The following is a 115,343-nucleotide window of genomic DNA, read 5'->3' as shown; positions in this document are numbered from 1 at the left end:
CCATACATAAGCCACAAGCAGAGCTGTAAAAACTAGGATCAGAATCAATCCGTAAGTTATATAGCGCATAATCCACTCTCTAATCTAGTCGCCGAACAATTGCAGAAACTCTTCTCGCATACTGATCCTAACAATATCCATACCTGAAAAAGCTTTAGCCAATTTTTTATTCTTTTTACCGTAGTCATATTCTCTTAGTTGATCATCGTGCACCAGCAAGGCCGCCAGACCACCTGAACGAGAAACCCATTTCAACATATGATAATCACCCATAGAATTTCCGACAGCAAGCACAGGCGCTTTACCGAGCCTATGTTGCAAATTGCTGACCTTACCTTCGGCTAAGTTGATAGGTGTTCTGTAAATACCTGAGCGAACCAATTCGCCATCTGACATTACATAACTGACATTTTGGGCGATTACATTCTGCGGAGGGACTGAGAATAACTCTTGCGACACAGAACGGATCAGACCTTCATCCGAGCCAGTACAAAGATAGATTTCAAAATCGTGCTCACGTAGCATCGCCATTAATTCAAGCATTGGCCGATAGACTAACTGAGCCTGCTTTTTATCATATCTTGAATGGCGACTTTTTCTCAGCAAAAACTCGCGCGCGCTTTGCTGATATTCCTTTTCGCTAACTCCCTCAAAAACAGCAGACGACAGTGCCAAAAGATCTTTTTCGGATTTTGGCTTTGCCTTTGCTAGCTCTTTCGCCTTAAGTGACAAGACAAAATCTAGCTGAGCATAGTTTGGCTTTTCGACCCAAAGGGTTCCATCCACATCAAAAATAGCTATGCGATCTTCTTTGGCAACATAGTTCTTTGCCTCAGGGTCACTTGCATCCCTTATAAACTGTGATAATCGAGTTTTAGATAGACTCGATTTCCAATTCGGCAAGCTATCCTTGGACCCTGCTAAGACCAAAGGGGAAAACACCATAACGAGAGACAATAAAATGGACAACTTCATTAAAACTAACCTTTAGCAATAACCGTTTTCTTATATTTTTCATTGACCGTAAAGCTGTATGAGTGGATATTATCTACAGTCATCCAGCAAGCCGACATTTTATCGACTTGAAAATGCACATCTATCCAGCCCTTATCCTTGCCATTGACATAGCTAAGATGGGGATTTTTTTCGATAAAGGCATCAGATACCGAACTCCCCTGGAAGCTTGGCAGATAATCATCTAAGCCTGGGGAGGTTACCGAGCTGGTAATTAACTCTGTGATTTTTTGTTGAGGTCTACTCGGTATCGAAATTTGAGAACATATTCCCGTGTGGATATCGCCCGTTAGGATGACGGCATTTTCACTATGCTTACCCAAAATTTCTAAAAACCGATCCCGGGCTTCGGGGTATCCGTCCCAGGCATCTAGCAACATGGGTTGTCCGTATTTACTGGATTCAATTACCGCTTGATAGTGCTTGCGAGAGCGCGACCGCGCAAACTCAGAATCTCCATTGGGGTCTGCTACCTTGCGCAAATCAGGCATGTGAAATGGCGACACCATTACCTGCTGACCAATTGCTGTCCACCGACAGCTGTTCTTTGAAAGTTGCCCTTCAAGCCAGTTTGACTGGTCTTGCCCAAGCATTTCACGATCGCGCTCCAGCCCCTGCGCAAAGGCCTTACGACTGGGTTGCCGCTCTCTTCCTTTAAGACGGGTATCCAACATTGAAAGGCTAAGTAAATTACCAAAAGTAAAATGCCGGTTTATGCCATCATTGGCGTTTTCCCGTATAGGCATCCATTCATAATAAGCTTGGCGTGCCGCCGCTTGTTGTTTGCGCCAAGCATCCGGGCTTTTACTTTTAGGGCTGCCATCTTGCCAGGCGTTATTGGCAAACTCATGATCATCCCATACCGCGATCATAGGATGCGTCGCATGCATAGCCTGCAAATCCGTATCGCTTTTGTATTGTGCGTGGCGCAATCGGTAATCTTTTAAGGATTTAAGCTCATTGGCCGGTACGGGCTCACGGTATAGCGCTTCAGCATGCTGAGTGCCATAACCGCCGCGACCATACTCGTAGAGATAATCCCCCAGGTGCACGACAGCATCGTAGTCAGGCTTATTCGCGATTGCTCGATAAACATTGAAGTAACCCGCCGGGAAATTAGAGCAGGAAACCACCGCCAATCTAGCCTGCTTACAATTTTCGGCCGCTAGAGTTTTGCAACGCCCTATTGGCGAGAACTCTCTATTACAAGCAAAACGATAAAAATATTCCTTCGCTGGTAGCAATTTCTGAACATCAAGCTTGAGAGTAAAATCGTTTTCAGCCTGTGCCACAAGCTCACCTTGCTGCACAATATTGTGAAATTCGCGATCTTCCGCCAGCTGCCAGCTTACTGTCTGCAACGCCTGGCTCGGGTGAACTCTCGTCCAAATAATAAAGCGATCTTGTAAGGGGTCGCCACTTGCTACACCGTGCTCAAATACAGTTGCATTCTTTGTAGCATGCGCCAAAGGAAGCCCGGTTATTCCGCCCACTAAAGCAGCGGACTTTATTAACTCTCTGCGTTTCATTTCTTAAATCCTCTCTAATACAGCCCAGTGCAGTTTGCCAGCGCAAGACTACGCTTAGAATACATACAAGATACATACATACATGACTGCATGTCAATATTTGAGAAAGCCATCTCCTAAAGCAGAAGGCCTAACCTAAACCTTAGCGGCCCCCTGCTGCATTGTGTACATAAAGGTCAAAGGTTAGAATCTCCCGCTTGATTTGGGAAAAGAAGGCAAGCATGAGTCTAATTCGGCGTAGCAACGAGGAACGTAGCAATCAAACCCGTAGCAATATTTTAGAAGCGACGGTGCGCTGCATACAGCAACACGGCTACCAAGGTGCCACCATGTCTTTGATTGCCCAAGAATCAGGGGTAACTCGTGGCGCGCTGCAACACCATTTTGGCAACCGACGTATAGAGCTTATCGCTCAAGCCGCTGAGCATGTGTATGACCAGTATTACGCACAATACCTGCCTATCTTACAAGACGAAGACCCACGAAAACTGCTGAAGGATGTTTGGCAGCTCCAAAAGCAATTATTCCACCAAAAAGAAACCATTGTTCTTATCCAAATATGGCTCGCTTGTCGTAGCGACACTGAGCTATCAGAGAGAATCCTGCCACTGTTTAAGGAATTAGACAGCAAGCTCTCAGAGCAATGGCGCAACTGCCTAAAGCACTCTGACTTAAAGCATGCTCAGATTCAAAAAATCCGCTATATGCAGCGAACCCTCCTGCGCGGGGCTGCTATCGAATACCTAATGTTTCCCGAAAAGGAGGTTTTCAACGAGCTGTTTGATATCGCTGAAAAGGCCACTTTAGGCATTTTGGACGAACCCTAGATATCAGTTGAAAGCGAGCTAAATCTTGTCATCAAACTGAAACTCGGTTTGCCTATCATTCATACATACGCTAATGTATGTAAATATTCAGTAGGTATTTTGGCTTACTCAAGCTGTTAAAACACCTTGGCCGGTATACAGTCAGCAATGCTGTTGGCCGCCGGCCTGGCCGAGGTAAACGAGAAGCTTTAAGTAACTGAAATACATGAATGATTGTATGCATAACAATAACTTGAACGCTCAACAGCATAGCCTCGGAGACACTTGCATCATGGCCCGATCACGCTTAAACAAACCATTTTTATTCAGCGCCCTAGCCTTGGCCATATGTGCCAATAACAGTTTTGCTCAACAAAGCACGCTAGAGGAGATTACCGTTACCGCTCAAAAGCGAGAGCAGAATATTCAAGATATTCCGATCTCTATTGCGGCCTTTAGCGCTGAGAACCTGAAGGATAAGGGTATCGACGATTTTAGTAAGCTTGGCACCCTAACCCCAGGTTTAAACTTAGCCCCTTCTACTGGTTTTTATGACCCTATCGTCACAATTCGGGGAATCGGCCTACGCTTTGAAGAACCCAATGTAAGTGCCTCAGCAGCTGTGCATATTGATGAAGTCGCAATGGCAACCCCCAGTTACTTGAATGTACCTTTATTTGATATTGAACGAGTGGAGGTCTTAAAAGGCCCTCAGGGAACTTTATTTGGACAAAATACTACGGCTGGAGCCATTAACTTCATTACTCGTAAACCCAGCCATGAAACCGACGGCTACATAGATTTAAGTTACGGGCGTTTTAATGAAACGGATATCGAGGCTGCAATCGGCGGCAGCCTAAGCGATAACTTAGCGGCTCGAGTCGCCCTAAAGCAGACTCGCTCGGACGGCCATCAAAACAATTTAGGCACCAGCAGAACAGCGGGCTTTACAAGAATACCTGGAGTAATACCTGGAATTAAAGAGCGCCCAGCTGACAGCAACTTCGGCGGACAAGACAAGCTATCTATTCGCGCTAATTTTCTTTTGGAGGCAAGCGAAGAAGTAGAAGTATATTCCAGCATCCACTATTTTAATGATGAATCCGATATCCCATTGGTAAAACTTGATGGTGCAGACGCTCTTGGAATGACACCTGCCAGTGACGAACCTTACACAGTGGAAGGAGACGAACTGGGAATTAATGATCACGAGCAATGGGGCGGCCAACTGCGAGTTAGCTGGGATTTAGGATTTGCGGAATTCACATCGTTAAGTGGCTACGAAACCCTGAACCGACACATGATTGATTCCGAGGGTACCGCCAGCCGAATTCTCAATGAAGATTTATACAATGATTCTTGGCAGTTCAGTCAGGAGTTTCGATTAGTTGGTGAAACAGAAAGTACAAACTGGACAGCCGGCATTCATTACGCTGAAGATGAAGTAGATTTTTTTAAGCGTCAAGACGCCTCTGATTCGGTTTTAGGTTTTCTCGATACGAAATACTTACGAACAGTAGAAAGCTGGGCCCTATTCTCGCAAGTCGACTGGTTATTATCTGAGGAATTCACCTTAACCACCGGCCTACGTTATCTTGAAGAAGAACGCAGTATCGATCGCAGCTCACAATCATTCGACCCCTATGGCACAGCTTTAGTCGATCGAATATTTCCAGACTTGCCGATTATTCCAGGCAAAGACAGTATCAATGCCGAAGAGCTAACTTGGAGACTCGGGCTAGACTATCGCCCCAATGACGAAACTTTGCTGTATGCCAGCATTAGCGAAGGCTACAAATCAGGTGGTTTTGATGGTTCTGGTATTACCTCTAACGCTGCACTGGAGCCTTTCGATGGTGAGGAATTATTAGCCTATGAAGCCGGTATAAAGTGGACCGCCAGTAATATCCCGCTGCGAGTAAATGCGTCGGTATTCTTCTATGACTATGACAACCTGCAAGCACAAGCACTAGTCACTATTGTTGGGGAAGATGGCACAAGGGTACAGGATGCCATTCTAACAAATGCTGGCAAGGCGGAGATTGCAGGTGCTGAATTTGATATCAACTGGCAACCCATTGAAGGGCTGCGAATCGATTTAGGAGCCAGCTATTTAGACGGTGAAATTACTGAGTTTGCTTCTGAAGACCCAGCAGAAGCTGCAACAGTCATTGGTAATGAAACACCGAATACGCCTAAGCTGCAAACAAATGCACAAGTTTCTTATCGCTTCAGCATCAGCGACAGTAATATTGCCCGTGCATCTTTAGATTATAGTTATATAGATGATGTTTATGGTGATATCGCAAATAGCAGCAACATCATTATCAACTCCTATGAGCTACTCAATGGCCGTCTCGAAGTTTCCGACAATAATGAAAACTGGACTGTAGGCCTATGGGGTAAAAATTTGGCGGACGAACGTTACTACACCAGTATCGCACCGGCTTTCTTGGCGCAAGAAGGAGTGGTTAGAAGATCTTATGCCCTGCCTAGAACCTACGGCATAGATTTTAGATACAACTTTTTCTAAATAGGTTTAAACCCTAGTCGATTTTTAAGCCCAGCTCAGCTGGGCTCTTTTTATGCCCTTACAATGCGGAAAATGCCTCTTCTAATTCCCCAAGCTGGAATTGAAAGCCAATTTCCAATAGCTTTCTTGGGTAAACCCTCTGCCCCTCGAGCAACAACTCCGCACCCTCACCTAACATAAGCTTTGGAATTATCTCGGGCAAAGGAAAAATAGCAGGACGCCCTAAAGACTTAGCGTAAAGGCGGGTGAACTCAATATTCTGTACAGCATTTGGGGCCGTTAAATTAAAAGCGCCCTTGGCGTTTTTATTTTCCAGCAGGAACTCTATAGCTCGAACTTCATCTTCAATATGAATCCATGACATCCATTGCTTGCCACTTCCAACCCGGCCGCCAAGGCCCATAGAAAAAGGTAAGCGCATTTTTGCAAGCGCACCTCCCTTCCCAAGTACAATCCCGGTCCTAAGAAGACAGACTCGAACGCCATGCTCCTCTGCCTGCAGAGCTTCAACCTCCCAAGAATTGCACAAATCATGAGTGAAGCCTTGCTGAGGATTAGCATTCTCGTCGAGCGGCTCATCTTCAAAATGGCTACCATAGAAGCCAATCGCCGAAGCACTCAATAAAACTTCGGGTGTGCAATCTAAAGCTGCAATAAACTCTATTAAATTTTTTGTGGTGTTAATGCGACTATTGAGCAGCTCCGCTTTGCGCGACTCACTCCAACGCTGATCAGCGATACCTGCTCCGGCAAGATTAATCAATGCATCTATATTGGGCCTGTTCGCAAGCTGCCAATAATCATCGAGGCTAGTGAAGCACTCTACTTGCTTTCCATATAATCGTGCGCAGGCATTTTTAGACTGGGTCAACGCGAATAGTTGGTGCCCCTGGGAGAGCAATCGGGGAATTAGAGATTGGGCAATAAAGCCACTGGCACCAGTTAAAAGAATATTCATACGGCCCTCCCTGATAGGATCTAGTTGATTCAATCTACTTTAGTAACTAGAAGGGGGCAAGCCTGTCAAAGATTGGTATATGAAAAGTACTGCAAAGACCTCGCTTTATAAATAGAAACGCAACTCTAGGGCACCTCTGAAAACCCCGAGGCGCTCTAGACTAATCCCCAAGCTTAAACAGCGGCTGCGGCTATGGAATCCTTATCACCTTCCCAGCTAACACAATTCCTGCCCCGCTGTTTGGACTTATAAAGCTGCCCATCAGCCAGCTCTACTAATTCTTTCCATTCCATTCCACAACCGGGCTCATAGCTATACAGTCCTGCACTTGCAGTCAAAACGCCATAATCACTTTCGCAATGCGGCTCCGCTTTAGCTTCGAGCGCTTCTAATACTCGCTCGACCACTTTAGCCGCAACTAAGGGGTAGGTCTCTGGAAGCAGCACTAATAACTCTTCGCCGCCATAGCGATATAATCTATCGGAGCTACGCAAGCTGGATTGAATGGTATCGCTAACCAACCTTAACACCCGATCACCCTCTTGATGCCCGTAATGATCGTTGTACTTTTTAAAGTTATCAACATCAATAAGTACAACCGAGTAGTAGCGCTGATAGCGCAAGGCATTATTATGGGTGTATTGCAGATCCATCTCCATAGCGCGGCGATTGCCGATCCCCAACAGAGAGTCTTCCATAGAGAGGGTTCGAAGCTCATCAAGCATATTGAAATGGGCATCTAGAACATCGTTTTGTCCGATAATCCCCATCAAATAGCCATCTGGATCGACCACTGGTAAATTGCGAATATTGTAAGACTGTGAAATAACGAAAGCCTCTTTAAGTGGCGAGCCGTAATGCACTGTCACGGGAGACGGCGTCATAATATCTTGCGCTAATAAGTCACTAAAGTTTTTCCCTTCTAAGTGGCTCGCCGCTAACAATCCAACCAAATCTCTCTCGGTAATAATGCCTACTGGCTTGTCATCATCGATAACAATTAAGCACGGAGATTTGGCTTCCGTTAAAGTTTGCAAAATCTCGCTCAAAGAAGCATTTGGTTCCACTGTTACAAAACCCATAGTCATATGTTCTTGCACACAGGAGTCATTAAATTTCATAGTCTTTTATTTTAGAATTCTTAATACCAGCCCCCCAATACCATTTGTAGAGGGCACCACCCTGGACCAGCCCTAGTCCTAATAACTTCCTATATCTTTCTTTAGCTAAAAACAGTTCTACGCGAGTGTAACCGCACGGCCAAACGGCCAAGAACTAGCTAAGTTTTTGCACCCTGTCCTTTAGAGTATTGGCCAATAGGAGCTGATTTCCAGTCCCGTGGTCACTTTTTCATAAAGTGATATGAACAAGCTTTTTTAGACGAAGGCATAAACGGCCAAACTGGAGATAAAACTCAGAATCTCATACAGATTGAATGATCAACAAATATCTTTTAGCCAAAGCCTATACAAGTGATGCAGGATACTTGTCGCAGCAATCAACTAAATAATAGTCTAAAATTACAATCTTTCTATGCGAAACAAGACAATTTACCCATGCTTTAGAATCATTTTTATCTTAAAGTGGCATAGCTTGCCTTCATGGCGTGCATTTCCTCCAATAGAGAACCTTATATCATGCTGCATCTAGTCTTAGGCGGTGCCCGTTCGGGCAAAAGTCGCTATAGCGAATCCATTGCCAAGTCCCTCGAATCGGCAGGGCGAGAAGTCTTCTATGTCGCCACCGCCGATAGCTCTCAAAACGATAATGAGATGGCCCAGCGAATCGAGCGACATCAACAAATGCGCCCCAGTCACTGGCAACTTAAAGAGACAAAGACAGCTTTAGCCCAGACACTAGAGTCGCTAAACCGAGCCGATGCCATCGTTTTAGTGGACTGTTTGACGCTTTGGCTGAGCAACTGTTTGCTCCACCAAGACCAGGGGCTTTGGCAAAAGGAAAAACAACGGCTGCTAAGCTGCTTAAGCCACTTCGAAGGACAACTGCTAATGGTTAGCAATGAAGTCGGACAAGGCCTGGTCCCGATGGATAAATTGGCCCGAGTATTTGTTGACGAATCAGGCTGGTTACATCAAGATCTTGCCCAAATTTGCGATCAGGTAAGCTTCGTCACTGCCGGTATACCGCAGCAACTTAAACCCCAGCAAAAATAGATAAAGTCCTACTAGGCCTCTACAAGCCCAGAATCAACATAAGAAAACCCACTCATGCCTGAAACTCAATATTGGTTTGACCAAGACATCACTCTGCCTTCGAACGATAAGCGAGAGGAAGCCGTACAACATCAGCTACAGCTAACTAAGCCGGCAGGCTCATTAAGCAAGCTGGAGACACTAGCTATTGAGTTAGCCGCCCAGCAAAACAATAACAAGCCGACAATTCAGGCTCCGCAAATAACCGTATTTGCCGCTGACCATGGCATTGCGCAACAAGGGGTTTCGGCATTTCCACAGTCAGTCACGGCACAGATGGTCAGCAACTTTATCGCCGGTGGCGCAGCGATCAGCGTCTTGGCCAGGCAGTTTGATGCGCAAATGGAGGTGGTAAATCTTGGCACCTGCCATCCAATCCCTCAACACACCGCGAGAGGACAAAAACCTGCACAGCGATTACACAATGCCGTAATTGCAAAATCCACCGCCGATTTTTCAAGACAAGCCGCCATGAGCAACCAGCAGGCGCAACAAGCCCTGCAAGAAGGTGCAAATGCCCTTGATAGAGCCCCGCTTGAATGCAGCTTATTTATCGGTGGCGAAATGGGTATTGCAAACACCAGTAGCGCAGCGGCTCTAGCTGCAGTCCTGTTGAATAAAGACGTCAGCGAAGTGTGCGGTTACGGGACAGGCATTAGCGAAGAAGCCCGATCTCAAAAAGCTAAGCTGATCAATGCAGGCGTGCTACGCTTTACTGAAAAAGCTAAAACACAAAATCTAAACGAACGTCAACGCGCCTTACTCGCTCTAGAGGAGCTAGGTGGTTTTGAAATTGCTGCTTTATGTGGGGCTTATATTAGGGCCGCTCAAATGGGCAAAAGCATATTACTCGATGGCGTCATCAGCAGTGTTGCGGCACTACTGGCATGCAAGATTAATCCAGCCGTTATGCACTATTTATTGGCCAGCCACCTCTCCGCCGAAGTTGCCCATAAGCCCATTCTCGACAGCTTGAGTTTGACACCACTGTTAGAATGGAACATGCGGCTTGGAGAAGGTAGCGGTGCAGCGTTGTGTATTGGTTTATTGGAAAGCGCCTGCCAAATTCATAACAATATGGCCACCTTCGCTGAAGCAGGTGTGAGTCAATAATGAAAACCAGTATTCGTTTATTGCGTCATGGTATTTGCGAAGGTGGCAATATTTTCCGGGGACATTGGGATAGCCCCTTGTCCAGCGAAGGGCATCAACAAATGCTAGCCGTCTGTACAGCACTGCAAGATATTGACGTTATTATTAGCTCTCCCTTGCAAAGGTGTCGGCAAGTCGCAGAGGATTTAGTACAGCAGTATGGCGATTCAGATTTGCTGATCGAGGAAGGTTTTAAAGAAATCAACTTTGGCGATTGGGAGGGAGCGAATATCGATGAGCTCATGAAAAGCCAACAATCGCAATTAGAAGCGTTTTGGAGCGACCCGGTATCGAACAGCCCTCCCAATGGTGAAACGATGGCCGATTTCAATCAGCGAGTTTGCCAGGCCTGGCACAATATTTTGCAGCAATACCAATACAAACAAATATTATTGATCAGCCATGGTGGTGTTATTCGCTGCATACTCGCCGATGTTTTAGGTATGTCGCTAAGGCCGTTGTCTCGAATTAGCGTGCCTCACGCCTGCTTAAGTCAAATAGACATTTTTCATGAGGCAGGCAAGCCAGACTGGCCGCAGTTAATCAGCCACGGTTTAAATTAAGTTTGACCACTTTTATCATCTGTTTTTAATGGGGCCCTATATGGAACGAGTTTCGGGATTCGGGCGCAGTTTAGCCATCGCCTTTATGTTTTTAAGCCGCATCCCCATGCCGCACTTAAAGGAATACAAAATTGAAGACCAACGTCGATCCGGCCTCCTCTTCCCTTTGGTAGGCTTATTACTCGGCGTCCTTCTCGCTGTACTAAGCCTATTTTTATCAAGCCAATTTCCTGCGAGTGTCAGCGCCGCCATCCTACTTTGTGCTTGGGTTTTTATAACAGGCGGCTTACATATCGATGGCTTAGCGGATTCAGCCGATGCCTGGCTTGGCGGCTTGGCCGATAAGAGTCGCAGCCTGGCCATTATGAAAGACCCGCGTTGCGGTAGCGGCGCTGTATTTACCGTGATCTGCTTATTATTACTTAAATATGGCGCACTGTTCCATTTATTCGAGCAAAGTGGCACTGGATCAACCAACTTAGCCAGCAGCTTAATCATCATCCTTATGTTGGGCCGCTGTTCGGCGATAGCTGTTTTTAGGTTCTGCCCCTACGTGAGTGAATCAGGCTCAGCTTTAGGCTTTTTAGATTTGAAGAAAACCAATGTAATCAACTTAGCCCTCTTAATTTATCTAAGCCTGTTTGTACTGCTCTGGCCCGCAGGCTTAATCGAGTTAGGTATATTACTGCTTATCTGGCTAGGTCTTCGCCACTTAATGATGAGTAGGATTGGCGGCTGCACGGGCGATACAGCCGGGGCCAGTGTAGAAATTATTGAGGCGGCGGCACTGGTTTTACTTTGTAGCACTGGCTAAGAGTAAGTTACATACTTCAATCTAGAACCAGCCAAGTAAATTCAAAGCCCAATGTATAGCTCTACATTGACAATAAATCTCTGCCAGCTTCGCGTTGCTCCAAGGCCTCAAGAGTAGTTTGAGCTAAACGTTCAATTTCTTGCTCGCGAAACTCCAAATAATTAAACGCTTCGGCAGATTCCAAACCCGCCCATCGCAATAACTGTTCAAGGGCCGAGCTTTCATTAAACAACCCGTGCAAATAGGTTCCCAATATTTGCCCGTCAGCAGAGCGAAAGCCCTCTAGCTCTAGCCCCTGATCACTCTCTAATTCAAAAAAAGGGCTCCGCTCTAAATCAGCGCCAGAACTTTTACCCATATGGATTTCATAACCGCTGATCGCAATATCGCTATCAAAGAAATTTCCTTGACGATTACTCAGCTCTTTACGCTCATAAAGTTCGGTATCCATATCGATCAAGCCCAAAGCTGAGCATCTCCCTGCTTCACTCTCGACGCCCAGCGGATCATTAATACTATTACCTAGCATTTGATAACCGCCACATATCCCCAAAAGCTTTCCGCCATAGCGAAGATGTCGTTTAATGGCATCTTCCCAGCCTTGTTCCCGTAAATAAGCCAAATCAGAACGTACTGACTTCGAGCCAGGAATAATCAGCAGATCACACTCTTCCAAACTCGACTTTAAATCAACAAAGCTAAGCTCAACCTGCGGATGCAGAGCAAGAGGATCAAAATCTGTATGATTTGAAATTTTAGGCAGAACAAGTACAGAGACTTTTAAGTTATCCGTGGCTTTTCCTTGCTGCTTGACGCTTATCGCGTCTTCGGCCTCTAGATGAAAGTGGTGTAAATAAGGAATAACCGCTAAAACGGGTTTGCCAGTTTTTTCTTCCAGCCATTCTAAACCCGGCTCAAGCAAAGCAATATCGCCTCGAAAGCGATTGATCACAAATCCGACCACACGTTTTTGCTCAGTTTCACTTAACAACTCTAGCGTTCCTACTAAGTGTGCAAATACCCCTCCCTTGTCGATATCCGCTATTAGAATAACTGGGCAATCTACGGCCTCAGCAAAGCCCATATTGGCAATATCACCTTCACGCAAATTAATTTCCGCGGGGCTTCCTGCTCCTTCTACAAATAGCCATTGATAGCTATCTTGTAATCGCGCAAAAGATTCCAAAACCGCTTGCTTCGCGGTGCTTTTATAGTGGTGATAATCTAAGGCCTGCATATCGCCAATAGAATGACCTTGCACTATAACCTGGGCGCCAGTATCCGTACTGGGCTTTAGCAAAACCGGATTCATATCGGTGTGGGCTGGCACCCTAGCCGCTTCTGCCTGTACTGCTTGTGCGCGACCTATTTCGCCGCCATCTTCAGTGACTGCGCTATTCAATGCCATATTTTGTGGCTTAAATGGTGCGATAGACTTACCTTGATTGGAAAATATCCGGCATAGCGCTGCCACCATCGTGCTCTTACCTGCATCCGAGGTAGTCCCCTGCACCATTAGAGCAGAGCTGCTAAATTTCTTAAAATCTAGCTTCACTGAGTTACCACTCAATACCTTTTTGAGCTTTGATACCCGCCTGAAATGCATGCTTTACGGCTTTAATTTCACTATAGGTATCACAGGCATCTTGCAGATATTTCTTTGCACCACGCCCAGTGATAATCACACTTTGTTTTTCTGGCCTATTGGCAATGGTCTCTAGCACTTCATCTTTATCTAACCATTTATAATTCAAGGCGTAGGTCATCTCATCCAACAACACCAAATGTATATCCGGGTTATTAAATGCCGACTTGGCTTCCTGCCAAACCTTTTGGGCCGCAAGCTTATCTTTTTCATCATCCTGAGTTTCCCAAGTAAATCCAGTACCCATGACATGAAAGTCTACGTCGGGCATATTTTCCAGCATATTGCGCTCACCACACTCCCAGGTGCCTTTGATGAATTGCACCACAGCCACTTTATAACCGTGACCTAGAGCCCTAAGCACGGTACCAAAGCCTGAACTGCTCTTGCCTTTACCGTCACCACTTAGCACAATAAATACGCCCTTATCTTCCTGGGCCCTAGCAACACCGGCATCCACGATTTCCTTGCGCTGTTGCATACGCTTTTTATGGCGCTGATCTTTATCTTCAGTCATCTTTAATCACCCAATACGTTTGACTCGATACTATTTCTTCGCTTTTTGTTGCCTTACAAAAGACAGCTGTTCGCATAATATGCTTGCGCCCTCTAGCAAACGAGGGGAATGCCTTTGAATTAGATCTGGCGGAACAAAAAACAAGTGATTATTTTTCACGGCACTCAAGCTAGGCCACTGCTTCCATTCATCCAGCCACTCAGGCCTCTCTTCACCCATCCCACTTGCAACGATAACATCTGGGTTTTTACGCAGCACGGTTTCGACACTCAGCTTTGGCGCAATACTCTTAGCATTGTGAAATACATTTCGCCCACCACATAAATCGATAACATCGCTGACTATACTCTGGCCATTTAGACTTTGTAGCGGTTGATTCCAAACCTGATAGAAAACCGAAACTTTATCTTGCGATTTATATAGCCTTTTTAACTGCGCCAACTCTTCTCGAAACTTTGCAACCTTAACAGCACCTGCTTTACTGGCTGTCAATCGGCTTACATCTTCCATCAGTGTGGCAATATCTTCTAGTTTCTTGGGCTCAGAATAATAAACCTGAAAACCTAAGGCTTCGAGCTGCTTAAGGTGCTTCTCAGAGTTTCCACTTTTCCATGCCAATATCAGGTCGGGATTCAAACGCACCACTGCCTCAACACTGACCCCAGTGTAACCCCCAACTCTGGGTAAGACCTTGGCCGCTTCTGGATAATTACTATAGTCAACTGCGGCAACGAGCCGATCTCCCGCACCCACCTCATAAATAACTTCAACTAAGTGCGGCGCCAAAGCGACAATTCTTTTAGCGGGTTCGGCTAGAACGGGTAATTCACTGGCCCATATAGCCTTAGGCGCCAGCTGAAACAGTAACAGTGAAAGCAACAAGTACTTTCTTAAGCCACTGCAAGGCAATCGTTTAAAAATCATAAATACACCGCCGGGCAATCTTTTTTTGGATGTTGAACAACGTTCACATCGACTTTATAGACTTCACTGAGCATGGATTCAGTGCATACTTCCCAAGGCTTGCCATTGGCTCGAAGTCGGCCGTTATCCAGAAGTAAAATACGATCGGCGTATTGGCAGGCCAAATTCAAGTCGTGCAAAACCAGAATAAGTACCGCATTGCTTTCAGATCTTTGACGACAAGCCTCTAGCAACATTTTTTGGTGGCTCAGGTCTAATGAGCTATTGGGCTCATCCAAAAAGACATATAGGGGTAGGTAATTGGATGTCGGCCAAGCTTGAGCGAACACCCTGGCCAACTGAGCCCTCTGTTGCTCACCACCAGATAGCTGAGTATATATACGATCACGATAATCGTAGCAATCGAAGGCCTTCATGGCCTTATAACAAACATCTTGATCATAGGTGCTGCCGGTTGCGAATGGCATTCTACCCATCTCCACAACCTCAGAGACAGAAAACGGAAAATTCAAGCTAGCATGCTGAGACAACACCGCCAAGCTTTGCGCTCTCTGTGAGAGCTCTAGCTGATCAATTTCTTGCTCATGGATATAGACAACACCCTTCGAAGGCTTAAGCTCCCCTGACATTGTCTTTAATAGACTGGATTTGCCAGCACCGTTAGGACCAATGATTACGACCAGCTCACCTGCGCAGGCCGAAAAACTAATATCCTTTAGCACCTCATTACCAGAGCGAATCAAAGATACACTCTGTGCCTCAAGGCAGGCGAATTGCTTCAACGGCATTTCACTACTTTCGTGCAATGAGCTATTCATAGTATTTTTTGGCGCTTATTGCGTAATAAAACCAGAAAAAACGGAGCGCCTAGCAAAGCTGTTAAAACTCCAACTGGCAGCTCAGTTGGCAAAACGATGGTGCGAGCTAAGGTATCTGCCAGCAACAACAACAAAGCACCACCTAGGGCCGAATTTATGATTAAAAATCGATGATCTGGGCCTACCAATAAGCGCATGATGTGAGGCACAACCAAGCCAATAAAGCTGATAATACCCGCCAAGGCAACAGACAAACCCAAGCCAGCGGCAACCAGAAATACAACCAGCAGCTTCAAGCCATCAACATTCACCCCCAAGTGCCTTGCCTCAGATTCACCCAATAGTAATGCGTTTAGCTTTTTAGCATTTACCTGTAACAAGACAAGCACGATGCCCAACAGAGCAAACATCCCCCAGCGCTGCATGCTACTGCTACCAGATAGATTTCCCATTTGCCAAATACTGATTCTTCTTAACTGCTCGTTATCTGAGTAGAACTCACTGAAACTCGATATCGCACCAGCAAGTGCGCTCACCGCAATGCCCGCCAGCAACATCATGGCGACGGATGTTCCATAATCGCCCAAAGATAATCGATAGACCAAGAAGCTCGCCAACGCACCGCCGAGAAAGGCGCTTATCGCTATCAATAGAAAGCTTACTGGAATATCAAATACCGCCGCCGCAAACACAATACATAAGCTGGCCCCCATCGAAGCGCCTGCACTCACGCCAATCAAACTCGGATCCGCAAGAGGGTTTCGAAACAAACCCTGGCAAGCTGTGCCACAGCTTGCCAGCATAGCACCAACCAGCAAGGCCAGTAGCAAGCGCGGCAAACGGATGTCTCGAATGATGAGTTGCTCGGTATTATTCGCCTTGCCAAGCAAAGCTTGTAGCGCATCTGAAATGGAAGAAGGCTCCGTACCGATACAGAGCGCCAATAGGGAGAGGGGCAGTAGAAGGATCAACTGCAAATAGAGAGTTCGCTTTGCGGTTTCTCTATGCATACCTTCTATACCCCATGTTTCCTAATCTACGCAGGAACTTACAAGCTTAATTTAAAACCCGCATACACGGCCGCGCCAGAAGAGTTATAGCTGTTAACCTCTTGATAGTCTTCATCAAAGGCATTTTCAGCTCGCACAAACAAATCAATATGCTCGGTCGCCATCCAACGTAACGATACATCTAGAACTTGGTAATCATCAAGCTCGACAGAGCTATCACGTTGACCTGCCACATGACGGAAGTTACTGCTCAACACCACACTATCATTCCAAAAGCGGTAATCTAAACCGGCGTTAAACAACACTCTCGGGCGACGAGTACGCTGCTCTCGTACGCCAGCGCTGTTAGGCACGGTTTCGGTATCGTTATAGGTAGCATTGCTGTATACATACAGCTGCTCGCTAAGGTCTTTCTGGAAACTTAGCTCGACACCTTTAGATCGGCTTTCGCCGTTACCCTGTAGGTATCCACTAAAGGTCTGCAGATCGAAGTAGATTTCGTTTTCTACTGTTTGATCGAAATACACGACTTCTAGCTGACCACCACCTTCTAGGAACAGCTGAACACCTAGATCGTAGCTATCGGTTTTTTCTTCTTGCAGATTGACTTCTAGGATTGATGGTGGCGCAAATTCACGGCGATTGTAGGCCAGCTCAGACAAGCTAGGTGCACGGAAGCCTGTTCCCCAGCTGCTTTTCAGCTTTAACTCACCCAGAGCGGTTGGGATTAAGTAGGCAGCTCCTAAGCGATAACTATTGTGCGTACCAAAGTCATCATTATCGTCATGACGCACACCTGCATTGATAAACAATTTATTGTCATTTTGCCATTGCCAATCAACATATACCGAATCTTGATCTCGCTCTTTTCGGTTCAGAGTGTCTTCTTGAGTCTCACGCTCGACACCAAACACCAAGGTATTCTGCTCGCCTTTCCAGGCACCTAGGTATTGTAATTCTTCGATTTCACCATCAGCCTCAAAGGGAAAATCGGTGATATTTTCACGCTGAGTTTCGTTTTTACTATAGGCCAACTCATGATCCCACTGCGTACCTTTTTTGCTAAGCGCAAAACGAGCTGCACGTTGCTCATAGTTGGCAAAGTTAACATGATTGCTCGTGGAGCTAAAACCATCGTAGCCAGCGCTAGAATCCACATCACGCAAAGTAGTGCTTACGCGCCAGCCATCAGCGAAATTCAAACCGCCATGGACATGAGCCGTGGTATTTTCATAACCGTCGAGTTCGCCAGTGGTATCGATAGTGCGCGCGTTAAAGCCATCGGTATTCTGCTTCGAAACAGCAAGGCTAATATCACCCTGTTGTTCACGTACAGCCACATTAGCCGCCCAATTCTGAGTATCGTAACGCCCAACTTCAGCTTGCAACGCACCACTTAAGCCAGCTTTATCAGAGCGGCTATCAATCAAGATAACACCACCAGCATCAGCACCGTAAACCAAGCCTTGAGCACCACGAAGAATCTCAACTCGTGATATACCGGCGCTGCTAATGTGCTGAATCTGCGGGCCAATTTGGGTACCGGTAGGGTCCGACACATCGATGCCGTCGATAAATACCTTGGTACGGTAACCTTCTTCACCACGAATACGTAAAGCTGAGGCCTTACCTGCACCACCAGAGTTGCTAACATTAATTGCAGGTTCGCTGCGCAAGACATCCATTAGACTTGCGTGACCGCGTAGCTCAATGGTTGCGGCATCGACGACACTGACTGCCGCCGATTGCTGCCGAAGCGGCACTTCAATGCGGTTAGCCACAACAATCATTTCTTCAATTTTGCTTTCTTTAGCAGCGTGAGTATTGGCTGTAACAGCCAGCGCCAAAACAGATTTGACGAAAAGTAACTTAGAAAATTGCATTATAGATCCTCAATCAAACACTCGGACTGAGGGAGGGAACAGGCTCGGACAAGTGCTAAGCTAAGCGGCTGCACTTGGCGTTCACTGATAAAGCCCTCCGCTTCATCGTTAATATTTAGACTCTGCGAAGGCCGGTATCGGGCTTCACGACATATGTCGTTTCACCGTTGCGGGGGCAGCGCTGGAATAGCCAACAAAATTGACGCACCAAGCTTCCCGTTTAACCTACCCAAGCCCATAAGAGAGGGCTGGCAGGCACCAAAGCAGGGGGCGCACAGTACTCGCGCGTCCCAGAAAGGTCAAGCAATAAACAGATCTATCCTTAGCACAAAAGCTTAGGAACGAGTGCGCAGGAGCAATGACTAGCTCAAGAAGTAACGATAGGCCTCGCTATCGGTTTCTTCGCTATAGCGATACTCCAAACTATCCAATAAGGCCAATAGCTCCTTATTGTCTTCTTTAGGTACTTGAAGGCCGACTAGTACTCGCCCATAGGCCGCACCGTGGTTGCGGTAATGAAACAAAGAGATATTCCAGCGGCTCGCTGTTTTACTTAGAAAGTTATCCATTGCCCCTGGGCGCTCAGGAAACTCAAAGCTAAACAGACGCTCATTTTCGACTTGAGGAGCATGACCGCCCACCATATGGCGAACATGCAATTTGGCCATCTCGTTGTCAGTCATATCACAGACCTCATAACCTTTATCACGTAGCTCTGCGACTAACGCATGACGCCCTTCGTCATCAAGCACTTGAACCCCAACCAAGACATGGGCCTGCTCATGGGAGCCATAGCGATAGTTGAATTCCGTAATGCCGCGACGACCTATGGCTCGACTTAGCTTGCGAAATGCCCCAGCTTTCTCAGGTAGAGTCACCGTCAACATTGCTTCGCGCTTTTCACCAATCTCGGTACGCTCAGAAATATAACGCAGACGATCAAAGTTAGTATTCGCTCCACTGGCAATGGCTATCACGGTTTTATCTTCCCAGCCCTGCTCAGCGACATGTTTTTTCAAGCCGGCTAGAGATAATGCACCCGCGGGCTCAGCGATTGAGCGAGTATCTTCAAAGATGTCTTTTATCGCCGCACACATCTCATCGGCATTCGCCGTAATCACGCCATCGACGCTGTCTTTGAGCACTCGATAAGTTTCTTTACCAATCTGCGCTACTGCCACACCATCCGCAAAAATACCCACCTCAGACAAAGTGGCTCGACGGCCCTTTTCCATAGCTAGCTTTAAGCAGGCGGCATCTTCTGGCTCTACCGCATAAACCTTGATTTCGGGGCGAACGTATTTGATATAGGCGGCCATACCAGCGCATAGGCCGCCGCCGCCCACTGGGATATAAATGGCATCGATCTTAGCTGGGTGTTGACGCAATATCTCCATCGCCACCGTGCCCTGGCCGGCAATAACATCTGGGTCATCGAAAGGGTGGATATAGGTCAGCCCCTGCTCTTCCACCAACTTGTTAGCGTGAGCAGCTGCACCATCATAAGCATCACCATGGAGCACTACTTTTGCACCACGACGGCGCACGGCGTCCACTTTAATAGCCGGAGTTGTCTTAGGCATCACAATTGTGGCTTTTACCCCTAAGGCTTTGGCGCTCAGCGCTAGGCCTTGGGCATGGTTACCTGCTGAAGCGGCAATTACACCACGAGCTTTTTCCTCATCACTTAGCAATCTAAGCTTGTTAAAAGCACCGCGGATTTTAAAGGAAAAAACGGGTTGTAAATCTTCCCTTTTAATCAGCACATTATTGTTAATTCGAGCCGAAATCAGAGGTGCCTCATCTAATTGGGTTTCACGGGCCACATCGTAGATGCGGGCATCTAGTATTCTTTTTACGTAACTCTCTGGCATAAGGCTCGACAACTGATCAAAAATTAGCTAATAATGGTGACAAATTATAAGACAAGGGAGCCTTTGGCGTAAGATGCCAAAGCAGCATCTGGGCTAGGAATTAAGGTTTATTGGCCTAGAGCGTAGTGCTTGAAGGATATCCACTCCTAAAAAGGGTTCAAGCATTGAACAGCCGGACGCTGACACTGCCTGAGAATGAAGAATTCTTTGACTCCATATTCCCAGGCCTGTCACAGGGTGCATTCGACATAATTATTGACGGACCGGTTGGCATTTGGGTTTACCAGGCCAGCCCTGGGTGCCTATTTGTCAACGAAACAGCCAAGCGACTGTTAAAGCTTGAGCAAAGTGCCTCTATCTTTTCTGCCGACACCCCGCCTTGCCTCAGGCACCTACTCAAAAATCCGAATCAAAGCGGCCTGCAAAAGTGCCAAGGTAGCGATGTATTTAGCTACCTTATTCAAGAACAGCTCTCTATGACCGCCGGTATTTTTGTTAGCACCCCAGAGCCTCAGTCTCAATTACCACCTCTTGCCAATGACGAACAAGGAATACTAAAGCTGCTCATGCAACTGCCGCACCTTGCCGTACAAGGCTATGACAAAGAAGGGCGAGTAATTTATTGGAATGAAGCATGTAGAGACTTATACGGTTACAGCCTAGCCCAAGCTCGCGGTAAAACCATGGGGGAGCTGCTAATCCCCCAAAACCAAAGAGCAGGTTTTCCATCCGTTTTACAAAAATGGCTATCAAAAACCGGCGTTGCCCCTAATAGAAAGTGCATAAGGGTTAATCGCCAAGGTCAAAAGCTGCAGATTCAAACCACCCAAATCGTTATTCAATCGCCACAGAACGAGATCGAACTCTATTGTATTGACCACAGCATGGAGGGGGCCAAGCAACAACAACAGCAATTGCACGAGCTGGAATACTATGATCAGTTAACTAAGCTGCCGAACCGACAGCTAATGCACTCATTACTGCAGCAAAGCATGAAGATCAGCCAGCAATTGGATTTATCAACAGCTGTCATGTTTATCGGCATCGACAAGTTCAAGCTGGTAAATAGTCAATATGGGCATGATATTGGTGATCAAATACTAAAGCGCATCGCCGACCGAATTCTGTCATCAGTAAGCGTGCAAGATTTAAAAGCTCGTTTCGGCGGCGACGTCTATGTTCTTGCTTTCAATCTACCTGAAGGTAGCCAGCAAATCTCAAATATCGCCAATCGGCTCTTAAGCACTCTCTCGGAAGACTTGCATTTGCTTGAAGGTCCAGAAAAAGTCACCGCCAGTATCGGCATTGCCATTTCACCCCATGACGGAGAGGATGCAGGTACACTTCTAAAGCATGGCGATGCGGCTTTGGCACAAGCAAAGGCAAACGGTGGCAATGGGTTTTTCTATTTTGACCCGGAACTCAATCGCAACACCCACCGCGTACACTTTATCGCTCAGGATTTAAAAAGGGCTTTACAGGCCGGTGAGCTAAAGCTTATTTTTCAGCCACAATTTCGCCTGGGTTCTTCCGAGGTCTGTGGCAGCGAATCACTATTAAGATGGCAGCACAAGCAGCTTGGCGAGATATCCCCTGCGGAATTTATCCCAATCCTCGAGCAACAACAAAGTATGTTGATGCTGGACTTTTGGGTGACCAGCCAAATGTTTAAAAACATCAAAAATCATATAATACGCGGGATAAGACCTCCTAGAACCTTCGCAAACCTTTCTGCCGCCACAATAAATCACAAAGACTTTCAGCACACAGTGCAGCGCATGCTGGATAAACACGGCATCCCCTGCCGCACGGTTGGCATTGAGCTTACGGAGCATGTACTTATCAACAATGAACCCCAAGCGGTAGCTAATTTGCAGTGGTGCAGACAAAAAGGGATCAAAATTGCACTCGATGATTTTGGCACTGGTTTTTCATCGCTAAGCTATCTCGCCAAGCTGCCTATCGACATTATTAAAATCGACAAGTCTTTTATCAGCGCCATCGAGAAAAAACATAATCGCGAGCTGGTAAAAACAATTATCGCTATCGCCAAGAGCTTATCTATGGAAGTGATCTGCGAAGGTGTCCAATCAGAAGAACAAGAGCAATTCCTTCGAGAACAAGGCTGTGATATGGCGCAAGGACATCTTTATAGTTATGCACTCGACAGCGAAGAATGGTTTGACTTAACCAGGCAGAAATTGCGGCAGGAAAACACAGCATAGCGCATCAAAATTGCGCCATGCTGCCACAAAGCTTTGTTATTTGCTGTTCATATAGTCCAAAGTCAAGGCACTTAAAGCCTTCACACCGGTCTTCAAAGCCGCCTCATCTAAATCAAATTTCGGAGAGTGGTTATAAGCTGCACCTGGCTTACCCGCACCCAAGCCAATAAATAAGCCCGGGATTTGCTGCTGAAAATAAGAGAAGTCTTCTGCTGCAGTAATCGGTTTAATTTCCATTACTTTACCAGGAGATACTTTTTCCAAAGTGGGCAGCATCTGTCGAGTTAACTCAGGATCATTAAAGGTAACAGGGTAACCCGGGACGATTTCTAAGTCCGCTGTCGCGCCTGAAGCCGCCGAAATATTCTCTACCGTACGGTGTAAATGCTTATGTAAGGTTTCGCGCATTTTTACATCATAAGTTCGAATAGTGCCTTCCATATCAACTTTATCAGGAATAATATTATTGCGAACACCACCATGAATAGACCCTACTGAAACGACAGCAGGTGCTTCTGTAATTGGAAGCTGGCGCGCGGGAATCAATTGAATCGCGGTTACCACTTGGCCTGCCGTAGTAATCGGATCCACCCCCGACCAAGGTGCCGAGCCATGGGTCTGCTTGCCTTGAATAGTAAGCTCAAAACGATCTTGTGCTGCCATAAAACCCTCAGCTCGATACGCTAAGCTGCCGGCTGGAAAGGGAAATATGTGCAAACCAAAAATAACTTCTGGTGCATGTTTACCTTTGAGGACTCCTTCTTCCACCATTTGTTTAGCACCCCAGGTTTCAATGCCCTCCATGCCTTCTTCAGCTGGTTGGAAAATAAATTTCACCGTACCCGGCAGATCTTCACGGTGCTTAGCCAATAACTCAGCCACCCCCATCAAAATCGACATATGACCATCGTGGCCACAGGCGTGCATCACACCCACTTCTTTATCTTTAAACATGCCTTTTGCTTTTGAGGCAAAGGGTAGACCCGTTTCCTCGGTAACAGGCAAAGCATCCATATCCGAACGCAGAGCAACGACTGGGCCGGGCTTACCACCAACCAAAACCCCTACCACACCAGTTTTAGCAACCCCCTCTTGCACCTCATCAAAGCCAAGGGCCTTAAGGTGCTTGGCAATATAAGCTGCGGTTTTGTGCTCTTGATTGGATAACTCTGGATGTTCGTGAAGGTGACGGCGCCACTTGATCACCTTAGCCTCCAAGGCTTTTGCTTCGGCATCAATGGTTGCCAAATCCAGACCTGCATGGGCAGGCAAGACAGCAGCCAAAGCTACTGAGGACAACATGGCCGGCAGGGCCAGCTTCTTTATCCAATCGCTACGTCTCATTGCTAAATTCCTTAATTGTTATTCAAAAATCGAAGCTAGATTATCACAAATACGGCCTGCCGAACGGCCAAGATGCCTTGCCAGAGCTGTTCACAGTAAATTGAGCTGGGAGTATAATGGCGAGCTTTCCAATACCCGACCTTGATGAGATCTCCATGAACCAAGACCAGCTAAAGCAGGCGGTTGCCAAAGCTGCCGTTGACTATATACGGCCAAAACTTGATGCCCACTCGATTGTAGGTGTTGGCACAGGCTCTACCGCTAACTTCTTTATAGACTATTTAGCTGAGATTAAAGGTGATTTCCAAGGTGCGGTAGCCAGCTCTGAAGCTACCGCTGAGCGATTACAAGGCCACGGCATCACCGTATTCGACCTCAATGAAGTCAGTGAAATGGCTGTTTATGTCGATGGAGCTGATGAAAGCAACCCGGAGCTGGCCCTTATTAAAGGTGGCGGTGCGGCATTGACTCGCGAAAAGATTGTTGCCGCTGTTGCCGATGAGTTTGTCTGCATCGCCGACAATAGCAAATGGGTCGACTGTTTAGGGCAGTTCCCTCTTCCCGTTGAGGTCATTCCCATGGCTCGCTCTCATGTCGCAAGAGAGCTAGTTAAGCTTGGCGGGGATCCGGTTTACCGCCAAGGCGTGCTTACCGATAATGGCAATGTAATTCTCGATGTTCACAATATGCAGATTGAAAAACCTGCCGAGTTAGAACGTGCGATTAATGGCATTGTAGGCGTTGTGACCAATGGCTTATTTGCTGAACGTTCGGCGGATGTGTTGCTACTAGGCGGAGAAGATGGCGTGCAGGAAATTCGCAAGCCATAATTCCGAGACACAAAAGACCGAGCTGTCAATCTCGGTCTTTTAACTTCTATTCACATACCATTAATGGCAAGCTCTACCAGATACTGCAGACAATCTACTCAAGCTTTCTTCAACATCTTCGTCGACGCCTTCAAAACGTAATTTGATCTTATTACAGTTAACACGCTCGACGTGTAACTCACCCCAACTATCTCGACGCACATCTGCCGAGCTAAACTCTTCTCCAAAGTTAGCACCCGAAGTTTCATAAATAGGTATAGTCATTGAGCCGCCTGATTCAGGCACTTCTTCAATAGAGCCCAAGAAGTACATTGGCTTTTGGTGTTTGAAACCATACCAGGCAAGGTTAACCCCCACCTTCCCCTCTGTCCGCTCAATCATTTCCAGGTACAGACCCTGACCACTTTTTGAAGGGTTATACCAAGTACCGGTAAGCCCGGCTAAAGTATCATTCCTTGTACCACGAGCCTTCGAGGTTTGAGTAAGGCGAAGCATTGAATATTTAGCTTCATTATTTGATCTTAGATATTTTAAAGTCACTTCGTCTTTAGATGTATCGTAGCACACACTTAGAGTTCCCCAGGGGCTAGTCTGGATCTCCGTCGGATCGTAACTATTCACGAATTCACCACCCTTGCGACTCAGAGTAGGAAAGGTAGCAAAATAGTTGCCGGCGCCCCCATAGCAGCTGCCACTATTGTTTCGACTTGCCACTAGCTGTTGACTATCTCCATAAAACCACTGCTGGTTACCACTCTCATCAAAGGTAAACCAAGTCATTGTAACCCCAGCTGAGGACGAGGCGCTATCAAATACCTGGAGCATAATCCCGTGACCAGTTTCACTAGGGTCATACCAAGTCCCAGACAACCGCCCAAGATCAACTCTTGGATTATCCGACTCGTCAATTTGATAATTTCCATCGGGTAAAACCTGAGGCAGATTAAATGCCTCTTCGGTTATCAGCTTATTGATTTCTGTATCAACTGATTGCAGCTTCCCATTCGTATTTAATTTCCACTTTCCATTGATTTCAGCCTCTCGAGCAATATGTGCTCCTAGCTTTGTGCTCAAAACCCAGTAGAAATAATCCAGTACCATACATCTATAATTACAGTCGTTATCCCTTGAGACAAACCAGGCGCCATCAGGGTAGCTTGCAGGCACTACCTCAAAATAGCCCCCCCTAGCTGTATCCATGGCATTAGCAAGCCTGCTTCCCGGTGCCGCGCCAAATACATTAGGGTAAGTACTCGCATAAGCAGCTGCGACATGTTTAAGCGCGAACTCTAAGGCACCATCGAACCTCCTCCCCAAACCTGGCTCCCATTCGCGATTGATTTTTGTGGCTTCCAAGCCACTTAACTGCATGTTATCAGGAATCAAAGCTACCAGATGCTCCCAGTTTTGCTGATTATCCCAAATAACCAAAGTTGAGTTAGTTTGCTTCATAGATCTACGCACACTGGGCTCGTCAGCTTCACCGTCACCATCACTATCTAGGAGCTGAGCTAATACATGCGCCACATGTTGAATGTCAGCCTTTTCTACATTGCCAGCAGCGTATATATTTACATCGTGAACCGCGAGCTTCAATGGCATATTATCGAACATCGAGTCACTGTGGGTAGAGATCTTAAAATCTATCTTATCAGGAGCTGGGTCCGGAGCAGAAGGCGGCTTACTCCCACCCAGTGGCGTAGGCATCACGCCAGAAATTTTTGCACCAGGCCAACCAGTTCGTCCAGGTTTGAACAGTACTTTTTGTAATGGAGAGTTTTCATTAAATGCAGTTACTTCAAGTTCGGGCCGGTCACCTTCAAAAAGTATGCTTTCTATTTGATTAAAAGCAAACGCTTGAAAATCCACTTCAGCCACTGAGGCTGGAACAACCAATGACCGGATCTGATTCTCAGAGAATGCCTGCCAACCAATAAAGTTAACCCTTGCTGGGATCATCAGCTCAGACAACTTGTTATCTTTAAAAGAGAAAGCCGAAATATAACTAATATTTTCTGGCAATGTTAGCGAGGATATCAAATTCCCAAGGAATGCAGACGAGCCAATTGAGTCTACGGTATTGGGAATAACCACAGATGTTAGTTGATTTCCAGCAAACGCATACCTGTCAATACTTTTCAACCCTTCACTCAGCGTCAATTCCTGCAACACATTAAAATGGAATGCCCTTGCTCCAATTCTTTCAATTGTTTTTGGAATCACTAGTGAAGCAAAGCTATTTTTAATAAACAGCTCATCAGGTATCTGATCCATATCCGCAGGAAACACAATGGATTCCAGTTTATTTTTCCCGAAAGCAGCAACCCCCAATGAGGACAGCCCTTCTGGAATATCCAATGTGGAAAGCAGATTATTATAGAAGGCAGAACGCCCTATCGTTTCAACTCCTTCAGGGATAGTAATTGTGGTTATCATGTTATCCGAGAATGCACTACTCCCGATTGATCTAACCGTCGAAGGAATAACTAGTGATTCTATTTTATTCCCCTCAAAGGCATCACTTCCAATATCCTTCAGCCCATCAGCCAAACTAAGCGAAACCAGCTGATTTTTATAAAATGCGGAGTTTCCAATGTGTTCTATGTGACTTGGAATGGAAATTGTATCCAGAGAGTTATAGCTAAAAGCTGCAATCCCTATAGATTTTACCACCCCTTGAAAATCAATGGCGGATATTTGATTATTACTGAAAACACCATGCGCTATATCAGTAAGATTTTTAGGAATCCGGATTAAAGTAAGCTCGTTATTGGCAAAAGCATAGCTTCCAATAGTGACAACACTGTCAGGAATATCAATGGATACCAAAGCATTATTCCTAAATGCCTCAACTCCTATTTCAGTAATACTATCCGGGAGATTTATCGATGATAGCTTATTAAAAGCAAAAACCGATGATTCAATTTTACTTATTCCCTCTGGAATATTGACCGACTCTAGACGATTACCCTCAAAAGCAGCGCGGCCAATATTGATAGCTTTTGATGGAATTTGCAGAGAAGCGATCTGATTATATCTAAATGCCCAAGGCCCTATTTTTTCAAGGCTACTTGGCAGCAAAACCGACGTTAATTTATTGTAATAAAAAGATAGATCCTGAATTTCTACCACACCCGGCGGTATGCTCACTGCCTCTAGCTGATTATATTCATACACACGAGTATAAATAACTCGAGTTCCAGGTGGGACCACCACAGCTGTTAGTTTATTTCGAGAAAAAGCCTCGCTCTTTATTACAGTGGCGCTATTGGGGATGTCGATGTCAGTTAGCCTATTACTGCTAAATGCCTTCTCACCGATTTCTGTAACACCTTGCCCTATTTGCAACGTAGTTAAACCGCAATCTAGAAACGCGCGCGCCCCTATAAATTGAATACTATCTGGGATAACAACAGAATCTAGCTCATAAGCCTCGAATGCCGAATCAGCGATAGCATTGACCACCACCCCGTTGTTTTCACTGGGGAGGGTAATTTCCCTCCCCCCAGGACATCCACCGTCGCAGCCCGACACAACGTTCGCGGGGCCAAACACAAAACTCTGGGCTTGGAGAGTTATAGGAAGAGAAAGCAATAGCAGCAGATTTGAAAGTGCAAAAAAACGACAACTCACCGAGAAACATCCCTATCACAAAGTGGTCGAAGTATCCCGGATTGGACACTTCCTTTACAATAACCGGTAAGAATAAGGGATAAGCCTTAAAAATGCACTGTCAATATAAGGGGGGCATTAGCTATAGTAATGATAAGTAGGCAAGATTGTGAAACAGTTCAACACTAAAGGAAATTAACGAGCCAGCCAGAACAACCCGACTCGTTAAACCCGGCAATGAGACTAGCCCTCTTGCCAGCTAACCTGTTTAGTGTCAGTCGCGGCCAACGTCGCTTCAACCCACTTACGATACTCAGCATCAATATCATTTCGCTTCATCTTCATAGTTGGCGTTAACAGCTCGTTTTCGATAGTCCATTCTTCAGCTACGATAAATACATTATTAATGCATTCATGTGGCGGAAGTTCAGCATTAATTGCTGCTAGTTCTTCGGCAATTGTTGCTTCCAATGCAGTCCTATCAGAGCCATCAACACCTTCAGCCAAACCAGCCAATAAAATAGGCTGGTCCATGCCGTGACCAATGATGCACATTTGACCAAAAACTTTGGTATTGCCAAAGCGCGTTTCTAAGGTAGTTGGTTTAACAAACTTACCTTTCGAAGTTTTGAAAACTTCGCTTAAACGGCCTGTCACATAAAGATTTCCGTTGTCGTCTAGGTAGCCAGTATCACCTGTGTGGTAATAACCATCGCGCAATACCTCAGCGGTTTTTTCTGGCTCTAAATAATAGCCAGCCATTAGCGCGCCACTCTTAAATAAGATCTCGTTTCCTTCCCCAATTTTCACTTCATTATCAGAGTAAGGTTTACCCACTGAGCCTGGAATTGGCTTATCACGGCAAATACAACCGTAAATAAAGTTTTCCGTCATTCCGTAGCCATCCATCAATGGCAAACCAAGATTTACATACCACTCTTGCAAATCAACCGGTGTTGGCGCAGAGCCCGTGATGCACTTACGCGCTTGATCAAGTCCTAATCCTGCGATTACTTTACGCTTAAGAATGCCGCCCAAAATAGGAATATTGAATAGAATTTTTTGCTTAGCTGGTGACATTTTGCTATCGACACCTTCTTTAAACTTTTTCCATAAACGAGGAACGGAAAAGAAGATGGTTGGCTTAACGCGATTTAAATCACGCACAAAGGTTTCCAAGCCCTCACCGAAATGAACAACGGCACCACTGTAGATACTTACCATACTAACAATGATACGTTCTGCTGCATGGGACAGTGGTAAGTAAGAAAAGAAGCGGTCCTCTGTGCCGTACTTCTCTTCAGCCATCATACGAGGCACGGTAAAGGCTACCGAGGCATAAGTGTGCATCACACCTTTTGGATTCCCCGTGGTACCTGAGGTGTACATAATGGTGAATAATTTATCCAGCCCGAACTCAGGGTTTTCAGCTAAGGGCTCACAGTTTTCAAAGATTTTTGCGGTAGTATCATCTGCGGCTAGGCCATTACCCCAAATACCGATTCGACGAACGCCTTCTGGGATTGAGCCATCTAAAGCTCCTGGATTGTCTGTAGCCCCCATAAAAATCGCTTTGGTTTCACTATGTTCCATGCAATAACGCATCGAGCTTTCTGGTTGACCGGGATACAGCGGAACACTGACCAAGCCCGCCAACATTATCCCCATATCCACCATCAACCATTCCGCACAGTTTTTAGCATGAATAGCGACTCGATCACCATCTTCATAACCTTGCTGTTTTAAATAGCTGGCAATTTTACGGGCATGTTGACCAAACTCTTGCCAGCTATAGTCCACCCATTCGCCATTTACCGACTGTCGCAAATACAGCTGATCCGGGGAGTTACTCTCACGCTTATAGAGTTGTTGCAGGGGTGTGGTCTCTTCAAACATCGCGCTGGTCATGTGTCTGCCTTTTTATGTGAGCTTGATCTTATGTGCTATTAGATTATATTTTTAATGCTTATCTGTTATACGGCCAATGGGTATGCAAAGCTGGCCCATTTTATTGCACTGAGCTTATGCAATTTTGCATGACGGCCCAATGACGATTACTGACAATAAAATTGATACCCTTAAGACTTTTGTACATCGGCATTGATCTGCCGTCAAATTCATCTGCGCCTGTGCTAATATATCCCCATGAAAACAAAACCCGGCATTCCACTAGATTTATTGCAGTCAATGCTCAATGGCCCGCGCCAACAGGGTATCGATATCGACCAAATCATGAAGGATTTGAATATCGACCTTAGCGCCCTGCCCGATAATAGCACCCAACTACCAAATGATGAGTTCGGTAAGTTAATCAAAGCGACCTGGGCGGCAATGGACGACGAATCAGCTGGCTTTCTGTCTACCCCCTTACGTCAAGGCTACTTCTCCTTACAATGCCACTCAACCATTACATGCCCAAACCTTCGGCGGGTACTATTGCGAAGCATTCGCCACGCTCGAGTGTGCCATGATGAAATGGGCTTTGCCTTAGGGGAACAAGGCGAAGAAGCCACCTTGAGCTTTATGTACGACAACCCACATAAGCTCGACCCGGTATGGTTTATTGTCTCCATGATGATCATCTGGATTCGCTGGACCAGCTGGATGATTGATCGCCCAATTCTTCTTGAGCGAATAAACTTTACTTTCCCTGCACCGAGTTATGCCGACGAGTTTCAAGATCTCTTTGCCTGTCGCAGCTACTTCAATCAATCCGAGAATAGCGTAGTATTCAGTCGACGCTTTTTGGAGCGTCCAGTTGCGCAAGATCCGCAAACTCTCAGCGAATTCTTGGCCAATGCACCAGAGTGCCTACTCACTCGCTACAAGAGCGACAATAGCTTAACCGCTCGCATCCGTGGCATGCTGCAGTCCAGCGATTGCGTAGAGAATCTACCCTTTGAAGTAGTTGCCGACCGACTGCATATGACGACCCAAACCTTGCGCAGGCGCCTAAAGGAAGAAGGCAATGCCTACCAAGAAATCAAAGATGCCGTACGCCGTGATACCGCCACCTATCACTTGGCGCGATTAAACACACCTATTAATGATATTGCGGCCATTATGGGCTTTTCTGAGCCTAGCGCTTTTAACCGCGCCTTTAAAAAGTGGACCGGTATGACTCCCGGCGCTTATCGCGAGACTTGCCGCTAACATCAGCGGCTGTGCATATTCAAAGCCGAGCAAGCGCTCACCTATAGTTTGGCCTTATGGCCCCATGCCAACCACTGTCCGCTGACATTTTCTCCCACTCGCTTGAAAACTTTGGTCATTGTTCTGCGCCGTGTATGACCTAAGCTGTATAGCACACCGATGTTAATAGCTTCTGCTCTCCAGCAGAGCTTCGCATCCCAATCTATTTAGAACAGCAAAAAGAGATAAGCTCATGAGCAATGAAGCCTTTATTTTTGATGCCATTCGCACCCCGCGTGGACGCGGTAAGGCGAGCGGCAGCCTACATGAAGTAAAACCTGTATCCCTATTGGTACAACTGTTGAACGCCCTGCAAGAACGCAATGGTTTCAACAGCGAAGATGTAGACGACATTGTAATGGGCTGTGTTTCTGCTGTCGGCGATCAAGGCTCTGATATCGCTAAAACCGCCGCTCTGGCTGCCGGCTGGAATGACGATGTTGCCGGCGTTACCCTAAACCGTTTCTGCGCCTCTGGTCTTGAAGCTGTCAATATGGCCGCCCAAAAAGTGCGTTCTGGTTTTGAACAGCTAGTCGTTGCCGGTGGCGTTGAGTCTATGTCACGCGTACCCATGGGTAGCGACGGCGGCGCCTGGGCCTGCGATCCAGAAACCAATATGTTCACCGGCTTTATGCCACAAGGTATTGGCGCCGATCTTATCGCTACTATCGATGGCTACAGCCGCACTGATGTAGATGCTTTTGCAGCTGAATCTCACAAAAAAGCAGCCGCCGCATGGGAACGCGGTGCTTTTGATAAATCCATCATTCCAGTAAAAGATCAAAACGGCTTAACCATTTTAGACCGTGATGAGTTTATTCGCCCTGAAACCACCGTAGAAACACTGGCTGGTTTGAATCCATCTTTCGCAGGCATCGGCGAAATGGGCTTCGACGGCGTCGCACGTGAGAAATACCACGACATCGAGCAGATCAATCACGTCCATGGCCCTGGTAACTCCTCAGGTATCGTAGATGGCGCCGCTGCCATGTTAATCGGTAGCCAAGAAATGGCTGATAAGTACAACTTAAAACCGCGCGCCAAGATTACTGCCACTGCGGTTGTAGGCACCGACCCAACCATCATGCTAACAGGCCCTGGTCCTGCAGCTAAAAAAGCGCTGAAGATTGCTGGCCTAGAAGCAAAAGACTTAGACCTAGTAGAAATTAATGAAGCCTTTGCATCAGTTGCACTACGCCTGATCAAAGATTTAGATCTAGATGAAAGCATCGTCAACGTAAACGGCGGCTCTATCGCAATGGGCCACCCATTGGGTGCCACCGGCGCCATGATTTTGGGCACCTTGCTGGATGAGCTTGAAGCTCGTGATTTGAAACGCGGCCTAGCTTGCCTATGTGTAGGCGGCGGCATGGGTATCGCCACCATCATCGAGCGTGTGTAAACACTCATCCAGATTAATTAGCTGTAGCAACAGACAGCCAAGAGAGAAAAATTATGAGCTCAGTACAATTTGAAAAAGACAGTGACAATATTGTCCACATGATTTTGGATCGCAAGGATGGCTCGGCCAATGTAATGGATGCCGCCTTCCAAGCCGATTTTTTTGATTTCATCAAACAGCTAGAAACTGAAGAAAGCTGGGATGGTGTTATCGTTCGCTCGAAAAAGAAAACCTTTTTCGCCGGTGGTGACCTAACCGCTCTAATCCAAGTTCAGCCTAGCGATGCCCAGCAATTCTTTGATGAAGTCGAAGCCCTGAAAAAAGCCATGCGTAAACTGGAAACTATGGGCAAACCTGTAGTGGCCTGTATTAATGGCGCAGCCTTAGGTGGCGGTTGGGAAATCGCTCTATCTTGCCATCATCGTATCGCACTTTCTAAAGGCGTAATGCTAGGCCTACCTGAAGTTACTCTAGGCTTACTGCCTGGTGGCGGCGGTGTAATCCGTATGACTCGCCTACTGGGCTTGCAAGGTGCCATGCCTTGTTTGCTAGAAGGCAAACAGTTCAAACCAGAGAAAGGCCAAGAGCTGGGCTTGATTCACGACATCGTGGATACCCCAGAAGAAATGCTGGAAAAAGCCAAAGCCTTTATTAAAGCAAATCCTGAGTGCGCTCAGCCATACGATGTTAAAGGCTATAAAGTACCTGGCGGCAAGCCAAGCAGCCCTGCACTGGCACAAATGCTACCGATTGCACCGGCTATGCTACGTAATCAAACCAAAGGTGTTTTACCAGCTCCAGAAGCTATCATGTGCACCATGGTTGAAGGTCTGCAAGTTGATTTTGATACCGCAACTCGCATCGAGACACGCTATTTCACTACCTTGACCACCGGCCAGATTAGCAAAAACATGATCGGTACTTTCTGGTTCCAGCTTAATGAAATTAAAGCCGGCCGCGGTCGTCCAGATGGTTTCGAGCAAAAGCCTGTTAAGAAAGTGGGCATTCTAGGTGCTGGCATGATGGGCGCAGGTATTGCGTACTCTTCTGCCATCAAAGGCATTGAAGTTGTGCTAAAAGATGTTAGCCAGGAGAATGCCGATAAAGGTAAGGCCTACTCAGAAACTCTGCTTAACAAGAAAGTTAAGCGCGGCCGCATGAGCGAAGAAAAACGTGATGGCATCCTTGCTTTGATCAAACCAACGGCCAACGCTGAAGACCTTCAGGGCTGCGATTTAATCATTGAGGCCGTGTTTGAAGAGCGCGGTCTAAAAGCCACTGTAACCAAGGAAGCCGAAGCACAAATCGCTAGCGAAGCGGTATTTGCTTCTAACACTTCTACCCTGCCAATTACTGGCTTGGCAGAAGCTTCTGAGCGTCCAGATCAATTTATTGGCCTACACTTCTTCTCACCTGTAGATAAGATGCCTTTGGTTGAAATTATCTGTGGTGAAAAAACCAACGATGAAACTCTGGCTCGCGCTTACGATTATGTACAGCAAATTGCCAAAACGCCTATCGTTGTTAACGACAGCCGTGGCTTCTTCACCTCTCGCGTATTTGGCACCTTCACCCAAGAAGGTATTGCCATGGTAGGTGAAGGTGTTAGCCCAGTATCGGTTGAGAATGCCGCATACCTATCCGGCTACCCAGTTGGCCCATTAGCGGTAATGGATGAAGTTACTCTGACCCTTTCTGCCAAAGTACGTAAGCAAACCATTTCTGATATGGAAGCGGCTGGCGAGAGCTACAGCGCCCACCCAGCCGATGCCACGTCTGATGCGATGCTAGAGCAAGATCGCGCTGGCAAGTCTACTGGCGGAGGTTTCTACGATTACCCAGAGAACGGTAAGAAAAAACTGTGGTCTGGCCTAGATCAGTTCTACAAGGCTGATGCGCAGATTCCATTGCAAGACATCAAGGATCGCATGCTCTATATCGAAGCTGTAGAAACCGCTCGCTGCTACGAGGAGAAGGTGCTAACCAGTGTACGTGATGCCAACATCGGCTCTATTATGGGTATTGGCTATCCAGTTTGGACCGGCGGTGTTTTACAGTTTATTAACCAAACCGGTTTGAAAAACTTTGTGACCCGCGCTCAAGAACTTGCTGATAAATACGGCGATCGCTTCATGCCTCCAGCCTACTTGGTAGACATGGCTGAAAAAGGTGAAGTTTTCCAAGACAGCTAAACGCGCTTGCCTATCCCGCAAGCCTAAATAGCCCGACTCTGTCGGGCTATTACTATTGAAAGGCTTTTCAATAGTTCACCACCCCTATTTAAGATTTGAGAAAGAATTATGATCCCAAGAACAGTCTATGAAGCGGAGCACGAGCTGTTTCGCGAAAGTGTCCGTAAATTTTTAGAAGTTGAAGCTGCGCCCTATCACGCTCAGTGGGAGAAAGATGGCCAGGTTGATCGTGCCCTTTGGAATAAAGCTGGCGAGCAAGGTTTCCTTGCCCCAACCATACCTGAAGAGTACGGCGGTGTAGGTGTAGATTTTCGTTATAACGCCATCGTAGATGAAGAAGTTTCTCGTGCAGGTCTTTCTGGTATTGGCTGGGGCTTACACTCTGATATCGGCGTGCCTTACATTTTGAATTACGGCAGCGAAGAACTTAAGCAGAAATACATGCCTAAGTTTGTCAGTGGTGAGATGGTTACCGCCATTGCCATGACTGAGCCTGGTGCCGGTTCTGACTTACAAGGTGTAAAAACCTCAGCCGTACTCGATGGTGATGAGTGGGTTATTAATGGTTCTAAAACCTTTATCACCAACGGTCAGCACGCTGACGTTGTGATCGTTGTTGCCAAAACCGATCCGGATGCTGGCGCCAAGGGCACTAGCTTAATTTTGGTTGAAGCTGGCACTCCAGGTTTTGAAAAAGGTACCAACCTTGAAAAAATCGGCATGAAAGCCCAGGACACCTCCGAACTATTCTTCCAAGATGTGCGCGTACCAAAGGGCAACCTCTTGGGTGAAGAAGGCATGGGTTTTATCTACCTGATGCAAGAACTACCGCAAGAGCGCTTATCTGTAGGTGTTAACGCTATCGCCAGCGCTCGCTCTATCCTAGACCAAACCGTTGAGTATGTGAAAGAGCGCAAGGCCTTTGGCCGCTCTGTAGCCACCTTCCAAAACACTCAATTTAAATTGGCCGAGCTTGATACCGAAATTACATCTGCTCAGGTTTTTGTTGACCGCTGTTTAGAACTTCACATAGAAGGCAAACTTGATGTACCAACAGCAGCTAAACTAAAACTACTTAGCACCGATTTGCAGTGCAAGGTTATCGATGAGTGTTTACAGTTGCATGGTGGCTACGGCTATATGTGGGAATACCCAGTTGCCCGTGCCTATGCCGATGCACGAATCCAAAAAATTTATGCTGGTACCAATGAGATTATGAAGTTAATCATTGGCCGTACCCTACTCGACTAATTGAGTATATGGCACCATGGCAATGGTGCTGAATAATATAGCTATTTGTTTTCGGCTACCCATTGGGTAGCCGTTTACATAAAGACAACCGTATTTTCGATTCAGGAGTTCTCCATGAGCGGCCCATTAAGCGGATTAAAAATTCTAGATTTTTCAACCCTTTTACCCGGACCTTATGCGACCCAATTATTAGCCGATATGGGCGCCGAAGTTTTACGCATCGAGTCACCAACACGTCCAGACTTACTGCGCTTTGCGCCACCGATGGTCGGTGAAATTTCTGCCGGTCATGGCAGTATCAATCGCAATAAACAGTGTATCGCTCTTGACTTGAAACAGCCTGAATCTACAGCCATCGTTAAAAAGCTGCTACAAGAATACGATATTGTATTGGAGCAATTTCGTCCTGGCGTAATGCAGCGCCTTGGTTTAGATTATCAAACCCTAAGCGCTGAAAAGCCTGAATTGATTTACTGCTCGATTACCGGCTACGGCCAAACCGGCCCCCTTAAAGATCGTGCAGGCCACGATATTAACTATTTAGCGCTAGCAGGTCTTGCCAGCTATAGCGGTCGCAAAGACAGCGGGCCTATTTTATCCGGCACTCAAATTGCTGATATTGCTGGTGGCACCCACCACGCCGTTATGGGTATTCTGGCGGCCGTGATTGAACGCCACGGCAGCGGCAAAGGCCAGCACATCGATATCAGTATGAGCGATGCCGCTTTAGCACTTAGCACTACGGCTGGTGCAGGCCATCTAGCAGGTGATAAGGCCCCAGAGCTTTCTGGCACTATGCTGAACGGCGGTATTTTTTACGACTACTATGAAACCTCTGACGGCCGCCATATTTCTGTGGGCAGCTTAGAGCCGCAATTTTGCAAGCAATTGTGTGAAGCCTTGGGTAAAGCAGATTGGTTTGAGCGCGCCATGAACTACAACCCTGATGTGCAAGCTGAGCTAAAACAAGATTTGATTGTGGCATTTAGGCAAAAGAGTTTCGCCGAGTGGAGCGAAATATTTGCGGCTTTGGACGCCTGTGTAGAGCCGGTACTAGACCTTGGCGAAACCGAACAGCATCCACACTTTCAAGAGCGTGGTATGTACATAGAAGTTCAAGCAGCCGATGGTCAAACATTGCGTCAAGTAGCCAGCCCCATTAAATTCAGTGGCTCGCAAACCGAATACCGTAACGCCGGCCTACCGATTGGTGCCAATACTGAGGAAGTATTGCAGCAACTCGGTTATGACAGCGCCGCAATTGCTGCATTACGAGACGCTGGCGCCATCGCTTAGGATATTGCCACTTAAAAATCAGATAGCTAAAGCTTTAGCTATCTGATTTCTTGTTTTTAGTAATACCTTTGATATATCGCATCGCCTTCTCTTCTCTGTAAAGTTAACTTTGCCTCCGTCCACTAGATCAAAGGTCCAGTAGATCAATAGTCCATCAGCTAGAAGGCAGCAATGTGATTCCCTCTTATCTTAGCCAGCACCCTCAACTTGAAGCTCCTGCGGGCTCAGTGCTACTTAGCCAAGGCCAAGCCTGCAATGACGCTCTGATATTAGCCAAAGGTCGCTTAAAGGTTATTGCACGCAACCCAGAAGGGCGTGAGCTATTACTCTATAGGATTGAGCCGGAGCAATTTTGTATACTGAGTACTGCTTGCTTACTGGGCCAGGACCCATTTCCAGCCGAAGTTATCTGTGAAACTGATATTTCAGCGACCGCTGTCCCCAAAGCTGAATTTCGCCGCTTAATTACAAGTCAACAAAGCTTTCAAGAGGCGGTTTTTCAAGGTTTCAGCGAACGCCTATACCAGCTAATGGCCCAAATTGAATCGGTAACGCTAACAGCCTTAAAGCCACGTCTGTGGAAATATCTACAAAATCGAAGTGAAGAACAGCGAAGCTCCCAATTAACCCTCACCCACCAGGAAATTGCCGTCGACATTGGCTCATCTAGAGAAGTCATTAGCCGGCAGTTAAAGACGCTAGAACTAGAGGGGCTGATAGAACTTTCCAGAGGGAAAATCACCATGCTTTAAGGCAAACTCCAAGACAAACCCCAAGGCGAACCCCAAGGCAATGTGACTTTGTCACTGAAGCACGCCACCAAGCGGCTTAGAATTGGTCTTGTCCACAGGCTATTGGAGAAGACTAGCATGAAAAATGAAGGCACTATCGATCGCGCAATTCGAGTTATTGTTGGCCTAGCCATTCTAAGCTTGGCATTTATTGGGCTACAAAGCCCCTGGGCTTATATTGGCCTAATACCGCTATTAACCGGCTTAGTCGGCTTTTGCCCGCTTTATAAGCTTGTTGGTATCAATACTTGCAAAGATTGCCAGCAATAAACTCAAGCCGCCCTGCTATTGTGCAGGGCAATCGCCCCATCGATGGCTTCTTTTAAATAATTGGGCTCATCGCTGCCCAAGCGGATCGCCGAGCCAGACTTAAGCCGTATTTCAACCGCCAGCAAGCCAGAGACGTTGTACATCCAGCCATCACTCAGCATGCGAATACCCCAGCCCAATAAGACATTGTTTCTAACCACCTCACAACTGTCTATTTCAGCGATGGGAAGCTCTTTTTTCCAGAAGCGCGGGCCGAAATGCCAATTAATTCGGTCTTCACTCACTCGAATTGAAAGGCTGAAAAACAAAACCACCAGAATAAACATAACACCAGCGACAATGAAATGAGAGGCCATAGTGGTTCGCTGCAAATTAGCTAAATAGATACTGAGAAAAGAGAAACTTACAACCCACATCAAGTAAGCATACTGCGTATGACGATAAGCCTTGAATTCAAGCTCGGCTTCTAACAAAAGCGCCTTATCTGTTTCTAAAGCAGCGGCTATAGCGGCCAATGAATCCATTGATGTTTTGCCACTACTTTCCACCCGCTGAATAGTTCTCAAACTAAGACCTGCAGCCTCAGCAAGCTGCTCCTGAGACCATAACTTATCCGTACGCAGGCTTTTCAGCCTTGATCGATTAATTTTCATCTCCATATTCTGGCCTACCTTAAGTGATTAATCTACAAGGAGAATTTACTTTGTAAGAACCCGCCATTTCTACGACAGAGCTACGACAAACAACTTTCTTGAGCAATATTTGTACTAAAAATTCCTAATAAGTTAATTTTCAAATTCGCAGCTGTGGAATGCTAAAAGAACACAAGAATTTGTTTACAGTGCGCTAATTCTGATTTTGCCTCGTCTAAATGGGAAAGATCATAGTGAAGGCATTTCAATGTATAAAACGATAATCACATTGCTAACTAGCTTGTCGGTAAAAGCACTAGCCGCACCGCTACCTACCGCAATACAAGAACAAAACTTCGTCGCAAACTATTACCCTGGCAACCAGAATAAGACACCGGTTTTGGTTTTGGAGGGTTCTGGCTCAGGCATACCCAAGGTTCTGGCCGAAAAGATATCCCAACTAGGGCACCCTGTATTGGCCTTGGCTTATTACAAAGAAGCCAAGCTGCCAAAGCATCTGGAGGCTATCCCACTGGAGTATTTTGAGCCCGCTAAAACATGGCTGCTAGAGAAGAGTCACAGCAAAGAGCTAGCAGTTGTTGGTTGGTCAAAAGGCGCCGAGGCCGCCCTGTTACTATCTACGCTAGATGAAAGAATACGCAAAGTTGTCGCGATAGCACCAAGCCATGTTGTATGGCCTGGAATCGTACCAGGAAAGAGTTTTCCTAATTCAAGCTGGACAATGGGCGATCAACCCCTGCCTTATGTTCCTTATAAAGCTAACGGTAATATTCGCAGCTTAGTCGATCTCTACAGTAACTCACTTACAGATACCGCGGCGGTAGAAAAAGCAGAAATCGACCTCGAACAGAGTCAGGCCGATCTATTACTTTTTAGTGGTGGCAAAGATAGTGTTTGGCCATCTAAAACAATGGCCGACTTAATTTGTAAGAAAGCTCGCCAGAGCAAGGGCGAAAAGAGCTGTGTGCATCACCATTACCCTAATGCAGGTCACTTGCTGGACGCCTCGATACCACTTGATGGCGACCCACAAGCTAACCAAGAAGCCGATGAAGAAAGCCGCTCTCTAATCCAGGCATTTTTACGCTAGATGGCACACCACCTAAACCCGATAGTAAGCAATCTTTTCACTAATCACCGAGGAGAGTTCCTGTAGCTCTCCACTGGCTTGTAATTGCTCGGCTGCCAGCTGGTTTTGCGTCATAGCATCTGCCTTTAGTTTTTCGATAAACGCTTCTACACCGCTGGCGGCTTCACTTTGTTTTGATGCAGAGAGATTAAGCTCAACGTTTTTTTCTGAGATATTGGATATATCGCCGGATAAGGCTTGCCACAGAGAAGCGATCTCATTGGTTTTCTCTGCTGCAAAGTTAGTTTTTTCTTGTCCAACTTTCATCGCTTGCACGCTTGATTCAGAGCCTTTACGCAAGTCTTCCAGTATGGAGGCGATCTCCTGAGTAGACTGCTGGGTTTTTTGGGCTAAGCCGCGAACCTCGTCAGCGACCACCGCAAAGCCACGGCCCTGATCCCCAGCACGTGCTGCTTCGATTGCTGCATTTAAGGCCAATAGATTAGTTTGCTCTGCAATACCCTGAATAACACTCATCACTTCATCAACACGCACAACCCTTTCTGATAATGCACTCACCGATTGGTCCGCATGCAAAATATCTTGTTGGAGGGCTTTCATTAGATCATCCACATGGTCAACGACCGAGCTGGCTTGCTCAGCCTTTTCGAGGGTAGCCTCTGTCATTTCTTTGGTATGACTAGCGGTATCAAAAGCACATTCTGCACTGCCTACCAATGTGCTAATTTCATCGGACGCCTGAGTCGACTGAGCAACCTGCTCCTCACTCGCCTTCGACTGCATATTGGATTGCTGCTCAAATTTATTAGCTGTTTCATTAAGCGCAACAGAGGTTTTATTAAGCGATGACATCAAGTCTCGCATTTGCATGGTTAGTTCTGACGTTGCCTTGTTTAACAAGCCAATCTCGCCCCGTCCATTACAAGGAACCTCTATCGACAAATCACCTTTCGATAGATCACTGATGTTACTTGCTGTATTACGAAGAGGCTTTAGAACTTCTCGTTGTAAAATTGTGTAACTGCCAAACATCACTAACGCACCTGTTAGCAGCGTTAAAGCGACCGCATAAATAACAACTAACTCAGACTCAGCCACAGTTGCATCGCTACTCTTTTTCGCAACGGCGTTTACTTGTTTTGAAATTTCATCGAGCAGTTTCGATGGTGCCCTATCAATACCTTTCACTGCCACATCACCTGTGCGATGACTGTAGCCCGAGGCTACAAACTCTTCAAAGCCTGTACGATAAGCCTGCCCCATTTTTTCATGTTCTGCGAGAAACTCACGAACTTGCCCCTGCAGCTTAGGATCAAAATCTAAAAGAGTGACAAGCTGCTTAGAAATTTTTTGAACGCTCTCTTCTTGCTTTAGAAACTTGCCCCAATACTTTTCTCTCTGTCCATCATCAGCACCACGGATAAGTACGTTTTTCCACTCTTGCACTTGACGTTTAAATTCGATATTTACCCGGTCTGCACCGTGGATCGCAGCAACTTCATGAGATAACAGATCCCCAAATTTTTCCAAATCAGCTCTTAGCTTGTAGGTAGAAAAAAGAGAAGCAAGTAATAGAAGAAGGATACTGGCGGCAATAACACCCAGCACCATGGTTTTGATATCGAACTTTTTCATCCGTAAAGCACCTCGTTCAAATGCAAACCAACTCTAAATTTGAAAGCTGGTATCAATTTAATTGCTAAAAGTACTACCCCTGATCAGCAGTTATTGTGTAACGCCCAATCACAATATCCATTAGGAACCGCTCTCGCCGCATTAAATAATCCGAAGAAAACTAGGGCTATTGAGTTAATATGGTATAGACAACATTGGCTTTGACCGCTCCAAAAAGTGACAGCCGGTACAAATTTGATAATTTGCGTGCCAAATAAACAAAATATTAGAGGGAGCTAATTTAGAGGAGGCCTTATTCGCGCCATGAAGTACTCGCAAGTTGTTTAGAGAATAATCAGCCATTAAACAGACAGCCAATAAAAAAGGAGCCGAAGCTCCTTTTTTATTGGTATTAGGAAAACAAACCTAAACCTGCAAGTAATCCAAAATACCTTCAGCAGCTTGGCGTCCTTCCCAGATTGCAGTTACAACCAAATCTGAACCACGCACCATATCACCACCGGCAAATACCTCCGGGTTACTGGTCTGGAATTTATACTGCTGCTCTTCAGCGGCTTCAACACCACCCCAGCTATTGATGGCCACACCATTTCCGGCAATCCAATCGGCTGGGTTAGGTTGGAAACCAAAGGCAATCAGCACCACATCGGCAGGAATCACTTCCTCGGAGCCTTCAATAGGCTGAGGACGGCGGCGACCATTTTCATCGGGCTCGCCCAACTCAGTGGTTACTACTTTAATGCCTTCAACCTTGCCATCACCAACAATCTCAACTGGCTGACGATTAAAGAGGAAGTTAACGCCCTCTTCTTTGGCGTTGGCTACTTCGCGAACCGAACCTGGCATATTGGCTTCATCACGGCGGTAAGCACAAGTTACGCTGCGTGCCTGTTGACGAATCGAGGTGCGGTTACAGTCCATAGCGGTATCACCACCGCCTAGAACCACAACACGCTTGCCCGCTACTGAGATGTAGTCGTCGACGTTTTTCTCGAAACCCAGATTACGATTTACGCTGGAAACCAAGAAAGGCAGAGCATCGTAAACGCCTGGCAGATCTTCGCCAGGGAAGCCACCTTTCATATATTTATAAGTACCCATACCCATAAATACCGCATCGTAGTCTTCCAGCAATTGCTCCATGCTGATGTCTTTACCGATTTCGGTTTCCAGGCGGAACTCCACCCCCATCTCGGTAAAAATTTCACGGCGACGAGTCAGCACTGATTTTTCCAGTTTAAACTCTGGGATACCGAAAGTTAGTAAGCCGCCAATCTCCGGGTACTTATCAAATACGACAGGCTTAACACCATTGCGCACCAATACATCAGCACAGCCCAAACCTGCAGGGCCCGCACCAATGACGGCCACTTTTTTATCAGTCCAAACAACCTTGGACATATCTGGGCGCCAGCCCATAGCGAAAGCGGTATCGGTAATATATTTTTCGGCATTACCAATGGTTACTGCACCAAAGCCATCATTTAGTGTACAAGCACCTTCACACAAGCGATCCTGTGGACATACTCGACCGCAAACCTCGGGCAAGGTGTTGGTTTGATGACTCAACTCAGCGGCCTCAAAAATATTGCCTTCGCTGATCAGCTTTAACCAGTTTGGAATAAAGTTGTGAACCGGACACTTCCACTCACAGTATGGGTTGCCACACTCCAAACAGCGATGGGCCTGATTGCTCACTTCTTTTTCAGTGAAGGATTCATAAATTTCCACATACTGAGTTTTGCGGGTATGAATCGGCTTCTTCTGTGGGTCGTTACGACCCACATCGATAAACTGAAAGTTATTACTTAAACGTTCTTGTTTGGCGTTAGGGTTTTTCATGATGATCCCTCCGCTTATTCTGTATCAGATTGAGTTTGCGCCAACAAGCTGCCCAAACTGGCAGCCTTAGGCTTCACGAGCCAGAACTTACCGACATAATCGTCGAAGTCCTCGTACAACTCTTGGCTCCACTCACTACCGGTTTCTTCGGCGTGCTGAGCAATCAAGTTGCGTAGGTGGTTACGATGGTCTTCGTAGTTTTCGCCACCAATGCGACGAATTTCCACCAGCTCATTATTAAAACGGTCGACAAAACCGCGATCCAAATCTAATACATAGGCGAAGCCGCCCGTCATACCCGCGCCAAAGTTCACGCCGGTTTGACCAAGTACTGCAACGACACCACCGGTCATGTACTCACAGCAGTGATCACCAGCACCCTCGACAACAACCTGGGCACCGGAGTTACGAACCGCTAAACGCTCACCAGCCTGACCGGCCGCAAAAACTTCACCACCAGTGGCACCGTATAAACAGGTATTACCCATGATGGAGGTTTCTTTCGATTTAAAGGCGCTGCCCTCGGGTGGCATTATTACCAGCTTACCGCCAGCCATGCCCTTGCCGACGTAATCGTTGGCATCACCTTCTAGGTAGATATTCAAACCGCCAGCGTTCCAAACACCCAGCGACTGACCAGCCACTCCATTTAACTTAACGGTAACAGGCTTGTCAGACATACCTTGGTTACCATAGCGCTTGGCAATTTCACCCGACACGCGAGCACCGATTGAGCGATCGCAGTTGGTGATCTTAAATTCAAATTCACCGCCCTCTTTCGCTTCGATGTTAGCTATCATATCGCTTACCATCTGCTCGGCCAGTTCACCCTTATCATAAGGATCGTTCTGCGCCACCTGACAGAATTGCGGTTTTGTTTCTAGATAATCATCAGTATGAATAATCGGACTTAAATCCAAGGCCGCTTGCTTATCAGTCTTGGCTTCATCAATTTCCATACGATTCACTTGGCCGACTAGTTCTTCCAAGCTACGCACACCGAGAGCGGCCATCCACTCACGGGCTTCCTCAGCAACAAAGCGGAAGAAGTTCATGGCCATTTCCACTGTGCCGATGTAGTGATCACGGCGCAGCTCTTCGTTTTGAGTTGCAACACCGGTGGCACAGTTGTTCAAGTGACAAATACGTAGATATTTACAACCCAAGGCAACCATGGGTGCAGTACCGAAACCAAAAGTTTCTGCGCCTAAGATTGCGGCTTTAACCACATCCAAACCCGACTTCAAACCACCATCGGTTTGTACACGCACATTACCGCGCAAATCATTGGCTCGCAGTGTTTGATGGGTTTCAGAAAGACCTAACTCCCAAGGCGAACCGGCATAGCGAATCGAGGTTAAAGGCGATGCCGCGGTACCACCGTCGTAACCCGAGATAGTAATTAAATCGGCATAGGCTTTTGCAACGCCGGCCGCAATGGTTCCCACACCTGGGCGTGATACCAGCTTCACGCTGATCAGAGCATCAGGGTTAACTTGCTTCAAATCAAAAATCAGCTGGGCTAAATCTTCAATGGAATAAATATCGTGATGTGGCGGAGGAGAAATCAAAGTCACACCCGGCACCGAGTAGCGCAAGGTTGCAATCAAATCATTTACCTTACCGCCGGGCAGCTGACCACCTTCACCAGGCTTCGCACCCTGGGCCACTTTAATTTGTAGAACTTCAGCGTTTACCAAATAGTAAGGTGTGACACCAAAGCGGCCAGAGGCAATTTGCTTGATCTTCGATACCTTATTGGTACCAAAACGCTTAGGATCTTCGCCACCTTCACCGGAGTTAGAACGACCACCTAGGGTGTTCATCGCTTCGGCTAAAGCTTCGTGCGCTTCCGGTGATAAGGCGCCTAAGGACATAGCCGCCGAATCAAAACGCGCTACGATGTTTTCCATTGGCTCGACTTCACCCAAAGGAATCGGCTTGGCGTCTTTAAGTTTTAACATGTCGCGCAGTGTTGCAACCGGGCGCTCATTAACGAGATCAGCGTACTTCTTCCAGGTGCTGTAATCACCCGTTTTAACTGCCTGCTGCAATGTTTGTACAACATCTGGGTTAAAGGCGTGATACTCCTGGCCGTGAACGTACTTCAACAAACCACCAGGCTCAATCGACTTGCGATCAATCCAAGCAATCGTATCCAAAGCTTCTTGCTCAGCCTGCAAATGTTCGAAGCTCGCACCTTTAATGCGCGACGGAGTGCCTTTAAAGCACAGATCCACAATTTCTTCGTTCAGACCGATAATTTCAAACAGCTGTGCACCACGGTATGAACCAATGGTGGAGATACCCATCTTCGATAGGATCTTCATCAAGCCCTTATTGATACCCTTACGATAGTTTTTCAGCGCGGTATCGTGGTCCACTAGAAGCTCGCCAGTGTGAATTAAATCCGATAGCACCTGATAACTCAGGTATGGGTAAACCGCCGAGGCTCCGTAGCCAATTAAGGTAGCGATCTGATGCGAGTCGCGGGCGTAAGCAGTTTTGGTAATAATATTTGAATCACAACGCAAACCCGCGTTGATCAAACGGTGGTGTACCGCACCCGTAGCCAACAAGGAATGGATCATGCCCATGCCCCGCTCTGGATAACCGTCGCTTAGAATTACGATCACAGCACCTTCGCGCACAGCGGCTTCAACATCGTCACATAATTTAACGACTGCTTCTTTCAAACTGTGAGTTGCAGGGTCGTAGCGCAGGGTAAATTGCTGGGTACGGTAGTCTTTATTGTCCATCTCGCGAATGGTGTAAAACTTACGCGGCGATAATACTGGGCTGCGTAAATTAATACGTTTACCGTGTGATGGAGTTTCCGCAAAGACATTGAGCTCACGACCAAGCTGCGTACCCAAGGACATTACAATCGCCTCACGCAATGGATCGATTGGTGGGTTGGTTACCTGGGCAAACTGCTGGCGGAAATAATCAAATAGATTACGGGTCTTTCCAGAAAGCACGGCCATCGGGGTATCGTCACCCATGGAGCCGGTGGCTTCCTGACCCAGCTCAGCTAGTGGGCGTAACACTTGATCACGCTCTTCAAAGCTTAGCTGGAACATTTTCATATAGCGCGGCAACTCTTCGCGAGGCATACCTTCTTCGTAAGCTTCCGCTTCTAAAGTCGCCTCAATTTTTAGGTTGCCCTCTTTCAGCCATTTGCGATAAGGCTGACGAGTTTTTAGCTGCTCATTAATTTCATCAGTATCGAGAATTTCACCGCTTTCGGTGTCGATCGACAACATATCACCAGGCCCTAAACGACCTTTAGCGACGACATTTTCTGGCTGATAACCATGTACACCCACTTCGGAAGCTACGGTGATAACATCATCATCCGTTAACACCCAACGAGAAGGGCGCAAGCCATTTCGGTCTAGCGTACAAACTGCATAGCGGCCATCAGTCATTACCAGGCCAGCTGGACCATCCCAAGGCTCGATATGCATAGAAATATACTGATAGTAGGCACGCTCTTCCGGATCGATAGATTCCACATTGTGCCAGGCTGGCGGCACTAACATGCGCAAGGCATGGTGCAGTGGTAAGCCACCTAGCACCAAAACTTCTAGCATATTATCCAAGCTAGAAGAATCCGAACCTTCAGTATTTACCACTGGCGCCACTTCGGCCAGATTAGGAAGCAGTTCAGATTGAAATTTAGGCGTACGCGCACGGGCCCAGTTGCGGTTACCCATAATGGTGTTGATCTCACCATTGTGCGCCAACATGCGGAACGGCTGAGCCAAGTTCCACTGCGGCATAGTGTTAGTAGAGAAACGCTGGTGGAAAACCACGATAGCGGTTTCTAGGCGCTCATCAGCCAAGTCTTTATAGAAGGCAGGGATGTCCTTCGGCATCATCAAGCCTTTGTAGGACAATACCGAAGAAGACAGGCTGGAAATATAGAAAGCCTTGTCGTCTTTTAAGGCTTTATCCGCGCGGCGACGTGCCATATACAATTTGGCATTTAGCGCTGGCAATGAACATTCAGCGTTTACAAAGACCTGATAGAAGCTAGGCAAGCTTTCAAGTGCAATAGGACCCAGGCAGGATTTATCGACAGGAACTTCACGCCAGCCGGCAACACTCAGGCCTTCTGCTTCAATTTCAGCCGAAACTGCATCACGAGCAGCCTGTGCCAAAATAGGATCTTGGCTTAGCATTACCGAGCCAATGCCATAGTTGGCACTTAGCTCAAAACCGTTTTCTTCAGCGATGGTACGCAAAAAGCTGTCTGGCTTTTGCATTAATAGACCACAGCCGTCACCGGTAAGGCCATCAGCAGCAATACCACCCCGGTGGGTCATACATGTTAATGCTTCAATAGCCGACTCTAGTAGGCTATGGCTCACCATTCCCTTGGTGTTTGCGATTAGGCCAAAACCGCAGTTGTCTTTAAATTCGTCTAAACGATAGAGTCCAGTAGTCATGCTCTGTCTCTCTTCTTGCTATGGCGGAATGCTCGCTTCTTTCTAATATCAGTAGCGCCTCAATATTAAGACACCGCTAATTCACTATTCCGCGCGATGAGTGCATTACTGGTTCAGCCTCTAATGTTTTACGGTGGGCTGATACCAGCACAAAACTGTGCTTCCCAGACAAAAAAGCCCCTAAAGAGAGGGGCTTTGATGGCATTTGGGCGCTGAATATTAACTGTAGACTTAGAAATAAGCAAGTCGAACTAATGGAATGTTCGGCCATGATCGGGCAAAGTTCGCAAATATGCTGCTAAATGCCCCTAAAAGAGCGTATATCTGCCTTAATGATTTTTAGGGATCTAGCCCAAGCCCCGCCACTTCGCTGCCTTGATGGCAGCTTATTCTGTGCTTCTTCAACTTGCTCCCAAGTATCAAAGCCCGGCTGGACAATTACATACCAAGATTTGCCATCGCGCTCGCGGTTAAATATTTTGAGATCTGCACGATTCGATTGAACCCGCATAAATTTCTCTACTTGCTCGGTAGTTCGAACAGCAATGAGCTGCAAGACATAGGCGCTGTCCGGCAAACGCAGCAGATACTGCTCATCATCGGTAAAAACACTAAGATCAAAAGCTGGATCCATCCCTATTTCAGCCAGTTCTTCCTGGCTATACCCTGAGTAATCGATTTGACTGTCTTGTAACTCGTTTACAGTAGCTAGGGCTATAGAGCTAGTATCCCCTACCGCTTCACCCGTAGGCAGCTCAGGTTCAGCTGTGGTCATATTGTCACTTTGTGGCAAAGACCTTGACCCTAAAGGCAGCGCTTGCCGATCAGCCGCAACAAGCTCTTCAGCTTCTTGTGTCTCTTGAACTGCTTTCTCAGCAACATCAGCTACAGTCTCGGTTTCAGAAGGCGCACTCAAGGCTCCTGCTTGCTGTTCAGGCGCGCCACTACTGTTAGCGGCCTCCGCATTAAACGGCTCATCATTTACCGGCTCATCAATGCGAGAAATAGTTGGCTCAGAAGGTGTAAGAGCTTCATTGATGAGATTTTCTGCATCATCAATAAGCTCAGCTTTGGCCTCTTGTGTATCGGACGAAGCCTCTTCGGCCTGTGAAACCGTCGGACTTTGTGCTGCTGTAGAAGCATTCTCGGCGGCCAATTCCTGCTGCACCGAACTGGGCTGATGCGCCTCACCCTCCTGCCACCACTGTTCTAACTCAGCTCGGTAGACAAAAGCGGTAGCCAGAATTGAAAACAAGGCACCAACACCCAAAACATGCCAAGCGGGAAAGCCCTTCTTCGCGACCGGATTGTTGTAAAGGCGGCTGATTAGAAGGTTTTGGCTTAGCACATCAATTTGCGCTGGTAAGCCGCCAGAGGCCTTGAACAGCTCTTTCAGCTCCATATCGCTGAAAAGCTCAGGACCATCATAGCTTGCCGCTGCCAGTTGGTGATGAATATAACTGGCCAGCTCCGGCTCAGTAAATCGTCCCATGGACTTTTGATTAACGATGACATCAGCCACATCGAACTTGCTTAAACGTTCCGCTAGTCCAGGCTCGGCAAACACCATCACATTAAGCCCAAGATCACCAGCCTGCTGCCCCTGCAACAAGCCCATCAATGCTAGAAGTGCTCGATCATCCAACTTATGAGCTTGGTCGACTAGGACAAACATAGAGCGAGCCGAGGACTTAACATGTTTGCGCAGGTGTCCAAGCATCGCCCCTGAGGTCTGCCCCTCGACAAGATCTACGCCGAGCTCAGCAGCCAGCAACATCAGCATTTGATCAAGGCCAGCAAGCACTGGGCCGTCCAACTGTGATATCAACGCTCCGTTATCACAACGCTTTGAAAACTCGTGCAGGAGAGCTGTCTTACCAATACCCGCTTCACCTTCGACGACTATGATGCCAGAGCCAAAATCACACCAGTGTTCTATCTGGTCTAACAACTCTGCACGCTCAGCAGTCGAGAAAAAGCCACCTTTCCCCACAAACGGCTCTGCGCTAAAACCATAGTAATCTAAATATTCGGCCAGAGTATCCACTCAACCCCCCGCTTCGACTTTAATATGTCCACCTCAATTATGAATTCAGATGCGACAGGCCTCAATAGTTGCTACCAGCTCTTCATTGCTCACATCTTCAGTTACTACGGCCTTGCCCAGCTTAGACAATAATACTAAACGCAAACGACCATCCAAAACCTTTTTGTCCACCGCCATCAGCGGCAAGAATTCCTCAGTTCTCATCGTTGCAGGAGTCGTTACAGGCAAATTTGCCGCCTCACTGAGCTTCTTATTTCTATCGATAAGGTCAACATCTACCCAGCCCTTGGCAGCTGACAAAGTCACGGCCATTTGCATACCAATAGCTACGGCCTCACCATGTAAATATTCTCCGTAACCCATATAGGTTTCGATTGCATGCCCAAAGGTGTGGCCTAGGTTTAAGATAGCTCGCAGACCAGACTCGCGCTCATCCTCTGCAACGACATCTGCCTTAATTTGGCAAGAGCGTTCGATAGCGTAGCTCAAGGTCTGTTGATCACCCGCATTCAAGGCCGACATATTGTCTTCCAGCCAGCCATAAAAAGAATCATCAGCAATCAGGCCATACTTGATCACCTCTGCCAAACCCGCGGCCAACTCCCTTTTTGGCAGCTGTTGCAAAACCGCGCTATCAGCTATCACACAGTTGGGCTGATAAAAAGCCCCGATCATATTTTTACCCAGAGCATGGTTAACCGCCGTTTTTCCACCAACGCTTGAATCCACTTGGGATAATAGTGTTGTTGGCAGCTGAATAAAGTCCACACCGCGCTGATAACAGGCAGCGGCGAATCCCGTCATATCACCCACAACACCGCCACCCAAAGCCAACAAGGTCGTTTTTCGAGTATGGCGGGCCTGCAAAAGCTCATCAAAGATTAGGTTCAGGGTATCCAGCGTTTTAAAGGCTTCACCGTCAGGCAATATCACTTCGGTGTAATCATACTTCTGCAAGGCAGGTTTAAGCTTTGGCAACAATAATTTCGCCAAGGTGGTATTAGTCACCAAGCAGACTTGCTTACCTTTAATATGGGGAGCAAGCAGGGACTCATCAGCTAGAATATCTGGGCCAATATAAATTGGATAGCTGCGATCAGCTAGATCGACTTTTAAGGTACGCATGGTTAAATCCGGCAGTAGAGATTAGCCGACAAAGAATACCAGAAAACTTACAAGAACAATAAACAGCAAGCTTGATTCAGACTTGTTCTACCAGCGTCTCAGCTACCTGCTTAGGAGTCTTACCGTCGGTTTCGATTACAAAATCGGCAACTTCTCGGTAAAGCGGATCACGCAACTCTAACAACTCAATGATTTTTTGCTTGGGATCATCGACCTGCAAAAGAGGACGCTTTTTATCTTTATCAGTACGGCGCACAAGTTGATTTACCGAGGCAGTTAAATAAACCACGTGACCGTATTTATTAAGCAGCTTTCGATTCTCTTCTCGCATGATGATACCGCCACCGGTAGCGATAACTAAGTCATCTTGCATACATAGTTCGGCAAGAGTGTTACTTTCGCGTACACGAAAACCATCTTCACCTTCGATATCAAATATCCAAGAAATATCGGCGCCAGCACGATCTTCTATCAACTTATCTGTGTCGTAAAAGTCGCGCTGCAAGGCGGACGCCAAAAGGCGCCCGATAGTGGATTTGCCGACCCCCATGGGGCCGACTAAAACGATACTCTTCACAAGCAATTATTCGGTATAGCTCTGCGCCAAAATTTTAGGAGTAATAAAGATCAGCAACTCTCGCTTGTTGCGAACCTGCAGGTCCTTTTTAAATAGGCGCCCTAAGTAAGGAATATCACCTAGCACAGGCACCTTACTGGTACCCTTAGTTACCTGATCCTGGAAAATACCACCCAAGACGACGGTCTGGCCATTATCAACAAGAACCTCAGTCTCCAAGCGGTTCACATCGATAATTGGGATATTACTCTCTTCACCCGATAGTGAATCTTGTTTTACCAATAGATCCATAATAATTCGATCATCAGGTGTAATTTGCGGAGTTACCTCTAGCTTCAATACCGCCTGACGGAAAGAAACTGCCGTCGCGCCACTTGCAGAGGCTTCCTGATAAGGTAATTCCTTACCTGACTCGATAAACGCAATCTGCTTATCGCCAGTAATAACCTTTGGCTGAGATACAATTTCCGCGAAGCCAGAATCTTCGAGCGCACTCAGCTCTAGACCTAGAGAACCGTTGTCGGAACTCAACCACATTGCGATAGAACCGAATGGGTTGGCGACACCAAGGTCTACCATGTTGGCTTGATCAATGGTGGGAGTCCACACGCCATTATCATCAAAGTTATCGGCCGAGAACGCTTCGGTAGAACCAGAGAATAAGCCGCTACGTTGGTTAACTGTTTGAGTTCGGAATATCTGCTGGCCATTAGAGTTAAAGGTCGCATTACCGTTAGTATCTAGAACCGGTACCCGCTGAGTTGCTGAGCGAATTTGATGACGCCCTACAGCCTGCCAGCGAACACCTAGCTCTTTACGATAATCAGTATTGGCCACTACTATTCGCGCTTCGATAAGCACTTGGCGTACAGGAATATCTACCTGTGCAATTAACTTACGAAACTCCTGAATCTTCTCTTCTGTATCAGTAAGAATAATCGAATTAGTTCTTTCATCTACAATTGCCTGGCCGCGCTCAGAGAGAATACTGCCAGTGGAATTTCCGTCCTGATTATTACCACTACTACCCTCACCAGTATCGCGCTGATTAAACAGCTTAAACAGTTCACGGGCATTCGCATAGCGTACTCGAATATATTCTGTACGCAGTGGCGCCAACTCTTCTAGTTGTTTTTGTGTCTCTAGCTCTAAGCGCTCGCGTTCAGCAATCTCAGCCGCTGGAGCAACCATCAATACATTGCCCACTTGGCGCTTATCCAAGCCTTTAGTTTTCAAAACAAGGCTTAAGGCTTGATCCCAAGGCACATTATCTAAACGCAAAGTAATGCTTCCGCCAACGGTATCACTGGCCACCAAGTTTAAATCCGTAATATCAGCAATTAGCTGAAGCACCGAACGAACTTCAATATTCTGAAAGTTTAAAGAAAGCTTCTTGCCGACAAACTCAAATTGCTTTTTACGCTCCTCACGCTCCACGCGAGTTAGAGGTTTAACCGACACTACATATTGATCATCAGCCTGATATGCCAAATAGTCATATTCACGACTAGTTTCAATAACAACCTTGGTGCTGCCACCATCGTAGCTAGTATCAATAAACGAAACTGGGGTAGCAAAATCCACCACATCCAAACGACGACGCAAATCAGCTGGAATAGAAACGCCATCAAAGTTCAAGATGAGCTTGCCACCACTAGAATTAGCGTCGATATTCACATTAGGATCAGAAAGATTAAGAACAATCTTACCCTCACCATCTTCACCGCGTCTAAAATCTAAGGAAGTAATTGAGCTTGCGTACTCTGCCTCACCTTCTGCAGAATCATTGGACATAGCCGCCGTCATGCTAGAGCCGCGTTTAATGTAGTCACCAGCGCCGTTACCACTACCCATTTCGACAATAACGTCTGAGCCCGCCACACGAGTTGAATAATTTACTAACTCGTTCAAGTTCACGATCATACGAGTACGACCACCACTTGATAGCACAACTACACTATTTGCCGAATCAAAAGAGACTGGAAACTTTTTCTGAGCCAATAGACTTTCAACACCAGGGAAGTCGAGAACTACGCGAGCTGGCTTCTCAATGGTATAACCCTTGGGCGCATCAGGCTGCTCATCAAACTTAAGTTTAATCTCAAATCTTTGCCCGGGTAGTTCGGCAAACTGGATATCGGTGAGCTTGCTCGCAAAGGAGGAAGTCGCCAAAGAGGCAAGCAACGCTGTAACCGCGAGGCGCCCTTTTACAAGGCTTATGGATCTAAGCAGCGAAAACATAGTCAATTCCTTATTCTTCCTCTAGTTTGAGAACTCGGGGGCGCTCGACCCAACCACCCAAGTTATCTGGAATAATTTCTACAATATCTAATTGCCCATGGCTGGTATTAATCACCTGACCATGGTTCTTACCGAGATAATTTCCCGTGGAAACACGATAAACGCCGCCCTCACCATCCGAGACGAGCGCCCACAACACACTATCTTTTTCGATGGTGCCGACCATCTTCAGAGCCATTAAAGCGAAGCCCTCAAGAAACTCTTTTTCTCGATTCAAATCAGGCTCTACACCTACAGAGTTCCCCACGAACTCTTGCTTTTGCTCTTCCTTTAAACGCTCAAAAGGACTTCGCAACTTAATAGCCGCGTAGCTAAAGGCTTTATAAGGTCGAAACTCGGGCAGAGGCTCGATACGACCACGCGGGCGTCGCTTTGTCTCTTCAATATAATCGCGCAAGTCTTGATGCTGCCCTTCAAAAGAACAGCCGCCAAACGCGAATAAAGCCATGATTAAAACTGTATATCGCACCATGCTTAATCGTCCTGACTCTTATAGCGGTAGGTTTTGGCAATAATATTCATCGTCAGCTCGCCACGCTCGCCACTGGTAATATCGTAATCATGCAGGGTTACAATTCGAGGCATCCCCGCTACGCCACTCACAAAACCACCAAGATCGTGATAACCACCACTTACCGTAATGGAGATTGGCAACTCTACGTAAAACTCTTCAGACTTTTCTTTCTGAAGTTCAATACTGGATATGGTTAAGCCGCTCTCACTGCCCTTTTCATCGATATCCTCCAACAGACCCGGAACCTCAGTATCACTGGGTAACTGCTTAAGCAAAGCGCCGAATGAATCTTCCATTTCCTGCATCTGCTTGCGATAGGCCACCAAGTTGGCCGATTCAAACGCCTTACGCTCAAAATTAGCCTTTAGGTTAGCCTCTTCGGAAACCTGATTTTCGAGACTTATCTTTAGATCGCTAATAAAAGCATAATAAGTCACGCCAAAAACAATCGAAACGGCGATTAACGCTACGATAATCCGCCCTGCTAGAGGCCAAACACCTATCCTCTCAAAATCCAGTTCTGCAAGATCAAAGCTCTGCAGCTGCTCCATAAAATCGGACATGCCAGACATTATTTCCCGCCCTCCGATTCATCTTTCTTTGGTATGGCAGCCTTGACCGTCATACTAAACTCACTGGCTTGCTCACCAAGATTAGGCTTAGTGGTTACCGAGTTTAAATTAGGGTCCTGAAACCAAGCTGAACTTTCAAGATTTCGCATAAAGGTTGAAACGCGATTATTAGATTCAGTCACACCTTCCATGCTGATGGTATTGCCGTTTCGCTTCATGCTGATAATGTAAATACCATCAGGCACCATACGAACAAACTCATCAAAAGCTCGCACAATGACTGGGCGCAGCCCCTGCAACTCTTGAATAACTCGCATACGCTCTAGCAACTCTGAGCGACGTTTCTTAAGCTCTTTAATCTCCGATACCTTGCTTTGCAAGATAGCAATCTCATCATTCAACATCTTATTGCGCTGATTCTGCGCATCAATGTCTGCCTGCACTGATGAGACCCACAAATAGGCTAAAGCTGCGGCAATAACGATCACCCCAGTTAAAATAGTTAAATATTCTTGCTTGCGCCGCGCTCGGTATTCGTCGCGCCAAGGTAGTAAGTTAATATTAGCCATTAATCGTACTCCCTCATCGCCAAGCCTGCTGCAATCATCAATGCAGGCGCATCATTGGCTAGGGCCGTCGCATTCACTCGCGGCGATACCGACATATTGGCAAATGGGTTTGCTACCATGGTCATGGTGCCAATTTTCTCTTCGATTAAATCACCTAAGCCTTCAAGCGCTGCAACACCACCCGCTAAAACAATCAGGTCAACATCGTTATATTGGCTTGAAGAGAAGAAAAACTGCAAAGAGCGAGTTACCTGTTGAACGACGGCATCCTTAAATGGCTCAAGCACTTCAGATTCATAGTCATCAGGCAGGCCACCCTGCTTTTTAGCAAGGCCCGCTTCTTCTGCGGATAGACCATAGCGGCGTTGAATTTCTTCGGTTTGTTGCTTACCGCCAAATAACTGCTCACGGGTATAAACAGTTTTACCATCCACCAGCACACTGAGGGTCGTCATGGTGGCACCGATATCAACCATTGCCACAACCTGGCCATCCTGATGCTCAAGCTGCTCCGCAATCAAAGAGAAGGCGCGCTCCATGGTATAGGCTTCAACATCGACCACCTTGGCGGTCAAATCTGCTTTTTCTAATACATCGACACGCAAATCAACATTTTCGCGTCGACAGGCCGCCAGTAAAACTTCCATCTGCTCAGGGTTGCTCTTAGACACCCCTTGCACTTCAAAATCGATGGATACTTCTTCAAGCGGGTAAGGAATATATTGATCGGCTTCTAGGGAGATTTGAGTTTCTAAGGCATCCTCAGACAGCCCGGAGGGCATTTCGATAACCTTAGTGATTACCGCAGACCCCGCAACCGCCACTGCGGCGAGCTTCTCTTTGCTCTTGGATTGCTGTACCACGGCCCTAACCGCATCGGCAACCCCATCAGGATCATTGATGTTTTTTTCCACCACCGAGCCAGGCGGCAAGGCTTTCACGGCGTAGCTTTCCACGCGATAACTGTCCCCTTGCCGGCTAAATTCCAGCAATTTCACAGCGGTGGAGCTTATATCCAGACCAATGAGTGGCTTGGCCTTGGACTCCAAGAATCCCAGAATGCCCATTTTTTCAATCAATATCCGTGACTTATGAGATAATCATGTTATAGCACTTGAACTGTGTGCTGCAACAACCTTTGTCATAGGTAATGGCTTAAAAAGCACTTATAATGCCCCTTTCTTGGCAAATTGCCGACTATTACCGTTTAAGAATTAAATACATGCGAAATTCTCTCTTCCGCCTTACCTTCTGGCTAGCCGTATGTGGCAGCGGTGCCATTATTGCAGGACTAGCCGCGTTTTACCTGTATTTAAGCCCGAAATTGCCCTCAGTTGAGAGTCTTCGGCACGTAAAACTACAAACTCCGCTGAGGGTTTATTCCAGCGATGGTTTACTAATCGGAGAATTTGGCGAAAAGCGCCGTACCCCCATCCGACACCCAGATATACCAGAGCTATACACTAAAGCCCTGTTAGCTGCAGAAGACGACCAATTTTATTCCCACAATGGTGTCTCAATTCGCGGACTACTCCGCGCGGCTTCACAAATTGTCAGCTCCGGCCACATTCAATCGGGTGGCAGCACCATCACTATGCAGGTGGCCCGCAACTTCTTCCTAACTCGCCAACAAACCTTTGCCCGTAAATTCAATGAAATCTTGCTGGCCTTGCAAATTGAGCGTGAACTCAGCAAAGAAGAGATTCTAGAGCTTTACGTCAATGTTATCTTTTTAGGCAACCGCGCCTACGGTATTAATGCAGCGGCTGAAGTTTACTATGGTAAACCCTTGAGTGAATTAAGTTTAGCTCAATTAGCAATGATTGCAGGATTACCTAAAGCGCCATCCACATTTAACCCAATTGCCAACCCAGAACGGGCGCTAATTCGCCGCAATTGGATTCTTGGTCGCATGCTGTCATTAGGCTATATCGACCAAAACCTCTATGACGCCACCATCAATGAGCCAGTAACGGCCAGTGTGCATGGCATCAAGGTTGATTATCACGCCCCCTATGTCGCCGAAATGGCCCGCCGCCAAGCAATCGATATATACGGTAATGGCGCCTACACTGATGGCCTCAAGGTTTACACCACTATCAATAGCAAGCTACAAGAACGCGCCCAACAAGCCGTGATCGACGGACTTATTGCCTACGATCAACGCAAAGGTTTTCGCGGCCCAGAGCAACACTGGCCAGCCAGCTTTATCGACCCAAGTGTCACTGATGTTACAGATTTCAATAATCTAGACCTAGCCGCATGGCAAGACGCCCTTGAAAACCTAAGCCGCTACGGAGGCCTAGAGCCAGCCGTGGTGGTGCAAGTTTTCGAGCAACAGATTAGAGCTTTGCTAGCCAATGGCGACATTGTTGATATTGAGTGGGAGCAAGGACTGCGCCAAGCAAGAGCTTTTAAAACAGAAAATGCTCGCGGCCCGAGGCCTAAGCTCGCGACCAATATTGTCGCTGTCGGAGATGTTGTTCGCCTACGCCCGGAAGCCGAAGGTAATTGGCGCTTTAGCCAAGTGCCAAAAGCTCAAGCCGCGCTTATCGCTTTGAACCCCAAAGACGGAGCCATTATTTCTATGGTTGGTGGTTTCGACTTCGCACAAAGCCACTTTAACCGCGTCACCCAAGCCAAGCGCCAGCCTGGCTCAAACTTCAAGCCATTTGTGTATACCACCGCACTAGAGCATGGCATGACGCCCGCCAGCATTATTAACGATGCACCTATCGTATTTGAAGACGCCAATCTTGAAAGCACCTGGCGCCCCGAAAATGATGGTGGCAAATTCTACGGACCGACTCGATTGCGACAAGCTCTATACCGCTCGCGCAATCTAGTTTCTATCCGAGTTTTACGCAATATTGGTATTCGCAATGCAATCAAAGGCATGGACCGATTTGGTTTTGAGCCAGCGCTATTACCCAAAGACCTTTCATTAGCTCTCGGTAGTTATGCGCTTACCCCATTAGAAATTGCTACCGGTTATGCGGTATTCGCCAATGGCGGCTTCAAAGTTGAACCCTACTTATTGATCAGCATGGTTGATGTGAATGACGAAGTTATTTACCAAGCCAACCCTGCAACGGCCTGCCCCCAATGTGAACAAATGACTTTGGTCGAGGACGATCTAGAGCTTGCCCAATCAGAAACGGACTCTGATGGCGAAACTTTAGCAGCCCAAAGCAGCGAACAAGCTAAGACTCAAGACGAAACCACCGACAAAAACGAAGCCAACTCAGCAGCCACAAACAACAATCTATTGGATGCTGAACTTGCCGCCGAGCTTGCCTCTGAACTGGCCGCTCTCGGAGAAAACATACCCGCTACAGAAGAAAGTGCAGAAACCAATACCGAGCCTGCATTTGTAGCGCCAGCCAATCCAGCCGAAAGAGTGCTTAGCCCTCAGGTTGCTTATCTAATAAACTCTATGCTGCAAGATGTCATCCGTAAAGGCACCGGCACTGCCGCCAAAAGCTTAGGGCGCAATGACCTAGCCGGTAAAACAGGAACCACAAACGGCCCTCGCGATGCTTGGTTCTCTGGCTACAACAGCGAATTAGCAGTAACAACTTGGCTCGGCTTCGATCAAAACCTGATGTTAGGACGCCGCGAATACGGCGGCTCGGCCGCACTACCCATTTGGATTGATTACATGCGTACCGCCCTTAAAGATGTAGCGGAGAGCAAGCGCCCGCAACCCGAAGGGATTATCACCGTACGCATCGACCCCAAAACAGGTGAGCGAGCTAACATCAATACCATTGGCGCTATATACGAAAGCTTTAGGACAGAAAATGCTCCAGAACTTTTGCGTCAAGAAAGTATTGGTAGCAGTGAGAGCGATGAGGCGCTGCCAGAAGAATTGTTTTAAGAGACAGTAAAAACAAAAAAGCCCGACAAGATAAGCACTACTTATCTTGTCGGGCTTTTTACTTTTTAGAGCAGCCAATTACAAGTAGCCACGAAAAACGACTACCAAAGCATAGGCTTACTTAATATCAGCCATCGATCTAAGCGGGTAATGTGAAGGGTAAGGCAAGCGAGCCACACCAGTATCAACCGCAGCTTGGGCAACTGCAGCAGCTACCGCGCCCAACAAACGCTCATCGGTTGGCTTAGGCAAAATATACTCTCGGCCAAAGCTTAATTCTGCGCCGCCATAAGCAGCAGACACTTCCTCTGGCACCGACTGCTTCGCCAATTCGCGAATAGCCTCGACAGCAGCAAGCTTCATTTCCTCATTAATTTCCTTGGCGCGTACATCTAAGGTGCCACGGAACAAGAACGGGAAACACAAAACATTGTTTACCTGGTTCGGATAATCCGAGCGACCTGTGGCCATAATCAAATCATCACGAGCAGCATTCGCCAACTTCGGATCAATCTCAGGATCTGGGTTGGAGCAAGCAAAAACCACTGGATTAGCAGCCATCGATTTCAACTGATCCGCAGACAATAGGTTTGGTCCTGACACCCCCAAGAATGCATCAGCACCCTCAATAGCATCATCTAAAGTTCTTGCATCAGTTTCATGAGCAAAAACTTCTTTGTATTCGTTTAGGTGATCGCGGCCTGCGTAAATAACACCCTTACTGTCCAGCATGGTGATATTTTCAGGCTGAGCACCCGCGCTAATCATTAGTTTGCAGCAGGCCTGTGCCGCAGCACCGGCACCCAAACAAACAATTTTGGCCTCAGAAATAGTTTTACCTTGAATCTCCAAAGCGTTCATCATGCCGGCCACAGTAACAATCGCGGTACCATGCTGGTCATCATGGAAAATTGGCACCTGACAACGCTCGATCAAGGTTTTCTCAATCACAAAGCATTCTGGCGCTTTAATATCCTCTAGGTTAATACCGCCATAGGTATTGGCGATCCGCTCAACCGTATCAATAAAGGCTTCGGGTGATTCTGCGTCGACTTCAACATCTACCGAATCAATACCGGCGAAACGCTTAAACAGTAGACTTTTGCCTTCCATTACCGGCTTACTCGCCAATGGACCTAAATTACCCAAGCCTAAAATGGCGCTACCATCAGTGATAACCGCGACCAGATTACCTTTTAAGGTGTACTTAAAAGCATTCTCTGCATCTTTGGCAATTTCGCGAACTGGCTCAGCCACACCTGGGCTATAAGCCAATGAAAGATCTTCTTGGGTTTCCGCCGAAGTACTCAATTCGATACTGAGCTTTCCGGGACGGGGGAAGGCGTGATAATCCAGCGCCGCTTTTTTCAAATCGTTTGACATGGTCCCAACCACTATTGCTATGTTTGTGTTTGCAAAGCGACAGGCAAGTGCACTATGACACCTGTTCACTATTGCTGAATATTGTAATTATTTCCCGCGAAGCTCTGACGGCTTTTCAGACAGGTCTAGGAAGCATACTCCCAGCATATAAAGCCATCAATAACAATTGTAACCACAATCGCGGTGTTAGCGACCATTGATTACATTAAATAGCCTTATAGCTAGGTTAAATTGGCCTAAATGCCGCATTATTTGAACGAGCAATAATCAATATTAGTCAGGAAGATAAATAGACAAACGCAAAATAACTGAAAAAACATTAGCTTACAGATAAGAGAGCGGGCTTTTCTCACCCCTAAAGCAGAGCATCAAACTCATAAGGTGAAACAAGAAAACGTTTTTCAAGGCATAAAAAAACCCCTTGTGAATCTCACAAGGGGTTTTTCTTGCAGCAAATAAATTTGCTGCCGGCTGCTTACAAGAATTACTTCTTGATGCGGCTACCGAAACGCTTCTTAAAGCGATCGATACGACCACCGGTATCAACAACTTTCTGCTTACCAGTGTAGAAAGGGTGACACTCTGAACATACGTCCAAGTGTAGGTCTTTGCCCAAAGTAGAGCCAGTCTTGATGGTGTTACCGCAAGAACAAGTAGCGGTAATCTCACCGTAATTCGGATGGATATCAGCTTTCATAGTGTGCCTCATTAATTAATCTTGTTCCCGCCACTCAGTCAATGCTAAGCACGGAAACCCTATAAAGCGCTTTTAGGCCAGCCGCAGCGGCCAAAAAATAGACGGCGCATACTAACAGAACAAGGCCAGAACGCAAGCAAAAATAAAGCTTTAGCCCAATATCCGCCTAGCCTAGAGGAAATATCCATTCAGATTGGAATAAAACGGCCTCTGCTCCTTATAATGCAGCTACAGCAAGCAAGACACCCGAACTAGCTCGGCGATGTCCAGATCGTTACTCAAGGGTACTCCAAACAACGCCATGCCAGACCCAAGCCATCAACACCGCATTATTAGGGTTGCCCTACCCGTACCGCTGCGCAAGCTCTTCGACTATATTGGCGAAGCGGGCCAAGATTACCCCATCGGCGCCAGAGTAAAAGTGCCATTCGGGCCTCGCCAACTGATTGGGGTTGTCATTGAGCAAAGCCATCAAAGCGAGCAAACCCTAGCCAAGCTCAAAAACGCTGGCCCAGCACTCGATGATGACAGCCTAGTACCCGAAGAAATTCGCCAATTACTCTCTTTTTGCAGTAGCTATTATCAATGCCCCATTGGGGAGGCCTATAGCACGGCCCTGCCAAAACTCCTCCGCCAAGGCGAGGCAGTGAGCCTGCCAAAGCACGAATACCTTCAGTTAAGCCAAGAAGGCTTAGGACTCCCTGTTGGCGGGCTCAGCAAGGCACGCAAGCAAGCCGCTTTACTTAGCGCATTACAAGAACAAGGAAAGCTTGATAAAACCGATTTGAAGAGGCTCTGCATCAGCAATAGCGTGGTCAAGGCCATGCTGGATAAAGGCCTTCTGAACTGGCAAAGCGAGCAGCTCCCTACCATTGCCGCAGGTGATCAGCAAAAACAAGCTCCATTGTCATTAAACGAGGAGCAAGAGGCGGCTCTGGAGCAGTTACGTTATCAGCAATTTGCCTGCTACCTGCTCGAAGGGACGACAGGCAGTGGTAAGACCGAGGTGTATTTACAAGCCATCGCCGAAGTACTGCGCGAAGGCCGCCAAGCCTTGGTATTAATCCCTGAAATTGGACTCACACCGCAAACCCTTGGGCGCTTTCAGAACCGATTCAAGTGCCCCATCGTTGCAATCCATTCTGGCCTTAATGATAAAGAGCGATTGCAAGCCTGGGGTATGGCCAAGACAGGTCAAGCCGGCATTATCATTGGCACCCGCTCAGCAATTTTCACACCGCTGTATCGTCCGGGAATTATCATCATTGACGAAGAGCATGATCTCTCGTTCAAGCAACAAGATGGGGTGCGCTATTCAGGCAGAGATCTAGCGATATTTAGAGCGAAAAAAGCCAATATCCCGATCATGTTGGGCACCGCAACCCCGAGCTTAGAAAGCTTGCACAATGCCATACAGGGTCGTTACGAGCATTTACGGCTTACTCGCCGCGCAGGTGCCGCCAAACCACCGGCCATCAGTGTTGAAGACATAAAACAAAAAACCTTGATCGGTGGCCTCAGCCAAAACAGCCTAGATTCCATCGCAAATACACTCGCAGCAGGCAATCAAGTTTTAGTCTTTTTAAACCGACGCGGATTCGCCCCTAGCTTAATCTGCCACAATTGTGGCTGGGTAGCAGAGTGTCGTCACTGCAGCGCCAGAATGACTTTGCACAAAGCCCAGCATCAAATGCGCTGCCATCATTGCGAAGCCAGCATGGCGCAACCACAGCAATGCCCAGATTGCTTTAGCCGCGAATTAATTAGCCAAGGCTATGGCACTCAACGCAGTGAAGAAACCCTGCAAGAGCATTTCCCTGACACCCAAATCATCCGCATCGACCGTGACAGCACCCGTAAAAAACAGGCCATGCATGAACTATTGCAGGAAGTCGATCAAGGCCAGCCCTGTATTTTGTTAGGCACCCAGATGTTAGCCAAGGGCCATCACTTTCCCAATGTCACTCTCGTCGTCATTGTGGATGCCGATGGTGGTCTTTTCAGCGGCGACTTTCGTGGCCCAGAAAGAATGGGCCAGCTGATTACCCAAGTAGCTGGGCGAGCTGGGCGCGCTGAAAAGCCCGGCAAAGTCATCATCCAAAGCCATAATAAAGACCACCCCCTGCTGGAAACACTACTGCACAAGGGTTATCACTTGTTTGCACGACAGATATTGCGGGAGCGACAACTGGCCTACATGCCACCCTATAGGCACCTAGCCCTGCTACACTGTGATGCCCGTGACGGCTTGCAGGCAGAGTCGTTTTTGCAAAATATGCGTCAATGGCTAGAGCAATACGCCCCCCCAACACCAGAGCAAATCTACCTAGGCCCATTTGCAGCCCCAATGGAAAAGCGCAAACAAATGTATCGTTACCAACTGCAATTTAACTGCGAAAGCCGCCGCCATATGCAACAAATACTGAACTTAGTTGGTCAATACTTGGATCAGAGCAAGTTGCCAAACCATATTCGCTGCTCCCTGGATGTCGATCCCCTAGACATGATGTAGAATGTCGGGTTTTCGCGGCTCCATCAAAGACGGGCCGCCCGGTAGTTAGTAAGCAGTTCAAGGACCCCATGAGCCAGGATTTCGCCAAGAAAAAGCGCAGCACAAGCACCCGCAGCAATTCACGTAGCAACTCAAACTCTCGAAGTAATTCTCGAGGTTCAGCGGGCGGCAATAAGCGTCGCAGCAGTAAAAAAGCACAGAGCCGCAGCGCTAGCGGCTGGCTATGGTTCCTTAGCGGCGGCCTGCTGGGCAGCCTCGCCACATTCTTAATATTCCTAAGTGGCGTTATCCCCATACCTCAGAACGAGACAACAAAACAGGCTAGCAGCAAACAGCCCGCCGCCGAAGAAAAGAGCATCCCACAACCGCGCTTTGATTTTTACGAACTGTTAAAAGAATCTGAAGTTGTCGTAGAAAAGTCGCCAGACAGCTACGATGGCGGCGGCCTACGCCAGCAGAAAGATATGGAGTTTTTACTGCAAGTTGGCTCTTTTCGCAGCGCCAAGGATGCAGATCGCCTACATGCCAAACTGGCATTATCAGGTTTCGACAGCCAAGTTGAAGAAGTAAAAGTGCGCAATGGCAGCATTTGGCATCGCGTCTTAGTGGGCCCTTATGCAAGTAAGTCGAAGCTGGCCAATACTCGCGGTAAGCTCATCAGCCAGGGTATCGAAACCTTAGTCATCGAGCGCGAAGCACGAAAATAGACAGCCAGCATGGCTGCGTGATAACCCAAACCCACCGTCACGCAGCCAAATGGCTCCGCAACAATTTACCTTCCTTTGCACAGCACTAGTCCTTTACCGCTTGAAAAGCCACAATATTGCCCATACTTAAAGAGGTAATCGCCAAGCTTTTTTTGGCAATCAACCCCCTTAGAAGGACGTCCCGTGGAACAATATCGAGGCACAACTATTCTATCCGCTCGTCGCAATGGCAAAGTAGTTATTGGCGGCGACGGCCAAGTATCAATGGGCAATACCGTGATGAAAGGTAATGCTCGCAAAGTCCGTCGTCTACACGGCGGCAAAGTTATCGCTGGCTTTGCTGGTGGCACCGCTGATGCATTCACCCTATTTGAGCGCTTTGAAGCCAAGCTAGAAGCCCACAACGGGCAACTAGTAAGGGCCGCCGTTGAGCTGGCCAAAGACTGGCGCTCAGACCGAGCCCTGCGCAAACTTGAAGCTCTATTGGCTGTCGCCAATGAGGAAGCTTCTTTAATCATTACAGGTAATGGCGATGTGATTCAGCCGGAAGACGATCTAATCGCGATTGGCTCTGGCGGCCCCTTTGCTCAATCTGCCGCCCGCGCACTGCTGGACAACACTGAGATGGAAGCTATCGACATCGTTAAGCAAGGCCTAAAGATTGCCGGTGACATCTGTGTGTACACCAACCAGAACCATACCATTGAAGAACTGGAATACTGAGTAAGACCATGTCCCAAATGACACCTAGAGAAATTGTTCACGAGCTGGACAAACACATCATCGGTCAAAAAGATGCCAAGCGTGCAGTCGCCATTGCCCTGCGCAATCGCTGGCGCCGCATGCAGCTCGACGAAGAGTTGCGTAACGAAATTACCCCAAAAAACATTTTGATGATTGGTCCAACAGGCGTGGGTAAAACCGAAATTGCCCGCCGTCTCGCCAAGCTCGCTAATGCGCCATTTATTAAAGTAGAAGCCACCAAGTTCACCGAGGTGGGCTATGTCGGCCGCGATGTTGAATCTATTGTTCGCGACCTAGTCGATATGTCGATCAAGATGTATCGCGAGCAGGAAAAAACCAAAGTTGAGCACCGCGCTTACGAGGCCGCTGAAGATCGCATTTTGGATGCTCTACTACCTCCAGCACGCGGCGAAGACCTGAGCGAAAAAGCCGAAACTGGCACCCGCCAAATCTTCCGCAAAAAGCTGCGCGAAGGTGAGCTGGATGATAAAGAAATTGAGCTCGAACTTTCTGCCACACCGGTAGGCGTAGAAATCATGGCGCCTCCTGGCATGGAAGATATGACCAGCCAGTTGCAAAATATGTTTTCCTCAATGAACACCGGGAAAACTAAAAAGACCAAGCTCACCGTCAAACAAGCATTAAAGCAGCTGCAAGACGAAGAAGCCGCCAAGCTCATTAACGAAGAAGAAGTTAAAGCCAAAGCCATCACTGCTGCCGAGCAAAACGGTATTGTTTTTATTGACGAGATCGATAAAGTTGCCAAGCGCCAAGAAAACTCTGGCGGTGATGTTTCCCGCGAAGGTGTACAACGCGATCTGCTACCGTTAATTGAAGGCTGCACCGTTAGCACCAAACACGGCATGATTAAAACCGATCACATTTTGTTTGTTGCATCAGGCGCATTCCACCTGTCCAAACCTTCGGATCTCATTCCAGAACTGCAAGGCCGCTTACCCATTCGCGTAGAACTTGAAGCTTTGAGCGCTGCCGACTTCGAGCGCATCTTAGTAGAGCCAAGTGCTTCTCTTACCGAGCAGCAAAAAGCTCTACTGGCTACTGAAGGCCTAGAACTCAACTTCAGCGATGATGGTATTCGCAAGATTGCCGAAACGGCCTTCGATGTAAACGAGCGTACTGAGAATATCGGCGCCCGACGTCTGCACACTGTATTAGAGCGTTTATTGGAAGAAATTTCCTTTGACGCTAGCGACACGCAAGGCCCACTCAATATTGATGCGGATTACGTTAGCAAAGCGCTTGGTGAATTAGCACAAGACGAAGACCTCAGCCGCTTCATTTTGTAAGCTCACAAGCCAGCAAGCAAAAAAAGGCAGTGCATGCACTGCCAGAGCGGGAACTACAAAGCCAGCGACAGCACTTGGCTGCTGCGCTGGTAATCTTCCGCTAACATTGAGAGGGAAACTTGCTGCCTTTTATTCACCACTTCTCCAACCAATATCACCGCCGGCCCTAACAACTCCTGATGTTGCATGTCACTCTCCATGCCCCCCAATGTACTGCAAATCACTTTCTGCTGAGCCAATGAACCATTATCGACTATCGCCATAGCCGTTTCTTTAGGCATTCCAGCTCGAATTAACTGCTCAGCGATTTCCGTGACTTTTGATAGCCCCATATAAAAAACCAATGTGCCGCGCTGTTGTGCCAAAGCTTTCCAATCCACAGGGCTGCCATCTTGTTTACGCTGCGCAGTAACAAAGGTTAATGACTGCGCGCAATCACGATGGGTTAATGGGATACCAGAGTATGCTGCGCAGCCACTCGCGGCGGTTACCCCAGGAATAATTGCAAAGGGAATACCATGTTCGCTAAGCAACTCTGTTTCTTCGGCCAAGCGCGCAAAGACGCTAGGATCTCCACCTTTTAGACGCAGAACAGTTTTTCCTTCCTTGGCTTTTTTCAAAATGAGATTACCAATCTCCGCTTGAGAAAGACTATGCTGTGCGCAACGTTTGCCTACATAAATAGCCTCTGTCTGTTTTGGAAAATACTGAAACAAAGCATCATTCACCAAGGCGTCATACAAGATCACCTCAGCGCTTTGTAAAACACGGTGGGCTTTTAGCGTTAATAGCTCTGGATCCCCACAGCCTGAGCCCACAAAATATACCCGTCCACCGCCACTACCCAAATGATCCCGCACAGTCGAACCAGAAACAGTAAATTTCGCTGAATTAACTTGCCCCATAATTACCTCTAAACGCTGACCCTGACTATTTGATCTTGCGGGCTAGCATGTTGTTTAAGCAACGCAGACAATTCAGTTTTGCATGATCCACAATTCGTACCACAGGACAGACGCTCTCCTAGGGCAACTACTGAAGCAGCACCCTTAGCAATCTCATCGACTATGGTTTTTTCATGCACATTAAAACAGCTGCACACTTTGCGTCCTTTTAAAAAACTCTGCTCAGGTTTGGCCAATAGCACCGAATTAACGCTTTCTGGACTACTGCCTTCAGCCAACATTAGCTCTTCAAGCCAGGCCTTAGGTAAATTCACATGCTGATTTGATGCGAAGGCAAGCAGCTCACACCGCTCTTCACGAAGACAGTAAATATTTTCACTGTTAAGCAAACGGTGGCCGAGCCACTGAGCATCGCCTTCGCTTAATTTCTTAATCAGGGCGACGGCTCGATCAAGCTCTTGATTCATTGCCAGATAATAGTGAAAGCCTGCCTCACCACGGCTCTTTAGATAAAAACTATCGGCAGGCAGCGCCCCTAAATCCAAAGGGCGGCGACTATAGATTTGTATATGAGATTCATAACTGATTTTACTTAGCGCCACCGCAGCCTGTTTTAGTTCGGGCTGCCCCGACAGGGGATCGACAACGCTGTCATAGAGATTGCTCACATTGGCGGAAGAGGCAAACTGTTTCGACCAATGAATAGGCATAAAACACTGTCCTTCGCACATCGCCTCTGATATCTGCACAAAGGCCGTTACCGAGCCCACCTTGGATCGCGCGCGTAATATGTCTCCGGCCTTAACCCCTAATTTTTCAGTATCTTTTTTTGCTAGATAAATATAGGGGCGATCGATGTGCCCGCTTAAGGACGCGGATTTACCACTGCGGGTCATGGTGTGCCATTGATCACGAATGCGCCCAGAGTTTATCAGCCAAGGAAATTCAGCACTGGAATTCTGTACTGGTTGGCGGGGCTGCACGGCATAAAGCTTAGCTTTCTTTGAGGCCGTACTGAAGCGAGCGTCTTTAAATGCTCTTTTACTTTCCTGACGTTCATTAAAAGGCCATCGGCGTGGTTTAAACTGATCATACTGAGTAATGCTTAAACCCTGCAAAGCCGAGAGATCGAGCTGGCGTTGGCCATTATTTTCAAAAGCCGTTAAACCTACCCACTCGTTAAACACCTCAGCCGGATGCTGATAATCAAAGCCCTCAAAACCCATCGCCTGGGCTACTTCGCTGATAATCTTCCAGTCGTGCTTCGCTTCACCGGGCGGCAAAATCAAACCACGCTGACGGGATATCAGGCGCTCGGAATTTGTCACTGTACCGTTTTTTTCCAACCAGGCACTCGCCGGGAGCAGCACATCGGCATAATCCAACATATCGCTATTGCTGGCACATTCAGAGACCACCAGAAAATCCAGAGCCTCTAGCGCTTCAACAATTTTGGGGCGATTTGGCATACTCACTAAAGGGTTAGTCGCCATCACCCAAAGCGCTTTAATTTTTCCTGCCGCTATGTCGTCAAATAGGTCGACGGCCATTTTCCCCGGCTGGCTTGCCATAGTAGGCGAACCCCAGTAGCGTTGCACTGTGTCACGGTGTTCGGGGTTTTGGATATCCATATGGGCCGCCAGTTGATTGGCTAAGCCGCCCACCTCACGCCCGCCCATCGCATTGGGCTGACCGGTAATTGAAAATGGCCCGCAGCCCTCACGCAGTATTTTACCCGAGGCTAGGTGGGCATTAATAATACTCTGACATTTATCAGTGCCCGAAGAAGATTGATTAATACCCATCGAATAAAAACTAATGGCTTTATCAGCATGCAAAAACAGCTGATAAAAGCTATCCAAATCTGATTCGGCAAGGCCACAGTATTGCGCGGTTTTACTCAAACTCCACTCACTGGCCGCCTGCAAAGCCTCTATAAAGTTTTCACAGTGGTTTGAGATAAACGCCTCATCTAAACCATCCCGCTGGGATAAGTAATCGAGCAAGCCATTGTATAAAGCCGCATCACTGCCGGGAGCCAGAGGCAAATGTAGATCGGCAAGCTCAGCGCTTGGGCTGCGCCGCGGATCAATAAGTACCACTTTCATCTCAGGGCGCAAGCGCTTCGCTCGCTCCATGCGCTGATATAAGACCGGATGGGTCCAGGCCGCATTGGAGCCAATCAGCACCAGCAGGTCGGTACTCTCTAAATCTTCATAACTGCACGGTACAACATCTTCACCAAAGGCGCGCCTATAAGCCGAGACCGCTGATGACATACACAGGCGTGAATTAGTATCGATATTGGCCGAACCTATATAGCCCTTCATTAATTTGTTGGCGAGATAATAATCTTCTGTAAGGATTTGCCCGGATACATAAAACGCCACAGCATCAGGGCCATGCGTATCAATAATCGATTTAAATTCACTGGCTACTTTACCCACGGCCTCAGGCCAAGTCACAGCCTGCTTATTAACCATTGGCTGCAACAAGCGATCCTCATGGCCTATCGTTTCCAGCAGATGCCGCCCTTTTACACACAGCCGGCCATAATTCGCTGGGTGCTCGGGCGTACCCCGCAAGGATTTTGGCACGCCCCCCTCAAACTCAATATCAACACCACAGCCTACACCACAATAAGCACAGACAGTTTGCGCCAAAGCAGAGGCCTCTCTGGCAATAATCGCCCCGGGATTATTCATTAGGGCTCCATCGCTGCCGCTAGTTGAACCAAATCGCCCAGCAAACGTACCGGGTAGACAGTCAGCTGGACATCACTGTCATCCAAGCACTGGCCACTCAATAAGGAGAAACGCTGCTTGTACAGCGGGGAAGCGACCACAGGTTCATCTGATACCGAACCAATCATGCCCCTGCTCATTACATTCGCAGCACCAACGGGGTCAAAATTCCCAATCGCATACAGTTCTTGCTCCCCTCGCGTGATTTGAAAAATAGCTACTTGGGTATTGCCAAGGCGTACACAGATACCCGAATCCTTAACCAAGTCAGCTCGCGTACATACATCAATCCACTGATCAGCATTCATCATTTATTCTCCTAAGCGAGTTCTTTTTCAGGCTCATCCTCACTCGCAACGACTGTTGAGCGGGGAGATATTTGTTCGCGAACCCGAATAAACTGAATACTGTCATCAGGCTCATCACTGTTCACAAAGGATCTAAAGCGCTTGAGCGCCTCTGGATTTTCAAGAGTGGTTTTCCATTCGCACTGGTAGGCTCCTACTATGTGCGTCATTTGCTTTTCTAATTCATTGGCAAGGCCAAGGGAATCTTTGATTACTACTTGTTGCAGATAATCCAAGCCACCTTCTAGGTTCTCCATCCATACAGATGTGCGCTGCAGTCGATCGGCCGTGCGCACATAGAGCATCAGCATACGATCGATATAACGAATTAGGGTTTCATCATCGAGATCCGTGGCAAATAAATCGGCATGGCGCGGGCGCATTCCACCATTACCACAGACATAAAGATTCCAACCATTTTCCGTGGCGATCACCCCAACATCTTTACTCTGTGCTTCAGCGCATTCACGGGTACAGCCAGAGACTGCCATTTTAATTTTATGGGGTGCACGCAGCCCCTTATAACGATTCTCCAGATAGATAGCCATGGCAACGCTGTCTTGCACACCATAGCGACACCAGCTTTCACCTACACAGGATTTTACCGTGCGCAGTGATTTACCGTAGGCATGCCCAGTTTCGAATCCCGCGTCAATTAACTCGGCCCAAATAGGTGGCAGCTGCTCTAAGCGTGCGCCAAATAAATCGACTCGTTGGCCACCGGTAATCTTTGTGTAGAGATCGTATTTCTTAGCAACTTGACCAAGCACAATGAGTTTCTCCGGTGTAATTTCACCTCCGGCAATACGGGGCACCACGGAATAGCTGCCGTCTTTTTGCATATTCGCTAGATAAGTATCATTGGTGTCTTGCAAGGGCACATGTTGTTCAGCCAAGATATATTCATTCCATTGCGAAGCCAAAATTGAACTCACTGCTGGCTTACATATATCACAACCCATGCCTTTACCATGGCGGTCGAGTAAGTCATCAAAGCTCTTGATTTGCTCGACCCGCACAATGTCAAACAGCTCTTGGCGACTAAAGGCAAAGTGCTCGCAGATATCGCTGCTAACTTCAACACCACGCTGCTCTAAAGTCGTATCGACAACTTTCTTTAGTAGTGCCGAGCAACCGCCACAGCCGGTACTGGCCTTGGTGCAATCTTTAACCGCCCCAATATCACAGGCACCACCATCGATAGCCGCGATCACATCGGCCTTAGAAACATTATGACAGGAGCAAATGGAAGCTGAGTCTGGCAGGGCATCAACCCCCAGCGTTGGCGCGCCTTCGGCTATCGGTAGAATCAAGGCTTCGGGTGCATCCGGAAGCTCGATGGAATTCAAGCAATACTGCAGCAAATTATCGTAGTCACTGCAGTCACCGACCAATACGGCGCCCAAAAGTTTTTTGCGATCAGCACTGACAACGATCTTTTTGTAAATAGATTCAGGCTGGTTCTCATAGGTATAACTAAGACTACCTTCGGTATTGCCGTGGGCATCACCGATGGAACCCACATCAACCCCCATCAGTTTTAGCTTGGTGCTCATATCGGCGCCGCTAAACAAGGGCTGCTCACTGGCCTGGGTTAGCTGCGCAGCAGCCACCTTCGCCATTTGATAGCCTGGGGCAACCAAGCCATAAATGCGCTGCTGCCACAAAGCGCACTCACCCACCGCATAGATACTGGAATCGGAAGTTTGGCAGGCATCGTTGACGACGATACCACCGCGCGGCCCCACTTCAAGCTCACAACATTTTGCCAACTCATCATGAGGGCGAATGCCCGCTGAGAATAGAATTAAATCGGTTTCTAGTTCGCTGCCATCGGCGAAACACATTTTGTAACGACAACTGTCTCCGGCGATGATTTTTTCGGTAGCTATAGAGGTATGCACCGACACACCAAGCTCGGCAATTTTTTCTTTAAGTAAATCACCACCGGCTGCATCAAGCTGCACGGCCATCAACTGTGGCGCAAATTCCACCACATGTGTCTCCAAGCCTAGTTGCTTGAGAGCATTAGCGGCCTCTAAACCCAACAGGCCACCACCAACTACAACCCCGACCTTGCTTTGTGCCGCCGAAACAGAGATCGCTTCTAAATCTTCTATAGTGCGATACACCAAACAATGATCTTGATCGCCACCAGAAATGGGGGGCACAAAGGGGTAAGAGCCGGTCGCCAGCACTAACTTATCGTAGCTGTAGACCTCACCGGACTCAGTGGTCACTGATTTAAAAATACGGTCAATGGTTTTAACCTTGCTGTTACAATGAAATTTAACCTGCCATTGTTGATAGAGGTCGGCATCGCATAAAGCGAGATCATCGGCGGTTTTACCCGCAAAATACTCCGACAAATGTACACGGTCGTAAGCCAAACGGGGCTCAGCCGAGAGTACGGTAACACTCGCTTCCGGGTTATTTTTGATGACATTCTCAACAAGGTGATGGCCAACCATGCCGTTGCCCACCACAAGAATATTATTACTTTTCATGTTTACTCCCAGGCTAAATTTCTTTTGCGGTTTCTGGCTTTAGAATTTAGCGCCAAGCCACAGCCATAATTTATCGGTATCAACTTTTCCAGCAGCTACATCACCGGCTTCATAAGTCGCGTATTTGAGGCCCACTGAATATTTCTTTGCGAAGGGCATCACCACTTGAACGCCTAGCTCGCTACCTAGATCATTAAGCCCAGGGCTCGATTCATCAGCAGAGAAATCGTGATAAACCACCATCCATTTCGCGCTATCGACTTTACCTGCCAGCGACACATACACGTCTTCTAGGCCTTGCTTTGGGGTCCCAAGGAATTGATCTGTCCAGCCATTAAATTTGTGCAGCGTAGCAAGCGGCGTTGAGAAACCATATTGCCCGCCGTCAGAGCCTAAAAGCTCATAACCCAATTTTGCCGTAAGGCCTGATGCCTGCACTCCCAGCTCAAGCTTTTGATAATCTGCATCGAAATCTGAGCCGGCGGCCTTTTGAGTTTGCGTTGCGTATTCCAGATCGTAGAGAAACTTTATGTCATCGAAGCTTTGCTTACCTTTAAAGCTAAAGCCATAACTGTCATTAGTGGCGCCATTACCTTGATCAAGTTCGAGCATATAGCTATAGGCCACAAGCTTACCGATGGATGTTTGATAGGCGATGTTGATCAAGTGATCTTTTGAATCAATATCTTTTTCATCAGAAAAAATACGATTGCGCTTGCCGATATAGGCATAATTTAAGCTGAGGTCTTTATTGGCTTGATAAGACAGACTGAGCCCATCAAAGGTTTGCCTATCTTGTCTAAAGCCCACATGCCCAACGAAACGATGACCATCATAGGTCATTACTTGCCGACCAACTTTTGCTTTGAAGCCTTTGTTTTTGTATTGCACAAATGCCTGATCGACCTCTGTGGTTTCCGGATCAGCAATCACGGAAAACTGACGATTATCCCCAAGGGTATTATTGTAATCGTCCACGCCAAATAGAGATCGAGAGTCTTCCATGTCAATATGCGCCGAAAACCCTTCAACTACCTTTGTGCTAACACTGACTCGCGTTCGCAAAGTCAAGGCATCTGCATCTTGCAGGGCATTGCTCTGGTCGACACTCTCATAACGCATGCGCATATCAATATTGGCTTTGACAATCTCTTCAGCTATTACATTGACACTGCACACACTGGCCAATACAGACAGCAAGCACTTTGATTTTACATTCTTGATCTGTTGCATAATGGATTCCTAATTTTTCATCATGAAGCATTGCTAAGAGCTACCCTGGATTTATCCTTGGCTTTAATTGGCTCTACTTTTCGTTGTTTCTCATATAGAAACGTTAGCACTGCTGAGCGAAGATGGTTGTATTCACGATCTTCGGCTAGTGCCAGGCGATTGCGTGGCCGCTCGAGATTGACTTCTAGAATTTCACCGATGGTTGCTGCTGGCCCATTAGTCATCATAACGATGCGATCAGAAAGCAATACGGCCTCATCTACATCATGGGTAATCATGATCACGGTATTATTGAGCTCATCCTGGATTTCCATTAGTGAATCTTGCATATGCGCGCGAGTTAAGGCGTCCAGCGCACCAAAGGGCTCATCCATCAACAGCACCTGCGGCTGCATAGACAAGGCCCTTGCGATTCCAACACGCTGCTTCATGCCCCCAGATATTTCATCGGGCCTTTTATGCATGGCGTGCTCCATATGCACTAAGCGCAAGTTATGCTCGATCCACTCGGCCATTTCGGCTTTACTCATCTTGCCGGCAAAAACTTGTTTTACCGCCAGCTCGACATTTTCGTAGGCCGTAAGCCAGGGCAGCAAAGAGTGATTTTGGAACACTACCGCACGCTCTGGGCCCGGTTCGTTGACCTCTTTACCATCTAAAATGACGCCCCCCATACTGGCTTGATACAAACCCGCCACCACATTTAACACGGTTGATTTTCCGCAGCCTGAATGACCAATCAGTGAAATAAATTCACCTTGCTTGATTTTTAAGTCGACCGATTTAAGCGCAGTAAAGTCTCCTTTAGGCGTAGGGAACACCATGTCGATATTGCTGATATCTAGAAACGCTTGCATTACCTTAACTCCGTTGATTTATCCCAAGACAAGGCGCGCTGCAGTTGCAACATACTGCGATCTAATAAAAATCCGATAACGCCAATCACCAGAACAGCGGTCATAATCCGACTCAGAGATTGTGAACTGCCATTTTGAAACTCATCCCAAACAAACTTGCCCAGTCCCGGATTCTGCGCCAGCATTTCTGCAGCGATAAGCACCATCCAAGCAATACCCAGCGATAAACGCATGCCGGTAAATATCGCAGGAATAGAAGCAGGTATAACAATCTTTCTAACATGACTGAACGCCGGCAAACGCAAAACCTTACTGACATTGACCCAATCTTTGTTCAGCGATGCCACACCCACCGAGGTATTGATCACCATGGGCCAAAGACAACAGAGCGTTACCGTAACCAAAGAAACGATAAAGGATTTAGCAAACATAGGATCTGAACTGACATAAACCGCACTTACCACCATAGTTACCAAAGGCAACCAGGCCAGCGGCGAGACCGGCCTAAAAATTTGTATCACTGGGTTAACCGCGGTGTTGAGCTTCTCACTTAAACCAATGGCAATGCCTAGCGGAATCGCAACAAGCACCGCCAAAAGAAAGCCACTCATTACAGTAATTAAGCTGGTAGCGATTTGATCCAGAAAGGTTTCCTTACCCGTATAAGGCCTAATCTTCGCAGAGTAATTTGGATCTTGAGCTAAACGCTTGGCATTGCGTTCTTCTTGTCGCTGATAAAACGCGGCTTCTTTCTCACGCTCTTGTTGATGCTCGAGATAGAGATTTTGCAACTGTTCAGCAACTGCCTTCGGCCCTGGAAACGCGCCTAAGGAGGTATTGATGCTGCTAGCGGCCATCGACCACAACAATAAAAAGCCCACAATACCCAAGCCCGGCAGTAGCAGTGCCTTTAAAAAATTTTGAAATAGAGCAAGTACCAGAGCAAAGCAGAACCGCTCCTCACCGTCTTGCGTCAACTGGCGAATTACCGAAATCATAGTGTGCCCACCCACATTTATCGAGACATTACAGCGCGCCCTATAGGGCATCGCCTTGTTTCAAGCCAATCGTAAATTTATTGATGTAGTCGTTCGGCGTATTACCGTCGTAAACTAAGTTATCGATAAAGTGCTTTTGTGGCGCACGAAAACCTGTCTCGTTTGAAAAATCAGGAAACTCTGAGGCCATAGCCAATTTTTCGTCGATCAACGATTCAGCTGCTTTTTGGTAGATATCTGGGCGATAGACTTTCCTGGCAATATCTTTGTACCAACTGTCAGGTTTGTCTTCGCTGATCTGCCCCCAACGGCGCATCTGGGTTAAATACCAAATCGCATCAGAGTAATATGGATAGGTCGCGTTATAGCGGAAAAACACATTGAAGTCGGGCACCTTTCGCTTATCGCCTTTTTCATATTCGAAAGTACCCGTCATGCTATTGGCAATCACATCATAGTCGGCACCAACGTAATTCGACTGCGACAGAATTTTTACCGCTTCCGGGCGATTAGCATTATTGTTTTCATCTAACCATTTTGCGGCGCGAATCAGCGCGCGCGTTAAGCGTATAGTGGTATTGGGGTATTTCTCTGCAAAAGCTTCAGTAATACCGAAGACCTTCTCAGGGTTGTTTTTCCAAATTTCATAATCAGTGATAACTGGAACACCAATACCTTTAAACACAGCCTGCTGATTCCAAGGCTCACCTACGCAATAGCCATAGATGGTTCCCGCTTCTAAGGTGGCTGGCATTTGCGGCGGTGGTGTTACTGATAGTAAAGCCTCAGCATCAATTTTCCCCGAGGTGTCACCTTTGTGCGGCGCATAAAATCCAGGATGAATACCGCCAGCGGCAAGCCAGTAACGTAATTCATAGTTGTGGGTGGAAACTGGGAACACCATCCCCATATTAAAGGGCTTTCCAGCTGCATTATATTTATCCACCACTGGCTTTAAGGCATCCGCCTTAATCGGATGCTGAGGCCTGCCATCGGCCATTTTCGGAATATTGGGCTTCATTTGTTTCCAAATTTCATTGGAAACGGTGATGCCATTACCGTTTAAGTCCATGGAAAATGGAGTAATGATATTGGCTTTCGTACCATAACCAATGGTTGCCGCAATAGGCTGTCCAGCTAGCATGTGGGCACCGTCTAAGCGTCCATCAATCACACCATCTAGTAGAACTTTCCAGTTGGCTTGCGCCTCGATGGTGACATATAGCCCTTCGTCCTCGAAGTAACCTTTTTCATAAGCAATGGCTATTGGCGCCATATCCGTTAACTTAATAAAACCAAAGCGCAACTCTTCTTTTTCTGGGTAGCCTAGCTTTTGTGCCACTGCACTGTTTGCCGCAAAACAAGCGCCACCAATAATTGCGGCACTTTTCACCAAGCGACTCAACTGTTTAAGTAACATATAAATTCTCCAAAAAAAAAGCCCACAGAACATCACCAAGGATGGTGTTCTGCGGGCTTCGATGCCGAAATATCGTAAGACTGTGAATGCACTACAACGTTGTAGCTTTAGCTCATTTGCACACTAAGTTTCTTTCGTCTGTAGCGGCCTGTTTAGTAGAGTTAAACCAGGTCAATAAAGACTTGGCTCTCTCTTCACACTCGTTGTGATTATAAACATCATGAGATAATTATTAGATTTGCAAAGTCGATGCCAACTTTTCTAAACCCCCGATTTTGCTGATTCTTATCAAACTTTACTTAGATACATGAGCTAATTTTGAACCAACACTGTGCATGTCGCACAAGTATCAGGCATAAACCTCCCAAGCCCGCTCATAAATGTCTTCACGATAGGCCCTTCCTACGACATCAGAAAAGTCATCTCGACTTTTTATTTGACCTGCTCTTTGCATTTGCACCAATAGCCAGTCACCGTAGGAGGCCAACGGACTGAAATCTGATCGGTTTTCGATAGTAAGAAATTGATTATACTGCGGGACCTGGCGAGCTTGCTTTTGCGCATTGCCCAAACTAGCCCCAAGCAATGATGGCGCCACCACATCTAAAGACAAATCCAAATAATCTTGACGTGATAAAATCCGCGCCGCCTCCAATCGATTGGCGCTACTGCTTAACCACTGACAACTATCCCGCAATGCAGCCATCAATGCATAACAAGTGTCTGGCTTGCTTTCATACCAACAGTCAAGCAAACCCAGTACTTTTTCTGGGAAACTGGGCCAGATATCAGTAGCTGTCAACACCGTGCATGCATTGCCACTCCGAACGGCCTTGGTGTTCCACGGACTACTAACGCAAAAGCCATCAATATCACCGCACTGCAAAGCTGTCACCATCTGTGATGGTGGTAAAATAATGATCTCGATTCTTTCCAAGGAAACATCAAAGCTTCTAAACCAACTTAATAATTGATAATAGTGGCAGCTATAAGGATGAACCGCAGCAAAGCGTAAGCAGCGCTCGCCATCTTCGGCCAGCAGCTTTTCCAATACTCTCGCCGATAACGGCTGCAGCAACTCTGTTTTGCCATTGAGGCGACATATCTCATGCTGTAGATCATGTGAAATAGAGATAGCGTTCCCATTGCGACTGAGCACCATGGGCGTAATAAGCCGAGGGCCCTCGTTAAGCTTAATATTTTCAGCTAGCGGCATGGGCGCTAATAGCTGAGCAGCGTCGAGTATTCCAGCATAGAGTTTTTCCCTCAGGGTAGACCATGAATTCTGCATACAAAGCTGCACTTCAAGCCCATACCGATTGAAAAAGCCACATTCCTGCGCGACGACAAATGGGGCGCTATCACTCAATGGCATAATACCTAGCTGCAATACAGATTTTTCAGTCAATTTGGATTCTCCGTTTACTAGTCCTCTAACACCGAAGCGATAGATAAAATATTTTTGGCCACTTCTTCCACCTTTTGACCATTATCCATCGCCATCTTTCTCATGCGGTGATAGGCCTGCTCTTCACTCAGCTGCTTCTTCGTCATTAGCCAGGTTTTGGCCTTGTTAATGACCTTTTGGCCATTCAGCAGATTCTTGGTTTGCTTCAGCTCATTTTTTAGCTGTTGAAACTCTTGAAATCTTGCAATTGCTACACTTATTACTGAACGAACTCTTTCAGCATTCACATCCCCAATGACATAGGCGCTCACACCAGATTTCACCAATTCTGAAATGGTGTTTTGATCCTCATCTTCAGAGAACATAACCACAGGTTTGGGATTCAACTGCGAAATATAATTTAGATTTTCGATGACATCTCTACTCGGAGACTCCACGTCCATAAGAATGAGATCAGGCTCTGCATGATCAATCTCCTTTAGCAGGGAAATTCCAATACAGCTTAGATGCTTAACGTCATAGCTAGAGCAATCCAATGCTTCGAGTACCACTTTGGCTTTTGCTTGATCTCGTTCGATCAACAACACCTTGGTGGCTTTGGCTACGGACATTTTCGTTTCTCACTTTATCTAACAGCTTCTAGCCAGCCACACAGCAAGGTTCGTTCCAAGTAGCCTTGCTATCGCTTTTTTCGCTAAAGCAGCGCGCAACTAGGATTTATCCGTCAGCAGATATTAAAATATTTAGAGAGGAGCACAGAAAAAGGGCGAGGAAAGAAAAATTGCCCTATAAAGGTTAGCTGAAAACTATAGCTACGATAATAAAGAGGTGGAAAAGCCTGAAAGTTTAGCTTAAGTAATCTTTAAGGCTTTGCCCAATTAGATAACGCCAGCCTGCCAAGCTATTGTTATAACTAAACAGATCATCACCAGTAATGGACTCATGACCTTCGTGGGTAAACTGTAATTCGGTTGCAGATTTACGCTCATCCAATAACCACGTGACACTAGAGTCGCCTGGATACCCTTTGTAACGCCAACTATAGACTAATTTTCGACGGGGTATCACCTCCAACACTTCCCACTGGTGTAGAAAATCCTTCCCATCGAGATGAACATTGAACTCTGTTTTAAAACCACCCCTCGCTTCAAACGCAATTAGTTCTGCGAATAACCAGCTTCGCATTGCATCGACCTGAGTAATCGCAGCCCAAACATCTTCTGCGGATTGCTCAAACCGTTCACATACCTTTATAGCTCCAGTACCCATCTTGGCTAGGCACAACGATCCTGAAACGCTTCAACCAACTCTCCCGTCGGTGGCGCAAAAGGTTGTTTAAAGGTGAAGGCTGCATAGCTAGGGCCATTGCACTTGAGCAACTCTAATCGAATCTTTGCCTCCTCTGGTGTAGGCATGCGCCCCTCTTCTATCCACCAAAGCACCATATGAAAGTCGATTTTATCGAACCACTCTTTACGTCGACGCATGATATCCCTGTGATCTTGATTGCGGTAAACAAAATTCACTAGAGATTTCACATCAGTCCAAACTGACATATTCAAGGCTATATTCGGGTCGTCGAAAGCTTGCACATCCATGGCATCATTACCATCACCGGTAAAGCGCCATACAAAGCCTTGCTGATCTTCAGCAATCGCATTAACCCGATCTAGATTATTGACAAAATCCGCATTTACCGGATGCTCTTGAGGTAAACGAAACTTAGCAATATTTGCTTGCGCCAATAGATATTTCATATAGAGCTCCTTAAACCGTTAATGATTCGCCGGTGCCGTAGATCGTCGCAATGCAATCAAAGCAGCGGCCACAAACATCTGCAAACCACCGTACAACAGCAGTGCCAACAATACCATATCCCCTACTGGGTCAACCTGCCCCAACACTGCTGGGAACAGCAAAGCTTTTAGCATTAAACCAAGATTGATATTACGCACTACCACTTCCATATCAACGGCTGTGGCATCAGCATGAGAGAGCCTTAACAAGCCCCAAGAGATCAGCCAGCTGACCACCCCCATCGCTAAAATAAAGAATACAATCAGAAATACATTGAAATAGCCAAACACCTGTAGATCTAGGCGCCCAGAAGCCGATGCCCCAACCACAATCATAAGCAAACCGAACATCGAAGCTCGAATCGCCCATTTTGAAAACTGCTCGGCAGTCGAGGGAAACAATTTGAGATAGAGCATCCCTAATGCCAGTGGCAATAACAAGGTCAGCGCAATCTCTTTCATAATGTGCGCCTTAGGCATCACAAACTCTGCCGGCATATAGTTGGCAATGAGCAAATCTAAGATGAAGGGAGTAGTAAATAAGCAGGCTAAAGTCGTCACGGCGGTTATCGCGACGGATAAGGCAATATTTCCTCGAGCAAAATGCGTGAAGATATTCGAGGTCGAGCCGCCAGGAACGGAGGCAATTAAAGCCAAACCTACGGCGACACCGCCAGCCAAACCAAAAGCCGAGATAAATAACCATGCAATCGCCGGTACGACTAAAATTTGAATCGCTGTACCACTACTAACCGCCTTGGGCTCCAGCATTATTTCTTTAAAATCTTTCGGGGTTAGTGTTGCCCCCATACCGACCATCGCGGTAATTAATTGGAAAGCGGAAAACCAGTATTCATATTGGATATAGAGGGAGCCCATACACTGCCTTAGTTCTTATTATGGTTTATATGAAGGGTTAATTATGATGAGGCTAAAAGGGAAACAAAAGTATTGTTTAGTTAAGAACCGGCGCCCCAAGAAAGGAAGAAATGCCAACAGCGACAATAAATATGGCAATAAAGCCTATTATCGCGACCAAAGCCTGGCATTTATCACTGGCCCTGTCAGGCTCACCCCAGGCTTCTTTTGGTAAATGCCCCAAGCTGAGTAGACGACAGACTGGCCAGCCGATATACCAGCCTGGCCTTTCAAAGCATAAATCCCAACTGTTGATCAGCACCCACAGTAAGCCGCGAAAAATTAAAGCAATAATTCGCAAAATACTTTTAAATAACCCTTCACCCAAGTCTTCCATATGCTCCCCTAGAGAATTGCGAACAATTGCAGTTAATCGCTGAGCTGGGATTGCTCCCAAACATCCCATAGCTCACTTAACTCTTTCAATTTACTTTGACGACTATAAAACAAATTATTACGCTCACCAGGATCTGTACTGACATCAAATAAAAATTGCGTATAGCCATCTTGAAGGTATTTCCAGCGCCCTTTTCTAGCGGCTTTCATCGACTTATTTTTCCAAAATATCGCCCTATCGGAAAACGACTCTCTATCTTTAAGCAGCAAGCTTTTTCCGTCAGCACTCTCGATCAACTTGTGTTGTCCCGCCGCATCGAGAATAGAAGCGCTGATATCCATAATAATGCTTGGCTCATTTACTTTCTTCCCGGCTTCCAGCTTATTAGGCCAGCGCATTAGTAAGGGAACGCGAATACCACCTTCCCATAAAGTATCAAAACCATGGAAAAGCGGACCCGAATTTGCGAGATGTCTTCCGCCATGATCATAGGTAAATATCAGCAATGTATTATTGCTGAGCCCCTGCTGATCTAGCTGCTGCATAACTTTCGCAATCCCTTGATCCATTCTTTCAATCATTGCCACATACTCAGACCTCTTAGCCTCTGTAGCATCCCAGCCACTACCCCAATGCTCCGGCGCTAAGTCTGGCCCCTGATATGGCGGCAAGCCTGCGCTGTAGGAAAGATAAAGAAAAAAGGGACGTTCGCTCTTAGCTGCGACAAACTCCTGCGCGGCCTTGCTAAAGAGATCACTTAAATAAGCAGCTCTTTCGATAGGGACTTTATTTTCATACAAGCCGTTTTCACCATCAGAAGTTTGATGACTGTGACGGGAGAGTGTCCAAGAGTTATAGCCCAGAAAATAATCAAAACCATGATCATTTGGGTGGCGCCCTTCAGATAGCCCAAGATGCCACTTCCCAATTAGAGCCGTTCTGTAATTAGCGTCTTTGAGCCCCTTGAGTACGGTATTGCTCTCGGCCACAAAGCCACGACCTTTTTTAAAGGCTTTTCGCGGATACAAGCCACTCATCAAAGAAGCGCGCGCCGGGATACATTTTGGAGCTGAGCTGTAATGACTGTTAAATTGAACCCCCTGCCGGGCAATAGTGCTCAAAGACGGAGTACGAATATCTTTTGCCCCATAAGGCTCTATATCACTGTAGCCCATATAGTCAGCCACAATTAATACTATGTTTGGCGCCGCGGTAGCTTTCACAGTGCTACTAAAGCAAAGCAACAATATGCAGATTGAAATGATTTGATTCAGCTTACGCAATTGTAGCCACCCACTTTCCCCCATTAAATAAAATACTCAAACAACATTCACTATAACAAGCAGCTTAAAGCGAATGAGTCTCTTTAACTACAGCTATACCCAATAATTGCATCACATTAAGAAATACCATCTAAGGTACCTACAATTAATGTCCAATTTAACAGTATTCGCTGAATGACCCAGGCGACGATTTATGTTTAAATAACAACATGCTCCTTTCGCCCTTGATGCTATTCAGCTCCAGGGGCTTTTTCTTTCCCCCTTGCTGTTACCAACTCAAAATACCCCCAAGAAACAGATGGTTATAGCCATTTACTTCGATGTGAATGCTTACTTCTTGCGCCAAAACAATAAGCACAGCCCCGTGATTGTGCTTTACTGAGGCCATGATAAAGTAGCAAGGTATAACTCTGAGGATCGTACTATGTCCCTGATCCAGCTCCAGGAACCAACACCTTCCAATCCTGGTTTTTCAACAATTCTCCTGAGCGTTGGCTTTCGGCCATTTTTCGCCCTTGGCAGTCTCATCGGTGCCATATTGATGCTGAGCTGGGTATTTGTTTATCGCGGCACACTTGAGCTCCCCTTAGCCAATATCTTTAGCTGGCATGCCCACGAGATGATATTTGCTTATGCGATCGCCATTGTGGCGGGCTTTTTATTAACCGCAGTAAGAAACTGGACCGGTCTCGATACCGCACGAGGCCCACTGTTATTAAGCTTAGTCATTCTTTGGCTGCTCCCACGACCGCTAAGCATGATGCTAGCGCCTTCTCTTTGGTTGAGCATTATTGATCTAGCTTTTATCCCCGCACTCGCCATATGTTTAGCAGCACCGATCATTCGCAGTAAGAATTGGCGCAACCTGCTGTTTATCCCCATTCTAAGCGCGTTTTTTATCTGCAACCTCTTGTACCACTTAGCAATACATCAACAGCTCGAGATTAACCCCAGCACTCCAATCTTATTTGCACTAGAGCTTATACTGATGCTGATTACCATCATCGGCGCTCGAGTCATGCCGATGTTTACTCGCAATGGCACCCAAGCGGCCGTAGAACCAAGAAGCTTTCCAAACCAGCCTTTGATATTACTTGCAGTGGGAATATCACAGTTGCTGATAAACACGCTATTAGATATCAAACTACTGCAAGCTGCGAGTAGCCTAGTATTTGCCGCCGTAATTATATGGGCCTGGTTAGGCTGGCAAGGCACGGCCTTGTGGCGCAAGCCAATGTTGTGGGTACTGCATATTGCCTACCTAGGCCTAGCCATTAGCTATATCAGCAAGGCTGCCAGCCAGTATCATTTAATTGCCAATAGCTTTTGGATACACAGTGCAGCTGTACTTTGTATCGGTATGATGACCATCGGTTTTATCGGGCGTGTCAGCCTTGGTCATAGCGGGCGCAAACTAGAGTGCAGCCGTTTAATGTTAAGCAGCTATTGCCTAATGCTACTAGCGGTTGTATTAAGATTAGCCGCGAGTATATGGCCCAACCCTGCACTTTGGGACGGCGCCGCCTTTTGCTGGAGCTTAGCCTTGCTTTGTTTCGCCATTGAATTTATCCCTTACCTCAGCAGCCCAAGAGCTGACGGAAAAGACTTGTAGAAGACACGAATATGCATGAAGCCCCTAAAAAAATAGAATTCCACCGCCGCAGTCAAGAGTTGGAAGTGATCTTTAGCCAGCAGAACTATCGCTTTAGCGCTGAATTTCTACGGGTTCATTCACCCTCAGCCGAGGTAAAAGGCCACGGCCCGGGCCAAGAGGTTTTACAGCATGGTAAACAACATGTTGCCATCACCGACATCGAGGCCAACGGCCACTACGCTATCCGTATCACATTTGATGACGGTCACGACTCGGGGATATATAGCTGGGCCTATTTAGCTGAGCTTGGGCAGGATCAGGAAAGCCTGTGGCAATGCTATCTGGATAAACTGGCCGAAGCTAACTTAAACCGCGACCCAGATACCCAAGTTGTGAAAATCTTTGATATGTAAGCTACAAAGAAATTGCAAAGCGAATTAAGAAAGAGTTACTGATATCGACAAAAAAAGCCGATATCAAGGGCAAGATAATAAATGCCATTGGCGCTGGGCCATGGGACTTAGTTACCGCTGTCATATTAGCTATTGCTGTCGGAGTTGCTCCCAAAGCAAAGCCACCAAACCCCGCGCTTAATACTGCGGCGAGATAATTTCGTCCCATTAAGTTAAACAACACAAACACAATAAATAGAACAGCTGATACAGTTTGGGCTAACAGAATCAAAAGCAATGATGAAGCCATTCCAGAGATAGCCCAAAGCTGCATGCTCATCAAAGACATCACCAAAAACATACTTAAAGAAAAGTCAGAAATAACAGCTAAAGCACGACTGCGCGCTGGCCACTCTATTTTTGGGAAAAACCTTGTCACGAAGTTTGACATGATAATGCCAACCAACAAAGAGCATACAAAGAGCGGCAGCTTTAAAGCAAAGGCCAGAACCACCTGACTGACAAACCAGCCAACGATAATCACAAGATGCAAAACCAGCATTGTTGACATCAAACTAATATGGTCGATCTTTGTTTGCGCTTCATTTTCAAACGCAACCCCAATACCTGATTTCTCATCAGATTCACCAGACAAAGAATGTTTACTAATAAGAAATTGCGCTATAGGTCCACCAATTAAACTGGCGATAACCAAGCCAATTGTTGCGCTAGCCACACCAATCTCTAAAGCTCCTTTAACACCGACCTCTGAAAACTCTGGGGACCACGCTATTGCTGTTCCATGCCCTCCAATAAGAGAAGCTGAACCAGCGAGCACTCCCAATGCAGGGGGCAACTCAAGAGCCCAGGCCGCCGACATGCCAACAATATTTTGCACCACCATATAGCCCAAGGTCAGTAGCAACATAATTAGCAAGGGGCGACCGCCACTAAACAAATCAGCTAAGCGAGCATTCAAGCCAATGGCTGTAAAAAAATACACTAATAGTGTGTCGCGCACGTCAAGCTGATAGTTCAACTCAATATCCGCAAAGCCGTATAGCAATAACGCCGCCAAAGCTGCTAACAAGCCCCCGCTAACCGCATCAGGGATGTTGTAGAAACGCAGAAATGGCACTCTTTTATTTACCGCCACCCCCAAAAAGTACACAACAATTCCGAGGGTGAAGCTGACAAAATTATCTAGAGTGACCACATCCATTAGCAATTGCCCATTAAATTTATGATGGCTTTAGCAGCGTTAGTATTAAAAGCGCATTATTTGGCAGGAAATTCTTGCAGCACAGTGTCCACAGCGATCTGCAACTGCTGATCCGTACTTGGCTTTTTCAAGTCTGACTTTTTCAAGCGACTTGAAACCATTCCATGCCAAACAGGGCTATTTCGTTCTAAATCATAGACATCTATCGCCAAGCTGCCCTTAGTATACGTCCTAGTCATTAAAGTAGTACCGTAATTTGGGCCGCCCCAACGCCAATGTACATCGTATAGAACGGCAGGATCAGACTCTAGCTTTACGGTATCTCGCGCTCCAACGGAAAATGAAACAGCAATATCCGCTTGAGCTTTATCCTCAACGTAATCATAACCCTTGGCCACCAGGTTCGCTTTGATGGCTTTCATTAATCTAGGCTCTATTAACGGACTAACAACCCTTTCTCCAGTCGTCAACATAGGGTTAGCGTTTGTCCATGAAAAGGATTTATAGCTCGAGAAGTCTTGTCGAGAGTCAGAGTCAGTAAAGACTTTAGGTGTAGTCGAACATGCCGCAAGTGTAAACGCACATGAGACGAGTATAGCCACGTTCAAGGGTTTGATATTCATAGTAGTATCTCCTGATAGATATCTTTAACCTTTAAGATTATTAGAGAGGCAACCTTGAACATATTTAAACATTAAGGTTTTTTGGAAACACTGATCCAAATCAACAGGCTTCATACAAATATCATTAATCTATGCACTACAGGCAAGAGGTTTTGGTTCTAACAATTCCAGTGTTATTGGCAGCCTAACCAAAAACAGATAAATATCAAGCACTTAAGATTCAAAAGAGGCCACATATGAACAACAATGAGATTCAGGACTACAAGGAGGGGGTATCAAAGCTTCCGGATCACATCCGTGACATTCTAGAAAGCAAGCTAACATTACCGGAAATCGAAGCCCTACACGCCTATACGCTTCAACAGAAAGAAGAACACCTGAAGCAAACCCGATTAGAACTGCAGCAAGAGCTGCTCGAGCTTTTGCAGCGAACAGATGATGCAGGACTGTACGTTTCAGGCGACCAAGTCCTGCCTAAAGAAAGCGGCAGCCCCTACTCTGAAAAAGAGAAAAACTATCAATGCCCCACCACTAAGCGACTGCAACGCGCTATCGAGCTGCCTTCTAATGTGTTCGCCGTTAATTGGCTGCGGTCCAGACACTCCCAATACCATCTAAGTGACAGCGGCAAGGGGAGCGGGAGAGCCGATTACGAAAGGGCTGTAACAAAACAGAACAACCCTAATGTTAAGATGGTTTCTGTGGCTAACTATCGCTGCATGCTCGCTTTTTTTAAGCACCCAGAGTTAGATATTGAACAAATTTGCAGAGAATATAGAGCGGGCACACCTGCGGCGATATGGGCAGTACCTGAAATTTTAAAACTTAGTTAGAATGACATCACAATCAGGCAAAAACCATCAAGCCAACTTATCCATCTGCACAATTGACGCATATACTTTTATTCGACATTTCGCCGCTCCCCGCCTCTATGGGTAGCGATACAACAATCAGGAGATAACCATGAGCTACAATTTCGCCACCAAGGCTTTATTGGCCGGCTTTATCAGCATTACACTCGTAGCTTGCAGCAATGAACAGGCCCCAGTAGTTAGCGAAACGGTAAGGCCCGTAAAGCTAATCACTATTGGTACCGAGAAAGCAGAGGAAATCAACCGTTTCCCAGCTGTGGTCAAAGCCAATAAGTTTACAGAGCTCAGCCTACAAGTTGGTGGCAAACTCGAAGAATTTCCAGTCAAAGAAGCTCAGGAAATAAAAACCGGCGATCTGATCGCAAAAATTGATCCAAGCGATTACAAATCGGCTGTCGCGAGTGCAAAAGCTCAATTCGACAACGCTAAAAATGAGTACGAGCGCGCCAAAAGCCTCGCTGGAAAATTAGCCATTTCTAAAAGTGATCTAGAACAGAGAAAAACTCAGTTTGATGTAAGTAAAAACCAACTTGACCAAGCCCAAAAGGCACTAGCCGACACGATTTTGCGGGCTCCTTTCGATGGTGTGATCGCACAAACCTTTGTCAATCAGTTGCAAACTGTATCAGCAGGACAAGTTATCGTCAGCATTATTGATGAAGGACTCAACAAAGCCACTGCTGATTTACCAGCTAGTTTCGTAGCAAAAATCCCGAGGGAAACAGCAGAAGACGAGAACAATCAGGCCTTTATCATTCTTGATGCGAATCCCAACGAAAAAATACCAGGTGAATTCAGCGAAGCAACACTGATCGCCGACGCTTCATCGCAAACTTATGCCGTCAGTTTTACTTTTCCCACCCCAGACAATATCAATGTATTGCCTGGTATGAACGCCACTATAGAGCTTCATCATAAAACCAATGATTCTTTAAGAGTTGCGGTACCTGCTGGAGCGATTAACAATGACGGCAACTCTGATTTCACCTGGCTGGTTGATAGTAAAACAATGACGGTACACAAGCAGGTCGTGACTATTGAACCTGGGATCGGCCGTACTATGATCGTAAGCCAGGGGCTTAACAGTGGAGATACTATTGTCGGTGCTGGTGCCGCCTATTTATCTGAAGGTATGAAGATTAAAGAATGGAAATAAGCGCATATAAATCCATTTTCCAATCTGAATATTTGAGGTTTGTCAAACAATGAACATTGCTGAATACAGTATTAAAAACACAGTGCTAAGCGTAATAATTATTTTGCTAGCACTAGCAGGTGGCTGGTCGGCCTACAAAAATATGGCTCGCTTTGAGGACCCTGAGTTTACTATTCGTGAAGCTCAGGTAATCACCGGATACCCCGGTGCCAGCCCAGAGGAAGTAGCACTAGAAATCACTGAACCACTTGAAAAGGCCATTCAACAAATGGCTGAAGTAAAGGGAATTCGATCAGTTTCAAGCTCAGGAAAATCAGAAATAACCGTTGAAATAGCATACGAAGCCTCGCCAAACAAAGAAGCTTTGCAAATTATTTGGACCAAACTTCGCAATAAAGTAAACGATGCTGCCGGGCAACTTCCCTCCGGGGCATCTACACCATATGTGGCGGATGATTTTGGTGATGTTTTTGGGTTACTGTATTTCATCACCGGCAACGACTACAGCCCCGCCGAGAGAAAAAAATATGCTAAAAGCCTGCAAAGTAGGCTACTTCAGGTTGACGGTGTGGCTCGTGTAGATATCGGCGGATTGCAAAAAGAGGCAATTTATGTAGAAATTTCCCGACAGGAAACCTCCGCTCTCGGCGTTTCAATCTCAAACATTTATAACACTCTATCCCAACAAAACGCCGTGGTATCCTCGGGCAATGTGCGAATAGGGAACGACCGCATTGTTATCGACCCTACTGGTAATATCGACTCCGTAGAGGCAATAAGTAACTTACTCGTTTCAACCGACAATTCTGGGCGAGTAATCTATCTAAAAGATATTGCGCGAGTCTGGAGAGGCTACCAAGAACCAGATGAAAAGCTGTATCGATTTAATGGCATGCCGGCCATATCAATTGGCATCTCTGGAATTTCCGGAAGTAATATCGTCAAGATTGGACAAGCCATTGCAGACAAAATCGAATCTAGTGATAACTTACGACCAGCGGGTATGACTCTTCACAAGTTCTATCATCAAGGTGAAATTGTTGATGATTCGATTCAGAACTTTGTGGTAAATGTAATCGCTGCTCTAGTGATTGTTGTTGTTACACTATTGATTTTTATGGGGGTAAAGTCTGCGATCGTAATTGGTGCGATTTTAATCCTTACCGTCTTCGCAACATTAGCCACTATGCAATGGGTTGATATACCTATGCACAGAATCTCTTTAGGCGCTCTTATCATCGCTTTAGGCATGATGGTAGACAATGCCATTGTAGTGACCGAAGGTATACTGGTAGGCGTTCAACGCGGTGAAGATAAACTTGAAATTGCAAAACGAATTGTTAAACGCTCGATATGGCCTTTACTTGGCGGGACTTTAGTAGGAATCATTGCCTTTGCTCCTATCGGTTTTGCTCCAGGGTCCACAGCAGAATATACCGGGCATCTTTTCTGGGTGATTTTAATTTCACTTTTGTTTAGTTGGTTTTTCGCTATCTCAATAACCCCGCTATTTTGCTATCACCTGTTTTCTCAGGGCACTGATAGTGAAGAAACAAAAGAAAGTTCTGACAACAAAGTAATGCAAGCTTATAAAGCTTTACTGACTGTTTCCCTTCGCCATCGCATAAGCGTATTATTCAGCATCGTTTTACTATTCTCAGCGTCTATATGGGGCTTTCAATTTGTAAAATCAGGGTTTTTTCCATCATCTACAACTCCGTTATTCGTTGTAGATTATTGGCTCCCCCAAGGTACCGATATTAGTGAAACAAAAAAAGATACAGTACAACTTGAAAAGTTTGTCTCTTCTTTGGAGGGAGTAAAGTCCGTACAGGCATCGATCGGAGGCGGCGCACCACGCTTTATGCTGGTATACGGCCCAGAGTCACCCAATTCTGCATACGCGCAGCTCTTGGTCTCTACTGAAAACTATCAGCTAATTGATGGTCTTATGCCGAAAATTCAGTCGCATATAAATGATCATTATCCACAAGCACAAGGCAAAGTATGGAAGTTTGTACTCGGCCCGGGCGGCGGCTCTAAAATTGAAGCTGAATTTAGCGGTTCTGACCCGAAAGTACTAAGGCAACTGGCCAATCAAGCTAAAGAAATTATGGCAAATGATGGCCGAGCCCTATCCGTCAAAGACAACTGGCGCCAAGCAGTAGCTGTGGTAGAACCAGTATATGCCGCCAATGCTGGCCAGAGAACCGGTGTAAGCCGAGAAGATTTAGCAAAAGCATTGCAAACTAATTTCTCCGGGAGACAAGTTGGTACCTACCGCGAACGAGATGAGCAAATCCCAATTATTTCACGCGCCCCCGAGCATGAGCGTAAAGATATTAGCAATATTAAAGACATTTTGGTCGTCAGCTCAGCAACAGGAAAAGTCGTACCCATCACTCAGGTTACCAACGGATTCAGAACGATATGGCGTGATGGCCAACTTCGTCGCGAAGACAGAATCTGGAGAATCAAAGCACAAAGTGATCCTTACCCCAATGAGTTAACAGCTGACCTGTTTGAGCGCGTGCGCCCGCAGATCGATGCTATTCCACTACCAGCTGGCTATGAACTAGAGTGGGGAGGAGAATATGGGGACTCCAAAGAGTCCAACGATAATTTGGCTTCAACTATTCCATTAGGCTTGCTAGCCATGGTTTTGGTCGTCTTCATATTGTTTGGCACCGTTCGACAGCCCATTGTTATTTGGCTAGTGGTTCCTTTAGCGATTATTGGTGTAGTTGTAGGGCTGATAGTAACTGGAACCCCTATGGAGTTCATGGCTATTCTTGGTTTGCTTTCCCTTTCTGGCTTGCTTATTAAGAACGCGATTGTGCTGGTAGATCAAACAGACTTAGAAATCGAATCAGGTAAGCCAAGGCTGGATGCGATCATTGATGCTGCCGCTAGTCGCGTCCGTCCTGTTATGATGGGAGCCCTAACAACCGTGCTTGGCGTTATCCCCCTATTTTTTGACGCCTTCTTCAAATCTATGTCGGTAGTTTTGGTTTTCGGGCTTTCTTTTGCTACAGTTTTAACACTAATTGTTATTCCTATTTTATACGCCCAATTATTTGGGGTTAAAGACAACGAGTACAGCATTAACAAATAACGACCGGAAATGACGAGGGCTGCTTTATTGAAAGCAGCCCTTCAAAACGATAACAATAATAAAGGAGTTACCATGATCGTTTTGCATCATCTAAATAAGTCTCGCTCAAAGCGTATTATCTGGCTATTGGAAGAACTCGGTATTGAGTATCGCATCGAGGCCTATCAACGCGATGCCCAAAGTAATCTAGCCCCACCTGAGCTGAAGGCCATACACTCCTTAGGCAAATCCCCCGTCATTGAACACAATGGCCGCATCATTGCTGAATCTGGCGCCATCACCGAATACCTATGCCAGCAGTACCGTCCAGATATGATTCCCGATAAAGACAGTAACGACTATATTGATTACTTACAGTGGATGCACTTTGCAGAAAGCTCAGCCATATTGCCCCTGCTTCTCAAGATGTTTGTAGAAAAAGATGGCGCCAAAATGAATATGTTGGATCAGTATGCGCAGGTCGAGGTCGCAAAGGTAATGACCTTCTTTAACCAACGCGCAACGACAGGTTATCTGGTCGGAGGCCAGCTCACGGGCGCCGACATTATGATGAGCTTTATTGTAGATGCCCTGCATCGCGGCGGTGCGTTAGCGATGTTTCCGAATCTAAAAGCCTACCATGACTTCCTGGCCGGTCTTGAGAAATATCAAAAAGCAGAGGCTCTGGAAGCCGAGTTAGACAAAAGCATCTAATAACCCTCTTCTCGATACAGCTGTGGCAAGCGCCTAAAGCCACAGCTTCTTGCTCCTTTTCTCCTCCCCCACAACTCAATCTCAGTAATTCTGGACATCTTTACTGGTGTTTTTTGTAATAGCATAAATGATGCACTAATCGGCCTTATATAGGAGCACCTATGCTAGATAATCTACCAATAACAGTAAGTAGCCTCCTTACAAGATTTTGGAAGTCGATAAGCCTAACTTGGCTGCTCACCATATTTGAAACTGTACTGATGGCTCTTATACCCCTGTTTATTGGTTTTGCCATCGACGGGCTTTTGGAAAATAACGTTGAAAACTTTATTCACTTGATTGCTTTGATGTTTGGTTTGTTGTTTATCGCCGTGTGCCGGCGAGCTTATGACACCCGTGTTTTTGGTAGCATTCGCGTAGAGCTGGGTAAAACTCTCGTGCAACGCTCACAGCAATTGGCGACCTCAACCCTTAATGCTCGCATGGGCATGGCTAGAGAGCTGGCCGACTTTCTAGAAGAACAAGCCCCAGAGCTTATGACATCTTTTATTCAGCTGCTTGTTTCCGCCATTGTGCTGTACAGCTTTCACCCAACGTTGGCGATTACAGCGGCATCTGCTGCCTTCGTAATGATGGCCATTTATAGTTTATTTCATAAACGGTTTTATCGACTTAACTCTGTCTACAATCAGCAAGAAGAAAAGCAAGTCGATATTCTGGCAAGCAAAAAGAGTAATCGCATAAAGAATCACTTACTGCGTTTGCGCAAACTGGAAGTTAGCTTGTCAGACACAGAATCTATCGTTTACGGCCTCATCTTCTTAATACTACTCAGCTTTGTTTACTTTAACCTGTGGTTCGCCGCAAGTAATATCGAAGTAACAGCAGGCAAAATATTCGCCGTGATCAGTTACTCTTGGAGCTTTGTAGAAGCCGCACTTGTGCTGCCCATTACGCTTCAGAGTTGGTCCCGCCTGAATGAAATTATGGCCAGAATAAACAATATCGAAGCTGGCAACCCAGCAATCAGCAATAGCCAAAGCAGGCAACCTTCTTAATGCTTCTGCGCTTTGTCGTCACAATTCTGATCAAAATGGTCATTGAGCAAGTGATTCGCAATCATGCAGGATAGCTACATCAACCCAGCAGTAGCTTGCTATACGAAAATAGCGTCGACTTGCTGGTCCCCTGACCTTTTTAACCGAGAAGATGACCATGCCTGCAATGAAGCTAGAGCTTAAAGACAATGTTCACGTACTCACCCTCACTGAAGGCGATACCGAAAATAAACTCACCCAAGAAGTAGTAGAAGAATACCTAGCTCATTTAGATGAAGTGGAAAAGTATCAGGGCAATACTGCACTGATGATTACTTGCGAGCACGAAAAGACCATGTCCACCGGCATAAACCTTGAATGGCTAGGCGCGCAAGATCAAGATGGCCTAATGAAGTTCGTTAAAACACTCGAACAACTTTTGTTCCGCCTAGCGCTATTAGACATGCCCACGGTGGCAGCAATTAATGGCAACTGCTATGCCGGTGGAGCCATCATCTTGAGCGCTGTAGATTTTCGCTTTATGCGGGCCGACAGAGGCCGATTCTGCTACCCAGAAGTAAATATCAATATTCCTTTTACCCCCGTTATGCAAGATATCGTTGGCCTTATGCCCAATAAAAGAGTGCTGAAGGAAATGTGTTTACTAGGGCGAGCATTAACAGGTGAAGAAGCTCTACAAGGTGATGTTGTCGATGGCCTATTTGCAATGGACGAGTTACAACAGAAAACTTTTGAATACGCCCAGCTGTTAACCCAGAAAGATCGCGCTACCTACGCGCAAATTAAGCGTCAGATGCGACCGGATATTGAAAAACACAGAGACGCGCTTTTTGCTTAACAGGCTATTGAAAAACGTTTTCAAGGCAGTTAGCGCTAGGCAAAAACAAGCGAAAAAGCGCAGTTTATATGTAATAAATGAGCATTTTGAGCTTGTTTTTAACAATGCGATGGCAACGCAGATAGTTTTTCAACAGCCTGTTAAGGTCTAATTCACAGGCAGTACTTAGTAAATTAGGCACTGCCAATTTCTTGATTGGACAGATTCACAATTAGTTAGGATCAATCTCAACAGTATCGCCAACTGTTTCACAGTGGCCACCGTGGCAACCACCACCAATGGAATCCACGTCTACGCCGTTAAATGAACTTGATCCGCTTCGCCCCAACCCCAAGGCTTGCGCTGCAGCTTGCTCACCAAAAGCCAAACCTAAAACCGCGAAGCCAAACTCCTTTTTCTGGTCAATATCTAAAAACGCCCACTGATTTTGATATTGCGACCATATAGAGCGCGCATTAATTAGATTCAGCTGTGTCTCTTGTGGCAAATAGTTAAAGTTTTGACGAATATTTTGCCGTAAACGAGCTTCCAGATCAGGTGTATAGGCCGCCATTTCGCCGATTTGAACCAAGCAAAATTGCAGACTCTCCAAATAAGCATTCAAGGCATCCTCACTCAAACTTTGAGACTGAACTTGAAATGGCTGCTGCGCGTGACTAGTCGCAGGGCCATAGAACAGTTGAATACTCAACACACAGCATATAATTAAAAAAGATCTTGCTAAGCTTGGCATAAACCCCTCTAGATACTGAATAACAAATTGCCGAACCAGAATAACAAAGGTGCTCTCTCAGACTATTCCTAAAACTGGGTTATAGGGCAAAGACCTAATACTCAAACTAGTCATATATCAATGGCTGTAACCTCGTAATCCACTGATATGCCCCAACATTACACTCACAGCTATGAGCACTGCGCATTAATTGCCAAGCCTTAAGTCATAAACTATATTTAATGGATGATAGTTGCCTAGGTACACAGTTGCCTGGGTCACTAGCAATAGAATAGCTGGCTGCTATCTTCCATATCGAGCCAAACACGGATGAAATGGGAAGACTTCGCCCACAGCCTCACAAGCTTGGGGAGTCACCTTGAGCAGCCACGACTCTTGTTCACTCCCTAGGCTCCACAGGTTAACTATGAAGTGGTTTTGGTTTGCCTTACTTTGCTTTTTCCCGCTCTGGGCAAAAGCGTTAAATCACAGCGAAAGTGATTTCCGGCTCTATGAGAAAGATATGCCGGGTCTCAACAAGAATGGCTTTGATTTCTTTAAGGATTCCAATGGCTTCTACTGGTTAGCGACAGCTGGAGCTATCTACCGATATGACGGCAATCGTTTAGAGGCTATTTTCGAGAACGGCTTATTAGCCAACGCAGACATCTATCAATTTGTTGAGCAAGGCGGCTACCTTTGGGCTTCTAGCTACGAAGGCTTGTTTCGTATCAATTTGGACACTTATCAAGTCGATCAATTCTCTCATAGCAACGCCAGCTCATCATTAGCCAGCAATAACATCCGTTATCTATCTAAAGATGCTGAAAACCAACTCTGGGTATCTACTATCAAGAGCTTAAGTCTATTTCGTCCTGGGCTAGGGAATTTTAAAAACTACTATTTACCTGAATTAGAGACGGGCTCAGAGTACCAACAGGCTTTTCGAAGAGTTGCCAGTGACGCCAACGGGAATATCTGGGCCGCCACTTATGAGCAAGGCCTCCAGATTCTTGCCAAAGGGCAAGATACATTCAAACCAATTTCACAACTCAGCTATCTGCCCCCAAAACTAGAGCGCTTATTCGAAGGCGGTAATATCTTAGATATTATCAGTCTTAGCAATGGTAATGTCGGCTTGGCTTTAAGCGATCGCTATATCGAATTTAATAGTAATCTCGAAATAGTACACAGTATCGCCCCACGCAGTCATCACACACAAGCCGGCAGCCACCCTCAGCTATACCGCTTACTGGAAGATCGGTCTCAAAGAATTTGGCTGTCAACTTTCAATCAAGTATTGATTCGAATTGGTAAAAACCGAGACCTTATTGAGTACCACTACCACCAGCCTCAAGATAAAGAACACAGCCTGAGAAAGGAGGCCCCCTATCGACTATCGCTTGACCAAGAAGGAAATATCGCACTAACTTACGTCAACAATAATTACCAATTTTGGAGCGTGATAAACGATTCAATTAGCCAAATTGAGCTGCCCGAAAAAAACATTGTCGATAGCTCCGTTGAAGTCAGTAAAATCAAAGGCGATAGATTCGTCTGGCTGGGGTTCAGGAACAGCTCACACGTTTACCTCTTGGATCTTAGCAACAACAGTATTCGCTCCTACAACACCGGGATGCCCATTCAATCCTTCACCGCTATTGATGAACACAACATATACATAAGCACTCGTAACCAAGGCGCTTTTCTTTTAGATTTTGAAAATCGTTCAAGCCTAAAATTCAGCGATCTCCCGATTAGTAACATGAGCTACTCTGCGAAAACCGGGCTTTGGTTTAACACGGAAAATGAGGTCTATCGACATAGCGATGGCCAAAGCCAAAGCTATCAGCTGCCCACCGTCTCTACTTTACTAGGCGCTCATATATACAGCGACCCAGAATGGGGGACTTGGCTATCTACCAGCGATGCGGTTTTTTACTATAACGTTGATGAAAATCGCTTTGAAAAACTGGCTATTGATAGCTCCAACATCATAAATGGCTCCCGCATATCAATTTATCAAGATGCCCTGTGGATCCCAGGCGACGGCTTATTAAAACTAAACCTTAGAAGACAGGGAAGCTTGATTAGCATTACATCTACACAGAATTTCCCGGAGCTCGATAAGGAAATTATTTACAACGTTTCTACAGCACAGGATTCAATCTGGTTAAACAATGCTACCGGCGAGCGAATCTATCAAGTCAGTCACTCAGGAGAGATTAGTAAGCGTTTCGACATCAGCCGTGGATTCCCTCGTAAACCATCAACACAGATACTAGCCACCAGCCACTCGGGGACACTGCTTTTTTCAGAAGCTGGAGAAATATTCTCCCTAGATACAGATAACAGGTTACCTTCTGGTGATACCCAAGCCAGTCGAATTGTTTCCTATGAAATCCTGAACAATGAACAGAATCTTCGCGCCAACTTTAAGCCTGACAGCGAGATTCGGCTTGCCGCGAATGAGCAGACATTAACGGTAAACTTCTCAAACCTTAATTCTTCCTCGCGCTCAGTATTGTCGGAGGAATTCCGCCTGATTGGGCGCAGCCCGCGTTGGGTAAAAGCTTCATCACACACCGCTATTTTTTCCGGTTTGGAACCAGGCCGTTACACATTTGAACTTCGCAGCATTTGGAACAAACAAAACGTTAGCCACGCCAGTATTTTTGTAGCCGCACCATTCTGGAAATCGAGGCCAGCTTATGCCATATACAGCTTGCTTTGTTTTGCCATCCTTGGTCTTATTCTCTACCTGCGTTGGGACAAAAAGCGCAGCGAAAGAAAGTCCGAATCGCAGATTCGTCTATATGCAAAGGCCTTCGAAAGTGCCGCCGAAGGGTTTTGTGTTGTCGATTCACGAAGTCGAATTTTAAATAGCAATGCATCTTTTAAAACCTTAATCGGAAGCTCTCCACATGCGCTGACTCGCTGCCGCTCGACTAAAGTATCAGATTTTGAATACAGCCAAATATGGCAGGAGCTTATAGAAAACGGCGTAAGCCAAGGCAAAAGCTGGTGTAAAGACAGCAAGGGTAATGACATCCCCCTATCCTTTACCGGCTCAGCCATTGAAGGCTATGAGTATGAGCGCCCGCTTTATATGGTTGTTCTTAGCGACATCAGCTCCCAGATAAAATACGAGAAAGAACTTGAAACTATGTCAAACTACGATAGTTTGACAGGCCTTGCCAATCGCAACTTGTTTAGAGAAAAACTAAAATCGGCGATCAATAATTATCATCACATTACTCGTAACAAATTCGGCATACTCTATTTTGATGTAGACCGCTTCAAAACCATTAACGACTCGCTCAGCTACCAGCATGGTGACAAATTGCTGCATGAGCTTGGCAATAAACTCAGCCAGACCTTGAGACCACAGGATTCCCTATGCAGACTGGGCAGCGATGAATTTGTGGCCATCATTGAAAATATACAATCAAACGAGTTACTCGGCGAAATCTCTGACCGACTTATCAACAGTGCCGAGCAGGCCATGATTCTAGATGGCAAAGAAGTCTTTGTTTCTCTAAGCATAGGCATCGCCATCTACCCAGATGACAGTAGTGACTCTGAGGACCTTATTAAAAAAGCTGATGCTGCTAGACACTCTGCAAAATCAAAAGGTGGGGGGCGCTACAGTTATTTTTCTGCTGAAATGAGTTCCAGCCTGCGAACTGCACTCAAGCTGGAATCTGAGATACGCCAGGCTGTAAGAAACAAGGAGTTTAAACCACACTTTCAGCCCAAGATTTGTATGCAATCTGGTGAAATGATTGGTGTTGAAGCTTTGGTACGCTGGTACAAACCTAACACCGATATCATTATGCCGGGGGTATTTATTGATGCCGCAGAAAAAACCGGGGCCATCGTAAAAATTGGTTTACAAGTACTGCATGAATCTTGCCAACTTCTGGAGAGTTGGAAACATGCCGGCATAAGAGATTTAAGCATTGCCGTTAATGTATCTGCCCATCAACTTTCCCAAGATAATTTTATTCAGGCCGTAAAGGATGTTTTCTCGCAATACGACTGCAAAGCAAGCGCAATCGAATTTGAAATTACAGAAAGCATACTGATGGCCAATAAGAGCGACTCGGTTACAAAACTCAGCCAGCTACGAACCATGGGGCATCATATTTCTGTTGACGATTTCGGCACTGGATATTCGTCTCTATCCTATCTAACCGAGCTTCCAATCGACACGCTGAAAATTGATCAATCTTTTGTAAAAAATATGCTCAAAGATCAAAAGCAACTTAGTGTAGTAAAGGCGATCATTGAGCTTGCAAAGAATTTGGGCTTGAATGTTGTAGCCGAAGGCGTCGAGACCCAAGAGGATCACAATAAACTTAAGCAGCTAAATTGCCACTGCGGTCAAGGGTACTGGTATGCCAAACCAATGAGCGCAGAAGATTTATCCAATAGCGAATTATTCAAGCAGCTACTACACAGTAAGAATGACGAAATGCTAAGCCCTAGGAGCTAAAAAGGGTTGAAGCTTACACTTCAACCCTTTTTAGCTAGAACGTTTAAACTGAGAAATTAAGCTGGCAAAGCTCGCATCTCAAACAAGGCATCTAAGAATGCTTGACGGCGAGCTCGCATCGCTCGACGAGCCACTTCCATTTCTGCTTTTAGCAATTCAAGCTTTTCACGAAATTCAATTTTCGGCAAGCTGGCGCTTTTAAGCTGTAATTTCAGCTGACTTTTACGCTGCTTAAATTGTTCAAAGCGCTGGGCAGCTTCCAGCCACTCGCCTTTTAGAAATTCCAACTTATCCTCCCAAGCTTGCCAACGTGCAGTTTTGGTATCGGTCTGGGCTTGAATTAATTTACGACGGGCTAAAATTTCAGCCTCTTGGCGTTTATTGGCGCGGTGTAAACCTTTTACCAAACCGATAGCACGCAAGCCTAAAATCACATAACGAGTTGGATCCAATAGCCAACCGCTGATGCCAAAGCCGTTGCGATAATCGCGTGCAAAATCATGGTGGTCGGCGTGGTGATTGCCTTCGCCCAAAGGCCCTAGCCAAATATAGTTGTTTACGGCCGAGCTGAAAGCACCAGGAGTAAAGCCCCACATATGGGTTACGCTGTTTACCGTCCAAGTATTGTGCTGTGCCAATACAAAACCAGCGATACCGGCCATCATCATGCACAGCATGCCAACAAAGCCCGCAAGATATAAACCCAAAGCCATTGGCACTAAGAAATTCAACAACACCAGCAATGGGATGTAGAGCTTCTCTTGCCAAACCAATGCCGGATGATTCTTACTTTGATAGGCGCGCTCGATCATTTCGTCTTCGGGGTGCTTAAAGTAATAAGTCAGCATATGGGACCAGGCGAAATTGCGCCAAGCATCTGGGAACCAGGTTGCACTGTAAGGATCACGCTGATGCTGGCCATTGCGATCCACACCATGATGAATAATGTGCATAGCTGCCCAGCGACGAACAGGCCCCTGTACGGCCATCACTTGGCCAATAAAACCAAACAGGATATGTACCGGCCAGCTCACCATGCGGGCAGCACCATGGGCAATTAGGCGATGACTGTAAACGGTGGTGGATAGGCTACCAATTAAGGCGTGCAAAATGGTCCACGCCAACATCCAAACCCACAAACCTTCTGGGGCAAAGAAGTAGGCGAAAGGTGTGGCGATTAGCGCTAAGACATGGGTAATACTTAGAAAGCTGGCAGTAACCCAATCGATCTTAAAGCCAGCTTCGAAAACGTCCCGAAAGCGGCTATAGATAGGGGCAGGTCTATGCTGGTTGGCAGGCTGCGACATAATTTACCTTAAATACAACTTGATCTGAGCTGAAGTATAAACCATTTCGCAACAGCAGCACCCAGATTGCGACGGGATCGCATAAATTACCGGCAATTTACCCGACAGCAGCCTACCCCATACACCCACACCCTCTCGTCTCACCTCTAACCTCTCTCGCCTTTCGTCTCACACCTAACATTCCCTTGACCCAGCTCAGTCTAGCTTGGCCTCTCAAACATGGCATTTACAGCTCCAGCCTGTAAAATAGCGGCCGACTAAATTTCTAGCGAATCGGGCATTATGAGCGAGCACAAACAAGAGCAGGAAACCACCCACTTTGGTTATGAAACCGTCGACAAAGGCGAAAAAGCCGGTCGAGTAGCCGATGTATTCCATTCTGTAGCCGCAAAATATGACTTGATGAACGACTTGATGTCAGGTGGCGTCCACCGCCTGTGGAAGCGCTACACCATCGAGCTTTCCGGCGTACGCGCAGGCCAAAAGGTATTAGATATTGCCGGTGGCACTGGCGATTTAACCCTTAAGTTCAGCCGCCTAGTGGGCCCGGAAGGCCAAGTTGTACTGGCCGACATCAATGACTCTATGTTGAAAGTTGGCCGCGATAAGCTGATCGATAAAGGTGTTGCAGGCAATGTACAGGTCTCCCAAGCGGACGCTCAATTTCTGCCCTTTGCTGATAACACCTTTGATTGCATCACCATCGCCTTTGGCCTGCGCAATGTAACCGATAAAGACCTAGCTTTACGCTCTATGCTGCGCGTATTGAAGCCCGGCGGCCGGTTGCTGGTTTTAGAGTTTTCCAAGCCAGGTAATCCATTACTGGAAAAGGCCTATGACGCCTACTCTTTCGCCTTTTTGCCGACCATGGGCCGCTTGATCACTGATGATGCCGATAGCTACCGCTACTTAGCAGAATCTATCCGCATGCACCCAGACCAGAATACCCTAAAAGACATGATGAGTAATGCCGGCTTTGCAGCCTGCGAATATCACAACATGACTGGCGGCATTGTAGCGCTGCACAAAGGCATTAAGCCCTAAGCGAGCTTTTAGCATGGACCCAACCCTAAGCACAGCCGCATTCGCCAGTTTAGAGCGCATGATCAATAGCGCCTTAAACTATGACCCAGGCAGCCAACAAAAGCTGCGCAAGCTCGGTGCAAAAACCCTGCAGATTTGCTGTCAGGGGCCAACTATCACGGCCTTTGTACTCATAGACGGCGGCCAGGTTCAACTGCGACAGCATTATGAAGGCCAAATAGACTGCCAGCTCAAAGGCAGCGCCATGGCACTCGCCAACTTAGGACTATCCTCCCAGCACAGCTTGGCCAACAGCGGCGTACAAGTCTTTGGCAGCACTGGCTTGTTAGTAGACCTACAGGGTATCGCCAAAGATTTAGACATCGACTGGGAAGAACCCTTAAGCCAACTGCTTGGCGATGTCGCAGGCCCCAGCCTAGCGGGCCTAGTGCGAAAAGGCATGAGCTTCTGGCGCGAACGCGAAGCCAGTGTATGGCAACGCAGCGGTGAAGCCCTTAGCGAAGAGCTGCGTGCTACTCCACACCCTTATGAACAAGAAGATTTTAATCAGGCGGTAGATCAGCTACGTGATGACGGCGAGCGACTGGCCGCTAAAGTAGCCAAGTTTCAGCACAGCCTGGAAGCGGCCCTGAGCGCCGCTAAGCAAGGAAACCAACCCGAATGACGGCACTGTTTCGCCTTTTGAAGATTATCCGCGTTGGCGCCCGCTATCGCTTAGATTTACTGCTCGATAGCGCACAACAACCCTGGTGGTTGCGCAGTGCAAAGCCTTTGCTATGGCTGTTTCCTAAAGGCGAGTTGAGCCGCGGGCAACGCCTGCGTCATGCCCTAGAAGAGCTAGGCCCCATCTTTGTAAAGTTTGGTCAGCTGCTATCTACGCGCCCAGACTTGGTCCCGCAAGATATCGTTAAAGAGCTAAACCACCTGCAAGACAATGTGGCGCCCTTTAACCAAGCTGAATTTCAAAAGATTGTTGAAAGCTCTCTGGGCCAGCCGGTCGAAGAGTTATTTGCAGAGTTCTCTGCCGAGCCACTCGCCTCCGCCTCGGTGGCCCAGGTACACACGGCAAAGTTAAAAAGCGGTGAAGAAGTCGTCGTTAAAGCAGTACGACCTGGTATTGAAAACACTATCAATGAAGACATTGCCTTACTATTTCGCCTAGCAAGCCTAGTGGAACGCTTCAGTGCAGATGGCCGCCGTTTGCGTCCTGTTGAGGTAGTAGAAGACTATCAACATACCATCTTAAATGAGCTCAATCTGCAGATGGAGGCCGCCAATGCCTGCCAGCTGCGCCGTAATTTTGAAAACTCACCGATACTTTATGTACCCAAGGTGCACTGGGAGTTTTGCCGTCAGAATGTGATGGTCATGGAGCGCATTTATGGCATTCCGGTCACCGATATCGAGCAGCTAGAAGCGCAGAATACCGATATGAAGCGCTTGGCCGAGCGCGGTGTAGACATCTTCTTTCGACAGGTTTTTGAAGATAATTTTTTCCATGCCGATATGCACCCGGGAAATATTTTTGTTGCCAGAGAAAACCCGAAGCAGCCTAAATATATCGCCGTCGATATGGCCATTGTGGGCAGTTTAAATCGCGAAGATCAGTACTACCTCGCTCGTAATATGCTGGCCATCTTCCGCCGCGATTATCGCCAAGTCGCCGAGCTGCATGTGCAATGTGGCTGGGTACCGGCCGACACCCCAATTGGAGAGTTTGAAAATGCCATTCGCAGTGTATGCGAACCTATTTTTGAAAAGCCTTTGGCAGAAATCTCTTTTGGTCAGGTGCTGATCCAGCTTTTCCAAACCGCCCGCCGCTTTGATATGCAGGTACAACCACAGCTGGTACTACTGCAAAAAACCCTTCTTAATATTGAAGGCCTTGGTCGCCAGCTCTACCCCGATCTGGATCTATGGAGCACGGCCCACCCCTATCTTGAGCGCTGGTTAAAGGATCGCTTTGCACCAAAAGCACTATGGCAGCAGTTTAAGCGCTACGCCCCAGAATGGATGGAGAAGTTCCCCGAGATCCCTGAGCTGATCTATGAGAACCTAGAAAGACAGCGCTTGCGACCAGCCACCCAGAACATCGTAAAGCCAGAGCCTAAGACACGCCAAGGCCGTTATTTGTGGCCTATTATGGGCACCGCCTGCTTATTAATGGCGGCGGGACCGGCGCTCGCTGCTTGGTCGTATCAATCGTTACTTTTGGCAGTAGTTGGCCTCGCCCTACTCTGGCATCGTTAGGCCCTGTTGGCGCCAGCTTTAAACTTTCGTTAAGGCTTCGCCACTAGCTTTAGCCGAGACGGGCGCTATGCAATAATGCGCCCTCATAGTAAAACATAGCAAACAGCCGGCAATAAGGTTTAACAATGAGCAACTGGCTAGATGAAGTTAAGTGGGACAGTAACGGCCTTGTTGCCGCCATCGCCCAAGATAGCAAAACAGGCCGCATTTTGATGATGGCTTATATGAATCGCGAAGCATTAGAGCTTACCGTAGAGCGCCAGGAGGCCGTTTATTACTCGCGTTCTCGTCAAAAGCTTTGGCATAAGGGCGAGAGCTCAGGGCACACTCAAAAGCTAGAAGAAATTCGCTTAGATTGCGATGGCGATATGATCGTTATGCAGGTGCAGCAAATTGGTGGCATCGCCTGTCATACTGGGCGCGAATCATGCGCTTATCGCCGCTTAGAAAATGAACAGTGGGCCATCGTTGATCCGGTGTTAAAAGATCCTTCAGATATCTACCAGTAAGGACAGAGGCCAACCATGACACACGATGTACTAGAGCAATTAAGTAAAGTGCTTACTGAGCGTAAGCAGGCTGCAGATCCAAATAGCTCCTATGTAGCAAGCCTGCACCATAAAGGCTTGAACAAGATTTTAGAAAAAGTTGGCGAAGAAGCCGTCGAAACCGTGCTGGCCGCTAAAGACGCCGAGCACAGTGGTGATAATAAAGACCTTATTTATGAAACAGCGGACCTGTGGTTTCACACCCTGGTTATGCTTAGTCATCTTGGCGAAGATGCCAGCGCTGTTGTTAGTGAATTAGAGCGTCGTTTTGATCTTTCTGGTTTGGAAGAAAAAGCGGCTCGTAAAAACAAATAAGCTTTACTGCTAGCAGTAAGCGTTTCTAGAGCGAGGAAAAGATAATGGGTTTAGGTGGGATTAGCATTTGGCAGCTACTGATCATTTTAGTGATTGTGTTGCTATTGTTCGGCACTAAGCGCTTAAAGAACTTAGGCGGAGATTTAGGCGGCGCTATTAAAGGCTTTAAAAAGGCTATGAATGACGAAGATAAAGGCGAAGATAAAGAAGCGCCTAAATCTGTCGAGCAAGATAAAAGCGAAAGTGTAAGCACTGAAAAAGAAACTGAATCCGAAAAAGCTGAAAAGTAAGCTTTATGTTTGATATTGGTTTTTTTGAGCTTTTGCTGATTGCCGTAGTGGGCCTGGTCGTTATTGGGCCCGAACGCCTGCCTGGCACCCTGCGTAAGCTTGCGCTTTACTGGGGGCGCATTAAACGCAGCATTAGCGATACACGCCAAGAAATTGAACAGCAAATTGGCGCCGATGATATTCGTCGCCAACTGCACAATGAAGAGGTTATGGAGCGTTTAGCCAAAGCTGAGGCAGAACTTAATAAAAGCCTTGACATTGAAGAGCCTAACAAGACCTCGGAGCAAAGCGCTGTCATCGGTAGCGATGAAGCTAAGCCAGAATCAAGCTCAGAGCTAAACTCAGAACCTCAAGCGGCCGCTGAAAAACCTCAGCCGACAAGTGATAAAACAGCATCATGAATGACAGCAGTGAACACCAAGATGTAGAACAGCCACTAGTTCAGCATCTGATTGAATTACGTGACCGTTTATTACGTTGTATTTTAATTGTGCTGTTGGTTTTTGCTGGCTTATTTTATTTTGCCAACGATATTTACACCTTCGTCGCCGCACCACTGCAAAAGTTCTTACCCGAAGGGGCAGGCATGATCGCCACCGAGGTGGCCGCACCTTTCTTAACCCCCTTTAAGTTAACGCTATTTGTTTCGATTTTTGTCTCTATGCCATTTTTGATCTATCAAGTCTGGCAATTTATCGCGCCTGCGATGTACAGAGAGGAACGCCGTCTAGCACTGCCTATTTTTGTATCCAGTGTATTTCTTTTTTATGCAGGTATCGCCTTTGCCTATTATGCGGTGTTCCCACTGGTGTTTGGCTTTTTCACATCCGTGGCACCAGAAGGCGTATCGGTGATGACCGATATGGGTAGTTATTTGGATTTTATTTTAAAAATCTTCTTCGCCTTCGGCTTGGCGTTTGAGATTCCTATCGCGACCTTTATCTTGATATCTGCTGGCGTGAGCACACCCGAAAGCTTAGGTGAAAAACGCCCCTATATCATTGTGGGTTGTTTTGTATTGGGCATGCTGCTTACCCCACCAGATGTAATCTCGCAGCTTTTGCTAGCGCTGCCGATGTGGCTACTGTTTGAAGTGGGCATCATTATGGGCAAAACTCTAGTTAAGCGCGAAGCCAACTCCTAAACCACTGGGGTCAGAACCCGTGGGTTCTGACCCCGAATCGGAGCTGTGATCTTGCTGCTACAACTAAGCTTCCAACATAAACGTCACCGGCCCATCATTACATAGGCTAACTTTCATATCCGCACCAAACTCACCAGTAGCAACTTTACCCTGATGCTTCTGCTGCAAACTCGACACAAAATAGTTATACAACTCTTCTGCCTCAGAAGGTGGCTTAGCCGTAGAAAAACCCGGACGCAAACCTTTTTTCGTTTCTGCCGCCAAGGTAAATTGTGATATCGCCAACACACCACCTTCAATATCACTCACACTCAAATTCATGCGCTCTTGCTCATCGGAAAAGATGCGATACTTTAAAAGCTTATCAAGCAGCTTATCGGCCTGCTCCTTGCCGTCATCTTTTTCGATACCTAACAGCAATAAAATACCCTGCTCAATCGCACCAACTTCTTCACCAGCAACCACAACATTAGCGTGACTGACTCTTTGAATTAAACCTTTCAAGATACTTCCTTAGAGAGATAAAAATCGGGGTCAGAACCTTTCGGGTTCTGACCCCATTTGAATTTGTTAAAACAGATTTAAACTAATAGTGTTAGCTTTGATTGCTCAAGAAACAACTAAGCCCCGCGATGAAAATCGCCCTTAAAGCGCTCGGCCATTTCTTCCGTCGCTCGTACTAGTGCATCGGTGATACTAGGCTCGCTTGAGGCATGGCCAGCATCACGAACAATATGCAACTCCGAATCCGGCAACACATTATACAGGCTCACAGCATTATCCAGCGGGCAGACCATATCGTAGCGACCATGAACAATCGTGGTTGGAATACCCGCTAACTTCTCAGCATTCTTAATAATCTGATCTTGCTCAATAAAGGCCTCGTTTACAAAGTAATGAGCCTCAATTCGAGCCATGGCTAAAGCCACATGTGGATCGGAGTAGTGCGCTTCTTTGTCAGCACTCGGGCGTAGCGTAGAACAACGCCCCTCCCATACCGACCAATGCTTAGCCGCATTCATTTTAGCTAACTCATCACTGCCGGTTAAACGCCGGTAATAAGCCGAGATCATATCTTCACGTTCAGCAGGTGGAATAATCTCTTCATAATCCTGCCAATAATCGGGAAATATATGATGCGCGCCCTCTTGGTAAAACCAACGCAGGTCTCGATCACGACAGAGGAAGATGCCTCGTAAAATCATCCCCATTACTCGATCAGCATGTTCTTGGGCATAGAGCAGACTCAAAGTAGAACCCCAAGAGCCACCAAACAAGACCCATTGATCAACCTCTAAGCGCTCACGAATTTGCTCAATATCGGCAATCAGTTTTTGAGTGGTATTGGCCTCTAACTCAGCATGGGGCAAAGAGCGCCCTGCACCACGCTGATCAAATAGAATAATGCGATACATTTCCGGATCGAAGAAACATCGATCCTTCTTGCTGCAACCGCCTCCAGGCCCACCATGAATGAATAAGACCGGTATCCCCTCCGGGTTCCCACACTCTTCTACATAGAGCTGATGACCATCAGAGACGGATAGATAAAAGGTCTTATAGGGCTTAATGGATGGATAGAGCATTAACATAGGGGCAAGCACTCCTGGCGGTAAAATGGACAACAGGCCAAACCGAGCCTTAGAAACATTATAGAAGCTATTTTTAAGGCAGTTAGGCAAGCATATCAAAGAAACTTAACTTGCTCTAAGTGCTAGCGGCTTTATTATGAGCTTCCAACGAGGAGATTTACCATGCCCAGCAAGAAAGCCCCCTGCCGCTGCCCCTGGCTAGACACCAGTAAAGAAGACTATGTTCGCTACCACGACGAAGAATGGGGCGTCCCCGTATATGACGATAAAGTCATGTTCGAATTCTTGGTGCTTGAGTCCGCCCAAGCAGGGCTCAGCTGGTATACAGTATTACAGCGTCGTGAAGGCTACCGTAAAGCATTTGCGAATTTTAACGCCAAAAAGGTCGCCAAGTTTGATCAGGCCAAAGTTGAAGAGTTGGTGCAAAACCCCGCTATCATTCGCCATCGTGGCAAGATTGAAGCTGCCATCAGCAATGCCAAGATCTTTTTAGAGATTCAAAAGGAGTTTGGCAGCTTTAGTGACTATATGTGGGCCTATGTGAATCACAAGCCCATCAAAAACAAAATTACCAAGATGGAAGAGTATCCGGCCACGACTGATATATCGGACGCCATCAGTAAAGATCTTAAAAAACGTGGTTTCAAATTCTTCGGCTCCACCATCTGCTACGCCCATATGCAAGCCTGCGGCCTAGTAAACGATCACAGCCAAGATTGCTTCCGCCGTACTCAAGTAAATAAACTAGCCAAGTAATTGGGAGGAGGGGTCAGAACCCTTGGGTTCTGACCCCAATCGAAGTCCCTATCTACACACACCAGCCCTCCAATAGACGTCCTCAAGGACAAACGCGACCAAGTCAAAGGCGCAATCTCGCAAAAAAATCAAAACCTCCGCAACTCCATCAATTACAGCAACACCACAAACAAACTGCCCAAACCTGGGGTCAGAACCCGCGGGTTCTGACCCCGATCGGAGCCGCGACCTGAAACTAGCAACTTAGCTTTGAGGAAAGCCTCAAGCCTGCTAAGATCGCCTGCTTTGTCCAATAAGCACAGGTTTTTTTAGACATGATTCGTTCCGGACGCTCAGCATTTTGGGCCCTAGTGATTGTGAACATCATTTGGGGTGCTGGCTTTGTGGTTATCGACAAAGCTATTGATATTGTCGCTGTGAATACCTTTAACACCCTACGCTTCAGCCTAGCCGCACTGTGCCTCATACCACTGTGGTGGATGTCAAAAGAGCGCCACTCTTTTAGCGGCCACGGCCCAGTACTAAAAACGGGTTTTGGTTTAGGGTTACTGCTGTTCTTAGGCTTCAGCACCCAAACCCAAGGCATGCTTTATACCAGCGTTTCTAATGCGGGTTTTATTACTGGCCTTTGTGTACCACTAACCCCAGTAATCGCCTACCTACTGTTCAAAAAGCAAGTTGATAAGGCAGTGTGGATTAGTGTCGTTATGGCAACAGCTGGCTTATATATGCTTACTGTGGGTGATAAGCTGGAATTTAATAGCGGCGACATACTAGTCACCATCTGCGCCATCTGCTTTGCCTTGCATATTTGTTTTACCGATCGCTATGCCGACCGCTACCCCGTCGTACTGCTCAGTATTTATCAGCTTGCGGCGGTAGGAGTTTATAGCGCAATCGCAGCAGCATTCGGTATTGGCGAAACTCAAGAATACCCGCCGATTCAAGAGCAATTGCTTAGCTCGGTAGTTATTCAAGCCGTACTTTATTCAGCCGTGCTGGGAAGCGCATTCGCATATTGGGCCCAGACATCTAGCCAACGATTACTGGAGCCCCATAAGGTCGCCTTAGTATTTGCTCTAGAGCCTATTTTTGCGCACTTCTTTGCCTATGTATTTTTAGATGAGCATTTAGGCTTTAAAGGCTGGATCGGCGCCGGCTTGATTATTAGCGCAATGCTCTATGCCGAACTGGGCGGAAAGCGTAAAGCTAAGATGCAACCGCTGGATCAAACTAGCAGTCCGAGCTTGGATTAGCATTATTTTGAGCAATGTCCGAAAAATAAAAACAATTGTCTTAATTTGGACACCCTGACATTCCCAAGAAGTATAAAGTGCCACACATGATTTGTAGCTATCTAACTATTGATAGCTAGCCGGTACTATACGAGGAATTGTTATGGGTAAATTTAAATGCTCAGCCTTAAGCTTAGCCATCGCTGCTTGCTCACTGAACGCGAGCGCAAACGAATGGAGCAGTAATCTCCGCTTTGAAGCCAAAGGCGGCTCCGAGCGAAGCCTTGGGCGCTTCGACCTAACCCTACCTATTTATCAGAATAATAGCTCCCTGTTATTTGCCGACTGGCGCTATGTTCTATCCAATAAAAGCACCCGCGAGGGCAATATCGGTTTAGCTTACCGCCGTATCAATCAAGCGGAAGATCGAATTTACGGTATTTATGGTTTCTACGATCAACGTACAACTAAGGCAGATAACAAGTTTAAGCAATTAACCCTTGGGATCGAAAGCTTAGGTATCGATTGGGATTTGCGTTTTAACGCTTATTTACCCGACGATGAACAAAAAAGCACTCATATAGAAACTGTAAAGGTGGATAAAACCCCTTTTCTCAGTGGCAACAGTATTTGGGTGAATCAAGATTACCAACTGCAGTATTTTGAAGAAGCCATGCGCGGCGCCGACATTGAAATAGGACACCGCATCCCTGGCTTTGAAAACCTTCGAGCCTATGCAGGCGCTTTTCGTTTCAGCGGCGATAACAGTCCAACTATTGAGGGTGGCCGATTACGGCTTGAAACCCAACTGCAAGATTGGTTAAGCGTAGGGATTGAACACCAGCATGACAATATCCGCGGCGATGAAACCTATATTACCGCACGCCTCAATTATCGTTTTGGGCAACAAAGCGACAGCGCAAACGGCAATCGTTTGCGACAACGCATGATGGCACCCATTGTCCGAGATATTGATATTGTCACTCTGCAGGCAGATCACAGCGCATTTGTTGTAGAACCCTCGGCGACCGCCCTTAAAGATGAACAAGGAAGCACCTACGAAATTTGGTATGTCGATGATGATGCCGCAAGCGATGGCAACGGCAGCTTTGAAACACCCTTTCAAACCATTGCTCAAGCGGCGCAACAGGTCGGAGAAAGCGCCACTATCTATATTCACTCGGGCACCTATGAAACACCGCTACACAGCACTTACCTAGCCTATGACCAGGAAGTTACTGAAAACGGTCACGAGACAGAGTTAGCCAACACACTGAATCAGCGACTCGAGTCAAACTACAATGAACAGCTTACACTAGGACACCTGCCTAGCGGGGTAACCTTAAATGGCGCAAAGGGCTTAACCTTGGGTAATACCACCCTTATAGCCGAAGGCGACCGACCAGTATTGCTAGGGCATATTTTCACTTTGAGCGGAGGTGAAAATCACGTATTTGGAATACATACGGACACCACTATCTTTAACTTGGAAGCAAGCGACTTAACTTTATTCGACAGCCAGCTTGGTGGTGTAAGCGGCATCCAGCTGAATCCAGGTTCAATCACTCTGCGTATTGATAATGTCATTTTCAGTGGCGGCGGTTTAGGCAGTAGTTATGACCCTGGAAATTGGGATGGGACTAATATTCAAATTAGCAATAGCCACTTCAGTTCAGAAAGAGCGACAAACACGTTTATCAATAATTTCAACTTCAAAGGCGAAGGCCATATTGATTTTAGCTTCTCAAACAATGTCATCGATGGCCCAGGAATTGGAGTTAAAGTTAGCCTTTGGGGCGAAACCAGCGCCACGGTTAACATCAGCAATAACCAATTTATCGATGCTAACGCCCCAATAAGGCTGGAAAATGTTGGAGGCGGGACACTCGGGGCAACTATCAGCAACAACCATCTAATAGCCGATAGCGATTTATTCGAAGAAGACTACTGGCTGGCCTCGGGCATCGATCTCAGCATTAGCATGCCTGGTGATACCTCCTTAGAAGAACATTCATTTGGAGCCATTCACGCAAATATCGAAAACAATCATATTGAAGGCTTTGATCGGGCAATTGAAACCGGCTTCTGGCTCAGCGAAGAAAGCTCCCTAGTAGCCACGGGTAATACACTGGAAAACAACCGCATTGCTTTTCAGATTAATTCGGGATGGGACCTCGCCGAGGTCATCGACCATAGTTACACGCTTAGAGAAAATCGTTTTATTAACAACGAAATCAACTTTGCAAACTTCTATACCAACCGAGATTTACCGATTACGGTTGACGCGCAATATAATTGGTGGGGTAGCGCTTCGGGTTATACAAGCGATAGCGAGCAGGTTGGCTACCAAGTCGACACAAGCAATCACTGCAAACAAGACCCCGACTTAGGCGAGTGCTAAGCTAAACAAGTGATTAAATAACTTAGCGTGCAGGACACTTCAGTCCTGCACACTTATTTTTAATAACCAAAAAAAATCTTTTGGCGAAATCCAATTCTAGTGACGCACTAGTAGGCAGCGACTCCATTTCTCACCGCCACCTTCCACTCTATTGCCGCTTTCATCAATACCGTCAAAACACACTTTATCACCCGCCAACTTTGCAAACTCACTAGGGAAATATGGGTTTACGATTTTAGTAAAAGAGCGACCATCTGCGTAGATTCCATTAAAGAGTAGAATTTTTGAATCTATATCATTAAGAAGAACAACGTATTTTTCAAAATTTGGATACACTAAAATCTCTAATGCACCTTCCATATTATGTAACTTCCAAAAAACGCTTGGCTCGAGACGCTTATCCGATAGTGCACCTTTAAGATCAAGCGGACTCAGCCCCGCCAACTTAATAAAACGCGCACATTGAGTCGCGTATTCATTAACTGTCATCAATGGTTTGTAAAGCACACGCCAAACGGAACTCCACCCCCTCTGCTGCTCAACCCTCTCCAAAGCAAAGTTATACATAAGATTAAACTCTCTCGCTGCGGAACGAGAGAAATCCCGTTCTTCAGCACTGAAGTTTTTGATAGCTTTCAATGCCACTTCACCCGTGGCTTCCGATGCAATTACAGAAAGCACATCTATGGTTTGTCTAAACGATACGAGAAAGGTTATTTTTCCAACCAGCTGATCTTGTAAACTCAGCATCTTACGCTGAGATTCTAACAAATCATAAAGCGCATCGATTGCAGCCTGACTGCCACCCTGTTGATGCAGTTGAATGGCCTGCATATGGATAAGGCGATCAGCTGACATCAACTGCAAGTACGGAGCAAAGGGCTCCGACAAGATTGGCTCACTTAGCGTGTTGTACTCATAAAATTGATAAAATTCTTTTACCCTATCTAATCGAGTTTTGTATTGCTCCAGCAGCCTCTCTATTTCAAATCGCCCAGAGAATAATATGTTTAGGCAATTGTCTTCCCAAGTTTTGCAGGCTAAGTCGCCCTCAATAGCGGGCAAGCCACCTTCCTTGTATGAAATGGCATACCCGCTGTCTTTTTCTTGTTTTCTGATTTCAAGTAACAGGCGAGTACCTTCTTCGAGCGGCGATTCGCCTTTAGGAGCAGCAAAGCCCATTAGGAATCGATAAGCCGGGCTATCTATACTCGGATCAACTTTTGATAGCAGCGCTAAAGACTCTTCGCTGAGCGCTTCGTCTCGCTGCAAAAACCAAAGAAATGCTGCCAGAACAGCAAACATTGAAAGCACAAAGGCAATTGCTTTTATTCTCATACTCAATCATTCCGTCGATGTTGATGCTTAGAGTAATAGCAGGCTTGCGATTTTGTAAAGTATGAGTTTTATCGAGTGGGGTCAGATCCCGCCGCAATAGAAACCACGATTTAATCGACTACCACATTCTTATTGAAGATGGGATCTGACCCCGTTAAGACTGGCACAACCTCAGCCGCACTCGACGAAATAGAATTGGGGTCAGATCCCGCCGTAATAGAAACTACGACTTAATCGACTACCGCATTCTTATTGAAGAGGGATCTGACCCCGTTAAGGCTGGCGCAACCTCAGCCGCACTCGACGAAATAGAATTGGGGTCAGATCCCG

92 protein-coding genes and 1 riboswitch (1 of these 93 running past the window's edge) are annotated in these 115,343 nt (G+C 46.7%); of the genes, 41 read left to right on the top strand and 51 right to left on the bottom strand.

Annotated features, from left to right (window positions below; genetic code table 11):
• The 3 genes in view from Q1A08_RS16980 to Q1A08_RS16970 are tightly spaced (at most 15 nt apart) and all read right to left on the bottom strand, a layout consistent with a single transcriptional unit that may run on beyond the window.
• Positions 1-69, bottom strand: partial view of an SMP-30/gluconolactonase/LRE family protein gene (locus Q1A08_RS16980; protein ID WP_299775094.1) — the beginning only. Its footprint begins 981 nt before the window's first position; the window shows 69 of its 1,050 coding nt (coding positions 1-69); it begins with the start codon at positions 67-69; the stop codon falls past the left edge of the window.
• Positions 70-84: 15 nt separating this feature from the next.
• A complete protein-coding gene (locus Q1A08_RS16975) occupies positions 85-975 on the bottom strand; it encodes an HAD family hydrolase (RefSeq protein WP_299775092.1) in 891 nt (296 codons plus the stop codon).
• 5 nt (positions 976-980) lie between these two features.
• The gene (locus Q1A08_RS16970; RefSeq protein ID WP_299775090.1) at positions 981-2,543 is read right to left on the bottom strand and encodes an alkaline phosphatase D family protein; all 1,563 of its coding nucleotides are present in this window, start codon (positions 2,541-2,543) and stop codon (positions 981-983) included.
• A gap of 221 nt (positions 2,544-2,764) precedes the next feature.
• Between Q1A08_RS16970 and Q1A08_RS16965 the strand changes: the two genes are divergently transcribed.
• Positions 2,765-3,370: a TetR/AcrR family transcriptional regulator gene (locus tag Q1A08_RS16965; RefSeq protein ID WP_299775088.1), complete on the top strand. Its 606-nt coding sequence runs from the start codon at positions 2,765-2,767 to the stop codon at positions 3,368-3,370.
• 217 nt (positions 3,371-3,587) lie between these two features.
• Complete coding sequence (locus Q1A08_RS16960) at positions 3,588-5,882, top strand: TonB-dependent receptor (protein WP_299775086.1); 2,295 nt, start codon at positions 3,588-3,590, stop codon at positions 5,880-5,882.
• Between the two features lie 58 nt (positions 5,883-5,940).
• Here Q1A08_RS16960 and Q1A08_RS16955 read toward each other — a convergent pair whose 3' ends face one another.
• Positions 5,941-6,840 carry a TIGR01777 family oxidoreductase gene (locus Q1A08_RS16955; protein ID WP_299775084.1) on the bottom strand — a complete coding sequence of 300 codons (900 nt, stop codon included), beginning with the start codon at positions 6,838-6,840 and terminating at the stop codon, positions 5,941-5,943.
• Positions 6,841-7,013: 173 nt separating this feature from the next.
• Positions 7,014-7,961, bottom strand: a complete 948-nt coding sequence (locus Q1A08_RS16950; RefSeq protein ID WP_299775082.1) for a diguanylate cyclase — start codon at positions 7,959-7,961, stop codon at positions 7,014-7,016.
• Positions 7,962-8,477: 516 nt separating this feature from the next.
• Here Q1A08_RS16950 and cobU point away from each other — a divergent pair.
• The 4 genes from cobU to cobS are packed head-to-tail and all read left to right on the top strand — an operon-like array spanning position 8,478 to position 11,582.
• Entirely contained in the window at positions 8,478-9,014 is a 537-nt protein-coding gene (gene cobU, locus Q1A08_RS16945; protein WP_299775080.1) for a bifunctional adenosylcobinamide kinase/adenosylcobinamide-phosphate guanylyltransferase, read from the top strand.
• Positions 9,015-9,068: 54 nt separating this feature from the next.
• Entirely contained in the window at positions 9,069-10,166 is a 1,098-nt protein-coding gene (gene cobT, locus Q1A08_RS16940) for a nicotinate-nucleotide--dimethylbenzimidazole phosphoribosyltransferase (protein WP_299775078.1), read from the top strand.
• Positions 10,166-10,768 carry a histidine phosphatase family protein gene (locus tag Q1A08_RS16935; protein WP_299775076.1) on the top strand — a complete coding sequence of 201 codons (603 nt, stop codon included), beginning with the start codon at positions 10,166-10,168 and terminating at the stop codon, positions 10,766-10,768. Before cobT ends, Q1A08_RS16935 begins: the two co-directional genes overlap by 1 nt.
• A 40-nt stretch (positions 10,769-10,808) precedes the next feature.
• On the top strand, positions 10,809-11,582 hold the full coding sequence (gene cobS, locus Q1A08_RS16930) for an adenosylcobinamide-GDP ribazoletransferase (protein WP_299775074.1): 774 nt from the start codon (positions 10,809-10,811) through the stop codon (positions 11,580-11,582).
• 61 nt (positions 11,583-11,643) lie between these two features.
• Here the strand turns inward: cobS and Q1A08_RS16925 are convergent, their stop codons facing one another.
• From Q1A08_RS16925 to ilvA, 7 genes are all read right to left on the bottom strand, one after another.
• Complete coding sequence (locus tag Q1A08_RS16925) at positions 11,644-13,098, bottom strand: cobyric acid synthase (RefSeq protein ID WP_299775206.1); 1,455 nt, start codon at positions 13,096-13,098, stop codon at positions 11,644-11,646.
• A gap of 43 nt (positions 13,099-13,141) precedes the next feature.
• Positions 13,142-13,744: a cob(I)yrinic acid a,c-diamide adenosyltransferase gene (cobO, locus tag Q1A08_RS16920; protein WP_299775072.1), complete on the bottom strand. Its 603-nt coding sequence runs from the start codon at positions 13,742-13,744 to the stop codon at positions 13,142-13,144.
• Positions 13,745-13,774: 30 nt separating this feature from the next.
• Complete coding sequence (locus Q1A08_RS16915; RefSeq protein ID WP_299775070.1) at positions 13,775-14,668, bottom strand: cobalamin-binding protein; 894 nt, start codon at positions 14,666-14,668, stop codon at positions 13,775-13,777.
• Positions 14,665-15,486 carry a heme ABC transporter ATP-binding protein gene (locus Q1A08_RS16910; protein ID WP_299775068.1) on the bottom strand — a complete coding sequence of 274 codons (822 nt, stop codon included), beginning with the start codon at positions 15,484-15,486 and terminating at the stop codon, positions 14,665-14,667. Before Q1A08_RS16910 ends, Q1A08_RS16915 begins: the two co-directional genes overlap by 4 nt.
• Positions 15,483-16,496, bottom strand: coding sequence for an iron ABC transporter permease (locus Q1A08_RS16905; protein ID WP_299775066.1), 1,014 nt, complete (start codon positions 16,494-16,496; stop codon positions 15,483-15,485). The genes Q1A08_RS16910 and Q1A08_RS16905 overlap by 4 nt, the downstream gene beginning before the upstream one ends.
• Before the next feature lie 38 nt (positions 16,497-16,534).
• On the bottom strand, positions 16,535-18,379 hold the full coding sequence (locus Q1A08_RS16900; protein WP_299775065.1) for a TonB-dependent receptor: 1,845 nt from the start codon (positions 18,377-18,379) through the stop codon (positions 16,535-16,537).
• Between the two features lie 111 nt (positions 18,380-18,490).
• Positions 18,491-18,657, bottom strand: a riboswitch (cobalamin riboswitch).
• Positions 18,658-18,741: 84 nt separating this feature from the next.
• Positions 18,742-20,253: a threonine ammonia-lyase, biosynthetic gene (ilvA, locus tag Q1A08_RS16895; protein WP_299775063.1), complete on the bottom strand. Its 1,512-nt coding sequence runs from the start codon at positions 20,251-20,253 to the stop codon at positions 18,742-18,744.
• 164 nt (positions 20,254-20,417) lie between these two features.
• Here ilvA and Q1A08_RS16890 point away from each other — a divergent pair, with 164 nt between their 5' ends.
• Entirely contained in the window at positions 20,418-22,478 is a 2,061-nt protein-coding gene (locus Q1A08_RS16890; RefSeq protein WP_299775062.1) for a sensor domain-containing phosphodiesterase, read from the top strand.
• Positions 22,479-22,514: 36 nt separating this feature from the next.
• Here Q1A08_RS16890 and Q1A08_RS16885 read toward each other — a convergent pair whose 3' ends face one another.
• Positions 22,515-23,822 carry an amidohydrolase gene (locus Q1A08_RS16885; RefSeq protein ID WP_299775060.1) on the bottom strand — a complete coding sequence of 436 codons (1,308 nt, stop codon included), beginning with the start codon at positions 23,820-23,822 and terminating at the stop codon, positions 22,515-22,517.
• Positions 23,823-23,977: 155 nt separating this feature from the next.
• Between Q1A08_RS16885 and rpiA the strand changes: the two genes are divergently transcribed.
• A complete protein-coding gene (rpiA, locus tag Q1A08_RS16880; protein WP_299775204.1) occupies positions 23,978-24,652 on the top strand; it encodes a ribose-5-phosphate isomerase RpiA in 675 nt (224 codons plus the stop codon).
• Positions 24,653-24,712: 60 nt separating this feature from the next.
• Here rpiA and Q1A08_RS16875 read toward each other — a convergent pair whose 3' ends face one another.
• Entirely contained in the window at positions 24,713-28,285 is a 3,573-nt protein-coding gene (locus tag Q1A08_RS16875; protein ID WP_299775058.1) for a leucine-rich repeat domain-containing protein, read from the bottom strand.
• 222 nt (positions 28,286-28,507) lie between these two features.
• Positions 28,508-30,172 (bottom strand): AMP-binding protein, encoded by a 1,665-nt coding sequence (locus tag Q1A08_RS16870; RefSeq protein WP_299775056.1) that lies wholly within the window; start codon positions 30,170-30,172, stop codon positions 28,508-28,510.
• 237 nt (positions 30,173-30,409) lie between these two features.
• On the opposite strand from Q1A08_RS16870, the gene Q1A08_RS16865 reads away from it, so the two are divergent.
• From Q1A08_RS16865 to Q1A08_RS16835, 7 genes are all read left to right on the top strand, one after another.
• Positions 30,410-31,417 (top strand): AraC family transcriptional regulator, encoded by a 1,008-nt coding sequence (locus Q1A08_RS16865; protein ID WP_299775054.1) that lies wholly within the window; start codon positions 30,410-30,412, stop codon positions 31,415-31,417.
• Between the two features lie 232 nt (positions 31,418-31,649).
• Positions 31,650-32,858: an acetyl-CoA C-acetyltransferase gene (locus tag Q1A08_RS16860; RefSeq protein ID WP_299775052.1), complete on the top strand. Its 1,209-nt coding sequence runs from the start codon at positions 31,650-31,652 to the stop codon at positions 32,856-32,858.
• A 53-nt stretch (positions 32,859-32,911) separates the two neighbouring features.
• Positions 32,912-35,050, top strand: coding sequence for a 3-hydroxyacyl-CoA dehydrogenase NAD-binding domain-containing protein (locus Q1A08_RS16855; RefSeq protein WP_299775050.1), 2,139 nt, complete (start codon positions 32,912-32,914; stop codon positions 35,048-35,050).
• A gap of 108 nt (positions 35,051-35,158) precedes the next feature.
• Positions 35,159-36,301 (top strand): acyl-CoA dehydrogenase family protein, encoded by a 1,143-nt coding sequence (locus Q1A08_RS16850; RefSeq protein WP_299775048.1) that lies wholly within the window; start codon positions 35,159-35,161, stop codon positions 36,299-36,301.
• A gap of 114 nt (positions 36,302-36,415) precedes the next feature.
• Positions 36,416-37,597, top strand: a complete 1,182-nt coding sequence (locus Q1A08_RS16845; RefSeq protein WP_299775046.1) for a CaiB/BaiF CoA-transferase family protein — start codon at positions 36,416-36,418, stop codon at positions 37,595-37,597.
• A gap of 173 nt (positions 37,598-37,770) precedes the next feature.
• Positions 37,771-38,349: a Crp/Fnr family transcriptional regulator gene (locus Q1A08_RS16840; protein WP_299775044.1), complete on the top strand. Its 579-nt coding sequence runs from the start codon at positions 37,771-37,773 to the stop codon at positions 38,347-38,349.
• Positions 38,350-38,466: 117 nt separating this feature from the next.
• Positions 38,467-38,658 (top strand): DUF2892 domain-containing protein, encoded by a 192-nt coding sequence (locus tag Q1A08_RS16835; protein WP_299775042.1) that lies wholly within the window; start codon positions 38,467-38,469, stop codon positions 38,656-38,658.
• Positions 38,659-38,660: 2 nt separating this feature from the next.
• On the opposite strand, the gene Q1A08_RS16830 is transcribed toward Q1A08_RS16835, so the two are convergent.
• A complete protein-coding gene (locus Q1A08_RS16830) occupies positions 38,661-39,311 on the bottom strand; it encodes a helix-turn-helix transcriptional regulator (protein WP_299775040.1) in 651 nt (216 codons plus the stop codon).
• Between the two features lie 247 nt (positions 39,312-39,558).
• Here Q1A08_RS16830 and Q1A08_RS16825 point away from each other — a divergent pair, with 247 nt between their 5' ends.
• Positions 39,559-40,401, top strand: a complete 843-nt coding sequence (locus Q1A08_RS16825) for an acyl-CoA thioester hydrolase/BAAT C-terminal domain-containing protein (protein ID WP_299775038.1) — start codon at positions 39,559-39,561, stop codon at positions 40,399-40,401.
• 12 nt (positions 40,402-40,413) lie between these two features.
• Here the strand turns inward: Q1A08_RS16825 and Q1A08_RS16820 are convergent, their stop codons facing one another.
• From Q1A08_RS16820 to Q1A08_RS16770, 11 genes are all read right to left on the bottom strand, one after another.
• The gene (locus tag Q1A08_RS16820) at positions 40,414-42,036 is read right to left on the bottom strand and encodes a methyl-accepting chemotaxis protein (RefSeq protein WP_299775037.1); all 1,623 of its coding nucleotides are present in this window, start codon (positions 42,034-42,036) and stop codon (positions 40,414-40,416) included.
• Between the two features lie 405 nt (positions 42,037-42,441).
• Positions 42,442-43,878 carry an FAD-dependent oxidoreductase gene (locus Q1A08_RS16815; protein ID WP_299775035.1) on the bottom strand — a complete coding sequence of 479 codons (1,437 nt, stop codon included), beginning with the start codon at positions 43,876-43,878 and terminating at the stop codon, positions 42,442-42,444.
• Positions 43,879-43,892: 14 nt separating this feature from the next.
• Positions 43,893-48,332: a glutamate synthase large subunit gene (gltB, locus tag Q1A08_RS16810; protein ID WP_299775033.1), complete on the bottom strand. Its 4,440-nt coding sequence runs from the start codon at positions 48,330-48,332 to the stop codon at positions 43,893-43,895.
• 298 nt (positions 48,333-48,630) lie between these two features.
• On the bottom strand, positions 48,631-50,379 hold the full coding sequence (locus tag Q1A08_RS16805; RefSeq protein ID WP_299775031.1) for an AAA family ATPase: 1,749 nt from the start codon (positions 50,377-50,379) through the stop codon (positions 48,631-48,633).
• A 45-nt stretch (positions 50,380-50,424) separates the two neighbouring features.
• The gene (gene aroB, locus Q1A08_RS16800) at positions 50,425-51,504 is read right to left on the bottom strand and encodes a 3-dehydroquinate synthase (protein WP_299775029.1); all 1,080 of its coding nucleotides are present in this window, start codon (positions 51,502-51,504) and stop codon (positions 50,425-50,427) included.
• Positions 51,505-51,580: 76 nt separating this feature from the next.
• Complete coding sequence (aroK, locus tag Q1A08_RS16795; protein WP_299775027.1) at positions 51,581-52,087, bottom strand: shikimate kinase AroK; 507 nt, start codon at positions 52,085-52,087, stop codon at positions 51,581-51,583.
• The gene (gene pilQ, locus Q1A08_RS16790; protein WP_299775025.1) at positions 52,088-54,322 is read right to left on the bottom strand and encodes a type IV pilus secretin PilQ; all 2,235 of its coding nucleotides are present in this window, start codon (positions 54,320-54,322) and stop codon (positions 52,088-52,090) included.
• A gap of 10 nt (positions 54,323-54,332) precedes the next feature.
• Complete coding sequence (locus tag Q1A08_RS16785; RefSeq protein ID WP_299775023.1) at positions 54,333-54,854, bottom strand: pilus assembly protein PilP; 522 nt, start codon at positions 54,852-54,854, stop codon at positions 54,333-54,335.
• Positions 54,855-54,856: 2 nt separating this feature from the next.
• Entirely contained in the window at positions 54,857-55,468 is a 612-nt protein-coding gene (gene pilO / locus Q1A08_RS16780) for a type 4a pilus biogenesis protein PilO (protein ID WP_299775021.1), read from the bottom strand.
• Positions 55,468-56,037: a PilN domain-containing protein gene (locus Q1A08_RS16775; protein ID WP_299775019.1), complete on the bottom strand. Its 570-nt coding sequence runs from the start codon at positions 56,035-56,037 to the stop codon at positions 55,468-55,470. Before Q1A08_RS16775 ends, pilO begins: the two co-directional genes overlap by 1 nt.
• Positions 56,037-57,104 carry a pilus assembly protein PilM gene (locus tag Q1A08_RS16770; protein WP_299775017.1) on the bottom strand — a complete coding sequence of 356 codons (1,068 nt, stop codon included), beginning with the start codon at positions 57,102-57,104 and terminating at the stop codon, positions 56,037-56,039. The genes Q1A08_RS16775 and Q1A08_RS16770 overlap by 1 nt, the downstream gene beginning before the upstream one ends.
• 155 nt (positions 57,105-57,259) lie before the next feature.
• Here Q1A08_RS16770 and Q1A08_RS16765 point away from each other — a divergent pair, with 155 nt between their 5' ends.
• A complete protein-coding gene (locus tag Q1A08_RS16765; RefSeq protein ID WP_299775015.1) occupies positions 57,260-59,917 on the top strand; it encodes a penicillin-binding protein 1A in 2,658 nt (885 codons plus the stop codon).
• Between the two features lie 117 nt (positions 59,918-60,034).
• Here Q1A08_RS16765 and Q1A08_RS16760 read toward each other — a convergent pair whose 3' ends face one another.
• Both Q1A08_RS16760 and rpmE read right to left on the bottom strand, forming a co-directional pair.
• On the bottom strand, positions 60,035-61,300 hold the full coding sequence (locus tag Q1A08_RS16760) for a malic enzyme-like NAD(P)-binding protein (RefSeq protein ID WP_299775013.1): 1,266 nt from the start codon (positions 61,298-61,300) through the stop codon (positions 60,035-60,037).
• Positions 61,301-61,784: 484 nt separating this feature from the next.
• Entirely contained in the window at positions 61,785-61,997 is a 213-nt protein-coding gene (gene rpmE / locus Q1A08_RS16755; protein ID WP_166853099.1) for a 50S ribosomal protein L31, read from the bottom strand.
• A 262-nt stretch (positions 61,998-62,259) separates the two neighbouring features.
• Between rpmE and Q1A08_RS16750 the strand changes: the two genes are divergently transcribed.
• The 4 genes from Q1A08_RS16750 to hslU all read left to right on the top strand — a co-directional run bounded on the left by Q1A08_RS16750 (position 62,260) and on the right by hslU (position 67,267).
• Positions 62,260-64,509 carry a primosomal protein N' gene (locus tag Q1A08_RS16750; protein WP_299775009.1) on the top strand — a complete coding sequence of 750 codons (2,250 nt, stop codon included), beginning with the start codon at positions 62,260-62,262 and terminating at the stop codon, positions 64,507-64,509.
• 68 nt (positions 64,510-64,577) lie between these two features.
• The gene (locus Q1A08_RS16745; RefSeq protein ID WP_299775007.1) at positions 64,578-65,216 is read left to right on the top strand and encodes an SPOR domain-containing protein; all 639 of its coding nucleotides are present in this window, start codon (positions 64,578-64,580) and stop codon (positions 65,214-65,216) included.
• A gap of 183 nt (positions 65,217-65,399) precedes the next feature.
• Positions 65,400-65,939, top strand: coding sequence for an ATP-dependent protease subunit HslV (gene hslV, locus Q1A08_RS16740; RefSeq protein WP_299775005.1), 540 nt, complete (start codon positions 65,400-65,402; stop codon positions 65,937-65,939).
• Between the two features lie 8 nt (positions 65,940-65,947).
• Positions 65,948-67,267 carry an ATP-dependent protease ATPase subunit HslU gene (hslU, locus tag Q1A08_RS16735; protein ID WP_299775003.1) on the top strand — a complete coding sequence of 440 codons (1,320 nt, stop codon included), beginning with the start codon at positions 65,948-65,950 and terminating at the stop codon, positions 67,265-67,267.
• 53 nt (positions 67,268-67,320) lie between these two features.
• Here hslU and cobA read toward each other — a convergent pair whose 3' ends face one another.
• The 15 genes from cobA to Q1A08_RS16660 form a co-directional block, all read right to left on the bottom strand.
• Positions 67,321-68,172, bottom strand: a complete 852-nt coding sequence (cobA, locus tag Q1A08_RS16730) for a uroporphyrinogen-III C-methyltransferase (RefSeq protein ID WP_299775001.1) — start codon at positions 68,170-68,172, stop codon at positions 67,321-67,323.
• Positions 68,173-68,180: 8 nt separating this feature from the next.
• Complete coding sequence (locus Q1A08_RS16725) at positions 68,181-70,877, bottom strand: nitrate reductase (protein ID WP_299774999.1); 2,697 nt, start codon at positions 70,875-70,877, stop codon at positions 68,181-68,183.
• Positions 70,877-71,227: a nitrite reductase small subunit NirD gene (gene nirD, locus Q1A08_RS16720; protein ID WP_299774997.1), complete on the bottom strand. Its 351-nt coding sequence runs from the start codon at positions 71,225-71,227 to the stop codon at positions 70,877-70,879. The genes Q1A08_RS16725 and nirD overlap by 1 nt, the downstream gene beginning before the upstream one ends.
• An 8-nt stretch (positions 71,228-71,235) precedes the next feature.
• Entirely contained in the window at positions 71,236-73,770 is a 2,535-nt protein-coding gene (gene nirB, locus Q1A08_RS16715) for a nitrite reductase large subunit NirB (protein WP_299774995.1), read from the bottom strand.
• Between the two features lie 39 nt (positions 73,771-73,809).
• Positions 73,810-75,003, bottom strand: coding sequence for an alginate export family protein (locus Q1A08_RS16710; RefSeq protein ID WP_299774993.1), 1,194 nt, complete (start codon positions 75,001-75,003; stop codon positions 73,810-73,812).
• Between the two features lie 20 nt (positions 75,004-75,023).
• Positions 75,024-75,860 (bottom strand): ABC transporter ATP-binding protein, encoded by an 837-nt coding sequence (locus tag Q1A08_RS16705; RefSeq protein ID WP_299774990.1) that lies wholly within the window; start codon positions 75,858-75,860, stop codon positions 75,024-75,026.
• On the bottom strand, positions 75,860-76,858 hold the full coding sequence (locus Q1A08_RS16700; RefSeq protein ID WP_299774988.1) for an ABC transporter permease: 999 nt from the start codon (positions 76,856-76,858) through the stop codon (positions 75,860-75,862). Before Q1A08_RS16700 ends, Q1A08_RS16705 begins: the two co-directional genes overlap by 1 nt.
• A 40-nt stretch (positions 76,859-76,898) precedes the next feature.
• On the bottom strand, positions 76,899-78,278 hold the full coding sequence (locus tag Q1A08_RS16695; protein ID WP_299774986.1) for a CmpA/NrtA family ABC transporter substrate-binding protein: 1,380 nt from the start codon (positions 78,276-78,278) through the stop codon (positions 76,899-76,901).
• Between the two features lie 349 nt (positions 78,279-78,627).
• Positions 78,628-79,686: a CmpA/NrtA family ABC transporter substrate-binding protein gene (locus tag Q1A08_RS16690; protein WP_299774984.1), complete on the bottom strand. Its 1,059-nt coding sequence runs from the start codon at positions 79,684-79,686 to the stop codon at positions 78,628-78,630.
• 17 nt (positions 79,687-79,703) lie between these two features.
• Positions 79,704-80,297, bottom strand: a complete 594-nt coding sequence (locus tag Q1A08_RS16685) for an ANTAR domain-containing protein (RefSeq protein ID WP_299774983.1) — start codon at positions 80,295-80,297, stop codon at positions 79,704-79,706.
• A 235-nt stretch (positions 80,298-80,532) separates the two neighbouring features.
• Positions 80,533-80,955: an SRPBCC domain-containing protein gene (locus Q1A08_RS16680; RefSeq protein ID WP_299774981.1), complete on the bottom strand. Its 423-nt coding sequence runs from the start codon at positions 80,953-80,955 to the stop codon at positions 80,533-80,535.
• Between the two features lie 5 nt (positions 80,956-80,960).
• On the bottom strand, positions 80,961-81,443 hold the full coding sequence (locus tag Q1A08_RS16675; protein WP_299774979.1) for a DUF3291 domain-containing protein: 483 nt from the start codon (positions 81,441-81,443) through the stop codon (positions 80,961-80,963).
• Between the two features lie 18 nt (positions 81,444-81,461).
• Positions 81,462-82,361, bottom strand: coding sequence for a bile acid:sodium symporter (locus Q1A08_RS16670; protein ID WP_299774978.1), 900 nt, complete (start codon positions 82,359-82,361; stop codon positions 81,462-81,464).
• A 76-nt stretch (positions 82,362-82,437) separates the two neighbouring features.
• On the bottom strand, positions 82,438-82,737 hold the full coding sequence (locus Q1A08_RS16665; RefSeq protein WP_299774976.1) for a hypothetical protein: 300 nt from the start codon (positions 82,735-82,737) through the stop codon (positions 82,438-82,440).
• A gap of 32 nt (positions 82,738-82,769) precedes the next feature.
• Positions 82,770-83,960, bottom strand: coding sequence for a sulfatase-like hydrolase/transferase (locus Q1A08_RS16660; protein ID WP_299774974.1), 1,191 nt, complete (start codon positions 83,958-83,960; stop codon positions 82,770-82,772).
• 484 nt (positions 83,961-84,444) lie between these two features.
• Here Q1A08_RS16660 and Q1A08_RS16655 point away from each other — a divergent pair, with 484 nt between their 5' ends.
• Positions 84,445-85,632 (top strand): NnrS family protein, encoded by a 1,188-nt coding sequence (locus Q1A08_RS16655; RefSeq protein WP_299774972.1) that lies wholly within the window; start codon positions 84,445-84,447, stop codon positions 85,630-85,632.
• Between the two features lie 11 nt (positions 85,633-85,643).
• Positions 85,644-86,027 (top strand): DUF971 domain-containing protein, encoded by a 384-nt coding sequence (locus Q1A08_RS16650; protein ID WP_299774970.1) that lies wholly within the window; start codon positions 85,644-85,646, stop codon positions 86,025-86,027.
• 1 nt (position 86,028) lies between these two features.
• Here Q1A08_RS16650 and gltS read toward each other — a convergent pair whose 3' ends face one another.
• On the bottom strand, positions 86,029-87,228 hold the full coding sequence (gene gltS / locus Q1A08_RS16645) for a sodium/glutamate symporter (protein ID WP_299774968.1): 1,200 nt from the start codon (positions 87,226-87,228) through the stop codon (positions 86,029-86,031).
• 56 nt (positions 87,229-87,284) lie between these two features.
• Entirely contained in the window at positions 87,285-87,851 is a 567-nt protein-coding gene (locus tag Q1A08_RS16640) for a DUF4136 domain-containing protein (RefSeq protein WP_299774966.1), read from the bottom strand.
• 236 nt (positions 87,852-88,087) lie between these two features.
• On the opposite strand from Q1A08_RS16640, the gene Q1A08_RS16635 reads away from it, so the two are divergent.
• From Q1A08_RS16635 to Q1A08_RS16610, 6 genes are all read left to right on the top strand, one after another.
• Positions 88,088-88,684, top strand: a complete 597-nt coding sequence (locus Q1A08_RS16635) for a hypothetical protein (RefSeq protein ID WP_299774965.1) — start codon at positions 88,088-88,090, stop codon at positions 88,682-88,684.
• A gap of 130 nt (positions 88,685-88,814) precedes the next feature.
• On the top strand, positions 88,815-89,879 hold the full coding sequence (locus tag Q1A08_RS16630) for an efflux RND transporter periplasmic adaptor subunit (RefSeq protein ID WP_299774963.1): 1,065 nt from the start codon (positions 88,815-88,817) through the stop codon (positions 89,877-89,879).
• 49 nt (positions 89,880-89,928) lie between these two features.
• Positions 89,929-92,994 carry an efflux RND transporter permease subunit gene (locus Q1A08_RS16625; protein ID WP_299774962.1) on the top strand — a complete coding sequence of 1,022 codons (3,066 nt, stop codon included), beginning with the start codon at positions 89,929-89,931 and terminating at the stop codon, positions 92,992-92,994.
• A gap of 72 nt (positions 92,995-93,066) precedes the next feature.
• On the top strand, positions 93,067-93,687 hold the full coding sequence (locus Q1A08_RS16620) for a glutathione S-transferase (protein ID WP_299774960.1): 621 nt from the start codon (positions 93,067-93,069) through the stop codon (positions 93,685-93,687).
• 161 nt (positions 93,688-93,848) lie between these two features.
• On the top strand, positions 93,849-94,745 hold the full coding sequence (locus tag Q1A08_RS16615; protein ID WP_299774958.1) for an ABC transporter six-transmembrane domain-containing protein: 897 nt from the start codon (positions 93,849-93,851) through the stop codon (positions 94,743-94,745).
• A 157-nt stretch (positions 94,746-94,902) separates the two neighbouring features.
• Positions 94,903-95,583, top strand: coding sequence for an enoyl-CoA hydratase/isomerase family protein (locus Q1A08_RS16610; protein WP_299774956.1), 681 nt, complete (start codon positions 94,903-94,905; stop codon positions 95,581-95,583).
• A 211-nt stretch (positions 95,584-95,794) separates the two neighbouring features.
• Here the strand turns inward: Q1A08_RS16610 and Q1A08_RS16605 are convergent, their stop codons facing one another.
• The gene (locus Q1A08_RS16605; protein WP_299774954.1) at positions 95,795-96,316 is read right to left on the bottom strand and encodes a hypothetical protein; all 522 of its coding nucleotides are present in this window, start codon (positions 96,314-96,316) and stop codon (positions 95,795-95,797) included.
• Between the two features lie 502 nt (positions 96,317-96,818).
• On the opposite strand from Q1A08_RS16605, the gene Q1A08_RS16600 reads away from it, so the two are divergent.
• Positions 96,819-100,793, top strand: a complete 3,975-nt coding sequence (locus tag Q1A08_RS16600; RefSeq protein ID WP_299774952.1) for an EAL domain-containing protein — start codon at positions 96,819-96,821, stop codon at positions 100,791-100,793.
• Positions 100,794-100,849: 56 nt separating this feature from the next.
• On the opposite strand, the gene Q1A08_RS16595 is transcribed toward Q1A08_RS16600, so the two are convergent.
• Entirely contained in the window at positions 100,850-102,100 is a 1,251-nt protein-coding gene (locus Q1A08_RS16595; RefSeq protein ID WP_299774950.1) for a hypothetical protein, read from the bottom strand.
• A gap of 282 nt (positions 102,101-102,382) precedes the next feature.
• Here Q1A08_RS16595 and ubiE point away from each other — a divergent pair, with 282 nt between their 5' ends.
• The 8 genes from ubiE to tatC all read left to right on the top strand — a co-directional run bounded on the left by ubiE (position 102,383) and on the right by tatC (position 107,691).
• A complete protein-coding gene (ubiE, locus tag Q1A08_RS16590; RefSeq protein WP_299774948.1) occupies positions 102,383-103,144 on the top strand; it encodes a bifunctional demethylmenaquinone methyltransferase/2-methoxy-6-polyprenyl-1,4-benzoquinol methylase UbiE in 762 nt (253 codons plus the stop codon).
• 13 nt (positions 103,145-103,157) lie between these two features.
• Positions 103,158-103,808, top strand: a complete 651-nt coding sequence (locus tag Q1A08_RS16585; RefSeq protein WP_299774947.1) for an SCP2 sterol-binding domain-containing protein — start codon at positions 103,158-103,160, stop codon at positions 103,806-103,808.
• Complete coding sequence (gene ubiB / locus Q1A08_RS16580) at positions 103,805-105,394, top strand: ubiquinone biosynthesis regulatory protein kinase UbiB (protein ID WP_299774946.1); 1,590 nt, start codon at positions 103,805-103,807, stop codon at positions 105,392-105,394. Before Q1A08_RS16585 ends, ubiB begins: the two co-directional genes overlap by 4 nt.
• 125 nt (positions 105,395-105,519) lie before the next feature.
• Positions 105,520-105,903 carry a phosphoribosyl-AMP cyclohydrolase gene (gene hisI / locus Q1A08_RS16575; protein ID WP_299774945.1) on the top strand — a complete coding sequence of 128 codons (384 nt, stop codon included), beginning with the start codon at positions 105,520-105,522 and terminating at the stop codon, positions 105,901-105,903.
• A 15-nt stretch (positions 105,904-105,918) separates the two neighbouring features.
• Positions 105,919-106,257, top strand: coding sequence for a phosphoribosyl-ATP diphosphatase (locus Q1A08_RS16570; RefSeq protein WP_299774943.1), 339 nt, complete (start codon positions 105,919-105,921; stop codon positions 106,255-106,257).
• 44 nt (positions 106,258-106,301) lie between these two features.
• The gene (gene tatA, locus Q1A08_RS16565; protein ID WP_299774941.1) at positions 106,302-106,547 is read left to right on the top strand and encodes a Sec-independent protein translocase subunit TatA; all 246 of its coding nucleotides are present in this window, start codon (positions 106,302-106,304) and stop codon (positions 106,545-106,547) included.
• Positions 106,548-106,552: 5 nt separating this feature from the next.
• The gene (gene tatB / locus Q1A08_RS16560; protein WP_299774940.1) at positions 106,553-106,948 is read left to right on the top strand and encodes a Sec-independent protein translocase protein TatB; all 396 of its coding nucleotides are present in this window, start codon (positions 106,553-106,555) and stop codon (positions 106,946-106,948) included.
• A complete protein-coding gene (tatC, locus tag Q1A08_RS16555; protein WP_299774938.1) occupies positions 106,945-107,691 on the top strand; it encodes a twin-arginine translocase subunit TatC in 747 nt (248 codons plus the stop codon). The genes tatB and tatC overlap by 4 nt, the downstream gene beginning before the upstream one ends.
• Before the next feature lie 63 nt (positions 107,692-107,754).
• Here tatC and dtd read toward each other — a convergent pair whose 3' ends face one another.
• Together dtd and pip are read right to left on the bottom strand one after the other, a co-directional pair.
• Positions 107,755-108,195 (bottom strand): D-aminoacyl-tRNA deacylase, encoded by a 441-nt coding sequence (gene dtd, locus Q1A08_RS16550; RefSeq protein ID WP_299774936.1) that lies wholly within the window; start codon positions 108,193-108,195, stop codon positions 107,755-107,757.
• A 116-nt stretch (positions 108,196-108,311) separates the two neighbouring features.
• Positions 108,312-109,283: a prolyl aminopeptidase gene (gene pip, locus Q1A08_RS16545; RefSeq protein ID WP_299774934.1), complete on the bottom strand. Its 972-nt coding sequence runs from the start codon at positions 109,281-109,283 to the stop codon at positions 108,312-108,314.
• A gap of 162 nt (positions 109,284-109,445) precedes the next feature.
• Here pip and Q1A08_RS16540 point away from each other — a divergent pair, with 162 nt between their 5' ends.
• The 3 genes from Q1A08_RS16540 (at position 109,446) to Q1A08_RS16530 (ending at position 113,675) form a co-directional block, all read left to right on the top strand.
• A complete protein-coding gene (locus tag Q1A08_RS16540) occupies positions 109,446-110,039 on the top strand; it encodes a DNA-3-methyladenine glycosylase I (protein ID WP_299774933.1) in 594 nt (197 codons plus the stop codon).
• A gap of 314 nt (positions 110,040-110,353) precedes the next feature.
• Entirely contained in the window at positions 110,354-111,295 is a 942-nt protein-coding gene (locus Q1A08_RS16535; RefSeq protein WP_299774932.1) for a DMT family transporter, read from the top strand.
• A 142-nt stretch (positions 111,296-111,437) separates the two neighbouring features.
• Positions 111,438-113,675 carry an inverse autotransporter beta domain-containing protein gene (locus Q1A08_RS16530; RefSeq protein ID WP_299774930.1) on the top strand — a complete coding sequence of 746 codons (2,238 nt, stop codon included), beginning with the start codon at positions 111,438-111,440 and terminating at the stop codon, positions 113,673-113,675.
• 96 nt (positions 113,676-113,771) lie between these two features.
• On the opposite strand, the gene Q1A08_RS16525 is transcribed toward Q1A08_RS16530, so the two are convergent.
• Positions 113,772-115,013 (bottom strand): hypothetical protein, encoded by a 1,242-nt coding sequence (locus tag Q1A08_RS16525; RefSeq protein WP_299774928.1) that lies wholly within the window; start codon positions 115,011-115,013, stop codon positions 113,772-113,774.
• Positions 115,014-115,343 lie beyond the last annotated feature (330 nt).

The organism is uncultured Pseudoteredinibacter sp., assembly GCF_947500695.1.
Taxonomy (GTDB): Bacteria; Pseudomonadota; Gammaproteobacteria; order Pseudomonadales; family Cellvibrionaceae; genus Pseudoteredinibacter.
Note: the sequence above shows the minus strand (reverse complement) of the source record. Positions and strands in the feature narration are given on the sequence as shown.

Bases quoted from the DNA above. Each gene is read 5' to 3' on its own strand.
- Q1A08_RS16975 (WP_299775092.1), bottom strand. From the start codon at position 975: ATGAAGTTGTCCATTTTATTGTCTCTCGTTATGGTGTTTTCCCCTTTG.
- Q1A08_RS16970 (WP_299775090.1), bottom strand. From the start codon at position 2,543: ATGAAACGCAGAGAGTTAATAAAGTCCGCTGCTTTAGTGGGCGGAATA.
- Q1A08_RS16965 (WP_299775088.1), top strand. From the start codon at position 2,765: ATGAGTCTAATTCGGCGTAGCAACGAGGAACGTAGCAATCAAACCCGT.
- Q1A08_RS16960 (WP_299775086.1), top strand. From the start codon at position 3,588: ATGCATAACAATAACTTGAACGCTCAACAGCATAGCCTCGGAGACACT.
- Q1A08_RS16955 (WP_299775084.1), bottom strand. From the start codon at position 6,840: ATGAATATTCTTTTAACTGGTGCCAGTGGCTTTATTGCCCAATCTCTA.
- Q1A08_RS16950 (WP_299775082.1), bottom strand. From the start codon at position 7,961: ATGAAATTTAATGACTCCTGTGTGCAAGAACATATGACTATGGGTTTT.
- cobU (WP_299775080.1), top strand. From the start codon at position 8,478: ATGCTGCATCTAGTCTTAGGCGGTGCCCGTTCGGGCAAAAGTCGCTAT.
- cobT (WP_299775078.1), top strand. From the start codon at position 9,069: ATGCCTGAAACTCAATATTGGTTTGACCAAGACATCACTCTGCCTTCG.
- Q1A08_RS16935 (WP_299775076.1), top strand. From the start codon at position 10,166: ATGAAAACCAGTATTCGTTTATTGCGTCATGGTATTTGCGAAGGTGGC.
- cobS (WP_299775074.1), top strand. From the start codon at position 10,809: ATGGAACGAGTTTCGGGATTCGGGCGCAGTTTAGCCATCGCCTTTATG.
- Q1A08_RS16925 (WP_299775206.1), bottom strand. From the start codon at position 13,098: ATGGTGCAGGGGACTACCTCGGATGCAGGTAAGAGCACGATGGTGGCA.
- cobO (WP_299775072.1), bottom strand. From the start codon at position 13,744: ATGACTGAAGATAAAGATCAGCGCCATAAAAAGCGTATGCAACAGCGC.
- Q1A08_RS16915 (WP_299775070.1), bottom strand. From the start codon at position 14,668: ATGATTTTTAAACGATTGCCTTGCAGTGGCTTAAGAAAGTACTTGTTG.
- Q1A08_RS16910 (WP_299775068.1), bottom strand. From the start codon at position 15,486: ATGAATAGCTCATTGCACGAAAGTAGTGAAATGCCGTTGAAGCAATTC.
- Q1A08_RS16905 (WP_299775066.1), bottom strand. From the start codon at position 16,496: ATGCATAGAGAAACCGCAAAGCGAACTCTCTATTTGCAGTTGATCCTT.
- Q1A08_RS16900 (WP_299775065.1), bottom strand. From the start codon at position 18,379: ATGCAATTTTCTAAGTTACTTTTCGTCAAATCTGTTTTGGCGCTGGCT.
- ilvA (WP_299775063.1), bottom strand. From the start codon at position 20,253: ATGCCAGAGAGTTACGTAAAAAGAATACTAGATGCCCGCATCTACGAT.
- Q1A08_RS16885 (WP_299775060.1), bottom strand. From the start codon at position 23,822: ATGAGACGTAGCGATTGGATAAAGAAGCTGGCCCTGCCGGCCATGTTG.
- rpiA (WP_299775204.1), top strand. From the start codon at position 23,978: ATGAACCAAGACCAGCTAAAGCAGGCGGTTGCCAAAGCTGCCGTTGAC.
- Q1A08_RS16870 (WP_299775056.1), bottom strand. From the start codon at position 30,172: ATGACCAGCGCGATGTTTGAAGAGACCACACCCCTGCAACAACTCTAT.
- Q1A08_RS16865 (WP_299775054.1), top strand. From the start codon at position 30,410: ATGAAAACAAAACCCGGCATTCCACTAGATTTATTGCAGTCAATGCTC.
- Q1A08_RS16860 (WP_299775052.1), top strand. From the start codon at position 31,650: ATGAGCAATGAAGCCTTTATTTTTGATGCCATTCGCACCCCGCGTGGA.
- Q1A08_RS16855 (WP_299775050.1), top strand. From the start codon at position 32,912: ATGAGCTCAGTACAATTTGAAAAAGACAGTGACAATATTGTCCACATG.
- Q1A08_RS16850 (WP_299775048.1), top strand. From the start codon at position 35,159: ATGATCCCAAGAACAGTCTATGAAGCGGAGCACGAGCTGTTTCGCGAA.
- Q1A08_RS16845 (WP_299775046.1), top strand. From the start codon at position 36,416: ATGAGCGGCCCATTAAGCGGATTAAAAATTCTAGATTTTTCAACCCTT.
- Q1A08_RS16835 (WP_299775042.1), top strand. From the start codon at position 38,467: ATGAAAAATGAAGGCACTATCGATCGCGCAATTCGAGTTATTGTTGGC.
- Q1A08_RS16830 (WP_299775040.1), bottom strand. From the start codon at position 39,311: ATGAAAATTAATCGATCAAGGCTGAAAAGCCTGCGTACGGATAAGTTA.
- Q1A08_RS16825 (WP_299775038.1), top strand. From the start codon at position 39,559: ATGTATAAAACGATAATCACATTGCTAACTAGCTTGTCGGTAAAAGCA.
- Q1A08_RS16820 (WP_299775037.1), bottom strand. From the start codon at position 42,036: ATGAAAAAGTTCGATATCAAAACCATGGTGCTGGGTGTTATTGCCGCC.
- Q1A08_RS16815 (WP_299775035.1), bottom strand. From the start codon at position 43,878: ATGAAAAACCCTAACGCCAAACAAGAACGTTTAAGTAATAACTTTCAG.
- gltB (WP_299775033.1), bottom strand. From the start codon at position 48,332: ATGACTACTGGACTCTATCGTTTAGACGAATTTAAAGACAACTGCGGT.
- aroB (WP_299775029.1), bottom strand. From the start codon at position 51,504: ATGCGTACCTTAAAAGTCGATCTAGCTGATCGCAGCTATCCAATTTAT.
- pilQ (WP_299775025.1), bottom strand. From the start codon at position 54,322: ATGTTTTCGCTGCTTAGATCCATAAGCCTTGTAAAAGGGCGCCTCGCG.
- Q1A08_RS16785 (WP_299775023.1), bottom strand. From the start codon at position 54,854: ATGGTGCGATATACAGTTTTAATCATGGCTTTATTCGCGTTTGGCGGC.
- pilO (WP_299775021.1), bottom strand. From the start codon at position 55,468: ATGTCTGGCATGTCCGATTTTATGGAGCAGCTGCAGAGCTTTGATCTT.
- Q1A08_RS16775 (WP_299775019.1), bottom strand. From the start codon at position 56,037: ATGGCTAATATTAACTTACTACCTTGGCGCGACGAATACCGAGCGCGG.
- Q1A08_RS16770 (WP_299775017.1), bottom strand. From the start codon at position 57,104: ATGGGCATTCTGGGATTCTTGGAGTCCAAGGCCAAGCCACTCATTGGT.
- Q1A08_RS16765 (WP_299775015.1), top strand. From the start codon at position 57,260: ATGCGAAATTCTCTCTTCCGCCTTACCTTCTGGCTAGCCGTATGTGGC.
- Q1A08_RS16760 (WP_299775013.1), bottom strand. From the start codon at position 61,300: ATGTCAAACGATTTGAAAAAAGCGGCGCTGGATTATCACGCCTTCCCC.
- rpmE (WP_166853099.1), bottom strand. From the start codon at position 61,997: ATGAAAGCTGATATCCATCCGAATTACGGTGAGATTACCGCTACTTGT.
- Q1A08_RS16750 (WP_299775009.1), top strand. From the start codon at position 62,260: ATGTCCAGATCGTTACTCAAGGGTACTCCAAACAACGCCATGCCAGAC.
- Q1A08_RS16745 (WP_299775007.1), top strand. From the start codon at position 64,578: ATGAGCCAGGATTTCGCCAAGAAAAAGCGCAGCACAAGCACCCGCAGC.
- hslU (WP_299775003.1), top strand. From the start codon at position 65,948: ATGTCCCAAATGACACCTAGAGAAATTGTTCACGAGCTGGACAAACAC.
- cobA (WP_299775001.1), bottom strand. From the start codon at position 68,172: ATGGGGCAAGTTAATTCAGCGAAATTTACTGTTTCTGGTTCGACTGTG.
- Q1A08_RS16725 (WP_299774999.1), bottom strand. From the start codon at position 70,877: ATGAATAATCCCGGGGCGATTATTGCCAGAGAGGCCTCTGCTTTGGCG.
- nirD (WP_299774997.1), bottom strand. From the start codon at position 71,227: ATGATGAATGCTGATCAGTGGATTGATGTATGTACGCGAGCTGACTTG.
- nirB (WP_299774995.1), bottom strand. From the start codon at position 73,770: ATGAAAAGTAATAATATTCTTGTGGTGGGCAACGGCATGGTTGGCCAT.
- Q1A08_RS16710 (WP_299774993.1), bottom strand. From the start codon at position 75,003: ATGCAACAGATCAAGAATGTAAAATCAAAGTGCTTGCTGTCTGTATTG.
- Q1A08_RS16705 (WP_299774990.1), bottom strand. From the start codon at position 75,860: ATGCAAGCGTTTCTAGATATCAGCAATATCGACATGGTGTTCCCTACG.
- Q1A08_RS16700 (WP_299774988.1), bottom strand. From the start codon at position 76,858: ATGATTTCGGTAATTCGCCAGTTGACGCAAGACGGTGAGGAGCGGTTC.
- Q1A08_RS16695 (WP_299774986.1), bottom strand. From the start codon at position 78,278: ATGTTACTTAAACAGTTGAGTCGCTTGGTGAAAAGTGCCGCAATTATT.
- Q1A08_RS16685 (WP_299774983.1), bottom strand. From the start codon at position 80,297: ATGTCCGTAGCCAAAGCCACCAAGGTGTTGTTGATCGAACGAGATCAA.
- Q1A08_RS16680 (WP_299774981.1), bottom strand. From the start codon at position 80,955: ATGGGTACTGGAGCTATAAAGGTATGTGAACGGTTTGAGCAATCCGCA.
- Q1A08_RS16675 (WP_299774979.1), bottom strand. From the start codon at position 81,443: ATGAAATATCTATTGGCGCAAGCAAATATTGCTAAGTTTCGTTTACCT.
- Q1A08_RS16670 (WP_299774978.1), bottom strand. From the start codon at position 82,361: ATGGGCTCCCTCTATATCCAATATGAATACTGGTTTTCCGCTTTCCAA.
- Q1A08_RS16665 (WP_299774976.1), bottom strand. From the start codon at position 82,737: ATGGAAGACTTGGGTGAAGGGTTATTTAAAAGTATTTTGCGAATTATT.
- Q1A08_RS16655 (WP_299774972.1), top strand. From the start codon at position 84,445: ATGTCCCTGATCCAGCTCCAGGAACCAACACCTTCCAATCCTGGTTTT.
- Q1A08_RS16650 (WP_299774970.1), top strand. From the start codon at position 85,644: ATGCATGAAGCCCCTAAAAAAATAGAATTCCACCGCCGCAGTCAAGAG.
- gltS (WP_299774968.1), bottom strand. From the start codon at position 87,228: ATGGATGTGGTCACTCTAGATAATTTTGTCAGCTTCACCCTCGGAATT.
- Q1A08_RS16640 (WP_299774966.1), bottom strand. From the start codon at position 87,851: ATGAATATCAAACCCTTGAACGTGGCTATACTCGTCTCATGTGCGTTT.
- Q1A08_RS16635 (WP_299774965.1), top strand. From the start codon at position 88,088: ATGAACAACAATGAGATTCAGGACTACAAGGAGGGGGTATCAAAGCTT.
- Q1A08_RS16630 (WP_299774963.1), top strand. From the start codon at position 88,815: ATGAGCTACAATTTCGCCACCAAGGCTTTATTGGCCGGCTTTATCAGC.
- Q1A08_RS16625 (WP_299774962.1), top strand. From the start codon at position 89,929: ATGAACATTGCTGAATACAGTATTAAAAACACAGTGCTAAGCGTAATA.
- Q1A08_RS16620 (WP_299774960.1), top strand. From the start codon at position 93,067: ATGATCGTTTTGCATCATCTAAATAAGTCTCGCTCAAAGCGTATTATC.
- Q1A08_RS16615 (WP_299774958.1), top strand. From the start codon at position 93,849: ATGCTAGATAATCTACCAATAACAGTAAGTAGCCTCCTTACAAGATTT.
- Q1A08_RS16610 (WP_299774956.1), top strand. From the start codon at position 94,903: ATGCCTGCAATGAAGCTAGAGCTTAAAGACAATGTTCACGTACTCACC.
- Q1A08_RS16605 (WP_299774954.1), bottom strand. From the start codon at position 96,316: ATGCCAAGCTTAGCAAGATCTTTTTTAATTATATGCTGTGTGTTGAGT.
- Q1A08_RS16600 (WP_299774952.1), top strand. From the start codon at position 96,819: ATGCCGGGTCTCAACAAGAATGGCTTTGATTTCTTTAAGGATTCCAAT.
- Q1A08_RS16595 (WP_299774950.1), bottom strand. From the start codon at position 102,100: ATGTCGCAGCCTGCCAACCAGCATAGACCTGCCCCTATCTATAGCCGC.
- ubiE (WP_299774948.1), top strand. From the start codon at position 102,383: ATGAGCGAGCACAAACAAGAGCAGGAAACCACCCACTTTGGTTATGAA.
- Q1A08_RS16585 (WP_299774947.1), top strand. From the start codon at position 103,158: ATGGACCCAACCCTAAGCACAGCCGCATTCGCCAGTTTAGAGCGCATG.
- ubiB (WP_299774946.1), top strand. From the start codon at position 103,805: ATGACGGCACTGTTTCGCCTTTTGAAGATTATCCGCGTTGGCGCCCGC.
- hisI (WP_299774945.1), top strand. From the start codon at position 105,520: ATGAGCAACTGGCTAGATGAAGTTAAGTGGGACAGTAACGGCCTTGTT.
- Q1A08_RS16570 (WP_299774943.1), top strand. From the start codon at position 105,919: ATGACACACGATGTACTAGAGCAATTAAGTAAAGTGCTTACTGAGCGT.
- tatA (WP_299774941.1), top strand. From the start codon at position 106,302: ATGGGTTTAGGTGGGATTAGCATTTGGCAGCTACTGATCATTTTAGTG.
- tatB (WP_299774940.1), top strand. From the start codon at position 106,553: ATGTTTGATATTGGTTTTTTTGAGCTTTTGCTGATTGCCGTAGTGGGC.
- tatC (WP_299774938.1), top strand. From the start codon at position 106,945: ATGAATGACAGCAGTGAACACCAAGATGTAGAACAGCCACTAGTTCAG.
- pip (WP_299774934.1), bottom strand. From the start codon at position 109,283: ATGTTAATGCTCTATCCATCCATTAAGCCCTATAAGACCTTTTATCTA.
- Q1A08_RS16540 (WP_299774933.1), top strand. From the start codon at position 109,446: ATGCCCAGCAAGAAAGCCCCCTGCCGCTGCCCCTGGCTAGACACCAGT.
- Q1A08_RS16535 (WP_299774932.1), top strand. From the start codon at position 110,354: ATGATTCGTTCCGGACGCTCAGCATTTTGGGCCCTAGTGATTGTGAAC.
- Q1A08_RS16530 (WP_299774930.1), top strand. From the start codon at position 111,438: ATGGGTAAATTTAAATGCTCAGCCTTAAGCTTAGCCATCGCTGCTTGC.
- Q1A08_RS16525 (WP_299774928.1), bottom strand. From the start codon at position 115,013: ATGAGAATAAAAGCAATTGCCTTTGTGCTTTCAATGTTTGCTGTTCTG.